Origin of the sequence: Faecalibacterium sp. i25-0019-C1 (assembly GCF_042854225.1) — a bacterium.
Classification (GTDB): domain Bacteria; phylum Bacillota; class Clostridia; order Oscillospirales; family Ruminococcaceae; genus Faecalibacterium; species Faecalibacterium taiwanense.
This window is the reverse complement of the sequence record NZ_AP031428.1, coordinates 1,249,082-1,362,022: the sequence shown is the minus strand read 5'-3', so window position 1 is coordinate 1,362,022 and position 112,941 is coordinate 1,249,082. Positions and strand designations below refer to the sequence as shown.

Below are 112,941 nucleotides of genomic sequence, written 5' to 3'. Positions count from 1 at the left end.
GTGCTCAGCCAGCATTCCGGGCTGAACTGTGCACCCGGCGGGGCTTCTACTGCAAGCGGAAAGACAAGCTCCAGTGTTTTTTCGTAGCTTTCCAGATCAGCAAGACTGTTCTCGGCAAAGGCGGTAGCAACGGCACGCACCGTAAAGGCCCAGCCGTCGCGGTAAGGTGTTACCTGCGCCGGTCCATAAGACACAAAGCAGGCGCGCAGCTGAGCATCCGCATCTGGCAGCGGCCCGGAGGCCGTGGAAGATGCTGTCTCGTTCAGCATACAGGCAAGATCTTCTGCTGCCAATTCCTGCGGCGTGACGGCGGTTTCAAACTGCGTAGAAAAGGCATCCGCTACGTATTGCAGCTGGCAGGGCCGCCATGCGTGCAAATGCATCATCACGCTGGCTGTCAGTTGGCCGCTGGCTTCCTGTTCGCCCTCCGCAAGGGCAAAGCCCACCGGCTCCAGCACGCACATGCATCTGCAGTCCTCTGCTACGCCTTCCAGATCCACCACCTGATTGAACGGCAGGGATGCCGCCTGACTTTGCAGGCTGCTTTCGCCTTCCGCACGCCAGGCACATTGGGCACGTACCTCACCCTTGACCACTGCCTTGCCCGCCAGCAGCTTTACCTCCCGCACGGCGGCGCTGCCGGTAATATCCAGAATGGCTGCGGGCGGCTTTGCAAACACAAGCTCCCCTTCCACAGTGACCAGCTTTTCCAGCACCGCGGTGCTGCGCACGCCGTTCAGCGTCTGCAATTTCTGTTCAATGCCGCCGTCGGCCAGCGCCGTGATCAGTTCCTGTTTATCCTGTGTATGGATAGTAACCACAAGACCATAGGCTCCGCGCACCTCGATGCGGTGCGGGTTTACCGCCCGGCAGTTGAGGTATTCGGTCTGCCCTTCTACCATGGCCATCCAGCTGGTGAAGGAGAATTCCGGCACCTCCAGCTGCTTTGTAAACGGCAGCTTCTGCTCGGTCTGGCAAAGCCCGGCCCCGTCCTCGCCCTGATAAAACACAGTGCAGCGCAGATAGCCTTCCAATGTAAGCCGCCCGGGCTGCAGCTGCTTTTGCAGCACCACCGGTTTTGCAAAGCATTTGACCAGCTTGAACACCGGCGGAAGATAATCTGAAATCAGGATCTCGGTTTCCAGCGGAAGTTCTGCCTTGACGGTGCAGCTCGTGCCTGCCTGCGGCAGCGTATCCCGAAAGATCTTCAGTTCCATGCAGTGTGCTCCTTTCCCTGTCCGTCTCTACTGGAAAAGTATGCACATGCTTTGCAGGATATGCGCGCAAAAAAGGCACCGTGCAAAACACACGATGCCTTTGGGCCTTTTGAAACAATCAGATCGTTTTGCGCAGGACAGCCGCCTGCATTACATGGTATTTCTGCATCAGCCGGACGGCAGCCGATGTGATCTTCTCGCCGCTGACCACAATGGGGATCGCAGGCGGGCAGGAAACCGTCGGCATAGCGCAGATACGCCCCACCGCCTGCTCTGTGGGCACCTGCTCCTGCGGGGCAAACACGGCCTGCCGGATGCTGCAGCAGGTGTGCAATTCGTGTTCCAGCTCCAAAAGCTCACGATCATTTTTTTCCGAGAGCGGGAACGGTCCTGTAAGGTTTTCCACAATGTGGAGAACGGCAGAAGTCAGCCGTTCAAAGTCCTGCGGCGGATTTGCCGGGGTGAACATCAGCACAACATAGCGCGGGTCGGCATATTCGCACTCGACCTTTGCGCCGCGCAGCGCTTCTGCAAGCTCTGTGCCGGTCATGCCCAGTGTAGCAGCATCCAGCGTGACCTTGAGAGGTTCGCTTTCCAGTGCCAGCGGCCCCGGGCAGTGTTTTGCCGCAGCGGCTTCGTTCAGCTCCCGGCGCAGGCGGGTCAAATATCCGCAGCACTGCAAAAGCCGCAGCGGATAGCCCTCCGACAGAACCTGATTGCATTTGTCCAGCGACTGCAAGATCAGGTAAGACGGACTGGTGGAACCAAACAATGCCAGTGCATTGCGCACAGCGGCTTCGTCCTGAATGGGGGCATTTTTGCCCAGATGCAGGTATGCGCCGCCAGTGACAACGGGCAGCGTTTTATGGCCGGAGTCGCAGCACATGGCCGCGCCCAGTGCAATAGGATGCTGACCGCCCTGCGGCAGAAAACGCAGGTAAGCACCGTGGGCATTATCCACCAGAAGCGGAACGCCAAAATCCTTGCACACTTCGGCCAGCGCTGCAATATCCTGCACACCGCCCAGATAATCCGGACTGGTGATGTAGACGCCAAAGGGCCTTTTGCCCTGCTGTGCCAAACCCTGCAGAGCACCTGTCAGCTTTGCAGCTGACACCGGGCAGCTGCAAAGTGCACCGGCATCCTGCGGCGCAGGCCAGAGCCACTGGATATCAAAATCCAGCAGCGCCGCCGCATACAACAGCGCTTTGTGAGCGTTGCGCGCTGCCAGCAGGACCGGGCGCTGTCCGGCTGCGGGCGCAGCCTGCAGTGCAAGGCACAGCATTGCACGGATGCACTGGGACGAGCCCTCTGTGCTGTAATAGGTATGCACCGTGCCGAACAGCCGGGTAGCGTTGGCTTCGCTCTGGGCAATGATGCCGTCAGCCCCATACAGTTCATCCGCACCCTTTATTTCGGTAATGTCCCACGGCTCAAAGCCCAAAAGGCTCTGGCCCTTGTGGCCGGGCATATGCAGCCGCGAGGTGCCGGACTGTGCGTAACGGCGCACAAAATCCACAATAGGCGTGGTCGTGCTCATTCGCAGGCTTCGCCATCAGCACAGGCGTTACAGGTAGAACCAAGCTCAATAGGCACCTCGATGCCCTTGGCGGCAAGTTCCTGATTTTCAGCCACCTTGATCATGATAGCGCATTCCATTCGCTTTTTGAACAGCTCGCAGCCGTACTCATACACACCGGTAATGTTGCCGGTAGCGTGGTAGGAGTTTGCTGCACAGCCGCCGGAGCAATACAGCTTTGCCCAGCAGTTCTGGCACTCCTTGCGGGCATAGGCGTTGCAGTGCTTGAACTCATCGCGCACGGCAGTGTTCGTAACGCCCTTCCAGATATCGCCCATCAGGTACTTGGGGTCGCCCACAAACTGGTGGCAGGGGTACAGATCGCCCCAAGGAGTAACAGCCATGTACTCCGTACCGGAGCCACAGCCGGAAATGCGCTTGTAGATGCAGGGGCTGCCGGTGAGGTCGATCATGTAGTGGTAGAAGGTAAAGCCGCGGCCCTCGCGGTTGCGCTTGATCATTTCCTTGGCAAGGATCTCGTACTGTTCCTTCAGGATGGGCAGATCTTCCTCGGTCAGGGCACTGGGATCGCCGGGCTTAGACACCACAGGCTCCATGCTCAGCTCAGTAAAGCCGAGGTCGGCCATGTGGAAGATATCGTTGGTGAAGTCGGTGTTGTAGTGGGTGTAGGTGCCGCGCATGTAGTAGTTCTTGTCGCCGCGCTTCTTCACGAACTCCTGGAACTTGGGCACGATGGTATCGTAGCTGCCATGGCCTGCATAGTCCTTGCGGAAGCGGTCGTTGACCTCTTTGCGGCCATCCAGACTCAGAACGACGTTGTGGCACTCCTTGTTGCAGAAATCGATCACATCGTCATCGATCAGCATACCGTTGGTGGTCATGGTAAAGCGGAAGTTCTTGTTGTGGATCTTCTCCTGCTCACGGCAGTAGGCCACCAGCTTTTTGACCATATCAAAGTTCATCAGCGGTTCGCCGCCAAAGAAGTCCACCTCAAGGTTGCGGCGGGTGCCGGAGTTTTCGATCAGGAAGTCCATGGCACGCTTGCCCACTTCAAAGCTCATCAGCGCACGGTCGCCCTGATAGCGGCCCTGCGAAGCAAAGCAGTAGGAGCAGTTCAGGTTGCAGGTGTGTGCAACATGCAGGCACAAGGCCTTGACCACGGTGTTGCGGTTTTTAAAGTCGAAAGCCATATTCTCATAGGTATCCGGGGTCCACAGCTTGCCTGCTTCCTTCAGGTTGGTCACATCATCGATGCACTGACGCAGATCTTCCTCCGTGACATCCTCGCGGTCTCCATACTTTGCCATCATAGCCGAAACGATCTCGTCAGCAGTATGCTCCGGGTACATGGCAATGATATCGTATGCAACATCGTCCACCACATGCACCGAGCCGCTGCAGGTGTCCAGCACGATGTTATAGCCGTTCAATTGATACTGGTGTACCATTTTACTCTCCATTCCAATTATACAAAAAAATGCCGCCCGGCAAAGGCGGCAGGGGGTTGCAAAAATTACTTGTTGCTGTTCTCGCACTGCTGGTTAGCCACGCCGCAGGAGGTCTTGCAAGCGGACTGGCAGGAAGTCTGGCACTCGCCGCAGCCGCCGGTCTTAACGCTCTTGGTCAGGTCACGAGTAGCAATGGTCTTAATACGTTCCATAATAGAAAACCTCTCTAACTCTCAAAATTTCATCGCGCCGGACAAAGCCCAGTACGCATTTATCTTTGCTTATGATAACACGCAAGGGGCTTTCTGTCAAGATTTTTATGCTGCCAACCTGTTCAAACCTGTCCAGCAGGCTGATACTTCGTCAGGACGGTGTGCAGCCCCAGCTCCCGCGCCCTGGCCAGTAAGTACCGGTAGCGGCACAAAAGCGCCTGCCGCTCGTAAATGCGCTGCTCGATCAGGTCTGTATCCACCTCCAGATCAAACATCATCTCATTGCGCCGCAGGCAGAACAGACATTCCTTCAGCTCTTCTTCCAGTTCTGGGTGATAACGTTCGTGCTCGGTATCCCGCGGGATGCGGCTCGAAAGCAAAGTTTGGGTGTTCTGGGCATGGGTTCGTTCCAGCATAGGCCGTCCTCCTCTTCTTTGTGTATCTTGAAGGTTTGTACATTTTAGTATATGAAGAGACCGGTGCAGAATATGCCAGTTTATGGTAAAGCAGAAACTTCTCCGCTGGTGCGCGCATTTTAAAAAAGTTTGCAATTTTTTCAAAATCACGCTTGACAAGTATCACTTTTCCGCGTATAATAGCACACGTTGAGCGGCTCACACTGCGAAACGTAATCGAATATTGGGGATTTGCATAGTGGTAGTGCGGTAGACTCTGACTCTACTTGTGGGAGTTCGATTCTCTCATCCCCAACCAAAAGCCATCCGGTTTATGCCGGATGGTTTTTTTGTTCTATATTGTTATACAAAAACAGCGTACCGTCTTTGCGACGGTACGCCCATTTTTATGCAGTTATTACAGGATGCTGATGCGGCCTGCGCCGTAGGGATTCTCGTAATCCAGCAGATAACCCGGGTAATCGGCCAGCGGGCTGTTTGCGGTGGTCAAATGCGGCAGACCCTCTGCATCTACACCGCCAAAGGTCATTGCATAGGTAGACATCACAAGGTAATCCTCAGACACATAGTCCTTGATCAGCTCTGCGCCATCAAACATGGCAAAGCCATCGCCCAGATTGCGCAGAGTGTAATTCATGCCAGCCAGAGCGTAGGTCTTGCTCTCGTCCAGCGGTTCATAAGTACCGGAAGCCTTGTTGTAGATCTTCACGTTCTGCACGCGCGGAGTGCCGGTGGCACTGCCAATCCAGACATTCTTCTCGTCGGTCTGCACGGTGTTGGGGATATCGGCGTGGATCTCGTAGGAAGCGCCTGCCACATGCAGGAAGCCGCCGTTCTCCTTTTCCGTTCCGGCAAAGCGGGCTGCAAACTCCAGTGCATCCTGGATCTGCTTGCCGGTGACAGACATCAGACAGGCCACATTGCCAAACGGGCTGACCTGCTTGCAGGTCTTGAAGGTCCAGTAGCCGGCTTTCTCATCGGCGCGGATGCCGCCGCCGTTCATGATAGCGATGTCACAATGCAGCTGTTCCACCTCATTGAAGTAGGAGTAAATGCCGTCGGCCACGAAGTCGCCGAGATTCGTCTCTGCCATGCGGATGCGGCGCTTGCCAGTCTCGGGGTCGGAGATGTAGAAGTTCGTATCGGCAACAGCGATCTTCTCACCCAGCATGTCGTCCACAGAAGCGACCCATGCGTTCTGGATATCGGCAACGGCACTGTCGGAGCCTTCGTAAGAGGAGATCAGACGGGTGGCAATGGAGCCGTCAGCCTTGATGGTCATTTCGCCAACATTTGCAAAATAAGAGCCGGTCTGGGTCAGGGCGACAGCCTTGCCGGACAGATCCTTCACCCACTCACACTCCATCTTGGTGTGAGAATGGCCGTCGATGAATGCATCGAAGCCGGAGGTGTGCTCGATGACTTCCTTGCTGGTCCAGGGCGAAGAGGAAGGATCAACGCCCAGATGGCCCAGACCGATCACGTAGTCAGCCAGAACCTTGGCCTTATCAATGGACTTCTGCACAGCCTTGTACAGCTTCTGGCCGTCGTCACCGCCCAGAATATCATAGATATAGCGGCTCTGGCTCTTATCCATGAAGTAAGCCGGAGTAGACTTGGTGAAGGTCTCGGGCGTGGTGATGCCCACAAATGCGATCACGCGGCCGCCGATGGTGAAGTATTTGACATCCGGCAGAACGCGGTTGCCCAGCGGCAGATTGACCCAGTTGCTGGAGAGGTACGGGAAATCTGCCTCAGCCATTACCTCTTTTGCACGGGCCATGCCGTAGTCGAATTCATGGTTGCCGGGCGTAGCAACATCGTAGCCAGCGGCGTTCATCAGCTGGATGATGGATGCACCTTCGTCCATGGAACCATATGCGGTACCCTGAATATGGTCGCCCGCATCTACCAGCAGGACATTTTTGCCTGCATCCTGATAGCTCTTTTTCAAAGCTGCGATGGCAGCATAGGTCAGTTCCGGCGATTTTTTGTCGATGTAAGTATGAACATCGTTGGTGTACAGGATCGTAATGTCCTTAAAGCTGCCGGGGTAACATGCAGACGCAGCGGGTGCGCCCAGACTTACGGCAGCAACGGCCGTGGTGACACCTGCGGCCTTCAGGAAGCTGCGGCGGGAGATAAGCTGTTTCATGGAAAAACGACCTCCTCTTAAAACTCTCTTTTGTTTTTATCGGGCGCACAGAACCAGCCCGACGCTTGTTAGATTAAGCATAACACACAAAACACCCAAGAACAACCCGGAATCGCACAATTTGTTCATAATTCACGGTACTAAGTCACACTTTTTGTGCAACATTATTCCTTTTCAGGGCAAAAAACAGCCCGCATCTGCAGCCAGTCGTTGACTGCAAAAGCGGGCTGTTTTCAAAGGGGATTCAAAAATGGATCAGAGCAACGAGCTCAAATCGCATTGTATTCCTTGAGGAATTTCTCAAGGTCGGTACCCTCGATCTTTTTCAAAGCTTCCTTCATGGCAAGGCGCGGGATGAGCGGCAGATCCATGTCGGTGATCTTCTTGCCGTCGCGCAGCTTGACCGTTGCATCGATCAGGGCACGTACATCATAGGTGCTGCCCCAGACCTCGGGCACACCGCGGTCGATGTCCAGCAGGGTGTACACAGCTTCCATACCGGTGCGCATGGAGTATTCTGTGGTGAAGATGGTGTCACGGCCGGTCTCGGCGAACTGACCCAGGAAGGCAAAGTTGACAGCACCCTCCGGCACGATATCAGGACGGTCGCCCATTGCACGCGGCATAAAGAATGCATCGATATACGGCATCATGACCGGGATGGTGTTGGCACTGTGCTCGGCCAGCTCTTCGATCTGATCCTCGGGCACACCAATGTGGTACAGCCATTCCATACACAGTTCCTTGCCGGTGCAGTCGCGCATGGCCTTTTTGACGTAGTTGCCGGGCTTATCACTGAACAGGCCGTAGACCCAGACGCACAGCTGGTTCTTGGGCTGGTTTCGGAACTGCTGCTGACGGTTCAGCGTCCAGCTGAGCAGCCAGTTGGAGTCCTTAACGGTGACGATGCCGCCTGTGACGGTGTGGCCACTGAACGGGTCACGCTTGCAGATCTTCTGGATATACTGTGGGATCTTGTCGTCCAGCGTAGTGATGGTGGCGCTTTCCCAGTTGGAATGTTCGGGGTCGGAGCAGAACTTTTCAGGATTGCCGAATGCGGGGTCCTGCGCAGCGATCTTCTTCCACAGGTCCCAGCCGTTGCCCGGCTTGATGGTGGGATCAAAGCCTGCTGCCTTGTCCTGTGCGCCCATCGTGCAGCTTTCCACGCAGCCGCCGTTGGTGATGAACAGCAGATCATTTTCGGTCAGGTCAATGGTGCTGATCTCACCTACGTGCTCCACAACCACGCTGCTTGCCTGCTTGCGCTTGCCATTGATCTCAAATTTCACGTCCACGACCTTGGTCTCATAGTGGAACTGAACGCCGTGGTCCTTCAGGTAAGTGACCATGGGCAGGATGATAGATTCATACTGGTTGTAGCGGGTAAAGCGCAGGGCGGTGAAATCCGGCAGGCCGCCGATGTGGTGGATATAACGCTTGAGGTAGAGCTTCATTTCCAGAGCACTGTGCCAGTTTTCAAAGGCAAACATGGTGCGCCAGTACAGCCAGAAGTTGGAATTCAGCACTTCATCATCAAAGAAATCGGTGATTTTCTTATCCTGCAGCTGCTCGTTGGGGGTGAAGAAGAGCTTCATGATCTCCATAGCACCCTTATCAGACAGGCCGAACTTGCCATCGGTGTGGGCATCCTCGCCGCGGTTGACGGTAGCACGGCACAGTGAATAGTTGGGGTCTTCCTTGTTCAGCCAGTAGTACTCATCCAGCACACTGGCACCCTCGGTCTCCAGAGACGGAATGGAGCGCAGCAGATCCCACATGACCTCGAAGTGGTTATCCATCTCGCGGCCACCGCGCATCACGTAACCGATATCGTATTTGTAGCCGTCGCAGGCACCGCCGGGGATGGGGTCTTTCTCAAACACATGCACATGCTCGCCCTTCATCTGGCCGTCACGCACCAGATAACATGCAGCCGTCAGTGCGGCCAGACCGGAACCAATGATATATGCAGATTTATGATCAACACCCTCCGGCTTTTTAGGAGTTGCAAATGCTTCATAGTTGCCACTGGAATAGTACATAGAAAAGCCTCCCTGCTTTTTATTGCTTTTTTTCGGCATCCTTGCGCCGTCCTTATGGCAACAGTATACCCCGCGCCGCCGCAGCAGACAACAAACAAACTTTAGCGGGTGTATAAATTTTATACAATCATTCTGTTTTGCTGGAAATACGTACAAATTGTGACAAAAGCCGCCCTAATAGCGAATCGTTCTGTGCTATGGAGTGCTTTATAAACCAGTTTCAGCAAAAAGAAAAGCACCCAGATTTCAACGAATCCAGGTGCTTTTTGTTGGTGGAGGCGATGGGAGTCGAACAACAAAAAATGATTGAGTGACGTCAAAAACATATCTGCAACGCGCCTAAACACTTGCTAAAAATGTAGTGGGGTTGGTTTGTAACCCATGTATTTTGCTACGTTTACAAAAAAGAGTGTTACCAAAACTGTTACCAGAGTCAGGCCTGTGCCTTTTTGAATGCCGCGGTGGTAGCGGCAGCAAGATCTTCCCTCTGACCGTCAAGCTCGTGCCGATACACTCCGGCAGTGTCCATGTTCTTGCTATGGCCCACGAGCATCTTCAGCTGGCTGTCAGTCAGGACGCTGGATTCAACACTGACAAAGGTGTGCCGCAGCTCGTAAAGTGAAACTTTCGGCTCAAGCCCGTTTGCTTCCTGATAGGATTCCCAGCGGCGATAGAGCGCGTGTTCTGACGGGATCTGAAACAGCGGGGTATTGTAGTTCAGAAGTATACCTTGAGCCTTCAGAAGCTGCACCTGTGCCTCGTATGCCTCGCGAGCTTCCTTGCCCATGTCAAAAGAGCGGATTGCGTTTTCGTTTTTTCCGGTCGTCTGTTCCCGGTGCACGTTGATGCTTCGCCGAAGGTTGACCGTGTTCCCTTTGATGTCACCATACCAGAGACCAATCAGCTCCCCGGGGCGCAGGCCGGTCGCAACTGCAAAATGGTAGGCGTAGATATATTCATCAAATACCAGCTTTCCATAGTAGGTGCGGGTGTCTACGCTAAACAGAACCTTCAGGGCGGTGGGTTGCAAGATCGTGCGTTTCCCCATCCTGGCATTCTTCGGGATAGACAGGTCGGGGTAGAGTGTCGTGTACTTGTTCCTTCGGCACCACTTGACAAAGGCGGTTTCCGCAGCCCGGATCGTCATAAGCGTCTTTCGGCTCAACGGCTGGTTTGAGATGGGCTTGCGCTGGTTCTTTTTCTGTGAGCGCTTCCGGAACGAAACGTCAATGGCCTTTTGAAGATCGCCCTCGGTTAACTCGTCAATGCGGATATTCCCACAGGTCGGCAGGATATAGCAGTCCCCGTAACGCTGGCATTGTGTCACATAGGATGTCCCGCAAGTCAGCTTCAGTTCTTCTACCCACTGGGCATAGAGGGCAGCTACCTTCTTTTTTCCGTCTCTGATGCTATCGTCAAGCCAGGCATCGGCCTTTGCGTTGGCTTCCCGCTGGCCGGTGCGGCCAGGCGTGCTGCTGTAAAACCGTTTGCGGGTGCCGTTCTTCTGCACCGCAATGCACCAACGCTTTTCCTTCTCGACCCAAAACGCTGTGTTTGTCCTCTTTTTCATTGTTTTCACCTCCAAAAGGGTACACTTTGACAAGCCCGCCCAAAAGAGGTATAATCGCAGTGTCGAGTGTGCGATGACCCCGCAAGGGTGAGCCGCTTATCTTAACTCCCTCGGCGTTAGCGCGCTGGGGGAGGTTTTTATTTAAGCAACCAATCCGCAGAAACTTCAAAGTATCTTGAAATATCCAGAATCATTTTAATGCTTGGTTCCATTTTTCCTGTTTCATAATTCGATATTGTAGTCCGGCTGACATGAAAGATTTCACCAAGTTGCTGTTGAGTGAGCCTCTTTTCAGACCTCAACTCACGAAGATTATTTTGAAAGCTCATACAATCCCTCTGTGTGCGAAAATCGTGAATCGTCTTTCAATGGTGACTACTTTATGATACAATCACCATGGAGAAAGGAGACTGCCCTATGTGGAAGCTGTTGAACATTCTATATCGTATTACTTCCTATGTGCTTTTTCTTGCTATTCTTTTGGGGGCCTCTTGTAAATTTCTCACTTTTTTCTTTTTTCACGATTTTATTCCTTTTACAGTCGAACTTTTACTTGTTATTTTTTCGTTGATTCTTCTCAAGAACTACCGTCCCTATGATTTCCCTCATTGGACGAAGGAAAAATAACCACTTTAGAGTCGGGCTCTTGAAGTTCAAGAGCTCGACTTGCTTTTTGCAGCTTTTCCAATTCCTGGTCTGTCGGCATTTTTTGAAGAACACTTTCTTCCTTTTCTCTGGCAATCTGAATACGTTTTAATTCATTATCCAGATCAATTCCGCTGATTTCTTTTTTAACTTTTCTGCTTCCAAACTTTTAATGCTGTTATCATGTTTGCGGTTGCATACCCATTTGATCAACCCTCTAACAGACGGAATATCAATTTTCAGCCCTGACACTTCATAGCTACCGCCAAAAAGCACCGCAAAGATAAATAAGAACGCAAACCAATGTTCCTGAATAAAATCCATTCCCTGAGAGAATGCAACAACATAGTCTCCCGGAGAATTCAAATTCGTTGTTATTGAAATGTCTTCATCTTCATTAAGAACAGAAAAAATCTCAGTTATGTAATAACAAAATGTCGCAAAATCACGACCTTTTATTTTTCTTTTTGTATTCACGCGAAAAACGGCATGGGTTTCTCCGTTGTAAACATACAAATCAAAACAAGTGTTTAAAACTGGAATAGCATAGTCACTGATTGTGGACAAACTATGGTGGTTCAGCATTGCACGTGCCAGCATTGGTGTCAGTCTGAGCTCTTCGACTTCTTTTATAATTTGAACTTTTCGACGCTTCACATAAGGACATTCAATTCTATTTTGCTTATGAAAGCCCGCAGCAATTTGGGCGTCTGCCTCTAATTCTTTTTTTATTGGATCCTGAATGTCCTGTTTTTCAAAGTATTCTCCAATTATTCCGAAGGCGACTCTTTTATCGCCCAAAATCATAACCAGATTGCCAGCCTGCATTTCGCTCGCAAAACTATAGCATTTGTTTATAGCGGCACCTGGCCGTTTATCAGCGTAATTTAGCTCTACTGCTTGACGCAATTTTTCTTCTGTATCTTGTGTGATATTACTTTGAAGAACTGCATTCCAGCCAATTGCGATATACCCATTATGAATGTATTCGCTGTAGTATGCACCCGACTTTGTCCGGATCATCCAAAACGAGCAGGTATCAGGAACCTGAACAACATGCACTTGCTGGTTGATTTTTTCAACAAGCTGAAAATTATATTCTTCCATTTTCTTCCTTTCGTAACTGCTGCATTGGTGACGCAGCGGCATTTATTTTATTGAGCAATGTGCAAAGTTTGTATACTGCCTCAGTTTTTCAGATTTTTCACCGCCCGGTCAAAATCCGACACGATCTTTTGCGTGGGGTTGAATAGATCATACTCGGCTTCCGCTTTCTGCTTTGCCTGACGGGCAGATATCTTGCCTTTGTCCGGCAAAATATCGTACCGCCGGAAGGACAAAAACTCGTTGATGCTGGCAGCAAACTGTTCCATAGTGAAGGTATTTTCCCGCTCGATCAGATCCTCGATATAGTCAAAGTAACCGGAAACGGTGCGTTCCAGCTGCCGGATCTGCTTCTCGGACAGGTAATTTTTTGCAATGGACACATCCGATTTGAGCACACGCCCCTCTGGTGCGTACTTCCATGTGGTTAGCCCCATGTGCTCCTTGGTGTGGTCGGCCTTACTGTACACGATCTCTGCCGCCGTCTGGCCGGTGATCGCATAGTGGAACTTGTTCTGCACCATGGCATAGAAGTCCCTGGTCACCGGCGCGTTGCGGTCATAGTCGATGCTGCACTCTGCAAAGATATCCGTCACCTGTTGCCAGATCCGGCGCTCACTGGCGCGGATGGATCGAACACGCTCCAACAACTCACGGAAATAATCCTTACCGAAAGCGTCCTTGCCCTGCTTCAAGCGCTCGTCATCCAGCACAAAGCCCTTGGTCATATACTCTTTGAGAATGCCGGTAGCCCAGATACGGAACTGCGTAGCCCGGCGGGAGTTGACACGGTATCCCACAGAGATAATGGCATCGAGGTTGTAGAAGTTTGTTTCTCTGGTCTGCGTCTTATCGTCCAGAGCACCGTGATGTGTGGTTGTTTCCATTTTGGAAACAACCACTTTTTCGTCCAATTCGCCTTCTTCAAAAATATTTTTAAGATGTTTACTGATAGCAGGTTTCTGTACGCCGAACAATTCGGCCATGCCCTGCTGTGTCAGCCAGATGCTTTCGTCCTTCACAACGGCATTGATCGAAACATCTTCCTCCGCAGAGCGATATATCAAAAACTGAAAGTTATTTTCCATCCTCTATCCTTTCACACCAACCCACGGCAACACCCTACCGCCAGCCCTTCAATGACCTTCTCCTCCAGCTGCTGATCCGCAAGCACCATGCTTTGCGTTGGCGCGCCGGGGGAGTTTTTGTTTAGTTTACATCAGTTATTCAAAGCCTTTGCGCGCACAGTCGGGCTTGCTGCCTTGAACAGATCATATGCGTTCAAGACATCCGTAATTGCCTGACGCTCTTCGGGGGTGACTGTGTGGTCGATGCTGCCACCATCGCCGCTGTATCGGATAATGATTTCATCAGCGCTCAAAATATTCTTAAACCACTGGATATCTTCATCATCGCCCATAAAAGATGTCAGTTCCCAGTACTGCTTTCCATCATAGCCACGATCCACATCCGTCCAATCAATCGTGTAGGTATATTTATACTCGCCCGCGCGAATCGTAATCGTGTCCAAGTACACATATTTGTTGCCGCTACACAGAACCATGAAAAACATTGACGGATCATTGGTGCTGCCATTTACAAAGAAGGGCAGTATATAGCTTTTGCCTTGATTGCTCAGTCGGTCTTCCGTGGGTGACACATAGCTTCTTGCGTCCTCGACCTTATCATAACTGATTTTCAGCTTTGCAAGAGCGTCTTTCAGTCCAAGCACCTGCTGGGCTTCTGCCAACACCGCAAAGTTACTGACCTGCGCCTTGCTTGCATCGTCCAATTCGTTATAAGCATTTACAGCAGCCACAATTGCCGGGCGGCGGGCAGTCGTGACGGTTCCGATTTGGTTGATCAGGCTTTCCACCTGCGCTACCGTCGCAGTATTGCATTCTTCAAGAGCGGCTGTGCTCATATATTCTGCTGGGCTGACAGCCATTGCCGGCGCTGCCACAGATACAAGCGTTGCGGCAATGCACAGTGCTGCAGCGGTCTTTTTCATAGTTTTCTTCATACATAACACTCCTTCGCTATATAGACTGGAATGACTCCGATAATCCAAAATTACCCTACCCAGTGCGTCCAGCCTACGGCCTTGCCCTCAATGTGCACCTCTTCCAGCTGGGGGCCGGCGTAGATCATGGGCGCATAAGCCGGGTTTGCGGGCATCAGGGTCAGCGTGCCGGGGTTGTAATATACCCGCTTGAGAGTGGCTTCGCCATCAATGCGCACCGCTGCGATCTCGCCGTTCTCCACCTCCGGCTGGATGCGGATATACACCACGTCTTTATCGTGAATGCCGGCATCCACCATGCTGTCACCGTGGCAGGTCAGGGAAAAATCGCACCGGATGTTCTCCGGCACGTCCACCATTTTTTCAATGTTCTGCTCTGCCGTGATGGGTTCCCCACAGGCAATGCTGCCGATCAGCGGGATCTTCTTCATCTTCGGCATCGGCTCAAAGCCCGGGGGGATGGTGGGCTTCTTGGGCGCTAGTACAATCGGGTCAGCAATCTTAATATCTGTACGTCCGTACAGATAATTCATATCCACATTAAACAGGTCAGCGATTGCTTCCATGGTTTCAAACCCCGGCTCCCGCTCCCCACGTTCATACATGTTTACACTACTCTTAGACAAATCCAGCTCATCCGCAAGCCGTTGCTGTGACCAGCCTTTTTCACGGCGCAGCGATTTTAGCCGCTCTGCAAAAGTTGCCATCAGGCCACCTCCCTATATTATTACAATCAAATAATAGCACATATCGTGCACAAGTTCAAGCACAAAAAGTGTACTATTCTTTTGCGCACATTTTGTGCACTCTGCGAATAGATTTATTTTCTGGTTTTGAGTACAATAGGTGCACGGAAAGGAGGTGACCCAATCAGATGGACGGTAAGACCATCGGCCACAAGCCGCGCGCATTGCGCGGCGAAATGGACGCAAAAACCGTTGCTGATGCGCTTGGAATCAGCACTTCGGCGCTTTTTATGTATGAGCGCGGCGAACGCATTCCCCGCGACCAGATCAAAAAGCGCATTGCTCAGTATTTCGGCCAGAGTGTCGAAGAAATTTTTTTCGCAGAATGAGCACATATTGTGCGCAATTCAAAAGGAGGTGAAAAGCATGAAAATCAAAATCATTGGTGAACCCAAAGAAATTGCCGCCCTTGTATTAGCGGTACAAGGGCGGCAAAATCGCGAGGTGTTAGCCATTGGTGAGATCAGTGCCAAGGGTCACAGCAATGATCTGGTCACAAAAGACAGTCAGAACAGGGAAATTCACAACGGGACTTGTGGTTTCCAGACGAGCATCCTTTAGCAGAATAAACTCACAGCTTTCACCCGTCTGCGGACTTTCTTCTTCAGCAGAAGCAGCTTTGGAAACGGCCTTGAGAGCTGAGGAGTTAACTGTCTGCGCAACGGCAATGTTCGGATTGCTATTTTCCTCATCAAATACGGGGATACCGCTGATCATGCCAGCAGGTGTCACCAGAAATAAACGGTTCTTTGCAAATTCTTTGAGGGAAATGGTATTTGCATATCCAGTAAGAACAGCCATTTTAGTCAATGACAAGCTCATGTTTTTTCACCTCCTTCCGTTTTGGGGTGTCTTTATGATAGCACATCCATAGTGAAAAATACATACTTGCCCGCCATCCAAAGGAGGTGAAGAAGATGAGCAACAGCAAAAGGCCCCACGCTCCTAAGGAAGAGAAGCGCGGGGCGCAAGAGATTCAGCTGTCGCACTTGGACAATCGTTTTAGCTGCCAGATAGACGGAACGGTTATCCAGAACGTGAAGGATTATTCGTTGGTTCAGTCCAGCAATGGAAAAGCATTGTTAAACTTGACCATCGAGATCAGTGCGGAAGTTGTGTCAACCACGATACAAGCGCAGATGCAACAGCACTTGTAATCCACGAGTGACGTTCCATCGTTTCGGAAAACTTGGACAACAATCCCTTCTGCGGAGGAATCTGGTCATTTACGATCATCTCAACAAGATCAACTAACTTCTGGACTTGCTCTTTGTCCGGTGCATCTTCAGCTTCTGCCCTTTCCCGCAGTTCCTGAAAATTCGTCTGGTAGTTGATGGTCGCTGTATTGGCTGTTCCAATTACAGAACCGTAAGCTGTACCGATGTTATAAATATTGCTCTGACGCTGTTCGTTTTCTTTCCGCTTTTTCTCGACTTCGGTCATATAGAACGCTTTTATTTCTTCCTGCTGCTTCTGGAAGAACGATGCCTGCGTTTCCGTGACATAAAGCCGTTCACTGGCTGGAGTGATAACAACGTCGTCTATCTTAATATCGGTTCCCGGGCAAAACCCAACGTACTGCCGATTCGTTGCTGTTTCCCGGTTCGGCAAACCCGGAACGGTTGCAATAATTTCGCCATCTCGCTCAATTTGCATATTCAGACCATGCATGCTTAAAAGACTTTCAAAAATCATTTTTTCATTCACCTCCTTTCCTCTTTTTTATTTTACAGCGAAAGTGAAGTGAATACAAGGAGGTACATCTTCACCATGAACGACATCATCTTATCCACCCAGAACGGCGAACCGGTGGCATCCAGCCGGGACGTTGCCGAACGATTCGGAAAAGAGCATAAAGATGTGCTCCGCTCCATCAAAAATCTGACGGCGCAAAATTGCGCTCTCCTCAAAATGTTCCACAAGACCGAGTACACCACTGCTCAAAACAAAAAGGCCACCATGTACCTGATGAACCGTGACGGCTTTTCCCTGCTGGCCATGGGCTTCACGGGCAAGGAAGCCGTGCAGTGGAAGCTCAAGTACATCGAGGCCTTCAACCAGATGGAGAAGCAGCTGGCCGCGCAGCACAAAGAGCAGCAGGCCGTGCAGGACGCCAACATCCAGAGCGCCATCGACCGGGTGATCGAAGCCCGGAAGAAGCTGGACGAGAACACCGCTTTTCTGGACGAGTGCCGCAAGAACCGCGAGGACAGCAAGGCCAAGTATATGCAGGTCAAGGCCCTGTGCGGTGAGTTCAAGGCCATTTACGGCCAGCATTGCGACACGGTGCGCACCATGGAGAACGTGGTGCGCGGCTCCCAGAGCTACCTCACCAGCGCCATTGACAGCCTGACCATCGTCGCCAAAGGCTACCCGTTCTACGCTGCCCTGATGGACAGCCTGCTGGATGGGCTGCCCGCCAAAAAGAAGGAGGAATAAAATGTTGAACACATCAACTATTCGCGGCACTTTCAAGCAGATCCCATACTGGAAGCTGCGGGGCCGGTTCCACAGCTGCGGATTCCGGGATCAGGAAGTGGCTGAGTACATCGGCATTGGCCGTGACACCATGAGCGGCAGGATGCACGGGAACCAGCCGTGGACGAGCGCAGAGATCGCGGCAATGTGTGAACTGCTGGACATTCAGCAGGACGAGATCGGGAAGTTCTTCTTCCCGGAAATGAGCAGGGAGGATGAATCCGCATGAAGATTAAATCCTTTGTCTGGTACTGGCTGGCAATGGCCTGCTTTGTGGTGGGCCTGCTGTACGGCCTGGGGCTGGAGGGCAGCTTTCAGACCCTTGGCACCGTCTCGGACGGTGCGTTCGTCACGGCCATGGTGTTGATCCTGCTGGCGATCTTCTTCATGCGGCTGGGCTTTGCCGCCGAAGCACGTGAGAAACGCCGCCGCAAGGTGCATCAGCAGCCCCGCAACACCGTGAAGAGCGGCAGGAAGGCGGGCTGACACCACCCATGAATAAAGGAAAGCACTTTACCCGCGTCTGTTTGGACTGCGGCAAGGTGATGGAAAATGTTGCTGGCAACCTGCGCTTTTGCGCTTCCTGCCGCAGAGAGCACCACAACCAATATTGCAGGGATTACAGGGCGCGTAATGAAAACGCTGCCAGCGTCATGTGGTACACCGTCTGGGATGCCAAAACCGGCGATCTGCTGGCATCCGGCTCGTCCGAGATGTGTGCCCGGCGGCTGGGCTACAAGAGCGCGAACAGCTTTGCGTCTGCCGTCAGCCATGGGCTCAGCGGCAGCCATCGAACTTACAAGTACACATTTGCGCGGGAACGTATCGACCGCAGCGAGGTGGACAGCCTGCCGCCGGTACGCACTATACGAAAAAAGCCCGCCGGTGCGCCAACACCGACGAGCTGCAAGGGATGATGAGTTTGAACGACTTCATCACCCCGATGATATCACAAAATCGGAGGTTTTACAATGAAAGGAATTTTGATCGAACCGGGCAAAGAGCCCGTGGTCACCACCCTGCCGGACACGCTGCAGGGCATCGAAGCACTGCTGCGGTGCCCCTGTGAGCAGAAAGTCCTGCCACGCACCCCGGCAGTGCTGGTGTACGGCATCATGGGCAGAGACCTGAACCGTATCTATCGCGGTCAGCATATCTACGGCCCTATCCTCTGCTATGGCTGGAAGGGCAACAACATCCAGCCCATGAGCAAGGATGTGCAGACCGAGATGCTGGACCGCCTCAAGGACACGGAGGTGCGGGTATGACGGACTACACCATCAGTTCCAAGCTTTCCAACGAGACGGTTTATGCCTATTACCGTGGCCGGTTCTGGCGCTGGGACGGCAGCATTTGGAAAGAAAGCCACCTCATGACGCAGAAATTCGAGCGGGCCAAGGCAGCAGACAAGAAGCTGATTCCGCAGGCGTTCCTGACCAACGGCGCGGAGTTCGCCCCGCTGGACGAGTACGAAATTGATAGCGCAATGCTGGATGCGTTGGAAAACGCAAAGCCCTGCAGGAACGCGCCCATTGAACCGGTGGAAGAACACCCTGCCCCATCCGCGCAGTGTTCGGATGCTGCCACTGCTGCGGGAAGCCAAACTGCGGCATCCCCGGCAGCACCGGAGGGGTCAAGCCCTACGACGGAGAAGGCAGATGCTGTCAGCGGCTCCGATGCTCCGGGCAATGCAACCGGAAAGAACGCTGCGCCATCCGCTGGCTCCGGCAGCTCTTTGAGCAATCCCGCCGCGCCTACCTTTGACTTTTCCGCTCTGGGCGACCTGTCCGAACAGGCCGTGGAGACCGATCAGCAGTTCGACCTGCACTACGGCACCGCACAGGATGAATACCTCATTTCCTGCATCTACGTTGCCAAAATGCACGCCCTGACGGCCAAGGCTGGCCGCTATGGCGGCGGTACATGGACAAAATGGTATGAGAGCAAGGGCATGAGTGAGGGCAGCGCCCGGACAATGACCCAGAACGGAGATGCTTTTAAATCCGCAACAGTTGCGGATTTAAAATTACTGCCGTCCATCTCCCGCAAGGACCTGAACCTGATCGCCCGCTCCGGCTGTGCTGAACAGCTCACCGCAGCCGCCGGAGACAGCCAGCGGGTGCAGGAGCTTTTAGCCCAGCTCAAGGCCAAAGAGTACAAACTGAACGAAACGCAAGCCAGATTGAAGAGCGCCTGCATTCAGGAGCAGGAGTCGCGGGACGCAATGAATACCGCCAATGCTCAGCTGGAAGCCGCAAATGCCGACATTAAAGGTCTGACAGAGCAGAACGATCAGCTCAGAAGTCGGTTGGACGCCGCCGAGGCCCGGGAAGAGGAAGCATGGAAGATGCAGAGCAAGGCCGAAGCCCGGGCCAAGAACGCCGAGGACCAGCTTTCCGGCTCCCGGCAGGTGGCCGAAGCGGCAAAGCTCCGGGCGGATAAGCTGCAGGAAGAAAATGCGGCCCTGAAAAAACAGCCCATCGCTGCCGTGGTGGATGAGGAAGAGGTAGACCGGCGGGCAGGCGAAAAAGCTTACGAGATTGCGGCCGGAATGACTGCGGACTATAAGGCACAGCAGGAACAGGATGCCCGCGATGCCTACGACAGCATCATTCTGGCCGGGCGCTCCATTACCAGCATCGTTCAGTCCGCCAAAATGCAGTTCCGCAAACTGCCGGACGACCAGCGTGAGACCGCAATCAACCAGTTCGTTCACACACTCGCATCCGCTCAAGGGGAGGTATCCGCATGTCTGTAAAGATCATGGCCTTAGAGGCCGAAAACGTCAAACGCATCAAGGCCGTTGCACTCACGCCGTCGCCCACCGGGCTCACCCTCGTGGGCGGCAACAACAATCAGGGCAAGACCAGCGTTCTGGATGCTCTGGCATGGGCACTGGGCGGCGACCGTTTCCGCCCGGACGCTGCCCAGCGGGACGGCGCAGTGGCTCCGGCGCATCTGAAGGTCAAGCTTTCCAACGGTGTGGTGGTGGAACGCAAGGGCAAAAATGCCAGTCTGACCGTCACTGACCCCACCGGGCGGCGCAGCGGGCAGCAGTTGCTGAACGCCTTTGTGGAGCCGCTGGCGCTGGACTTGCCCCGCTTCATGGAAGCCACCGACAAGGAAAAGGCGGACATCCTGCTCCGGATCATCGGCATCGGCACCGAGCTGCACACCCGTGACATGGAGATCAAGGCCCTGTACGACAAGCGCACCTTCACCGGCCAGCTGGCCGCACAGAAAAAGCACTTTGCCGAGGAGCTGATCTCCTACCCGGATGCACCGGAAAAGCCGGTCAGCGCGTCCGACCTCATCCGCCAGCAGCAGGAAATTCTGGCCCGCAACGGCGAGAACCAGCGTCTGCGGGCACAGTACACAGAGCTTGAGCGTCAGGAGCAGCAGTGTGTGGCCGAACTGAAACGCACCCGTGAACGCATTGCCGAGCTGGAACAACAGTATCAGGAGCTCGACGCCAAGCACACCCGCCTGTTCAATCAGCGGAAAACCGCTCAAAAGACCGTCGCCCAGCTTCAGGACGAATCCACTGCCGAACTGGAAGCATCCATCCGGGATATTGAGGAGATCAACCGCAAAGTCCGCGCCAACCTCGAAAAATCCCGCGCCGAGGACGAGGCTGCCCAGTATGACAGTGAATATAAGCGCCTGACTGAAGCCATCACGCAGAAGCGTGCCGACCGTATGGCCCTGCTGAACGGTGCCGACCTGCCCCTGCCGGGCCTTGGCGTAGAGGACGGTGCCCTTACTTATAAAGGCAAGCACTGGCGGGATATGTCCGGCAGCGACCAGCTGCGGGTGGCCGCTGCCATCGTCCGCCGCCTGAACCCGGACTGCGGTTTCGTGCTGCTGGACAAGCTGGAACAGATGGACATGACCACCCTGCAGGAGTTTTCCGCATGGCTGGAAGCAGAACACCTGCAGGCCATTGCCACCCGCGTTTCCACCGGCAGTGAATGCCAGATCATCATTGAGGACGGCATGGTGAAGGATGCCGAACCCACCCTGCCGCCCGTCACCGAAAAGCCCCAGCAGAAAAGCTGGACGAAAGGAGCGTTCTAAATGAGCAAATATGCAGTTACCACCGGCATCCAGACCGCGCCGGTCAAAACCGTGCTGTACGGCCCGGAGGGCATCGGCAAATCCACCTTTGCATCCCATTTTCCGGATCCTGTTTTCATCGACACCGAGGGCGGCACCAAGCGGCTGAACGTCAAGCGCCTGCCCCAACCCACCAGCTGGGCCATGCTGCTGGATGAGGTGGCCGAGGTACGCAAGGGCAGTGTCCCCTGCGGCACGCTGGTCATTGATACCGCCGACTGGGCTGAACGCCTGTGCATTCAGGCCGTGTGTGCCAAAGCCAAGGTGAACGGCATCGAAGATTTCGGCTACGGCAAGGGCTACACCTATGTTAAGGAAGAGTTCGGCAAGCTGCTGGACGCGCTGGAAGAGGTGCTGCAGGCCGGGCACAACGTGGTGGTGCTGGCCCATGCCGCTATTACCAAATTTGAGCAGCCGGATGCTGTGGGCAACTACGACCGCTGGAGCATGAAAACTTCCAAACAGGTGGCCCCGCTGCTGCGCGAGTGGTGCGATATGCTGCTGTTCGCCAACTACAAGACCGTTGTGGAAAAGGTGGGCGACGGCAAGAACGCCAAGAGCAAGGCCAGCGGCGGCAGGCGTGTACTGTACACCGCGCATCACCCCTGCTGGGATGCCAAAAACCGCTTTGACCTGCCGGAGGAAGTACCCTTTGACTATGCCAGCATTGCCGCCTGCATCCCCGGCGCTATGTCTGCACAGGCACCGAAACCGGAACCGCAGCCGCGTTCCCAGCCGGAAGCCGACATCCTGCCCAGCCCGCAGCAGGAAGCAAAGCCGGTGGCTCAGCCGCAGCCCGCACCGCTGCAGGAAAGCTCCGAGAAAAATGTTCTGCTCAGTCTGGGCGTGCCCGAAAAGCTGGCCGCTCTGATGAGCGCCAACAAGGTCAGCTGTGAAGAGCTGCAGGGCGTTGTGGGCAAACGGGGCTATTTCCCGGAGGATATGCCCATCAAGGACTACCCCGCTGACTTTGTGGAGGGCTGTCTGATCGCCGCATGGCCGCAGGTGTTCCAGATGGTGCTGGATAACCGTGATATCCCGTTTTAACAGGCTCCCTCACGGAGGGAGCTGGCACGTGTAAGCGTGACTGAAGGAGTTTTATAATAAAGGAGATATATTATGAACGACATGAACACCACCGACCGCGCCCTGGGCTGGGACGACGAATTTACCAACGAACAGCAGGAGTTCGTGCTCCTGCCCGAGGGCGATTATGCCTTTGAAGTCACCGGCATGGAGCGTGCCCGCTTTGAGGGCAGCGCAAAGCTCCCGCCCTGCTCCATGGCAAAGCTGACCCTGAAGATCTTCGGCGGGGCCAAGGGTGATACCACCGTGACCCACCGCCTGTACCTGCACACCAAGACCCAGGGCCTGCTGGGCGCTTTCTTCGAGAGCATCGGCCAGTGCAAGCGCGGCGAGACCTTCCGCCCCCGCTGGAACGAGGTCGTGGGTGCCAAAGGCATCTGCAAGCTGGGTATCCACGAGTACACCAAGCAGAGCGGCCCTCATGCAGGCGAGACCGGCCAGAGCAACGAAGTGCAGCGCTTCCTGCCGCCGCCCGAACCCAAAGCTGCACCCACTCAGGGCTGGACACAGGGGGCGTTCTAAATGGCCGAGACACAAACCCTGCGCCCCTACCAGCAGCAGGCCCGTGAACGCATCCACGCCGAGTGGGAGAACGGCCACACCCGCACCCTGTTGGTGCTGCCTACCGGCACCGGCAAGACCATTGTGTTTGCATCGGTAGCTGCCGATCAGGTGCGCGCCGGTGACCGGGTGCTCATTCTGGCGCATCGCGGTGAGCTGCTGGAGCAGGCAGCGGACAAGCTGCAGCGCTCCACCGGCCTTGTCAGCGCGGTGGAAAAGGCAGATGCCACCTGTCTGAATACATGGTTCCGTGTGGTGGTGGGCAGCGTGCAGACCTTGCAGCGCACCGCCCGGCTGGAACGCTTTTCTCATGATTACTTTGGCACTATCATCATTGACGAGGCCCACCACGCCATCACCGACGGATACCGCCGCATCCTCGACTACTTCGGCAGCGCCAAGGTGCTGGGCGTGACCGCCACGCCGGATCGCGGCGACATGCGCAATCTGGGCGAGGTGTTCGACAGCCTTGCCTTTGAGTATAAGCTGACCGATGCCATCAAAGAGGGCTATCTGTGCCGCATCATGGCCCAGACCATTCCGCTGAAGCTGGACATTTCTTCTGTCACCATGAGCGGCGGGGACTACGCCGTGGGAGACCTCGGCACTGCGCTTGACCCCTATCTGGAACAGATTGCCGCCGAGATGGCCCAGCGCTGCAAAGGCCGTAAAACGGTGGTGTTCCTGCCCCTCATCAAGACCAGCCAGAAGTTCCGCGACCTGCTGAACTCCCATGGATTCCGTGCCGCCGAGGTCAACGGCCAGAGCACCGACCGCAAGGAAGTGCTGGCGGATTTCGATGCAGGCAAATACAACGTGCTGTGCAACTCCATGCTGCTCACCGAGGGCTGGGACTGCCCGTCTGTTGACTGCGTGGTGGTGCTGCGGCCCACCAAGGTACGCAGCCTGTACAGCCAGATGGTAGGGCGCGGCACCCGGCTCTCCCCGGGCAAGAGCGATCTGCTTTTGCTGGATTTTTTGTGGATGACCGACAAGCACGAGCTGTGCCGCCCGGCTGATCTGGTTTGTGAGGACCGCGCCGTGGCCCGGCAGATGACCGAAAATCTGGCCCAGACCGGATGCCCGGAGGACATCGAGAAAGCAGCCGTGCAGGCCAGCGAGGACGTGGTGGCCCAGCGGGAAGAAGCACTTGCAAAACAGCTGGAAGAACAGCGCCGCAAAAAAGCCCGTCTCGTGGACCCGCTGCAGTACGAGATGAGTATTCAGGCCGAGGACCTTGCCGGATATGTGCCGGCCTTTGGCTGGGAAGCAGGCCCGCCCAGCGCTGAACAGACTGCTGCTCTTGAGAAAATGGGCATCCTGCCGGACGCTGTAGAATCTGCTGGTAAGGCTTCCCTGCTGCTGGACCGGTTGAACAAACGCCGCGCTGAAGGCTTGACCACACCCAAGCAGATCCGCGTGCTGGAACGTTACGGTTTCCAGAGCGTGGGCACGTGGAGCTTCGATGCAGCCAAACACATGATCGACCGCATTGCGGTGCAGGGCTGGCGCGGTGTGCCCAAGGGCGTGAATCCCAGAACCTATATCCCGCCTGCGGAACCGCCCGCTGCGCCGGACAGTCCTTTTAACTTTGGATGGTAACGCGAATGGAACATGAAAATGAACTCAAGGAAGCATTGGACTTCGTATCCCCGTCCGCCCTGACCTATGACGAATGGCTCATGGTGGGCATGGCCCTGAAGGATTCCGGCCTGCCCGTCACCGTCTGGGAACAGTGGAGCGCCCGGGACGGGGGCCGTTACCACAAGGGCGAGTGCGCCAAAAAGTGGGAGAGCTTCCACGGCAGCACAAAGCCTGTCACCGAGAGCAGCATTTTTCAGCTGGCCTATTCCCACGGTTGGAGCGGCCCGGCGGGCCATGCGCTGGACTGGGGCGACGAGCTCTCTGTCGGGCCCGGTGCCCAGGCCGAGGGCCGCGTGGTAGATCCCCGGTGGGTGGAAGCCCACGAGCTGGATCTGCCCGCAGAGTGGCACCCGGCAGAGCAGATCAAGCGGTATCTGCAGGCACTTTTTGAGCCGGAGGAATACGTTGCCTACGTCACCGAGAGCTACCGGAAGGAAGACGGGCGCTTTGCCCCCAACGGCTGCTCCTGTCAGCTGACCGCCGGGCAGCTCATCATGGAGCTGGATCATTACGGCGATGATATCGGTGCTGCCCTTGGCGACTACAACCCCGAAGCCGGTGCGTGGATCTGCTTCAACCCCATGGACGGCGGAGGCCGCCGCAACGAGAACGTGACCGACTTCCGCTACGCCCTCGTGGAGTGCGACAACATGGAGCTGGGCAAGCAGCAGGCCATCATCCGGCAGCTGGAACTGCCCTGTGCCGCGCTGGTCTACTCCGGCGGCAAGAGCGTCCACGCCATCGTCAGGGTGGATGCTCCGGACTATGCCGAGTACCGCAGGCGGGTGGATTATCTCTACGCCGCCTGCCAGAAAAACGGCCTGACCATCGACCAACAGAACCGCAACCCTTCCCGCCTTTCCCGGATGCCCGGCATCCTGCGCGGTGACAAACGGCAGACCCTGCTGGAGACCAACATCGGGAAATCCTGCTGGGATGAGTGGCGGAACTGGCTGGAAGCGGAGACCGACGAGCTGCCCGAGACCGAGAGTCTGGCCGACGACTGGGAGAGCCTGCCCCCGCTGGCCGATGCCCTCATCACCGGGGTGCTGCGCAAGGGTCATAAGATGCTGCTGGCAGGCCCCAGCAAGGCGGGCAAGAGCTTTGCCCTCATCGAGCTGTGCATCGCCATCGCCGAAGGCAGGCCGTGGCTGGGCCGGTTCTCCTGCGCACAGGGCAAGGTACTGTACATCAATCTGGAGCTGGACCGGGCCTCCTGCCTGCACCGCTTCAAGGACGTGTACACCGCCCTCGATCTGCCCCCGCAGAACCTGCGGAACATCGACATCTGGAATCTGCGCGGCGCGTCCGTGCCCATGGACAAGCTGGCCCCAAAGCTCATCCGCCGGGCCCAGAAAAAAGGCTACACCGCCGTGATCCTCGACCCCATTTATAAGGTCATCACCGGCGACGAGAACTCTGCCGACCAGATGGCAAAGTTCTGCAACCAGTTCGACCTTGTCTGCCGTGCGCTGGACTGCGCTGTGATCTACTGCCACCACCACTCAAAAGGTGCCCAGGGCGGCAAGCGCAGCATGGACCGCGCATCCGGCTCCGGCGTGTTCGCCCGCGACCCGGATGCCATGCTGGACATGACCGAGCTCACCCCCACCGATGCCATCCGGGAGCAGCTGCATAACAAAGCCGCCTGCCGCGTGATCAAGGCCATGCTGGACAAGCGCGGCCATGCCGATGCCTACGGCCCGGACGATGCCCTGAGCCGCAGCCGGATGCTGACCATTGCCAAAGAACACCTTGGCATGGCCGACCTGCGGGCCATCGATGCCGAAGTGGCCGCCGCTCAGAAGCAGGCCGACAGCATGACCGCATGGCGCATCGAGGGCACCCTGCGCGAGTTCGCCCGCTTCGACCCGGTGAACCTCTGGTTCGACTACCCCGTGCACAAGCCGGACACCGGCCTGCTGGAGGACCTGCAGCCGGACAGCGATTTCAAAACGCTGGGTAGCCGCGGTGCCGCCAAGCGCTGGGGCGATAAAGGCAAGGTGACCAAGGACAAAAAGGCCGAGCTGGATACTGCCTTTGAAGCCTGCATGATGGACGGCGAAGTTACCGTCTATGCGCTGGCTGAATACATGGATCTGAAGCCCCGCACCATCAAGACGCGGCTGAAAGATGACGGACGCTTCTGGATCGATGGCGAGAAAGTGGGCCGCAAGGAGCCTGGCAGCGCAGGTTAAACAATCCGTAATAAGTCCGATTACAATTTGTTGTGAAAATGCAGAAATAGCCGCTATTTTGCACGACACGAAAAACTGCAATTTTGCAGTTATAGCCGCTATGACTGCAGATTTTGCAGTGCAAAATAGCCTATATATAATAGCTAAAACTGCAACTGCAATTGTGATGGGGTCTCCCGAAGGATGGGGCGACCACAGCCCCCATCCATTCGGGGAACCCTCCCCATCACGTTGGCGCTAAAACCTAAAAAAAAGAAAAACGAGGTGAACCCCATGTACATGCAATTCTTTCTCCCCATGCAGCCGCCCACCACCACCCACAACGCAAAGCAGCTGCACGTCTACATGAAGGGCGGGCAGCCGCACGCGGTGCTCCACGACAGCCCGGAACTGAAACAAACCCGTGCCAAGCTCCACGCCCATCTGGCACCCCACGCGCCGGAAAAGCCCATCCCCGCAGGCCGTCCGGTGCGTCTGCTGGTCAAGTGGTGCTTCCCTGCCGAGGGCCGCAAAAACGGCAGCTGGCGCACCGCAAAGCCGGACACCGACAATCTGGAAAAGGCCCTCAAGGACGAAATGACCCGCCTGCACTTCTGGGCCGATGACGCGCAGGTGTGCAGCGAGATCGTGGAGAAATTCTGGTCGGACCCCTGCGGCGTGTTCGTCCGGGTGGAGGAACTGTAATGACCTACGAAGAGAAAAAGGCATGGCTCTGGCGGTACCGGACAGCCAAGCGGTTCGAGCTGCTCAAACTGGACGAACTGGCCACGCTGCAGACCGATGCCACCCACACCACCCAGCGCTTTTCCCCCGTGCCGGGCGGCAACGGCGACGGACAGGCTCTGCCCCGCAGTGTGGAACGCATCGACGAGGCCCGCCGGGCCGCTGAGGCGCAGTCTGCCGTGTGCGACGCCATCCGGGCCGAGATCATGGAGGTGTTCCGCCAGCTGGACGATGAGGTGGATTTCATGATCCTGTTCCGGCGGTATGTCCTGCTGGAGGACTGGCCGGACATCGCGGTCATCGTCCGCATTTCCCGCAGCCAGATGTTCCAGCGCCACAGCGCGGCCATAAAAAGACTGGATATCAAAAGTCCGGACTGAACCGGAGCGAACCGGACTTGATAATACTGTCAACCCCTGCTAAAATTTAAAATGCCGAAGCCCGCAGGAAAGACTTACTCCCTTCATTCCTGCGGGCTTTGTGCTGCCCGGCTGACGCAGAGGATCACCTTTACCGACCAACAGCCTGAATGTACCAGCCGGGTTTCTTTGTTATATCCTGCCGTTCGGATCTTCCGGGCGGCTTTTTGATTTTACGGCAAGAGAGGTGGTGAGGATGACCGACAAGCAGGATCGTTTCTGTGAAGAATATATGATCGACCTGAACGCCACTCAAGCGGCCATCCGCGCCGGATACAGCCCCAAAACCGCAAGAGAACAGGCACCCCGGCTGTTAGCAAATGTTAGCATTCAAAATCGCATTGCCCAGCTGCAGGCTGAGCAGAGCCGCCGGACCGGCGTATCTGCTGATCGTGTCGTTCGAGAGCTTGCCAAGATTGCATTTGCCAACGCCAGCGACCTGATCGACCCGGAGACTGCTTCTGTCAAACTGGATGCCTCCCGGGATGATCTGGCCGCAATCCAGTCCATCAAGGTCAAGAGCTTTGGCGAGGACGGTTTGGAACACGAGGTCAAACTTGCAGATAAGCTCCGAGCACTTGACCTGTTGGGCAAGCATCTGGGCATGTACAAAGACGCATCCGAAAAAGAAAATGCCGCTGCTCAAAATAACGACATGCAGACCCTTGCTGATCTGCTGCAGCACCCTGTGCCAGACCGTGACATCAAGGACTTTGAGACATGAACATACCTGCACCTTTTTCACAAAACCAGATGCGTTTCTTCTGGAACTGCTTCGACCACTGGTTCAATGTGGCTGAGGGCGGCAAACGCGGCGGCAAGAACGTGCTTATTACTATGGCCTACTGCACCATTCTGGAAAAGCATCCCAGCAGAATACACCTCATTGCGGGCGTATCCACTGCGACGGCCCGGCTGAACATTCTGGACTGTGACGGTTTTGGCCTGAAAAACTATTTTGAGGGCCGATGCCGTGAGGGCACCTACCAGAACCGCGACTGCCTGTACATTCAGACGGCCACCGGCGAAAAGGTGGTGCTGGTATCCGGCGGTGGCAAAGCCGGTGATGAAAAGCTCATCAAGGGCAACACCTACGGTACCGCATACATCACCGAGGTGAACGAGTGCAGCGAAGCATTCATTCAGGAAGTGTTCGACCGTACCCTGTCCAGCCCGGACAGAAAAGTGTTTCACGACCTGAACCCCAAGGCTGAGGGTCACTGGTACTACAAGACCATTCTGGACTTCCACGAAGCGAAGCAGCGTGAGAACCCCGACTATGGCCTGAACTACGGCCACTTCACCATCGCGGACAACATGAGCATTTCAGACGACCGTCTGCGGGCCGTGCTGGCCACCTATGACCGCAAGAGTATCTGGTATGCCCGCGACATTCTGGGCCAGCGCAGAGCCGCCGAGGGCCTGATCTACGATATGTTTGACCGTGGGCGAAATGTGTTCAAGCTTGGTGAAGAGCCGATTGGCTTGCGTTCTGTTGCAGTCCGGTGGATTGGCGTAGATTATGGCACCCGTAACGATACTGTTCTGCTCGAAGCGTATGACGACGGAAATATATTGTGGATTACCAGAGAATACCGCTGGACAAGTCGCAGAGAGCGAAAGCAGAAAACCGACGAAGAATATGCTGATGATTTTATGGCTTTTATGGGCGAGAGTTATTGTGCCACCATCATAGACCCTTCTGCCGCATCTTTTATCGAAGCATTGCGTCGCCGAGGGGTCTATGTCATGGAAGCTGACAATGACGTTTTGAACGGTATCCGCCGGGTATCCACTTTGATGAGCCGATGCCTGCTTAAAATTTGCTCAGACTGCAAAGGAACGATTGATGAACTCGAATCGTATCACTGGGATGATAAAGCCGCACTCGTTGGCATTGAAAAGCCCATAAAGGAAGATGACCACGGTTGCGATGTCGTTCGTTATCTATGTAACACCGCTATTCCCCACTGGCGATATGGAGAATAAAAAGTTCTTGACTTTTGTGTAACCAAAAGTTATAATATTTACGGTGACACAAAAGTGAGGTGATAGAATGTCGCCAAGAACTGGACGACCTACGGCCGAGCCAAAGACCCATGACACGCGAATCCGAATGTCTGATACTGACGTACAGCTGTTAGAATTCTGCTGTAAAGAAACCGGAATGACAAAAGCGGACGTAATCCGTCAGGGCATAAAGCTAGTCTATGAAGGTCTGAAAAAAGAATAACGCCTTGCCCGGCGACTGGAAATCTTGGGCAAAGCGTTATAAGACACCAGAGGTATTGCCATCTGGTAAATCTATTATACCATTTGGCGTTACCTCTTACAAGAGAATAAGAGGTAAAAATCATGAATACGATTCTCTGCACACCAAACGAAGCTGTGAAGTATCGAGTAACTCACGCCCCTCAAGAACTGGCTTGGGCCAAGGATATGGCCGATATGTACTGTGCGCGCCCGTTGAAGAGTGATGCCACCCAGTTTTACACTTTCTTGGCCGACATTTTCATGGCTGGCCGCATCAGCGGAGTGCGCGAAGAACGCGCCCGCCGGAAAGGCGGTGTTCGTTAATGGGAAAATTTATTGACTTAACAGGACAGCGCTTTGGAAAACTTGTTGTTACTGAGCGAGCACCCAATGGAGCAGGTGGAAATGTTCGATGGGTCTGTCATTGTGACTGTGGCACCGAAATCGTTGTGTTTGGCAACTCTCTTAAAACGGGAATCACACAATCGTGTGGTTGTTCACGGTTGATTGATTTGACTGGACAGCGCTTCGGAAAGCTTACTGTTAAAGAGCGTGGTCCCAATAATCGTTTTGGTGCAGCACGTTGGATTTGCCAATGTGATTGTGGCAATACTACAGTTGTCGATGGTAATTCCCTCAGAAGAGGGCTTTCGCGTTCCTGTGGGTGCGCAAAGTTCAAGTATCCTGCTGATTTATCCGGTTATCGATTCGGGCGACTCGTCGTTATTGAAAGAGCCGCCAACGATAGCCATAACAAAGCCCGCTGGCTGTGCAAATGCGACTGTGGGCAAACAAAAATTATTGGACGTCAAGAACTATTGAGTGGCACCACAAAGTCATGCGGCTGTCTCCGTTCAGAAACCACAGCAAAAAGACACGTCAAACATTATGGCCGAAGAGACACCCCGCGTCTCTACCGCATCTGGCACCATATGAAAGAGCGTTGCTACTCTCCATCTTGCAAAGAGTTCAAGTGGTACGGCGCTCGTGGAATCCATATGTGTGAAGTATGGCTCAACGACTTTGCGGCTTTCAGAGACTGGGCTTTAGCAAACGGCTATTCTGATGAACTGAGCATTGACCGAATCGATAACGACGGGAATTATGAACCCACGAACTGCCGATGGGCAACGATGAAAGAACAGTGCTCTAACAGGCGGAATAGTCCCAAATACAAATAACCATACAATCGCATCTTATCGAATGATAGGGTGCGATTTTCATTTGATTGGAGGTTTGAGCATGTCCAGGCGTAACAAGAACCGCCCCGCCGGGGGCACACAACCGAATACCCTGACACTGGATGCTTTCTCCAACCCGCTGTTCCGGCTGGGCTATGGCAGCCAGAGCCCGCTGGAAGCCACCAGCTACCCGCTCACCCGAATGACCGGCAACTATGCGCTGCTCAACAGCCTCTACCGTGAAAACTGGGTCGTGCAGAATGTTGTTGGCCTGATGGTGGACGATATGCTGCGGGAATGGTACGAACTCAAGGACGCTGCGCCCGATCAGCTGAAAGCTCTGCATCGTGCTGAGCAGCGCGCCGGTCTGCGCAGATGTATTTCCACCGGCCTGAAATGGGGTCGCCTGTATGGCGGTGCCGCCGGGCTGATCCTGATCGCCGGGCAGACCGACCTTTCCCAACCGCTGGACCCCGACAGCATCCAGCCCGGCAGTTTCCGGGGCCTGTACATCCTTGACCGCTGGCAGGGTATCTCACCGGAACCGGGCCTGACCTTTGAGGGTGGCGAGGTGGTGCCTGCGTTCTATTCCATCAACGATGCCGCCGGGCATATCGTCACCCGGGTGCATCACTCCCGCGTCGTCCGGTTCATTGGCAGAGAACTGCCGGAACTGGAACGGCAGGCGGAGCTTTACTGGGGCGAATCCGAGGTGGAAGCCCTGTACAAGGATGTTGTGGCCCACGATAATGTTTCGGCCAACATGGCAGCGCTAACCTTTCAGGCCAACATCAACACCATGGAGGTCAAGGGTCTGGAACAGCTGCTTTCCCTTTCCAGCCCGGATGTGCAGCGGCGCTTCTGGAACACCATGCAGGCCCAGAGTGTGCTGCGCTCCAACTTTGGTGTACAGCTGGTGGAACAGGGCAACAAGATCAACAATACACAGTACACCTTCACCGGCCTGCAGGAAGTGTACGAGAGCATGTGCCTGAACCTGTGCGGCGCATCCCACTACCCTATGACGAAGCTGTTCGGACGCTCTCCTGCCGGCATGAACGCCACCGGCGAAAGCGATTTGAAGAACTACTACGACTATGTGGATACCCTGCGGGAAAGCAGACTGCGCCCGGTTCTGGAAAAGCTGCTGCCTGTTCTGGCCCGTTCCGCAGGCATCCAGCTGGAAGATGCAGACCTCAGCTTCCCGCCGCTGTGGACACCAACCGCAAAAGAGACCGCCGACATTGCCAAAATCAAGGCTGACAGCATCGTTAGTGCGTTTCAGTCCGGCTTGCTGGATGTGCCCGCTGCACAGCAGGAGCTGCGCCGCCTGAGCGATGAGACCGGCATGTTCGGCAGTATCACCGATGAAGCCATTGCCGCTAATGCGGGCAAGACTTATCAGGACGTGACCGCCATGCGCGACCCGCTGGCGGGGCTGACAGAAAATCTGACCGGAATGGAGGTTCCTACTGCGGACACCTCGGTATTCGATTTCAACTCCCGCCACGACCCCTCCGACGGACGCTTTACAAGCGGCGGCGGGAGCGGTAAAATAGAGAAAACCAAGTACGCACCGTCTCCGCAGAGGAGCGAGAGCAAAATTCAGCTCAAGCCCAAGACCTATGCAAGGCTCACCGGTGTGTTGAACACGCAGTACCCGGGGCTTCTGGCTGGTGAAAAGGTCATTATTCGGGATGCCAATTATCAGTACCACGTTACTGCAGATGGCTTTGGTGGACTGAGCGTTGAACGGCGCATTCCAATCACGAACAGGAGGAAAAAATGAGCAAGCAGGAATCTGTATGGGTGCAGTATGTTCGTGAGCACTATGAACCTGCCTCTGATGTCGAGATGTCCTATGAGGACGAAAATAATTTGCTTTGGCTTTTGAATGCACCGGCAGGATATCAGGTTGAGGACGAGATGCTTGAGTATGCACAAAAGCACCCGGATGCAAGCATGAAAGAACTTATCGAATACTTCGATGAAGTTGCCCCGGACGGGCTTACTCCGGGCGACGATGGGCTAGACCTTGAGGAGAATTGACCTATGGCCAAGGATGATTACTTTGTTCTTGCATATCGCATTCTTTCATATCTCTACGCCTGCTTCAAAGCTGGCGAACGGCCTGATATGGACTGCATTTCAGCGGATGTTCTTCATATCCCCGTGGGGTACTGGTTCAACATCATGCGCAGCCTGACAGAAGAAGGCTATATTGTAGGGCTTGTTTTCCCTGCGTCGATCGGCTCCGCTGTCAGCGTCAAAGTCATTGACCTTCGCATTACGCAGAAAGGCATTGAGTTTTTGCAGGAAAACAGCATGATGAAAAAGGCCGCTGCTTTCCTCAAAACGATCAAGGAAACAGTGCCCTGCATTTAATTTAACAGTACAAGCGTCAGACGAAAGTCCGGCGCTTTTCTTTTGCCCATTTTCAGGAGGAAGCCTATGCCCACCCTTGCCCGTGCATCCCCTGACCGGGAACTGGAACGGCTCATCCGGCTGTACCTGCGTGCCGAAACAGATATCATCAACGAGATCGGCCGTCTGCGCAGTCAAGGCCTTGTGGATTATCACGCTGTGGCTGCTCTTGAACGGGTGCAGGCCATTCTCCGACAGCTTGAAACGCAGGACTGGGAGTATGTACCGCGCCTTGTGGAAGCGCAGTTCTATGTGCGCCGCCCGGATGCCAGAGCTGTGCCCGGCGAGACGGTAGAAAAGCATCGGGCCGGGTATCTCAATGCTAAGACCCTCACCAGCACCCAGACGGACATTGTGCAGCGGCTGACCATGAACCTCATGGGCCAGCTGACCGATGCCCACAGCACTGTGCTGGCAGGCCTGCAGAGTGCCCTGCTGGGCCGCACGGAACCGGACATTTACCGGCGCGTTGGGCTGGAACAGGTAGCCGAACAGCAGGCTGCAGGGCGTGGCATCAACCAGAGCGTGCCCGCCTTTGTGGACGCTCTGCGCCGGGAAGGCGTGACAGCCTTCACTGACAAAGCAGGCCGGAACTGGAGCCTGCACACCTATGCAACAATGGTCTCCCGCTCCACCTCGCGGCAGGCAGAGATCTTGTCTGTGATAACCGCTGACCCGGAACAGGATCTATACCAGATCAGCGCCCACGGCACCACCTGTGCCCTGTGCGCTCCCTACGAGGGCCGGGTGTACAGCCGCAGCGGAAAAGACCCGGACTTCCCGCCGCTTTCAGACGCCTTCGGCAAGATGGACCCCGCTGGGCCGGATGATCTTTCCAACAGCTGGCTGAACATCCACCCCAACTGCCTGCACAGTCTCCGCCCGTGGACACCGGCAGGACGAACGCCGGAAGAGCTTGAGCGTATCAGGCGCTTTTCCAGCCCCAAGACGAACCCCTACAGCCGCGACCCGCGCACCGAAGCACAGATCAAAGCCTACCGCGACAAAGAACAGGGCCGTGCCAAGTGGCTTGCTCAGTACCGGCAGTGGGAACGCTACCGCACCGCCCTGGGCGACGAGGTACCCAAGACCTTTGCCACCTTCCAGCGGCACAAGCTGGCCGGGGATGAAAAATATCAGGGCTGGGTGAGCGCTTACCGTGACCGCCAAACCTGAAACGAACACGATGCACTCTGCACCGTGTTTTTTTATACCCATTTTTCGGAGGTGATGCCCCTTGATTGCCTATTACGGCAGTAAAATCAGCGAACACATGACCAAGACCCCGGAGGGCTTCCTCATCTGCCATGACGTGCCCATTGCGCGCATCGGCCAGCAGGAATACTTTGCCGGGGAACTGGGCCTTGACGGCGATCCTGACCGCCTTGTGCAGGTGCAGCGCCGCCCTGAAGATGTGTTCGACCCGGCAGCAGTTGCCAGTTTCGAGGGTAAGGATGTAACCCAGAATCATCCTCCTGAACGCCTGATGCCGGAAAATCACGCCCTTTACGCCAAGGGCCACGCAGAGAATGTTCACCGGGAGGGCGATTATCTTGTCGCTGACCTTCACCTGAAGGATCCCGGCCTGATCTCTGATGTGGAAAACGGCGTGACGCGGGAGGTGTCCTGCGGCTACCGGTGCTGCTACACACCGGATGGCACGGGATACCGCCAGACTAATATCCGAGGAAACCATGTTGCGATCGTGCCCAGAGGGCGCGCAGGGCATCTGGTTGCCATTCAGGACAGTGCCGCCGCACCGGCGGAGAAAGGAACTGCAATGAACGAATCCGAAAAGAACCCCGCCGCTGTTGTGACTGCCGCGCCGGAAGCCGCACCCGCATCTGCGCCGGAAGCTGAACCCGCAAAAGACGCACAGCCCCCTGTGGCCGAAACTGCCCCCGCAGAGGACAGTGTCCCGCCTGCACCGGCAGAAAAGCCCGCAGGCAACAGTATTGATGCCAAGCTGGATGCTATCCTGAACGCCGTGACCACGCTGGTAAAGGCGCTGTCGCAGAAGGCACAGGAGCCTGTACAGCCGCCCGCCGACGCTGACCCCGGCAAGGATGACGGCGTGGACGGCCTGCTGGCAGGCATCACCAAGGCCGCACAGGACAGCGCAGCACAGGCTGCCCACCGTTCCGGCCGCACCAGCTACGAAGCAGTCTGTGAAGAATCGCAGGCCGCGTATGACGCATTCAACCCGCACAAGCATAAGGAGGCTTGATCGTATGGCACTTTCTCAGCTCAATCCGCAGATCATCGGCGCGGAGATGGAGCACGGCTTTGCCGGTTCCTACGCACGCCAGCCCGACATGATCGTTGTAACTCGCCCTGTGGGCGAAAAAGAGCCCCTGCCCTTCGGCATGGCTCTGATGTATGATGCAAATGGTGCCGTTGTCCTGATGCAGGGCTCCGGCGTTACCGCAGACAGGTTTGCGGGCGTTGCAGGCCGCGAGATGCGCTCTGCCCTGTCTTACACTGACCAGAACACCGGCGCATACACCACCGGCGATGCTGGCAGCGTGTTCCAGCGCGGCAGCATCAACGTGCTGTGCCAGAAGGGCACCCCGAAGCGCGGCGGCGCAGTGTACGTGCGCATCATCAAGAACACTTCGCTCCCCAATGCTGTCGTGGGCGGCTTTGAGGCCGAGGCAGACAGCACCAGCGCCAACACCGTAAAGCTGACCGGTTGCCAGTGGGGCGGCTCTGCAGACGCAAACGGCGTGGCCGAGCTGGTCATTCTCACCCGTCAGAACGTGTAACAGGAGGAACAGAATATGGCAGATTTCCAGAATGTCGGCAATTTCGATGCCGGTGTGTTTACCCCGAAGCTGGGCGGTGTTGCGCCGTCCGGCTCTTCTTTTACCATGGACGCAGCAGGCATTGCGTCTGGTGGCGCATTCCTGACCAGTGAGCTGGAAAAGCGTGACCCGCTGATCCGCAAGCCCCTCACCAGCGTCACCTATGCCCGCGATATCCCCATCCAGACCGGCGGCGGCTGGGTGGACTACGTCACCGCCATGAACGTGGCCTACGGCATCACCGGCGGCTCCGGCTCCGGTGCTGTGGGTGCAGGCGGTGCCAACGGCACGCCCATCATTCAGGCCAACGTTGCCAAGGGCGCATACAAGGCGCACCTGTTCAGCGCGGCTCTGCGCGTGAACTTCGTGGACATGCAGCGCTCCAACCTCATCGGCCGCAGCCTTGATCAGCTGCTGCAGGACGGCATCCGCCTGACCTACGACAAGCACATGGATGCCAACGTCTACACCGGCTTCGAGGACTACGGCACCACCGGCCTGATGAACAACCCCAATGTCACCGAGACCACTGCTGCCAGCAATGGTGCGGACTCCTCCTCTACCAAGTGGAAGGATAAGACCCCGCAGCAGATCCTGAAGGACGTGAACGACCTGCTGAGCGCTGTGTGGGCTTCCTGCGAGTATGACACCGATGCCATCCCCAACCACATCCTGCTACCTTATGAGCAGTACAACTACATCCTGACCACCATGGTGTCCGATCTGGCATCCGAGACCATCTACGACTTCCTGATGAAGAACAACGCCGCTGTCAAGAATGGTGGTGAGTTGTTCATCGGCGGCTGCCGCTGGTGTAAGGGCGCAGGTACCGGCAAGACCGACCGCATGGTGGGTTACGTGAACAAGCCCCGTTACATCAAGATGGACGAACTGGTGCCTATGAGCCGCATCATGACTGCTCCTAACGTTACCAATGTCTGCTATGATACTGCATACATGGCAAACATTTCCGAGGTGCAGCTGTTCTACCCCACCTCCATTCTGTACGTGGACGGCATCTGAGAAAGGAGAAGCATCATGTTCATCCTCGCAAAGCGCAACATCATCATTCCCAGCCCTGCACCCGGTGTTGCACCGGTCGTGCTGAAAAAGGATGGTTTTGCCACCGTCCCCGACTGGGCCGCGGAGACGGCCTATTTTAAGGCACTGGCGGCCGATGGTAAGATCGTTGCCACCGAACACCGCGATAAGGACATTCAGGCTGCAGCTGAAAAGCCGGTAAAGACCCGCAGGGCCAAGGCTGAGGAGAAGCCCGCAGAGCCTGCTGCGGCAGAGTAAGGAGAACGGCATGATCTACGGTGCACAGTTTGGTGGAGTCCGCCAGCAGGCGGCGAACCTCGGCGGCAGCGTCGGAAATTACACCGCTGAGCAGTTCAAGGAAGAATATCCGCAGTTCTGCAATGCCGACGGCAAGTGTCACCTGCCGGATGCTCTGCTGAATGAGATCGTGCGCATGGCCAATGTCAGCGTACAGCCGGACAAATGGCTGGACAGCTGGCACTACGCCGTGGGGCTGTATGTGGCACATTACGTGACCCTGCAGCTGCGCACCTTTGCTGAAAGCAGCGCAACGCCTGCGCAGGCTGCAGCTTCCGGTGCACTGGTGGGCGTGGTGAAATCCGCCACACTGGGCGACAGTTCTGTGACCTACGACACCTCCGCCCTGACCGCAGGCACTGAGGACTGGGGCGACCTGAATGCTACCACTTACGGCCAGATGCTGGCCAACCGCGCCCGGTTCATCGGGCTTGCGGGCAGTTATGTGATCTGAGGTGATGAAGGATGGACTGGACGGACTGGTACACCGACACGGCAGATGTGTTCCGCAATGAGAAAGTGACCGAGAACAGCCTGACCCACATGGAACGCAGGAAGGTGCTTTCCGGTGTTGCCTGCCGGGTCTATCAGACAAAGACCAGCGGGCTGCAGATGAACCAGACTGCTGCCAGCATCACCCAGACCGATAAGCTGGCCTGCGGCATCGAAGTGGATATCAAGCCCGGAGATGAGCTGGTGATCCACAGAGGTGCAAAGCTGGGTTATACTGCGCCGGACGAGCGCTATTTTGCAGACACACCGGAGCGCTATTATGAACCCTTCGGTGCGGTCATGCCGGGGCTGGCCCATCAGGAGATCACACTGTTGAAGCAGGAGCGTGTGAAATGACGCTGGATGAATACATTCAAAAACTGGAAGCAGCTCAAAAAGTTCTGCCGGATATGATTTCTGTTGCCGCGAAGAACGCCACCATCCGCGCAGTGGAAGCCGCACAGGAAAAGACCCCGCCCACAGCAGACAGCCTGAGCGGCATCAACACCCGCACCGGTGAACTGAAGCAGCATTGGGCCACGGACAGCAAGATCATCCCGGAGCAGCAGGCCGGGCAGTATGTCACCGAGCTGAATAATAACAAAGAATATGCTTCTTTTGTGAATGACGGCCACCGGATGGACAAACATTTTGTGCCCGGCCTGTATGTGAACCCTGCTTTCGGCCTGCTGGAATATGACCCCAGCCGTAAAGATGAGGTGGGCATCATGGTGGGCACCCAAACGCAGTACGTGGAAGGCTTGCACATGACCGATGCTGCCCAGCAGGCTTACGAAGAAACGCTGCAGGCGGAACTGGAAAGAACCGGAAGAGAGCTGGAAAGGATTCTGAGATGAACTTTACAGTTACCACCATTGCACGTTCGCTGGCGGCACATCTCGCGCCTGTCCTGCCCGGTGTGCAGATGCTTGAAGATCCCGTCCAGCAGGGTGTAGAACCGCCCTGCATGTTCCTGCAGCAGCGGTATTCCAACATCAAACCGCACCCGGGTGGGCGCTGGCTGCGCACCATCGGCGTAGACCTGACCTATCTGCTGGATTACAACCTGCCTGACCTGCAGCAGCAGTACAGTTCCGCCGCAGAAACCTTAGACCTCTGCATGGAGGTGTTTCCCTATACCGATGGTACAGACACCGCCCTGCTGCGGGCCTATGACCGCAAGACAGACATTGATTCCGACGGTTTGCATTACAAATTCGAGCTGCGTATTTTTGTGGAAAAGCCCGAAGATGCTGTAAAGATGCAGACCCTGAGCATCGATCAGAAGGTGGATAAATGAAAGAAAAAGAAACCCAGTATCGCCGTGAAGTTCTGCTGAAGGACCCGCGTTTTGCGAGATATCAGCCGGACTTTCTGGCTGCGGTACTGAACAAACCGTATTACACCCTCGCAGAGGCGCAGGCCGCTGTGAAAGATTTTTGGAAGGAGTGACCCGCTATGGCAGCAGGTGGAACCTTTACCGTACAAAACAAAGTCCGGCCGGGCGTTTACTTTCGCTTCCGGTCGAAGAACAAACAGGATCTGACCGTCGGCGACCGCGGCATTGCTGCGCTCTGTGAACCTCTGCATTGGGGTCCGACGGCCAAAGTGATTGAGATCGATGCCGGTGCCGACATGACCGTGTACACCGGTTATGATATTACTGCGCCGGAAAACCGGTTTCTGACCGAGATCTTCAAGGGCACCAACCGCACGGCAGCGCCCCGCAAGGTACTGCTGTACCGTCCCACGGCCAGTGGTGCCGTAAAAGCCACCATGGAGATCGCGCCGCTGACCGCTACCGCAAAGTATGTGGGCGTACGCGGGAACGATATCTCCGTCGTTGTGACGGCGCTTTCCTCGCCGGAAGGCAGCTTTGAGGTCTCAACTGTAGTGGATGGTGAGATCAAAGACCAGCAGACCGCCAAGACGGTGGAAGAACTGGCTGCAAACAGCTGGGTGGACTGGAGCGGCACCGGCGCTCTGACTGCCAATGTCGGAACTGCCCTGACCGGCGGAGAGGACGGCGTGGTAGCAGCTTCGGCTTACAGCGCATTCCTGACCGCCATTGAGCCCTACAAGTTCGATGTGCTGATCTACGATGGCGCGGACAACACGGCGCGTACCGCGATGGAAAGCTTCATCAAGCGGGTCAATACCGAGACGGGCCGCTATTCTCAGCTGGTGGAATCCGGCAGCACCAATCCTGACACCCGCTATATCGTCAACGTGGACACCGGCGTTGTGCTGGACGATGGCACAACCCTGACCCCGCAGCAGGTGTGCTGGTGGGCAGGCGGCGCACTGGCTGCCGCCACCTACGGACAGGATCTGACCAACGCCGTCTATCCCAATGCTGTGGACATCTCTCCCCGGCTGACCCACAGCCAGTACGTGGATGCCATCAATTCCGGCAAGTTCGTCCTGAATGCCGATGATGGTACAGTCCGCGTGGAGTATGATATCAATTCTCTGGTCACCTACACTTCGGAGATCGGCGAGGTGTACCGCTACAACCGTACCATGCGGCTGTGCAACACCATCGCCAACGACCTGTATTCTCAGTTCTCCAAGAACTATGTGGGCATTGTGGACAACACCGATGCGGGCCGCATGGAGTACAAGAGCGCCGTCGTGAAGTACCTGACCCAGCTGCAGGCATCCGGTGGCATCCAGAACTTTGATGGCGAAACCGATGTCACCGTTGAGAAGGGCGATGCCAAGGACGCGGTGCTTATCACGCTGGCGATCGAAGCCGTGGGCAGCACCAACAAGATCTACATCACGCTGGATGTGTCGTAAGGAGGGATTTTAATGTATTTGCTTGCACAGGACACCCTGAACGGTGCCGAAGGCAAAATCACCGTCACTCGTGATGGCCGCATCACAGAGATCTGCGGCATGAAAAACATCAAGACTGTGGCTGGCATTCAGACCTCGGACATGAAGACCATCGGCACCCGCACGGTGCAGAAAAAGGCCAATGGTGTCACGCAGACCGGCACCGGCAATGTCTACTTTGGTTCCAACGGCAGCAACCTGTTCACCGATATGCTGCTGCAGTATATCAACACTGGTGTAATGGAAACCTTTGATATCACCATCACCAACAACGACCCCACGGCCAGCGTGGGCGATCAGGTCATGGGCTATTATGGCTGTATGCTGACCGGTGAGATTCCGCTGTCCATCCTGAACGACGACGAAGCAATGCTGAACTATGACTTCAATTTCAGCTACACCAAGGTAAACCGTCTGAAAGCATTTTCCGACCCGGTCAATCTGGGCAACTGATAGGAGGTATTCTTTATGAGCGCACTTTCCGCATTTCTGCATCCCGCTGTTCCTACGGAAGAAAAGGAGCTTGTCATTTCCAAGCGCTTTCTCGGCGCAGATGGCAAACCTGTTCCGTTTAAGATCCGCGCCCTGACCCAGGAAGAAAATTCTTCCCTGCTCAAGGCATCCACCCGCAAGAAAAAGGTAGGCCAGCAGTGGCAGGACGAGATGGATGCCAACGAATATTCCAGCCGCATGATCGTGGCTGCAACGGTATTCCCCGACTTTCACAGCGCTGAGCTGTGCGAAAACTATAACACCAAAGATCCTGTCCAGGTCCCCGGCAAGATGCTGCTGGCCGGTGAGTTTCTCAAACTCATCACCGCCATCAACGAACTGTCCGGATTGGATGAAGGCCCGGACGAAGAAGCAAAAAACTGATCGCCGGGGACCTCTGGGATATTGATGTTCTGACAGCTTACTACTGTTTTGACAATCTCGGCTGGTCCCCCGGTCAATACGATGCCCTGCCGGAGCGTGAAAAGGCTCTGGTCCGGGCATTTGCTTTGCGTACAATGGAAAAGCGCTTAAAAGAATCCCGACAGATGAAGGAGGCTGGACACAGTGGCTGATATCCATTCAAGGTTCATTCTGGACGATCAGGCTTCCAATCCGCTGGCCGGGTATATCACAGTCGCAAAGAATGCGGCTTCTGCAACCACCGCTGCACAGCGCCAGCTGAAAAGCTATGAATCCGCACTGCGGAGCACAGAGCTTGCTTCTGCTAAGGCAACTGCGGCCTTTGAAGCCAGTGCTCAGCAGCTGGATGCCATGCGCGCTGCCGGTGAAGCGGGCACCGCTGCGTACAAACAGCTTGAGACCCAGAACGAACGCCTGCGTTTGAAGGTGGAAGCGCTGGGTACACAAACCGGCATCCTTACCGGAAAAGCCCGTGAAACGCAGGCTGCGGTGGAAAAAGAAGCCGCCGCTATCCGAGAACAGGCCGATGCCGCTGAAAAAGCATCCAAAAGCACCAAAGAACTTTCGGACAATCAGAAAGCGGCCACGTCTTCCGCTGATGCTCTGGCAAGCGCTGTGAAACGGCTTGCTGCTTCTTACCTCAGTATTCAGGGGCTGAAAAGAGCCGTAGACCTTTCAGACAGCTTGGTTTCTACCCGCGCCCGGCTTGACCGTATGAACGATGGCCTGCAGACCACGCAGCAGTTGGAAACGATGATCTACCAGTCCGCGCAGCGTTCCCGCGGCAATTTTATGGACACCATGGGGCTGGTTTCACAGTTGGGTACTATGGCGGGCAGCGCATTTGACAACACGAAGGAGATCGTGCAGTTTGCAGAACAGCTGAACAAACAGCTTGCGCTCTCTGGCGCATCCGGGCAAGCTGCGCAGGCTGCAATTCTTCAGATGGAACAGGGCCTTGCGTCCGGCGTGCTGCGCGGCGATGAACTGAACAGCGTCATGGAACAGGCACCGGCCATTGCAAGATCCATTGCGGACTATCTGCAGGTGGATATGGGCAAGCTGCGCGAAATGGGTGCACAGGGGCAGATCACCGCCGCCATTGTAAAAAACGCCATGTTTGCAGCCGCAGCAGAGACCAACGCTGAATTTGCAAAAACCCCCATGACTTGGGCGCAGGTTTGGACGGTGGCTTCCAACGCTGCCATCCGTGCCCTTGACCCGCTGCTGTCAGCCATCAACTGGGTAGCGAACAACATCCAGACGGTTGTCCCCATTGTGATTTCTCTGGGAACCGCTTTTGGTGTGCTGCTGATTGCCGCCAACTGGACGAACATTCTGGCATTTGCTTCTGAGAAAGCCGCTGCCGCACAGGCATTTCTCAATGCCGTCATGGCCGCAAACCCGGCCGCACTGGCCGCTGCCGCCGTTCTGGTGCTGGTAGCTGCCCTGTATGCAGGTGTTGCTGTGATGAACCACTTTGCAGGCACAAGCGTTTCCGCTACAGGTATCATTACGGGCGCATTTGCTGTGATGGGTGCATTCGTGTTCAACAGTGTTCTGGTTCCCCTGCAGAATGGATTTGCCATGTTTGCAAACTTTGTGGGCAATGTGTTCACGAACCCGGTCGCAGCTGTGAAAGTTCTGTTCTATGATATGGCAATCACCGTTTTGCAGTATATGCAGAATATTGCGTCCGCTGTTGAGGGGCTTATCAACATGATCCCCGGCGTGACGGTCGATCTGACCAGCGGCCTGGGCGGCTGGATCACCGATCTTGCCAAAAAACGGAGCAATGAGATCCAGAACAGCGGCTATACCGAGTATGTGAAGCCGTGGGAGAACATGGATCTCGGAAGCGCCTACACCAGAGGATATGATTGGGGTTCCAACCTCAGCCTTGGCAACCTGTTCGGGCCGGGCGGTCTTGGCGATCTGGGCGTTCCTCAGGCAGCAGATGTCAATTCCCTGCTGAATAATGTTGGCGCAATTAAGAACAACACCGGTAAGATCGCAAAAACGGTTGATCTTTCAGATGAGCAGCTCAAGATGATGGTTGATATTGCGGAACGTAAATTCGTGAACAACATCAACCTCACCTCGCAGGCCCCGGTCATTACTGTTCAAGGCCAGAACACCGGAAACACTGAAGCCGACCGCCAGAGCCTTGCCGATCTTCTGGGCGACCTCATTATGGAGCGCGTGCAGAGTGGCAGTGTCGTTGCGGTCAATTAAGGAGAATGTATGCCGAGCCTTTACCGCATTTATTTTTCACGGGACAGCACCGTGCTGTCCCTGCCCATCAACCCGGAAAAGCTTCCGGAGACCAAAGAATCCGACAATGGCGAGTATAATGTGCTTGGCCTTGGCCCTGTCATGCAGCCGCGCACGCCAAAGCTGCGTAAGGTAACGATCTCCGGTCTGTTTCCCGGACGCAGGCTCCCATGGATGAGCGCGGCCGTGTTTTTACCGCCATCGGTGTACATTACGTTTTTCAAGAGCGCAATGGATCAGAAAAGGCCCATCGTCTATACGCCGGTGCGCTATTATGAGAACGGCACCCCGTTTCTGGGTGGCGGCATGGGTTTTGAGTGCCTTGTTACCAGTTTCAAGACCGAGGAGCGCGGCGGCGAGACCGGCGACTTTTACTTTGACCTGACCATTACTGAATACAAGGACTTTTCACCGCAGAAGGCTGTTCTGCAGGGCAGCAGCGGAAACTTCTCGCCTGCAGCCACTACGGCATCCTCTGCGCTGAACACTGTCACGCGGGCGCTTTCTGCCGCTGCTGTCGCAACGTCTACTGTCAGTGCTGTAAAAGTGATCCTTACTCCAGCACGCAGCATCCAAAGCAGCAAACTCTATGTGGGTGCCCAGCGTAAGGCAAACGGGAAATATTACAGCACCAGCACTGCACCAACACCTGCCGGCACGCTCAGCGGCCAGCAGGTGCAGGTACGGCGCATCGTATCCCGCACAAACCCGCATCCGTATTGCGTGCAGGATTTTTCCGGGGTGGTATTCGGCTGGATGTCCGCTTCTGACCTCACGGAGGTGAACCGGTGAGCTATGAACTGATCGTGGGCCGCAAAACGCCCGGAGACCTGCTAAACCTCACTAACAGCGTAACAACCGCAAGCTGGATCACCCAGCGCACCGGGAATCCCGGCAAGCTTACCTTCACCTATCTGCGCACGCCGCAATCCAAAATCGAAGAGGGCGACGTTGTACGGTTTTCCGCAGATGGAGAACTGCAGTTTTATGGATGGGTATTCAGCCGCGGGCAGGACCGTTGGGGGCCTGTGGATGTGGTCTGCTATGACCGGCTGCGCTACCTGAAAGCAAATAACAGCTACACATTTTATGCCCAGAGCGCCGCCGACATTATCAAGCAGATCTGTGAAGACCTGCAGGTAGATGTGGGCACGCTGGCCGATACCGGCTACAAACTCCCCTCCCTCGTGATGCAGGATAAAAGCTGCATCGACATCATCAATACTGCCATCCAGAAGACCTTGCTGAATACCGGCACGGTCTTTGTTTTTTACGATTCTGGAGATGGTGTTGCTCTGCGCTCTGCAGCTGATATGAAGAGCGACTACATCATCGGCGAAAAGAGCCTGATGACCAACTACAGCTACAACACGTCCATTGACTCCCAGACCTACAACAGCATCAAGCTGGTGCGTCCGAACAAGGAGACCGGCAAGTCCGATGTTTTTATCCGAAAGGATTCGGACACCATTGCCCGCTGGGGCTTGCTGCAGCTCTATCAAAAGGTGGACGAAGCGGCCACAGACGCACAGGTCAAGGAGCAGGCAAAGGTCAGTCTGGAGTATTACAATCGCGTTCTGCAGCAACTCAAATTCACCTCGCTGGGTGTCAATAGCCTGCGGGCGGGACAGCTTCTTCTGGTCAATATCAATGATCTTGACGGCGACCCGTTCCGCAAGTATGTCATGCTGGAAAAGGTCTCTCATACGTGGGAAAACGATCTGCACACCATGGAACTGGAAGCAAAAGCTCTGTAAGGGAGGGAAATCTTTTGGACATCGTGGAAGCACTTTTGCAGCTGAACCGGGTTGCCGGAGACGTTGACCAGCCCACCGATCTGCAGATCGGCACCGTGGTAAAGGCCCCGCCCGATGATGATGTGCTGGAAATCTCCATCAACACGGAAATGGCTACACTGCGGCAGGATATTCTCTACCTTGCAGAGCCGGTCATTGAAAAGAAGATCCCGCTGCTGAAACACCGGCACGCCATGCCCCATATACACGCTGGTGTTCACGGCAGCACAGGCGGCCCATCGGAGCCTTACACTGGTTATTCCCTGCTCTCAGGGGGCGCAGACAGCTCTGTACAGAGCGAGGACATCAAAGGCTGGGAGAATGGAAAAGTCCTTCCGTTGAGCAAGGATAAGAAATATATCATCCTCAACCCGGCCCTGAAAGCCGGTGACAAGGTGCTTCTTCTGCGTGTGCAGCGTGGCCAGAAGTTCGTCGTGTTATCTCGTGTATATGAAGGTGGTGATTAAATGGCCGTATTGCCGGAAAACAGCATCGATTTATCGGGCGGCGTTGAGTTTGTCGCTCAGCCTTCCCTGACATGGAAGATCGACCGTGCAGCTGGACGTATCGCCGGAACATGCGACGGCTATGATGCCGTAAAGCAGGCAGTGGAGATCATCCTGAACGTAGAGCGCTATCGCTGGCAGATCTACCAGCCTGCAAGCGGTATGCAATGGGATGAGCTGGTCGGACAGGATGCCGGTTATGTTGCCGCAGAACTGCAGCGCCGTCTGCAGGATGCTCTGCTGACAGACGACCGCATCACGGGGTTAAAAAACTACGAATACAGCATCGACGGGCAGAATTTGACGGTGAGTTTTACCGTCGAAACAGTCTACGGCGATGTTAAGACCGGAACGGAGGTGAAATTCTGATGCAGAACTTTTCAGATGCAACCTACAAAAACATCCTCGACTACATGCTTTCACTGGTGCCGGATACCTATGATAAGCGCGATACCAGCCCTATCCAGACTTCCCTCGGCCCGGCAGCCTACGTGCTTGAGGGCTTTTATCTGAGCCTCGACCTTGTGCAGAAACAGGCGTTCGTCCAGACAGCCTCCGGAGATTCGCTGGATCTTCTGGCAGTGCTGGCCGGTATCACCCGCAAGCAGGCTTCCGCCGCTGTAAAGGTCGGCATCTTTGACTGTGAGGTTCCGATCGGTGCGCGATTTTCAACGATCAATGGCACTGAGAGTATCAATTTTGTGGTTATCTCCACCATCACGGAGGGAAGCACCTACCGTCTGCAGGCTGAGACTGCCGGTGATATCGGCAACCGATACTCCGGCCCTGTCCTGCCGATCGATTCCATTGAAGGATTGAACAGCGCTCAGTTGACGGATCTTCTGATTCCCGGCGAAAACACCGAAGAGGATGAGCCTTTCCGCGCGAGAATCATTGAACGTCTGAACAGCCGCAGCTTTGGTGGAAACGTGGCACAGTACGTTGAGGAGATCGAAGCGATAGACGGCGTGGGCGCTGTGCAGGTCTACCCCGTGTGGGATGGTGGCGGCACGGTGTGCTGCTCCATCTTGGGAGCCGACTTTCTTCCTGCGTCCAGTGATCTTGTGCAGATGGTACAGAATGCCATCGATCCCCCGCCCGGTCAGGGGCTTGGCCTTGGGCTTGCGCCCATCGGTGCGCAGGTGACCGTCACAGCGCCGAAGACAGTGCCTGTAGACATTTCTGCCACGCTGACCCTTGCATCCGGACACGAACTTGAAACCGTACAGCAGCCTGCGCAGGACGCTGTCAGTGACTACCTGCTGCAGATTCGTAAAAACTGGGATGTCAATATCAGCAGTACGGCCATTGCCTACTCGGCAGAGGTGTATCTTGCTCGTGTCCTTGCCGCGCTCATCTCTCTTGATGGGGTCGTCAATGTTTCGGCTCTGACGCTCAATGGGATTGCTGCGGACATGGCGCTGCAGCAGACCGGTGCTTTGCAGCAGGTTCCGGTGCTGGGGAAGGTGGAACTACATGGAACTTGACCTGAACCATGACCTGCATTCCCTTTTGCCGCCTTTTTACCGGGAAATTGCGGAATACCAGCAGGTCTGTGACGCTGAAAAAGCACAATTTTCCCGGACAGCTGATAGTGTACGGGTCATCGGGAAGAACTTTTTTGTCCAGACCATGGATGTGGATTCTGTGCAGAAATGGGAACAAGTCCTGCATATCCGGGCAAAGCCTTTGACCGAAACGCTGAGTTTTCGACGGCAGCGCATTCTGTCGCGTTTGTGCACCCGCCCACCCTTTACACTTGCATTTCTGTACCAACAGCTCGACACGTTACTGGGCGTTGGCCGGTGGACATGCCGCGTGGATTATCCGGCTTACCTGCTGACCATCGGCACTCACGTTGAAGATAAGCTTCACCGCGAAGAACTGATCCACATGGTAAACCAGATCAAGCCTGCGAATATCGTGTTCGGAATGTATCTGTTCTGTGACCCCGTAGAAGCATATGCCTACATTGCCGCCGCACCCTGCGGCACAAGCATCCTTGCATCGGTGCGGATGCCTGAAATCAAAAAGGAGGACACGCAATGAGTTGGGAAACGCTGGCTTATACCGATGCCGGCATTGAGCTGCTGATGGATGCCGTATCGGGCAAGCAGCTCACGATTACGCAGGCTGTCGGAGGAAGCGGTCTTGCAAATGCCGCTGTGCTCCACGCGCAGACCGACGTCACCGGCGAGCGGCATGCGCTTGAGCTGCTGGGCATCAAGTCTGTTGAAGAAAACGGCAGCGCTGCCCGCCGCGTGAAGATCCGCATTACCGGCGCGGAGGATACCTACACCCTGCATCAGATTGCCCTCTTCGGGCGGCAGACCGGGGCGGCAGAAGATACGCTCCTGCTCCTCGTGCAGGATGACCGCGGTGTCGAGATCCCGGCGGCTTCCACCGATCAGGAGTTTGAGTTCGTTTTCACTGTGGTGATCGCGATTTCCCGGGATGCGGAGATCTCGCTCAATCTGAGCGCTGAGATGCAGAGCTTGCAGCTGTTTGTCGAAGAGCGGATTCAGGAGCACGACCTGTCCCCGGAGTCTCACAAAGACTTGCGCATCGCCGCTGCAAAGATGCAGGCGGATATCGATATCCTTCAATTGAAGATCGCGACCGACGTAACGGCAAATCCGTTCTCCGTCACCTTTGGGTCGCTGGACGGCTTGACCGTTGCCGGCGTTTGGAACGCCGATCTGGCAAGGATTGAATTTTGAGTAAGGAGGTGAATTTTTATGGCAAATGTAAGATTAGGCGCAAAGGCCGTTGGCAGCACCGTTAAAATCAAAGTGAACGGTACGGTCAAGGACTTTATCATTGTCCATCAGGGCAAGCCGTCCAGCGTCTATGACGATAGCTGCAACGGTACTTGGCTGCTGATGAAGGACATCTATACCACGAGGAATTGGGACGATTCCAACTGCGACTACCTGAACTCCGACATGACCGCGTACCTGAATGGCACGTTCATCAGCCTGATCGATGCCGATATTCGCAATGCCATCAAACAGGTCAAAATTCCGTACATCAATTACTCGAACGACAATGTGATGAGCGGTTCTAACGGACTGAGCTGCAAGGTGTTCCTGCTGTCTGGTACGGAGGTCGGTTTCAGTGGCGTAAGCTATATGGCCACCGAGGGCGCAAAACTGTCCTACTTCGATAGCGCAAGTAAGCGTGTCGCATGGCTCACAAACCCGGAGTATGTGCAGCAGCTGGCAGGCTATCCGCTGACCGGATGCCCAAGCGCGGTACAGTTCATTGAAATGCTGTATAATGCGCTGGTGAGAGCAGCCTGAAAACTCAATAGTGTTACCAAAAACGTTACCATGATAAAGAAAAGAACGCCAATTCCTAACGAAATGGCGTTCTTTTTTTCATGGTGGAGGCGATGGGAGTCGAACCCATGTCCGAAAAGAGTTCAGTGCAGGTATCTCCGGGTGCAGGCGATCTACAACATTCCCGCCGCGCCACGCCGATCGTCAGGCTAGCGCATTGGTAGCTTCATGAGTTCCTGCCGGTCCGCAAAGCTTAAGTCCGTTCAGGTGCTGTGTCTAAAGGACGCCCCGGCCCCACACGACACAAGAGTGGGCGGAACGCGCAGCACTCAGGCTGCGAGCAACTGAGAATTGTTATTGTCAGTTAATTTTTTTGGAGGAGTTATAGAGCAGTTCCCCCACTGCTACCCGCTGCCCAGACCTCACTCTCCCCGTCGAAACCTTTACGCCCCCTTATAAAGCACACCTTGCGGTGTGCAGAAAGCTTTGAAAAAGTTCCGCTTCAGGAAGCGGTCTGAAAAGATCAATAGTATTTGCCGTTGGACTTCATGGCACGGTCAATGGAACGCTTTGCATCGCGCTGGGCGGCATCGGCACGCTTATCGTAGAGCTTTTTGCCTTTGCAAAGGCCCACTTCCATTTTCACGCGGCCATGTTTGAAATAGAGCGAAAGCGGCACAAGGGTAAATCCCTGCAGCTTGCACTGCTGATGCAGCCGCCGGATCTCACTTTTGTGTGCCAGCAGGCGCCGGACGCGCATCGGATCCTGATTGAACATGTTTCCGTGGTCGTAGGGACTGATATGCATTCCCTTTACCAGCAGTTCACCATCCTCAATATCGACCCAGCTGTCTTTCAGGTTGACCCCTCCGGCACGCAGGCTCTTGACCTCCGTACCTTTCAGTTCAACACCGGTTTCCAGCGCTTCCAGAACGAAGTATTCATGGCGCGCTTCACGGTTTGTGGCAATGGTTTTTGTTGCCGGACGCTCCTTAGTGGGTGCCATTCCGCGCGCCTCCTTTCTCCATTGTGGTTTGTTGTATCAGTATACCATTTTTTTATGGTTTTGCAAGGGCTGTTTTTGAAGAAACTGTAAATTTTTCCCAATTCACAGCTCACCACGGCCAGAAAGTGCACGGTACAAAGTGGTTTCGTCAGTGTATTCCAGACTTGCACCCACCGGCAGGCCGTAGGCCAGACGTGTGGTCTTGATGCCCAGAGGCTTGATAAGCTTTGCCAGATACATAGCGGTGGCTTCACCCTCCACCGTGGGGTTCATGGCCATGATGACCTCTTTCACCTTGCCGTCGCCCAAGCGGGCCAGAAGTTCCTTGACGCACAGCTGTTCGGCAGTAATTCCGTCCATCGGGCTGAGCAGACCGTGCAGCACATGGTACAAGCCGTGATACTCCCTTGTGCGTTCAAACGCCTGCACATCGCGGGGCGTTTCCACCACGCAGATCACAGAAGGATCGCGTTTTGCACTCGCACAGATGGGGCAGATATCCGCTTCTGTATAATTCTGGCAGATACGGCAGCGATGGAGCTTGGTGTGGGCACCCTGAATGGCTCCCGCCAGTGCGGCGGCATCTTCGTCCGACATGCTCAGCACCTGATACGCCATGCGGGTAGCGCCCTTGCGCCCGATCCCCGGAAACTTGCTGAATTCTTCGATCAGCTTTTCCAGCGGGGCAGCAGTATAGCCCATGTTCTTCCCTCCTGCCGGATCAGAGACCGGGGATGTTCATGCCGCCGGTCAGCTTGCCCATTTCAGCTTCGGCAGTTTCGTCCACCTGCTTGACGGTTGCGTTGATGGCAGCAGCCACCATATCTTCCAGCATTTCAACATCATCCGGGTCCACAGCCTCGGGCTTGATGGTGATGGACAGCACTTCGTGCTTGCCGTTCATCTTAACAGTGACCATCTCACCGGCAGCGCTGCCGGTGTACTCGGCAGCTTCCAGCTCGGCCTGTTTGGCTTTCATATCTTCCTGCATCTTCTGTGCCTGACGCATGAGGGCGTTCATATCGGGGCGGCCAAAGCCTGCGGGCATTCTTGCTTTCATAATCGTTTCTCCTTATTGATGCAATGTATTTTTATGATCTCGTTTTCCTTGCGGAATCCTCAATGGACACATCCAACCCCAGCTTTTCCAGTGCACGAAGCGACTGCTCTGCGTTGGAGACCGTTTTGCCAGCGCTCTTTGGTTCATAGGGACCAATGGGCACCGCCGTACCGGACACATCCTTGATCAGCTTTTTGATCAGGCGCTGGCTGTCCTTGTTGGCGCGGATAAAATCGCGGAAGGTCTTGCCGCCGTCGATCAGCACGCGGGTGCCATCAAAGTAAGCCTTGGACTTGCGCAGATAGGTGTAGAGCATGGGATCTTTTTCCTGCAGCTGCTGTACCACCTGCGGCCAGTACGGATACAGCGCAGTCCCTTCCTGCCCGGCATCCTGCGGCTTTTCCGGCACAGGCTTTGCAGCGGGCGTGGGTGCAGGTTTGGGCGGTTCTGGCTGCGGAACAGGTTCCAACTCTGCCGGCATGGGTGCAGCTGGCTGTGCGGCCTGCGCGGCAGGCTCGTCCCAAGGCAGCATTCCGGCCTGCTGCACGGGCGGTTCCTCCGGCAGCGGCGGCAGCTCTTCGGTCTGGACGGGTGAAGTCTGCTCTACAGATATTTCCGACGGCACGGAAGGTTCTGCCTTTACAGGTTTCGGTTCCGCTGCAGGCTGCACCACAGGAACGGACGGTATTGGCGGCTGGGTAGTCGGAGCGCTTGCAAAGGGCTGCACAGCAGTTGCCGAGGCAAACGGCTGCGGCGCTGCGGGTTGAGCTGCAGCACGGACAGGCGCGGCCTGCACAGGAACTGCCTGCGGCTGCTGGGGCGGTTCGGATAAGCCAAATAGTGCAAGTTCCAGCTCGATCCGCTGGTCGCTGCCGCGGGTCATATGTTCCAGCGCACTGCCCAGCGCACGGATGGCACGAATGGCCTCCCGCTGGCCAAGCTGCGGGCCTTTTTCCAGATACAAAGCCTCCTCCTCCGGCGAAACGCCGGACAGAAGGCTCTGCCCGCCCGGCAATGCTGCCAGCATCAAAGCACGATAATGCGCGATCAATTCCTCTGTCAGACGCTTGACATCCACAGACTGCTGGCGAAGCTGTGCCAGCTGGGCCAGTGCTGTGGCACCGTCCTGCGCTTCCAGTGCGTCCGAAATGCGGAACAGATAACTGCGGTCGGTCACACCTGCCATGCGGCGCACCACATCGGCATCGATTTTCGCCGTAACGCCTGCGCAGGTATCCAGAATGGACAACGCATCGCGCAGTGCACCGTCGGCCAGACGGGCGATCAGTTCCGCACCGTCCGGCGAAAGCTCCAGCTTTTCCTCACCTGCAATATATTCCACCCGGCGGGCGATATCCTCCGGCCCGATGCGGGTAAAATCGTACCGCTGGCAGCGGGAAAGAATGGTGGCGGGCACCTTCTGGATCTCAGTGGTTGCCAGAATAAAGATGACGTGGGCAGGCGGTTCTTCCAGCGTTTTGAGCAGCGCATTGAATGCTGCTGTGGACAGCATGTGCACCTCATCGATGATGTATACCTTATATTTACAGGCGCTGGGAGTGTAAGCTGTTTCGTCGCGCAGGTCGCGGATATCGTCCACACCGTTGTTGGAAGCCGCATCCATCTCCACCACGTCCAGAATGCTGCCGTTATCGATGCCCTTGCAGATCTCACACTCGCCGCAGGGGTCTCCATTGACCGGATGCAGGCAGTTGACTGCCTTTGCAAAGATCTTGGCGCAGGTGGTTTTGCCGGTGCCGCGCACGCCGGTAAACAGGTAGGCATGGCCCACACGGTTTGCCGTGATCTGGTTTTTCAGCGCAGTAACAATGGCCCGCTGGCCTACCACATCCTCAAAACGCTGCGGTCTCCATTTGCGGTACAAGGCACGGTACATGGTTCTCTCCCCTTTCCTGCAAAATAAAAAGGACAGCGCTGACGGGGTTTTGTCCCCGCCTTGCGTAACTCGGCATACGGATGCAGGCTTACTGAAACGCACGAACACACTGCTTAAGGCTGCTTGGTTCCCCACCTGACCTGGTTCACAGCGAATCCATCGTACAGGACCCGCATCCGTATGCCGAACCACGCAGCAGGCGCTGTCCGACACATCCTTCTGAATGCCAGAATATTGTACCATAAACGCAGGCAGATTGCAAGGGGTGGGAGGTATCATTTCACGGCCCACGCATGAAACGATCAAATAGGATAGCCCAAAGTCAGAAAATGTGATGTCCTCTAAAATCCAAAAAGCGCAGTACATTCTCTGCGCTTTCGCGTTTTGTACTGCGCTTTGCTTTTATCCTGTTATTTTAACGGCATTGATTTTGCAGCAGCCCTTTTTTCTTACAATGCCACATCCAGCGCCATCATCAGCGCAAATCCCAGCACGATGCTTACAACACCGACAGGCTCGTCGCCCTCCACGGCCTGCGGGATCATCTCCTGTGCGGTCACGCACACCATACAGCCCGCCGCTGCGCTGAGCAGCCACGGAAGCGCAGTACTGACCCATTCGGCCAGAGCAAAGGCAAGCAATGCCCCCAACGGCTCTACCAGCCCGGAAGCCGCTCCCGCAAAAAACGCCTGACTGCGGGTGCGGCCGTTATGGGCCAGCGGCAGGCTGACTGCTGCACCTTCCGGGATATTCTGCAGGCCGATGCCAAGGCTCAGCGCCAGTGCACCGCTGATGGCATCCGGCTCCCCGGTCAATGCCAGTGCAGCGGCAAGGCCCGCCACCATACCCTCGGGCAGGTTGTGCAATGTTACAGCCAGCACCATACGTCCGCCGTGCCCGGCCCCGCCTGCCAGCAGCTGCCCGGCAAACTGTTCCACCTGCAAAAGGCCCACTGCGCCAAGCACAAGCCCCACTGCCGATGGGATCCATGCCGGAAGCGGCAAAGTCTGTCCGCGCTGGATAGCAGGCAGCAGCAGGCTCCACACACTGGCCGCCAGCATGATGCCCGCTGCCATGCCGCACAGGATGCGCTGCGTGCAGGGCCGCGACCGCCGCCGCAGCAAAAACACGCCTGCTGCCCCCAGTGTAGTGCACGCCGCCGGAAACAGCAGTACCCACGCAGTGAAAACGATCTGGTTCACGATACATTCCCCCTTTGCCCGGTGTATGACGGGAAGAGAGAAAATGTGCAGAGAACGCGGAGCTTGTCACTCTGTAAGCCAGACGACCTTAACGGATTCACTCCGGTCCGTTGTCGGAGCCTTCACCCTTCTGGACAGCACCGACATCAGCTGCTCATAATAGCCATCGCCACATTCATTTTCTCCTTGGCTGGCTGAATAGACCAGCGGTCTCACAGGGTCATTTCCAACCACGACCGATTCGATTCCGACCAGCTTCTGCCCCATAGTCTGCGCGATATCACCTGCTTTCGCCTTGGAATCCTCCAGCGCAAGCCGAATCAGTTCTGCACGGATTGCTTCCTGATTGGAAAAAGCATAGTTCGTCTCAATTTCCGCATCCAGCTCATTTTCCTCTATAAGATATCGGATATAATTTGCGAAATCCATGCTGAACGCAGTGCTGATTTTCAGCTCACGGTTTGCCCGCACCGTGTAAGGCTCATGATAGCTTTCTTCCTCCGTCGAGTCCTTTCCGATTTGCACATTTTCCGGCGCGATTCCTGCAGCATCCAGCTTTTCCAAAAACAATTCTGATTGCCGCATCACATTTTTCAGGGCCTGTGACGTAGTGCTCATCCGGCTGTGAAATGTCACAGAGACGCTCATCTGGTCATAATCATACTTCTTCGACGCTCTTCCTTCGATAGTCAGTTTTCCCATTCTGGATTTTCTCCTTTCAGAACGAAATATCTTTATCTTCGCTGCCAAAGGGCAGACCCGTAGCCGGATCGACCGGCGGCAGGCCAGTCTGCCCCATATCCGCCGCCTTTACGCTGCATACCACCGCATTGGCAAGCACATACTTCACCTTTGCGGTGGCAGCAGCGCCGATCTTATCATAGATGCGGCCTCCGCTGTAACAGTCGCCCAGCACGGTGTGAGTGCTGTTGGCCACATAACCCACCTTGCCCAGACCCGGCAGTTCTGCGCGGATGGCTTCGCGGTCAAAGCCATTCTCCGGCTCCTTGACCAGCTTTACCTTCTGGCCTACTGTAAACGGCTGAGTGCCGAAGCGGTAGTTGAGTCCGGTCAATGTAACATAGTACTTCATCTTTATTTCCTCCAAAACACATGTTTTATTTTCAGGGAACCCGTTCATCCCCTGCTGTGTCTGTATTATCCACTTTTTATGTCCAATAAAAATCACTTTCAAATAACACTTGTCATTTTTTGATATTTTTGTTCAGGTTTGCTGCACAAAGTTTACCATCTTTTCTTTCTCCGCAGGTCAACTGTCATATGACAAATGGTTCTTTTCCGTTTCCGGAGCCGCATCATCCTCACTTTTGCATTTCTTTATTTCTCTTTAGGGAACATGCATTCCCGTCTTGATTCAAGGGAACAAACAATGAAAGAAATTACAAAGTGATTACAACACGGTAAAAAATTCTTTCCTGAGTCTCTCCGCGCTTCGATCAGTTTAACAAAAACTCTTTGACTTTTAGCGATAAATTATAACAAAATCGTAGATTATCATTGAAATCTCACTTCTTAGCCAAAAAAGCTCTTGATTTTTTCGCAAAAAAGACTAGAATATCCACTTGCAGAAAGGCACTTCCTGTAGGGCCTTCTGCAAAATACATTTGCGTATGGCAAGGAGATTTTAGATATGAAACTCAAGAATGTTTGTGTTGCTGTTGTTGCTCTGGCTCTGGCTGTTGGCATGACCGCTTGCGGCGGTTCTGCTTCCTCCACTGCTGCATCCTCTTCCGAGGCTGCTTCTACCAGCACTTCTGTTGCTGCTGAGGCCGAGGAGAGCGCTTCTTCCGCTGTTGCAGAGGAGAACGGTTCTTCTTCTGAGGCTGCTTCCAGCGAGGCCGCTTCTTCTGAGGCCGCTTCCAGTGAGGCTGCTTCCAGCGAAGCTGCTTCTTCCGTTGCAGCTTGATCGCACAGCGCCTAAATTCCAATAAAAGCTGAAGCCGGGCACAGGGAGCCATGAGTTTTCCTGTGCCCGGCTTTTTACAACAAAACGCACCGGATCGTTCAACGAGAACCACCCGGCGCGTTATTTTTTATGCTCCCCAGAACAGGATGCCCAGCCCTGCGGAAATCAGGATCATGAGAATGGGGGATGGTGCCTTGCCGTTCCTTTTGCGGCACAGCAGATGCAGCCCCCACAGCAGCAGGAACACCACAATGGAACGGAGATCCGGCGCAATGCCTGCCTTGTCCGCTGCAAACCCGGCCAGCGTAGAAAGCGCCATGTTGACTGCAGTTGCCAGGATCATTGCCACCACGCAGGGCCGCACCCCGCCCAGAAATGCATTGACACCGGCATATTTCATCAAATTCTGCAGCACCGATGCAACGAGCAGGATAATGACAAAAGACGGCAGCACCACACCCAGCGTGGCGCACAGCGCGCCCCAGAAGCCGCCCTGTGAAGAACCAATGAAGGTGGCCATATTGATGGCCAGCGGGCCGGGTGTGGACTCTGACACCGCAATAAAGCTGAGGAATTCGCCTTCCGTCAGCCAGCCGTGCCCCAGCACCGTTTCGCGCACCAGCGAGATCATGCCGTAGCCGCCGCCAAAGGACAGCGCGCCGATCATGAGGAAATTCCAGAAAAGTTCTACATAGATCACGGCTTCTTCTCCCCCTTCCGCAGCTGCTGTACTGCATACACCAGCAGCCCGGCCGCACCGCTGAACAGGATGTAAAAAATGGAAGAGAAGGACACTGCTGCAATGGAACAGCCCACCATCGCTGCCGCAACCGTGGTCAGGATGACAATATTGAAGACGCTGTGTTCCAGCTGCTTCAGCATTTTCAGTCCGGCGGAAAGGATCAGATAGATCACACACACCTGAATGCCGTGGAACGCACTTGCCACCACCGAAAGGCGGAGGAACTGGTCAAAGAACAGCGAGATCAGATAAATGACCGCGAAGGACGGAAGACATACCGCCACCGTGGACGCTGCCGCACCTGCCGTACCCTCGATCTTGTAGCCGATATAGGTGGCACTGTTCACCGCCACCGGGCCGGGCGTAGACTCCGCAATTGCCACCATGTCCAGAAATTCTTCTTTTGTTACCCACTTTTTTTCTTCTACAAACTCATTTTGCAGCAGGGCTACCATGGCGTAGCCGCCGCCAAACGTGAACGCTCCAATTTTGAAAAACGTCCAGAAAAGCTCCTTTGTTTTCGACATAGCCTTCTCCTTTCTTGCGCCTTATTATATCATTTTTTGTTTTGATATGATATACTTTAATGGAATATGCTGCTTTCTTTGGAAAAAGCAGAAAAAGGAGTTTAGGATATGAAAACAAAATTTGGCATTGTAGGCTGCGGCTTTCTGGGCGGCATTGTGGCCAACGCATGGAAGAACGGTCTGCTGCCGGACTATGAGCTGGTGGGCGTGACCAGCCGCACCCGTGCTTCGGCGGAAAAGACTGCCGAAACGGTGGGCTGTGCCGTGTGTGACGATGTGGATGCCCTGCTGGCGCTGGAGCCGGAGTACATCGTGGAGACTGCTTCGGTGGAGGCTGTGCGCGCCATGGCTGTGCCTGTGCTGAAAAAAGGTGTGAACCTGGTCATTATTTCCATTGGTGCCTTTGCGGACCTTGATTTTTACGGGCAGGTCAAGGCCGCTGCCGTGGAGGGCGGTGCCAAGGTGCATCTGGCAAGCGGTGCCATCGGCGGCTTTGATGTGCTGCAGACCGTCACTCTGATGGCCGAGGCGCAGAAGCTGGCCGAGACGGCAGGCATTGAGACCCACACCGGAGCCAAGGGCTTCCGCAACACGCCGGTATGGGCCGACCACCTGCTCACCGATACGGAAAAGACCACTGTGTTCACAGGCAATGCCAAGCAGGCCATTGCCACCTTCCCGCGCCGGGTCAACGTAGCCGTGGCCACCTCTCTGGCCACCACCGGCCCGGAGATCACCGGCGTGACCATGCATTCGGTCCCCGGCTGGGTGGGTGACGATCACCGTATCACTGCCGAGATCGAGGGTGTGAAGGCTGTGGTGGATATCTGCTCTTCCACCAGCGCCATTGCTGGCTGGAGTGTGGTTTCCCTGCTGCGCAATCTCGCTTCCCCTGTGTGTTTCTATTAAAAGGAGGATCTGCACATGTTCCATAAACTGGTAGCCATTGAGCCGGTCAGCCTGATTCCCTCCGCTGAGCAGGAACTGCATCAGTATGCAGAAGAAGTGACCCTGTACCGCGATATCCCGGCGGACGATGACGAGATCGTGCGGCGTATCGGGGATGCAGATGCCGTGCTTCTGAGCTATACCTCCCGCATGGGCAAAAGCGTGATCGAGCGCTGCCCGAATATCCGTTACATCGGCATGTGCTGCAGTCTGTATTCGGAAGAGAGCGCCAACGTAGATATCGCCTATGCCCGCACCCGCGGCATCAAAGTGCTGGGCATCCGGGACTACGGCGACCGCGGCGTTGTGGAGTACGTCCTGCATGAGCTCACCGGCATCCTGCACGGTTTTGGGATGCCCATGCTGCGGGACGAGCCGGTGGAGATCACCGGGCTGAAGGCAGGCATCATCGGGCTGGGTGTGTCCGGCAAAATGATCGCCGACGCGCTGCAGTTCATGGGTGCCGACATTGCCTATTACAGCCGCACCCGCAAGCCGGATGCCGAAGCTGTGGGCATGGCCTATAAGCCGCTGGCACAGCTGCTGACCGAGAGCGAGGTGGTGTTCACCTGCCTGAACAAAAATGTCCTGCTGCTGGGCAAGGACGAATTTGCGCAGCTGGGCGAGGGAAAGGTGCTGTTCAACACCTCCATCGGCCCGGGCTTTGACTCTGCTGCTCTGGAACAGTGGCTTGCTCTGCCGGGCACCCACTTCTTCTGTGACACCCGTGCCGCTGCCGGCCCGGTGGGTGAAGACTTCTTTGCCCGTGAGAATGTGCATTGCGCGAATGTTTCTGCCGGACGCACCAAGCAGGCTTTTGTGCTGCTGAGCCAGAAGGTGCTGGCAAATATCCGCACTGCACTGGGAGAATGATATAAAAAGGAAACGCTTCCCGGCTGGGAAGCGTTTCCTTTTAGGCTTTATTCAAAATTGTTGTGATCTCTTCCAGATTCGCCGCAAATCGGATGCCCTGCTGGCGTTGCGGCGTGGAAAGGCCTTTCTCGATCATTTTGGCAAGCAGTGCTTTCAGGCTGTCGTAGTAGCCGTTCAGATTATAAAGGATGCAGGGCGCATCCAGCTGACCCAGCGAGACCCGGGACATCACTTCTGCAATTTCTTCCAGCGTGCCGGTACCGCCGGGGAATGCGATGAAGGCATCGCCCAGCTCGATCATCTTCGTCTTGCGCTCGGTCATGTCCTTGGTGACGATCAGCTCGGTCAGGCCATCGTGCTGCAGCTCCTGCTGCACAAAGAACTGCGGTTCCACACCGGTCACCGTGCCGCCTGCGTCCAGCGCGCTCTGGGCAAGCTGACCCATCAGGCCGCTGCGGGAGCCGCCGTACACAAGGCGGTGCCCGTTTGCACCGATCCAGCTGCCCAGTTCCCGGACAGCTTCCGCCAGCGCAGGATCATTGCCCGCATTTGCTCCAAGATAGACCGTGATGTTCATGGTATTTCCCCCTTTGTTTTTTCCATTTTACCACGCAGCGGGCCGATTGAAAAGGGCCATCCCCTTGCAAATGCAGCGGCACTGTGGTATTCTTGAACGCAGAAAAAGGGAGCCTGCAAAAGCAGGCTGAGAGTGGGCTGTTTGCCCAGACCTGTGACCTGATTTGGACAATGCCAACGTAGGGAGATACTGCTGCTTCAAAGTGCGGAGATGCCTCCTTGCGGGCATTTCCGCATTTTTTGCAAAGGAAGTTGTAACCATGAAAACTGCATTGACGATTGCCGGCAGCGATTCCAGCGGCGGTGCTGGCATCCAGGCCGATATCAAAACCATGACTGCAAACGGCGTGTACGCCATGAGCGCCATTACCGCACTGACTGCCCAGAACACCACAGGTGTGACCGGCATTTTTGAAGCCACGCCCGAATTTCTGGCACAGGAGATCGACGCCATTTTTACCGACATCTACCCGGATGCCGTCAAGATCGGCATGGTATCCTCGGCAGAGCTGATCGGTGTGATCGCCGAAAAGCTGCACACCTACGGCGCAAAGCATATCGTGGTGGACCCGGTGATGGTTGCCACCTCCGGCTCCAAGCTGCTGCGGGACGATGCCGTGCAGGCACTGACCGAAAAACTGCTGCCCATGGCAGAGGTGGTCACCCCCAACATTCCGGAGGCTGAGATCCTTTCCGGCATGAAGATCACCGATGCGGCCGGAATGGAGGCCGCTGCAAAGCTGATCAGCGAGAAATACCACTGTGCCGTGCTGTGCAAGGGCGGCCACCAGATCAACGATGCCGACGACCTTCTGTGGCGGGACAGCTGCGGCAAATGGTTCCGCGGCAAGCGCATTGCAAACCCCAATACCCACGGCACCGGCTGCACCCTATCCAGCGCCATTGCGTCTAATCTGGCAAAGGGCTATGATCTGGATGCATCGGTGGAGCGCGCAAAGGCCTACATTTCCGGCTGTCTTTCTGCCATGCTGGATCTGGGCCACGGCTCCGGCCCGATGGACCATATGTTTGCACTGAAGGGAGAGTTTGTGGGTGAGTGAGCAGACCTTTGTGCAGCAGCTGGTGCAGGAAAGTCTGCCTGTGTGGGAGCAATGTCTGCACTCAGAATTTCTGACCCACCTTGCGGATGGCACACTGGATGAAGCCTGCTTCAAGGGCTACATCGTGGAGGACAGTCTTTACCTGCGGGAATATGCCAAGGTGTTTGCCTGGGGCATGACCAAGGCAAAGGATATGCAGACCATCCGCACCTACTATTCCCTGCTTTCCTTCGTGAATGAGAGCGAGGATGCAGCCCGCCTGCACTATCTCAAGCACTTTGGACTGACCGATGAAGGCATCCAGAGCCTGCCGCTGCGGCCGGAGAACCGTGCCTATGTGGACTCTATGATCGAAGCCGCCAAAAATGGCGATGGCGCGGCCGAGTGTATGATGGCCTGCCTGCCCTGTATGCTGAGCTATGGCTGGATCTTCCAGAAACTGCTGGAAGAAAAGCCTTCCGTGCAGGATACCCTTTATGGTGCGCTGGTGGTGGACTATGCTGACAAGGGCTATGAGGCGGCCTGCCGCGACTGGGCCGCGTTTGCAGAAAAAGTCTGCGAAGGCCTGAGCGACGAGCGCCTTGCCCGCTGCCGCGAGATCTTCCATGCCTGCTCGGAGCACGAGCTGAACTTCTGGGCCATGGCAGCTTCCCCGCGCAGTGACCTGTAATTTTTCCTAAAATATAAAATGCACCCGGCCTGTGGGCAGAACCGCAGCAACCGGGTGCATTTGTTTTGTTCAGGGTTTCGTGGCCGCAACCACAGGCATGAGCCTTCGTGCCGGAAACAAGGGAGCCCTAAAACAAAAACTCCCCCGGCTCTTCTGCCGAGGGAGTGGAAAAGAAAAACGCCCCTAACAGAAGAATTTTCTTCTGTCAAGGACGAATAAAATTTGGCCTTTTATCCGCGGTGCCACCCTGACTTCATGGGCATGACCCCATGCACTTGGCGAGATGCCAACACATCCCCGGCAACTGACGTATGCCCTACGTTGCAGAATACTGTGCGGCGAAAGTTCTCCGCAGTTCCCTGCACCCTCAGCGGTCCATTTCGGGAAAATATAACGCAAAGTCACACTTTCCTTGACGAACTGTTTCCGGTCTGCTTCTCAGCTGCGCAGGCTCTCTGTACAGGCATGGTTCGCCGTTATCTCCGCTTCAACGGTTTAGTGTATTGAATTTGGCTATATTAAACCACGGATTTTTCGTTTGTCAATACCTGTTTGCAAATTTTTCAAAATCAGCCTATGTCCACAGTGGGTTCAGCGCTTCCGGCGGCTGTTCGTGCTGGAAAACTTCACCGCTTTTGCCGGCCTGCGGCGGCTGTGCAACGCACTGTAGTAGCCAAAGGCAGTGCCGCATAAGCCGCCCACAATGTGCATGAAGTTTGCCACATTATCATGCACAAAAATGATATCGTACACCTGCTGACCAAAGTACAGCGCTGCAACCAGCAGCATGGTGACCGGGATGCCGCCGGAGAAGCCCGCCAGCGACGAAAGCATGATAAGCATGAACACGATGCCGGACGCGCCCAGCAGCCCCGAACGTGGGAACAGCACGCATTGCAGCACGCCGGTGACCAGAGCGGTGAACACCATGCCGCACAAAAGCGGCTTGCTGCCGTACTTTTCTTCCATTGGCGGGCCAACAACGAGCAGCAGCAGCATGTTATTCAGAAAGTGGTCCCAGCTGGCATGGCCCAGCACATGGCCGAACAGCCGGATGTAGAACAGCGGGTCCTTCAGCGAGGAGCGGTAGACACAGAACAGATGCATCGTCGTCCACCCGTCCGTCCACTGGTCGAGGAACAGCACCAGAAGTGACAGCAGGAAAAATGTGAGGATCACCGGGGAGTTGTACTGCAGTTCCAGTTTGAGTTTTACTTTTTTCATCCTCTTGTCTCCACCCAGTATTCGCCCATGCTCTGGCCGGGCTGGTTCGTCACTTCATCCTTGAGGTAATCGCCAAGGCCGCAGCTTTCCGGCTGCCATGCAAGGGCTGCTTCCACCGTGGGGTACTCCACCTCGGCATACCAGAACTCGGTGGGCTGGCCTTCGTCCACATGGTTCACTTCCAGCACAGAACCGTCCGGCAGGGTGTAGCTGCGGCGCAGCTTCGGGATGAGAGGTTTAGCGATAATCTTGTATTCCAGATCATCAAACAGTTCTTTGTCGATGCTGCGCTCGATCTCCTCACGGGCAAGGCCGCCCCCGGATTTGAAGCAGAGGATGTAGTCCGTTCTGCCGCCGGTGAGGGCTTCTTCCCGGATGCGCACGGTGGGCCGCACGCTGATATAGCCCTGCCGCATGGCAAATTCCTCCCTGAGGGGCAGCCCCTCCGGCCAGCCCTTCACCATCCATTTGCGTTCGATCTCCATAATGCATCCCTCTTTCATGCGGTTTTTTGGCATTTCTTATTTATAATAACATGATTTTGTGCTATTATAAAGGGTAGATTTTTACTCCTTCAGTCTGCTTCGCAGCCAGCTTCCTCAATGAGGGAGCCTACCCGCACGGTAAGCGTGTCGAGCGAACGCGGGACGAAGGGAGTTCGTCCATGATAAGGAGAACCATATGAAAGAACGCGCTTACCCTGTGTATACCGTCAACAAACACGCCGAGGGCCTGCTGGTGGGCGGGCACCCCTGGGTGTATGAGAACGACATCCTCCATTCCCCGGAAAATGAGCCGGAAAACGGCACGCTGGCCGATGTGGTCAGCACCAAGGGTTCCTACCTTGGCACCGGCTTCGTTTCGCTCAAGAGCAAGATCCGCGTGCGGCTGATCTCCCGCAACGCCAATGACACCTTTGATGCAGCCTTCTGGCGCCGCCGGGTGGAATATGCATGGAACTACCGCAAGACCGTGCTGGAACCTGCAGACCTTTCTGCCTGCCGCGTCATTTTTGGCGAAGCCGACCAGTTCCCCGGCCTGACTGTGGATCGGTTCAGCAACATCCTCGTCACGCAGACCCTGAGCGTGGGCATGGAAAAGCTCAAGCCCGTCCTCTTCCCCATTCTGGCAGAAGTCCTGCGCGCCGACGGCCAGACCATCGACGGCATCTACGAGCGCAACGATGAGGCTCTGCGCGCAAAGGAAGGTCTTGAGCAGAACAAAGGCTGGTTTGAGCTGCCCGGTGAGACTCACCCGGCAAGCACCCAGACCGAGATCTGTGAGAACGGAGTTTACTATCATGTGGACTTCGAGAACGGCCAGAAGACCGGCTTCTTCCTTGATCAGAAGTACAACCGCCGGGCGGTGGCACGCCTTGCTGCAGGTCACACCGTGCTGGACTGCTTTACCCACACCGGCAGCTTTGCACTGAACGCCGCTGCGGGCGGCGCTGCCCGTGTGACCGCCGCCGACATCAGCGCCGAGGCCATTGCCATGGCGCAGCGCAATGCCCAGCGCAACGGTCTGACCAATATGGACTTTTTGTGCGAGGACACCTTTGAGCTGCTGCCCCGCTTGGAAAGAGAGGGACACCCCTACGATTTTATCATTCTGGACCCGCCGGCCTTTACCAAGGCGCGCCGCACTGTGGAGAACGCCATGCGCGGTTACAAGGAGATCAACTACCGTGCCATGAAGCTGCTGCCTCGCGGCGGCTATCTGGCAACTGCCAGCTGCTCCCACTTTGCCACCGAGGAGCTGTTCATCAAGATGCTGCGCGCCGCTGCAAAGGATGCGCACCGCCAGCTGCGGCAGATCGAGGTGAAACAGCAGGCACCGGATCATCCGATCCTGTGGGGTGTGCCGGAGACGAATTATCTGAAGTTCTTCCTCTTTCAGGTGATTTAACGATTTGAATACCCTCCGTTTCACTCTGGGTATCTTCAGCGGAAGTTTTATTTTTAATATTTGAGCTTCCGGAAAATCTGCGGATTTTCCGGAAGCTCTTTTTTCACAAAGCGGGGCCGTAACGGGCAATGGCACCGTATATTAAAAACACATTTTCACCAGAAGGGACCCCATCGGGTAAATGCATCTTTTTGCTGCGCTGCCTGAACCCTCTCAGTCAAAGCCTGACGGCTTTGCCAGCTCCCCCGAGGGGGAAGCTTTATGAGCAGGGACGGAAAACAACAATCTTTTCCGATGATGAATAAACTTACCCGGCAGCTGGATAAAAGCTCGCCCTTCGGGAGAGCTGGCATTGCGCAAGCAATGACTGAGAGGGTTTTTCCCATCGGGCGGAGAGGGTTCGTTCTCTTAAAAAGTCATACCAAGTGCGGATGCTCCAAAAATGCAGGAAGCTGTTTGTACAGAATCGTCAGATTTGTCAATTGCCTTTTTGCCCGGCAGAGGCTATAATCAAATCATAGACAGCAACGGCGCTGTGGGTCACCTCCTGACTCGCGGCGCCGTTTTTGTTAAGATGCTTTCGTACTTCTGGGTGCGGCATTGCGGCAGACCAGAATGCAGACGAAAGGGTAAGAAAAATAAGATCAAGTAAGGAGTAGGATTTATGGCAGCGAATGTTATGGAAATCTACGGCAGCAAGGTCTTTAACGAACATGTGATGAAGGAGCGCCTGCCGAGCGCAACCTATAAGAGCCTGAAGAACACCCTGCACAAGGGTGCTCCGCTGGACATTGAGGTGGCAAACGTTGTGGCCAGCGTGATGAAGCGCTGGGCCATGGAGCTGGGTGCCACCCACTACACCCACTGGTTCCAGCCGCTGACCGGCATCACCAGTGAGAAGCACGATGGCTTTGTTTCCCCTGTGGGCGACGGCACCGCCATCATGGAGTTCTCCGGCAAGGAGCTGGTGCGCGGCGAGCCCGATGCATCTTCCTTCCCCTCCGGCGGTCTGCGCGCCACTTGCGAGGCCCGCGGCTACACTGCATGGGACCCCACCAGCTACGCATTCGTGAAGGATGACGTGTTGTGCATCCCCACCGCATTCGTCAGCTACACCGGCGAGGCTCTGGATAAGAAGACCCCCCTGCTGCGTTCCATGAACGCACTGTCCAATCAGGCAGTTCGCATCCTGAAGCTGTTCGGCAAGGATGTGGATTACGTCTCCACCACCGTCGGCCCCGAGCAGGAGTACTTCCTTATTAAGAAGGAAGATTACGAAGCCCGTCAGGATCTGATCCTCACCGGCCGCACCCTGTTCGGTGCCCCCTCTGCCAAGGGTCAGGAGCTGGAAGAGCACTACTTCGGTGTCATTCGTCCCGAGGTCTCCGAGTTTATGAAGGAGTTGGACGAAGAGCTGTGGAAGCTGGGCATTCCCGCCAAGACCAAGCACAACGAAGTTGCTCCCTGCCAGCATGAGCTGGCTCCCATCTTCGACACCACCAACGTTGCCATCGACCACAACCTGCTGACGATGGAGATGATGAAGAAGATCGCTCCCAAGTACGGTCTGGTCTGCCTGCAGCATGAGAAGCCTTTTGAGGGCGTGAACGGCAGCGGCAAGCATAACAACTGGTCCATGTCCACCACCCACGAGAACCTGCTCGACCCGGGCGACACCCCCATGGAGAACCTGCAGTTCCTTGTGTTCCTGGCTGCTGTCATCAAGGCTGTTGACGAGTACGCCGATCTGCTGCGCACCTCCGTTGCCACTCCCGGCAACGATCACCGTCTGGGTGCCAACGAGGCACCTCCGGCTATCATTTCCATCTTCGTGGGCGAAGAGTTGGAAGCTGTCATCGATGCTATCGCATCCGATTCCCCCTATGCCGGCCCCGTCAAGATGAAGATGGATCTGGGCGTTGATGTCCTGCCCAAGTTCAGCAAGGATACCACCGACCGCAACCGTACCTCTCCCTTTGCCTTCACCGGCAACAAGTTCGAGTTCCGTATGCCCGGTTCCGCTGAGAACCTGAGTGATGCCAACACCATCCTGAACACCGCCGTTGCAAAGGAACTGAAGGGCTACGCCGACGAGCTGGAGGGTGCTGAGGACTTTACCAGCGCTGTGATTGCTCTGGTCAAGCGCACCATCCGCGACCACCGCCGCGTCATCTTCAACGGCAACGGCTACACTGCCGAGTGGGAAGAGGAAGCCGCAAAGCGCGGTCTGCCCAACAAGAAGAACACCCCCGCTGCTCTGCCTGCCCTGATCGAGCCCAAGAACATTGCCCTGATGGAAGAGTTCGGCGTGCTGACCAAGGTAGAGATGGAGAGCCGCTACGAGGTGGAAATGGAGCACTACTCCAAGATCATCAACATCGAGGCTCTGACCATGCTGGAAATGGCCCGCAAGCAGCTGCTGCCTGCCGTCAACTCCTACATGAGCGAGCTTGCCAATACCGCAGCATCCAAACTGGCTGTGAGCGAGAACATCAGCGTGCGCAGTGAGACCAAGACCCTGACCAAGCTCTCTGCTGATGCCGATGCTATGAGCGACGCCGTCGATACCCTGCAGGATGCAGTGGATGCTTCCAAGGCATTGCCCACCGAGGCAGAAAAGGCCGTTGCTTTCCACGACAACGTGCTGCCTGCAATGGATGCTCTGCGTGCCGCTGCGGACGACGCCGAGACCATCTGCGGTGAGGATTATTGGCCTCTGCCCAGCTACAGCAAGATGCTCTACTACGTCTGATCTTTCATCAGCGTAACAGCAGAATAGCATCCGTAGGCTGCGGAATTTAAAATTGCCATTCTCCTTTTCCTATTTCTTACACCAGCCTAAAGACCTGCTCCCATTCTGAGGGCAGGCCTTTAGGCGTTTTATTTGAAAGGGAAACCATTATGAGCTATTCGACCCAACAGGACATCCTTGATTTTGTGGAGGACAACAACGTCAAATTTGTGCGCTTTGCCTTCTGCGATATCTTTGGCACTCAGAAGAACATTGCCGTGCTGGCAAACGATCTGCCCAAAGCTCTGGAAGACGGTGTCTGCTTCGACGGCAGCTCCATTGCCGGCTTCATGAAGGTGGAGGAAAGCGACCTTGTGCTGCGGCCGGATCTTTCCACCGTGACCATTCTCCCCTGGCGGCCTACCGAGGGCCGGGTGATGCAGTTCTTCTGTGATGTGGAAAAGCCGGACGGCCAGCCCTTTGGCGGCAACTGCCGCGGCTTTCTGCGCAGCGTGAACCGAAAATTCAAAAAGCTGGGCATCACCTGCAATGTGGGCGCAGAGTGTGAGTTCTACCTGTTCGAGAATGATGACCGGGGCCGCCCCACCCGTATCCCCATCGACTTTGGCGGCTACTTTGACGTGGCCCCGCTGGACGCAGGCGAGAACCTCCGCCGGGACATCTGCCTGACCATGGAGCAGATGGGCATGAGCCCTCAGCACAGCCATCACGAAAGCGGCAACGGCCAGAACGAGATCGACTGCCACCACGCAGGCCCCCTCAAGACCGCCGACAACGTGATGATGTTCAAGCAGATCGTGCGCGCTATTGCCACCCGCAGCGGCATCCATGCAAGCTTCCTGCCCAAGCCCCTGCCGGATCAGGCAGGCAGTGGTCTGCACATCAACCTGTCCCTTTACATGGATGGCCGCAACCTGTTTGAGGGCGACATTGCCCCGGACAGCATTGCAGGCAGCTTTATGGCCGGTGTGCTGGCCCACAGCCGGGAGCTGACCGTGTTCACCAACCCTCTGCCCAACAGCTATCAGCGCTTTGGCTGCGATGAAGCGCCCCGCTATGTGAGCTGGAGCCGCCAGAACCGCAGCCAGCTGGTGCGCATCCCGCAGGTAAAGGGCGACAACTGCCGCATGGAGCTGCGCAGCCCGGACCCTGCCTGCAACCCCTATCTGGCCATTGGTCTGGTTCTGGCTGCCGGATTGGACGGCATCGAGAACCGCATGGTGCTCTCTGCCCCTGTGAACAAGAATCTGTTCGACCCCTCTATGGCTGAGGGCCTCAGCCTTGAGACTCTGCCCGCCAGTCTGGAAGAGGCCGTGCAGGCTGCGGAGGAGAGCGAATTTTTGCGCAGAGTGCTGCCCGAGCAGCTTGCCAGCCGCTACTTTACGGAAGAACTGAAGCGCTGCGAAGCACTGAAACACGCGTCCGACCCTGTTGAGTACGAGCGTACCCATTACTTCAACGCCATCTGACCCCTGCAAAAGAGAGTGTGTAGGAGAAAGGAGCGAAGGAAATGGGACGTGCACTGATCGTAAGTGCCGGTGCAAGCTCCAACGAGTATATCGCTGCACGGCTGACCGAAATGGGCTACAGCCGCCCGGTGATCATTCCCAGCGGGGCCGAAGCCCGGCGGCGCATGACGGAATCGGATTTTGAGCTGATCGTGGTCAACTCTCCCCTGCCCGATGAATTCGGGCATGAGGTGTGCATCAATGCTGTGGAAAAAACAGATGCCGGTGTCGTGTTTCTGGTCAAGGCCGCACAGGCTGAGCAGCTTTTGGGGCCTTTGAGTGAGCAGGGGGTATTGCTGCTGTCAAAGCCCTTCAGCACCGCCTTTTTTGTGCAGGCCATGCGCATGGCGGCGGCGGGCAACCACCGCCTGCTGCGTGCCCGGCAGGAGAACGCCCGCTTACAGGAAAAGATCGCACAGGTGCGGCTGGTCAGCCGGGCAAAATGCTGCCTTGTGGAGCACGAGCACATGACCGAAGCCGAGGCACACCGCTACATAGAAAAACAGGCCATGGATACCCGTCGTGACCGCACAGAAATTGCACAGGAAGTCCTTGAAAATTATGAGGACATGGGTGTATAATATTGGATTGGGAAAAGTATCCTTGCTTTCACCGGCTCATTTTGGGAGAGGCTGAGAGCAAGACCGTTCACCTGAAAGAATTCACAAAGGTTTATAAGGGAAAAAATTCAGAAAAACAAAAATAGAGGAGGAAATTCTATGGCAGAGAAACAAACCAAATTCATCTTTGTCACCGGCGGTGTCGTCTCCGGCCTTGGCAAGGGCATCACAGCCGCATCGCTGGGCCGTCTGCTCAAGTGCCGCGGTCTGAAGGTGGCCAGCCAGAAGCTGGACCCCTATGTGAATGTGGATCCCGGCACCATGAGCCCGCTGCAGCACGGTGAGGTGTTCGTGACCGACGATGGCACTGAGACCGATCTGGATCTGGGCCACTACGAGCGCTTTATCGACGAGAATCTGAACAAATACTCCAACCTGACCACCGGCAAGGTGTACTGGAACGTACTGAACAAGGAACGTCAGGGTGCATATCTGGGCCAGACCGTGCAGATCATTCCCCACATCACCAACGAGATCAAGAGCTACATCTACAATCTGGCCTCTTCCACCGAGGCTGACGTGGTCATTACCGAGATCGGCGGCACGACCGGTGATATTGAAAGCCAGCCCTTCCTCGAGGCCATCCGTCAGGTGGGTCTGGAGCAGGGCCGCGACAACTGCTGCTACATCCATGTGGTGCTGGTGCCTTACATTTCCGGCTCGGACGAGTACAAATCCAAGCCTGCACAGCACTCTGTGAAAGAGCTGCAGGGCATGGGCGTGAACCCGGACATCATCATCCTGCGCGCAGACGGCAGTGTGGGCGGCGATATCCGCCGCAAGATCAGCACTTTCTGCAATGTGAAGCCGGAGTGCGTGATCGAGAACCTGACCATGCCCAGCCTGTACCAGTGCCCGCTAATGCTGCACACCGGTGGTCTGGACGAGGTAGTGGTGCAGAAGCTCAAGCTGGAGGTGCCTCCTGCCGACCTGACCGAGTGGAAGCAGGTGGTCAGCCGCATTGCCACCCGCAGCAAGACCTGCAGCATTGCACTGGTGGGCAAATACGTCAAGCTGCACGACGCTTACCTCTCCGTGATGGAGAGCCTGTACCACGCCGGCTTTGAGAACGACAGTCAGGTGGAGATCCGCTGGGTGGAGAGCGAAGACCTGACCGACCAGGCCGCCTGCAAGGAAGCCTTTGCAGATGTGGACGGCATCATCGTACCCGGCGGCTTTGGCGACCGCGGCATTGAGGGCATGATCCAGGCTGCACAGTATGCCCGCGAGAATCATGTTCCCTACTTTGGCATCTGCCTTGGCATGCAGATCATGGTGATGGAGTTTGCCCGGGGCGTTTTGGGCTACAAGGATGCAAATTCCAGCGAATTCACCCCGGATGGCAAACATAATGTGATCGCGCTGATGGCCGACCAGCAGGGCAACATTCCCAAGGGCGGCACCATGCGTCTGGGTAAATACCCCTGCAAGGTGATGCCCGGCACCAAGATGGCCGAGTGCTACGGCGAGGCCGAGATCTGGGAGCGCCACCGCCACCGCTACGAGTTCAACAACGAGTTCCGTCAGGAGATGCAGGACGCCGGTCTTGTTATTTCCGGCACCAGCCCCGACGGTCGTCTGGTAGAGACTGTAGAGCTGCCCGGCCGTGACTTCCATTTGGGCGCACAGTTCCACCCGGAGTTCAAGAGCCGTCCGAACCGTGCTCACCCGCTGTTCAAGGCATTCATTGCTGCGGCACTCAAGTTCCGCGCCAGCGAGCAGCGCAGCCTGCTGCACATGTAAACCATAAAAATAAGGTGCTGTCTGTGCGGACAGCACCTTATTTTTTACCCATATAATCCATGATCCTGCAAGGCATGGTTCTTTTGCTTGTGCTTATACATTCGCTGGTCAGCCAGACGGGTGATCTTGTCTGTATCCGTGCCTTCTTCCGGGTAGAGGGCAAAGCCGCAGCTGGTGCCGATCGTCAGAAGACTGCCTGCAACATGATAGGGTGCTGCAACAGTCTTACAGATAAACCCGACCTTGCGGCGCTGCAGCTCCATCCGTTCCGCTTCCGCTTTTTGCAGAGAACTCCCGGTGGCTTTGTTCTATCCTTGATTTCCGATCAGCACCACGGCCACATCGTTGACATTCGTGCCGGTCGCGCCGGTGATGATGAGCCCATCCACCGCCTTGAGGGCATGGTAGGCATCATTGTTCTGCAGCACATCGTACACCTTCAGCTGGTTCTGCGCCAGTGCCGCGGCCGTGCTGCCGTCCACATAGCCGCCCGCAGCATCGGTTGGGCCGTCGGTGCCATCGCTGCCCACCGAAAAGACCGCTGCATCCAGCCCGGCGATCACCGGTGCTGCAGCAAGGGCCAGCTCCTGATTGCGCCCGCCCAGACCTGTTCCGGTCAGGTGGACGACCGTCTCACCGCCTGCAAGAAAGGCCAGCTTTTTTCCCTGCCCCGCGTGGGTGCGGGCTATGGAACCAAGGAAGCTGCCAGCCTCCCGCGCTTCACAGCAGAGCCTGTCGGTCAAGATCACCGGCTCATAGCCCAGCTCCCGGCAGGCGTTGGCTGCTGCGCTGCACAGCTCCCGCACGCTGCCGGTGATCTGCGTGGCAACACGGTCCAGCACCTTTGGAGTCTCCTGTGCCAGCAGAGCCTTGGCCTGTGCCGAAAGCTGCAGGTGATATTTTTCCGCAATGGCAAGGGCCTGTGCACAGGTGGAGGTATCCGGCACCGCAGGGCCGCTGGCGATCATATCCAGCGGGTCCCCCAGAATATCACTGAGCACGATGCTGAACACCTGCGCAGGCGCACAGCTCTGTGCAAACCGCCCGCCCTTGACCCCGGACAGGCGCTTGCGAATGGTGTTCATCTCCACGATATCGGCCCCGCTGGCAAGCAGCTGGCCCGTGATCTGCTGCAGCTCTGCGCCGGGGATCAGCGGCTTCTCAAACAGTGCACTGCCGCCGCCGGACAGCAGAAACAGCACTGTATCCTCTGCCGTTAAGCCCTGCACCAGTTCCAGCGCTTTCCGGGTGGCGGCAAAGCCATTCTCATCCGGCACGGGGTGCCCGGCTTCGCAGCAGTCCACGCCGGGGATCGTGCCCTTCACATGGCCGTATTTGGTCACGACCACACCGCCATCCACCCGGCCAAGAAATTTCACTGCAGCATGGGCCATCTGCCATGCTGCCTTACCGGCAGCCACCAGCAGCACCCTGCCGCCCTGCGGCCGGAAATTTTTCAGCGCGCGGCGCACCGCTTCGTCCGGCAGAACAGCGTTCAGGCTGGCACGGATGATGGCATCTGCATCTCTGCGCAGTGTTTCGTTTTTCAGCATGTCGTTCTCCCCTTTTCCATCGCTTCTTGTCCGCGGACAAAAAACACCTGTACAGTCTCTTCCTATGCAGGAAAACGCCGTACAGGTGTTCTGATCTTTTTACTTACTTTGTGCTTGCCGGAGCAACCTCAAAGTCGATCTTGCCCAGGTTCACATCCGCACGCACAATGGTGATCATCATGGTGTCGCCCAGGCTCCAGTTCTTGCCGGAGACGGGGTCGGACAGGCGGATGCCCTCGGTGAGCATGGTGCCGGAGGGGGTCAGGCTGGAAGCCGGCACAAAGCCCTCCACGCCGTTCTCCAACTCGATGAACAGGCCGCGCTGGGTCACGCCGGAAATGCGGCCCTCGTAGCACTCGCCCAAATGGCGGCGGGCATACTCGGCCTTGTAGCAGTCCTCGGCCTTGCGCTCGATCTGCATTGCAATGATTTCGCGCTCACTGGACTGCTTGCTTGCCTTCTCGGCAAAGTCGCTGTAGCGCAGCACCATGGTATCCTTATCCATGCCCTTGAGCTGGGCGGTCATGATGCGATGGATGGCCAGATCCGGGTAACGGCGGATGGGGCTGGTGAAGTGAGCGTAGTCCTTCAGCACCAGACCGTAGTGGCCCTTGGGCTTTTCCTCATACACAGCCTTGGACATGCAGCGCAGCATACCGGTATTGATGATCTGCTCATACGGGCCGCCGCGCACACCTTCCAGAATGGCGCTCAGCTCCTTGGGGGTGGGCACATCCTTGGCAAAGTGATCGTTGATGCCGCAGGCCTGCAGCAGAGTGTGCAGACGCTCCAGCTTTTCAGCATTGGGTTCCTCGTGCACACGGTACACGAAGGGGATCTGCTTCACGCGGGCAAAGTGGGCAGCGCACTGGTTGGCCAGCAGCATGAACTCTTCGATCATAGCTTCGCTCTCGCCGGAGGTGCGCTTTTTCACATCGATGCAGTGGCCGTCCTCGTCGAGGATCAGCTTCACCTCGCCGCTCTCGATATCCATGCAGCCGCGCTCCTTGCGCAGGCGGGCACGGTGGCCGTACAGCTCCTTCATGGCGGGCAGCTGGCTGAGCACTTCATGGTACTTGCCCTTCAGCTCGTCGTCAGCACTGCCGGCCAGCAAGGCGTTGATCTCGGAGTAAACACCCTTGACGCGGCTGCGGATGACCGACTTGACAAAGCGGTAATCGATCAGGTTGCCATCCTTATCCAGATGCATCAGGCAGGAGAAAGCCAGACGCAGCACGCCCTCATTCAGGCTGCAGATGCCGTTGGAAAGCTGCTTGGGCAGCATGGGCACCACCTGATCGGCATAGTAGACGCTGGTTGCGCGGTTAAACGCTTCGTTGTCCAATTCGCTGCCGGGCTTGACATAGTTGGAAACATCTGCAATGTGGACACCCAGCTCAAAGCCGCCCTCCGGGGTCTTGGTCAGGCTGATGGCATCATCGATGTCCTTGGTCTCAGCACTGTCAATGGTGAAGATGGGCAGGGCACGCAGATCCATGCGGCCCTCGGTGTCCTTTTCAGAGACCTCAGCGTTCTCCAGCTTCTTGGCTTCCTCACGAACCTTATCCGGGAAGCGGCTGCGGATATCCTGCGCATAGAGCAGGGCCTTTGCGCAGCGCTTTGCTTCGTCCGAGCTGCCAAACCGCATGGCAACGCCCACGCGGTGATCTTCCTGCCGATTGCCGCGCTGCAGGATCTCCACGGCCACCTTGTCGCCGTCCTTTGCACCGCCCTCGCAGTCACGCATCATCTGCATGGAGATGGCCGGGCAGTCGTCCGGCACGAACTTCAGGCGGCCCTCAATGCGGCGGGCAGTGCCCACCAGATCGTTCTTTTCTTCCAGAATGGCCAGGATCTCGCCTTCATCACTGCCCTCCACACGGGGGTGCTCAAACTTTTCCACAAGCACCATGTCGCCGGGCATGGCACCGCGGGTAAAACGGCCCGGGATAAAGATATCGCTGGTGCCGTCCTCCAGCATGACAAAGGCAAAATTCTTGCCCAGTTTTACCACCTTGCACAGCAGAGCCTTGTCTGCACGGCCGGAGCGCACCGTAAAGAACACGCCCTGACGCTGGCAGATGACCGCCTCGTGCACCAGCTGATCCACAGCCTCCATCACCTTGCGGTCCGAGCCGCGGTCCCCGCCGAATTTGGATTTGAGGTCTTTGACGGTGCACGGCTGATTCTGGATCGCGTGCTCAATTTTATCGCGCATTGCCATAATATTTTTTCTCCTTGCTCTTCCATGGCCGCAGCCTCCAACGTGCCGCAGCGCTGCCAATCGTGGGCCAGCTGCCCCACCCTGCCCAGCGGTCAGACTGCCGCTGACATCCTATCATAACACAGAAAAACAGCCCCGTCCTTTACACGGGGCTGCACGAACCTTGTCAACCTGCCAGACGGCCTGCAAACAGACATGCCAGAATGGCAACCACAAAGAAAACAATGCCTGCAATGCGGGTGGTCTTGGCCAGCATCTGATCAGCCGGGGTCAAACGAGCATTGTTTGCGCCGCCCATACTGCCGTTGATGGCACCGGAAAGGCCCTGACCGTGGGTGTGCTGCATGAGAGTGAGGAAAACGATGACGAGCGAAGCGATCAGCAGGATCACACCGCCAACAATTTCGATAACAGACATGGATTGAAACGCTCCTTTATTTTAATTCAACAAAAACTACGCAGAAATACAAATATATAGTAGCATAACAAGCGCAAAAAAGCAAGCAAAAACCGTGCATTTTTATGCCAGAAGGTCCAGCATTGCGCACAGCCGGGCAAAGATGGCAGCGCTGGAATGTTCCGTGCTCACCTGCCCGTCCTGCAGCACCACAATGGTGTAGCGCGGCTGCTGCGCCGGGTAAAACCCTGCGAACCACAAGTTTTTGCGTTCCGTGCCATCCGGTGTGAACTGCCCGGTCTGCGCGGTACCGGTCTTGCCGCCAGCCCCTTCTTCCAGCCAGGCAGCATCCTGTGCGGTGCCCTCTTCCACCACCTGCTGCAGCATTTTACGCAGGAACGCTGCATTTTCCGCACCCATCACCCGCCTTGACTGCGGATGTGCAAGCGTTTCCAGCGGCGTACCGTCAGTTTCATCCACCGAGCCACACACAAAGAAAGGCGTGCGGTACACCCCGCCGGAAGCAATGGTGTTCATCATGGCGGCGATCTGTACCGGTGATGCCAGCAGACCGCCCTGCCCAAAGCTGAAATTTGCCAGCTGGCCGCTCTGGGCAAGCTCCCCGGCAGACGGCAGCTTTCCGGCATCGGCGTGCAGCGCACCTGCCACCGGCACCTCCTGCCCGAAGCCAAGCTGCCGAGACATCTGCAAAAGCGTCTCTGCCCCCAGCTGCTGCCCCAGCCGGATAAAATAGCCGTTGCAGCTTTTTTCCAGAGCCGCAGTCATGTCCACCGTTCCGTGCGGAACACCGCCTGCGCAGCGGAAGATCTGTCCATCCACCACCACAGCACCGGTGCATTCGTACTCCGGCAGGATGCCCTGCTCCAGCGCTGCCGCAGCCAGCACCGGCTTGAACACTGAACCCACAGCATAGCTTTCCAGTGCGCGGTTCAGGAACGGACTGTCCGGTGCATCCAGACTTGCGGCAAGGTCATCCGGGTCATAGCCCGGTACGCTGACGCTGGCGCGAACCGCAGCAGTGGCCGTGTCCAGAACCAGAATGCAGCCGCTGGCCATGGTGTCTGCGGCCACCGCTTCGGCGGCACGCTGCACCGGGCGGGAGATCGTCAGCTGCACGCCCACCGCACTGCTGTCCTGCCGGGTGAGCTGCGGTGTTTCCCCGGCCCGCAGCCGTCCTTGTGCTGTGACCGCGCACACCAGCGTGTCATGCTTCTTTGTCCCGGCCAGCTGGCTGTCCAGCGCCTTTTCCAGCCCGGCAATGCCGCGGCCTTCTGCATCCAGATAGCCGATCAGATGCTGGCACAGCGGAACTTCTGCGCAGCGCCGTGCCGTTGCAAAGCAGCGTATGCCGCGCCCGGAAAGGTCGCGGTCCACTTCCAGCAGAAACGGTGCGGAGCGGTTGCGGTTCCGGTACAAAAGTGCCTGCCCGGCACTGTCCGTAAATGCATACAGGCGTGTGTAGTTGTTTTCGCCCGGGAAGCAGAGGGCAAGATACCGCGTTTCCAGCCCGGTGAGAAGCAGGCCGCTGTGGTCGTAAAAGCTGCCCCGCCGGGCAGGCAGCGAGAGCCGGACCGTGCTCTGCGCTTCGGCCCGGGCAGCATAGGTATGGTTCTCTGCCAGAAAATACAGGCGGCACAAAACTACCGCAAACCCCAGCAGAACAGCTGCATACAACGCCAATACCCGTTTGCCGGACATCTGCTCACCCCTTTTTGATAGAGTGGACTGCATCTGTGGTTTCTATACAAAAAGAGACGGAGTCTCCGAAGAGATCCCGTCTCCATAAGGTACTTATTGAGTAAGCAATTCCGCTTCATACGTCGAAAATCACAGGTTGCCGGCGATCTGTTCAAAGGCTCTTTCAACCGATTCAAAGCTGCTGTGCGTGTAGACATCCAGCGTCACACTGGCATTGGAGTGCCCCATCAGGTATTGCAGGCTTTTTACATCCAGCCCGGCCTGCTGAACATTGGTGCAGAAGGTGTGTCGCAGCACATGAGGTGTAATGCGCGGAACAGGTTTGCCGTACGCCTTCTCAAACTTTCCCTGCACGCCACGCATGCTGCAATAAACAAACAGCGGCCCCGCAGACCTTTTTCAAAGTCTGCGGGGCCTTGTGCTGTGGGGCTATTTTACCTGCACGGTCATGGTTCGGTCACTGCCCGGTAGCCGCGGATGACGCGCCACTTGGCAACGCCCTTGTCCGGCTTAAAGCTGCCGTCGGCGCGGGCTTTCAGGTAGCCCTGCTCGATGGCCCACTGGGCGGCTTGGGCCAGCTCCGGGTCGGCTACGTCCGCAAAGGCGGGCAGAGTGGCCGGGGCCGGGCGGCCTGCGGTGTTCCAGAGGAGCATTGCCAGCTCGGCGCGGGTATGGGGCACGGCCACCCCTGCAGGCAGGAGCTGGTCAAGGATGAGCTCCGTGCCCACCTGATAGACCACGACGCCCGCCACGCCCACGACTGCGCCGACCGCCAGAAGGGTGCCGAAGCCGTCTCCGCCGTCTGGGCTGCCCTCGCCGCTCTCGGCGGTGCGCCAATGGCCATAGAAGGTCACGTCCCGGTCGAGGTTGCCCACATGGTTCGCGCCCGGGCCCATGTAGTAGGGGCTATCCTCCAAGCGGGTGCCGTCTTCGAGGAACCAGCCCTCAAAGAGGCGGGCTTCCTTCTCGCTGCTGGTGATCGCACCGGGGAACTGCATTCCTCCATTCACCGGTTCGTCCCCCGGATGGACGACCCAGTAGACCTTAAAGTCCGTGGGGGCCTGCTCCGGCTGGGCGATCTTCGCCTTCTTACTCTCGTTCATTTTGCCTTCCACCAGATCAAGGCCGTGAGACATGATCAGGCGTCCCAGTTCGAGGGCATAATAATCCTGTTCCTCCGATGCATCCGTTTCCGCCGTGATGACGGTGCCTGCGCCGGAAACTTCCATCTCGTCTGCTGCCACGATGGCCGAGCCGCCGGCTTTCACATCCAGCGTGCTGTTTGCCACGGTGAGCTTGCCGCACCGAATGCCAAACTGGAAGAAGTTGCCTTCCGAGTTCGTGCCTGCAATGGTCACGGTGCTGTTTCGGATGGTGATGTCCTCGTCAGAGCGGCCTGCCCGGATTGCGTCATCACCAACATCCTCATTGATATTGCCCGTAAAGGTGAGGGTTGCGTTATCCAGCGTCAGCGGGCCTTCCGTAAGGATTCCATCGGCGTTGGAAAGGGTGGCTGTGCCGGTAATGGTCAGCTCTTCCGCCAATTGGGAATCGATGCAGCTGGAAACGTCTCCCTCCGCATCCTCGCCCAGCGTGAGGTCGGACTGTTTCAGCGTCAGGGTGTGGGCAGCCGGGTCATAGGACACGGTGCCGTTGCCCAGCACGTCGTTCTGGTTGGTTTCCGTTACCTGCGTGCCTGCTACCCAGAGGTCGTAGGTTTCGCTTTCCTGCTGGTCCGGGTCCACATCCGTCAGTTCCAGATAGGCGTGGTTTGTCTCTTTGACTTCAAAAAAGCTGTCAAGTTTTTCCTGCACGTTGGTGTCGATTTCCGTATAGTTTTCATCATCGCCAGTGCGATACCAGAACCTGCTTACGTCCTTTCCGATGCCCAGCCTACTCAGGCCGAAGTCCATACCGATAGTCGTCACATTCAGGAGCAGGTGGCCGCCGTTGTAGGTCAGATGACCCTGTTCCCCGATGTACTGCTGCGCATGGATCACCAGCTCGCTGCCATGGTTCATGGTAGTGAAATTGGCGATGCCGTATTCTGCATTTGTGATCTTCACCTTGCCATCGATCTGAACGCTTCCCCAGCCGATGCCCGTCTGGAAACCCTTCAGCGTGATTCTAGTATCGGAAGCAATCGTCGTTTTATCGTTTGTAGCGCCTAAAATTCCTTTCGACTGGTTTCCCGCATCGGTATTGGAGAGATCGTATTCTCCCCTTACTATTTCCTTTGCTCCATCAAAGCCGTTGCTTTTCGTTCTGCCCGTTACTTTGCCGTTTGCCACCAGCCTCAGATTTTCTTCACTGAGGGCTTTGACCAGCGAGTAATTCTCCGAGTCCAAAGTTGTGTCCAGCGTCACGTCTCCGTGAAAGGTCAAAAGGCCATGGTCATAGGATACCTCACCCTGAATGTACGGCACCCTCTCATTATCATCGACCCGTCCGACATACTTCGGATACAGAAACACACTTGTCACCCTGCAAGCTGCTCCGATCGTCGGGCTGCCCGCCAGTGCCAGCGGGGCCGCAAGGTTCAGCGCGAGGGCTGCGGAAAGCACCCCGGCGAGGAATTTCTTCCATCTTCGTTTCATTGCAAAAGCCTCCCTTTTTTCTACCAATTTTGTTGCAGGAAAAAAGCTCCACGGTTCACTTTTAGGATACCGTGGAGCTTTGGTTTTTGCTATTAACCCAGGGTTAGTTTTTGGTTAATTCCGGGGGGCGTTTTTCTGGTACCACTCGGCCAGGCGGGCGCGGCGGGTGCGGGGGTCGCCGCCCATATCCAGCTTTGCATACAGCTGGTTGATGTACTGCTTCACCGTGCCTTCGGAGAGGTAGAGGGCGGCGGCGATCTCCTTGTTGGTGCACCGCCCGGCCACCAGACGGGCCAGCTCCCGGTCGCGGTCGGTCAGGGGCAGCTCCGGCGCGGGGGCGGGCAGGCCCAGCCGGGCGGCAAAGGCCCGGCCTGCGGGCAGGATGCGGGCCACGAAAGGCCCCAGACGGGGCTCGCAGGCGGCCCAGTCCTCCCCTTCCAGCAGGGGGGCCAGAGCGGGATACTGCTCCACAAAGAGCACCCAGAAATCGTCCTGCACAGCGTCCAGCAAAGCCGCTGCCAGCGCGGCCCGGGCCTCGGCCCGCTGGCCGAAGCGCAGCTGCGCCGCCGCCAGCTGGATGCGGGCCTGCAGGCCCACCAGACCGTAGTGCATGGCCTCGCACCGGCGCAGCAGACCCTCGCTGTGGGCAATCACCTTCACGTACTCCCCCTGCGCCAGCCAGATCTGCTGCTCGATGAGGGACATCATGGGGCGGCAGGGCCCAAAGAAGCTCACCTCGGCCAGCTTGTGCTCCCGGAACAGCTCCGGGGCCTGCTCCGGCCTGCCCTGCAAAGCGTAGAAATAAGCGGCGATGCTCTCCAGCAGATGCACCTGCACCCCGTCGTGCTTTTGCAGCAGGGCGGCGCGCTTGGCGGCAAAATCGTACCCCTCTTTCCCCTTGCCGCACAGGGCCAGCCGCAGGGCCAAAAAGTCGTAGCAGAGGGTCATGTTCTCCTGCCCGGCGGCGTCGGCCCGGGCCCGCTCCAGCAGCACAGCGGCTTTCTCCCACGCCCCCTGCAGGTAGGCGGCCTCCGCGTCCATCAAAAGCTCGGCCCCCTGGCCGTGGCCGTTGGTGATTTTATAGTAATGGGGCATACACTCGTACATTTCGGCCAGTTCTTTGCCCAGCTCCCCGGGGGCGCGGTAGTACATCATCAGCACCGAGGGGGAGCCGAAGGTCCAGCTGCCGCTGTTGCGCAGGGTGACGGCAGGGCGGCTCATCTGGCGGCTGGCGCTGCGGTGGAGGCGGCTCATCTGGGTGATGTCGTTGTAGAACAAGAAGCTCTGGATGAGGTCGCACTCCCCCAGCAGGTTGCCCCGCTCGGTGGCGGGCCACTCGGGGTGTTGGGCCACGGCGGCTTCCAGCAGGGCTTTCAGCTCCATCATTTTGGGGATCTGCTGCCAGGTGAACATCCGGCGCATCAGCACCAGAATGGCCAGCGGGTGGCGCTGCAGCGCTTCCACCGGGCAGCGGTCCAGCCGCTGCAGCAGCTCGGCGGGGCTGAGGGAGGCAAGCAGATCCCCCGCGTCCGCCTCGATGACGGCAAGGGCTGCATCGCGGTCGCCGCAGTGCTCAAAGGCCTGCAAAGCGTGGAGGTACTGGGCTTTTTGGGCATACCATCGGCCATACCGCTGCCAGACCTCCGTTTGCCGGGCGGCGGGCAGCTGGGCAAAGAGCCGCTCGGCGCACTCTTTCATCATGTGGTGGAAGCGGAAGCTCACCCCGTCCGGCAGGCGGGTGACAAAGGCGTTTTGCTGGGTGAGGGCCCGCAGCACCTCCTCCGCGTCGGGCAGGGCGGTGACAGCCCGGGCCATCTCCACCGTGAACTCATCGGCCAGCCCCATCACAGCGAGGAAGCCCCGGGTCTTCTCGGGCAGGGACTCCAGCATAGCGGCGGTGAACATGGCGTAGATGTCCGACCCCGGCTGCAGCAGGCTCCCCCGCTCGGCCAGGGCATGGAGGTTCAGGTAGACGGCGGAGAACCACCCCTCGCAGGAGCGCAGCAGGCTCTCGGCCTGGGCGGCGGTGATCTCCACGCCGCAGCGGTGGGTGTAGGCCAGCAGCTCCTCCCGGTTCAGGCGGAGGCCGTCGGCCTCGATGTGGTGGAGTCGCCGCCCCAGCCGCACCACCTGCTCCCCGGGCAGAAAGCGGTTGCGGCTGGCCACGATAAGGTGGACGTTCTCGGGCAGGCGGTAGGCCAGCCGACACAAAAACTGCGCCACCCGCTCGTCCTCCAGCAGATGGAAATCGTCCAGAAAAAGATAGTAGGGCGTTTTGCCACCCAGCGCGGCACACAGGTCCTCCAGCAGCAAAGCCGCGCCGCTGGCGTCGGCGGGGCAGTCGTAGCCCTCCAGCACCGTCAGCCCGGCGGCGGCAAAGGCCTTCTGCACGCTTTTCCAGAAGATGGAGCGGTTATCCGAGTAGATGCTGGCTTGCAGCACCACGGCCCCCGCCTTGGCCTGCTCTGCCAAGAACCAGCGCACCGCCGTCGTTTTACCGTAGCCCATGGGGGCCACCACCGCCGTGAGCGCACAGGACGCTATGGGCCGCAGCGTCTCCCGCATTCGGTCCGAGATGTAGATGATGTTCAGGTTCTGCCTGTTTCTGGCCATGCGCGTTCCCCTTTTCCTTATGCTAAGGCTATTGTAGCACATTTGCGGCGAAGAGAAAAGTGCGGCAGGGATGCAAAAAAGCAGGCAGAGCCTTCGCCTTTGCGAAAAGTTCTGCCTGCGTTCTTTTTATAAATTGGGATTCTTGGGAGCGGCGGTTTTGGCTTAGTACATGCCGCCCATACCGCCCATGTCACCGCCTGCAGCAGCGGGTGCAGCAGGGGGTTCCGGCAGATCAGCGACCAAGCTTTCGGTGGTCAGCACCATCTCAGCGACGGAGGCTGCGTTCTCCAGAGCGGAACGGGTGACCTTGGTGGGGTCAACGATGCCAGCAGCGATCATATCGTCCACAAAGACCTCGTTCTGAGCATCAAAGCCGTAGTTGGGCTTGTTGGCAGAGATGATCTTGTCGATGATGACACTGCCTTCCAGACCGGCATTCTTAGCGATCTGGCGCAGAGGAGCTTCCAGAGCCTTCAGAACGATCTTGGCACCGGTGCGCTCGTCGCCTTCCAGCGTGTCGCACAGCTCACGCACAGCGGGGATCGCATTGATAGGAGCAGTGCCGCCGCCGGCAACAACACCTTCCTGAACAGCAGCCTTGGTTGCGTTCAGAGCATCCTCGATGCGCAGCTTCTTGTCCTTCATCTCAACTTCGGTAGCAGCGCCGACCTTGATGACGGCCACGCCGCCAGCCAGCTTTGCCAGACGCTCCTGCAGCTTTTCACGGTCGAAATCGCTGGTAGCGGCCTCGATCTGGCTGCGGATCTGAGCGATGCGGGCTGCGATGGCATCCTTATCGCCTGCACCGCCAACGATGGTGGTGTTCTCCTTGGAGACCTTCACCTGACGGGCATGGCCCAGCATCTGGACGGTAGCATCCTTCAGCTCATAGCCCAGATCGGAGGAGACCACGGTGCCGCCGGTCAGGGTTGCGATATCCTGCAGCATTTCCTTACGGCGGTCGCCAAAGCCGGGAGCCTTGACAGCGCAGACGTTCAGGGTGCCGCGCAGGCGGTTGACGATCAGAGTGGACAGAGCCTCGCCCTCAATGTCCTCAGCCACGATCAGCAGTTTCAGACCGTTCTGCATCACCTGCTCCAGCAGAGGGACCAGATCCTGAATCACGCTGATCTTCTTATCGGTGATCAGGATAGCGGCGTTGTCCAGATCAGCCACCATCTTGTCGGTATCGGTGACCATATACGGGGTGAGGTAGCCGCGGTCGAACTGCATGCCTTCCACGATCTCGTTGTAGGTCTCAGCGGTGGTCTTGTTCTCCTCAATGGTGATAACACCATCGGAGGTGACCTTCTCCATAGCCTCGGCGATCAGACGGCCGATCTCGGGGTCGCCTGCAGAAATAGTGCCGACGCGGGCGATATCGTTGCTGTCCTTCACCTTCTGGCTGTGAGCCTTGATGGTCTCAACAGCCTTGGCAACAGCCTTGCTCATGCCGCGGCGGATATCCATGGGGTTTGCACCGGCGGTGACATTCTTCATGCCCTCGGTGACCATGGCCTGTGCCAGAACGGTTGCGGTGGTGGTGCCATCGCCTGCTGCGTCGTTGGTCTTGGTAGCGACTTCACGCACCAGCTGTGCGCCCATGTTCTCGAACTCGTCCTTCAGCTCGATCTCCTTGGCAATGGTCACGCCATCGTTGGTGATGACCGGTGCACCGAACTTTTTGCCCAGCACCACATTGCGGCCCTTGGGGCCCAGGGTGATCTTAACGGTGTTTGCCAGGGTATCGATACCGGCACACAGTGCCTTGCGGGCATCCTCGCCCTGCTTGATCTGCTTAGCCATAATCAAATCGCTCCTTTAAAGCTCAATTTTCAAATATCAGAGGGGAAACCGCTCAGTCCTCAACGACTGCCAGGATATCGCCCTGACGGACGATGGTGCACTCTTCGCCGTCCACCTTGACCTCGGTACCGGAGTACTTGCTGGTGAGGACCTTGTCGCCGACCTTCACAGTCATCTTGACTTCCTTGCCGTCCACAACGCCGCCGGGGCCGACAGCGATGACCTCAGCCACCTGAGGCTTTTCCTTAGCACTGCCGGTCAGGATCAGACCGCCCTTGGTGGTCTCCTCAACCTCAACAGCCTTAATGACAACACGGTCTGCAAGAGGAATGATCTTCATAGTTCTTGCCCTCCTATAGTAAAAATATAATTTAAAACTTTGCTGTGTCCAAAGGGCCTCGTGTCGGCTCTTTGGTTCTTTAGCACTCCATTTCTCTGAGTGCTAAGTGTATTGTACTCATCTTGACCCAAAAAATCAAGACCTTTTTTGCTTCTTTTTGTTAAGAATTTATGACAGATGAAAAAATCAGCCGTACAGCGAAAAAGAGACAGCTTTCTCTTGGGCAAAAAAAGCTGTCTCTTCTTCTGGTTTTTCATGTTCGGTCTGCACTCTGTGCCGTCCTCTGCGCTGCAAAGCGCTCAAAAGCAGGCTTTGGCAGAAGGATGCGCCCTGCCAGCGGCTGTACCTGTACAGTGATCTGCTCCTTGGGTGCGCATTCACCGTCTGCCGTGGCAACGATCGGCCCACGGCCATCCGCAGCGCGCAGGCTCACCTGCTTTGCGCGGCGGTAAATGAAATACGGCTCTGCAGCCCTGACGAGCTGACCGTTCTGGAAGTGCTTGCCGCTCTTGTACATTCCCAGCAGCTTTGCAATGGTCACGCGGCTCACCTTGCGGATGATATATACATCCAGCCAGCCGTCGTCGGGCTGTGCTTCCGGCGCTGCACAGAAACCGCCGCCATAGGTGCGGCCATTGCAGATGGCACACATCAGGCAGTCCACATCCAGCGTTTCACCATCGATGGTATACTCCACCCTGCGGCCGATGTGCCCGCACAGCTGTTCCACAATGGAAAGCACATAAGCCATCTCGCCGCCGCACAGCGGGATGCGCCGGAACTTCGGGATGCCGTAGGCAACCTGCGCATCCAGACCGGCAGCGCAGATGGTGGCCGAAAGGCCAAGGCTGGTCTGCATCAGATCGATGCTCACCGGCCCACCGGCCAGCTGGGCATCCAGATCCAGAAACTCTTCCTTTGTACCAAAGGTGCGCAGAAAATCGTTGCCGCTGCCAAAGGGCAGACAGCCCACGGCTGCATTTGCATAGCCATAGATCCCGGTGAGCGCTTCGTTGAAGGTGCCGTCGCCGCCGGCAGTGAAGACCCGCAGTTCTTCCCCGCTCTGCCGGGCCTGCTGCGCAGCGGCATTGGCCAGCTCCCGGGCATGACCGGCGTGATTTGTGACCTGAATGGTATACTCTTCCGGCGCAAGCCCTGCACGCGCGGCGGCAACATTGATCTGCTGCGGCAGCGTACGGGTGCAATCGGCCTTACCGGCAGTTGGGTTCAAAAGAAACAATGTGCGCATGGACTTCCTCCTGCAATTCTGTTGCTTCTATGATAACAGAAAACCAAAAGGATGCAAGAGCCAATCTCACAATGTCCCTGCCCCGTACGCACAAAAAAGGAGCGGATGTCTCCGCTCCCCCCTGCAGACAAAAAAATACCGCCCCGGGTCTTGTAACTCAGGGCGGTCCTTTTGAGCTTCAGATGCTTTACAGTGTTGCGGTTTCGTCCTCCCGCAGGACGATAGCACCATCCGCCGAGCAGTCCGCTGTCCAGTGCTGGCCCACGCAGGCCGTGCCGGATGCGATCTGATCCGCAAGTGCCTGTTCCACTGCCCTGTCCACTGCGCGGCGCAGTTCTCTGGCCCCGTAGGCAGAGCGGGCCTTTGCTGCCAGCGCCTGCCCTACCCGCGGTGTGTGATGCAGCTGGTAGCCGCTGCGGGCGGCACGCTGCTCCAGCTGGCACAGCATTTTTTCGGCAATGGCGCACAGGCTGTCGTCGGCCAGCGGACGGAATACGATCATCTCGTCCAGACGGCCTGCCAGCTCTGGCCGGAACCACTTTTTTGCCTCCTCAATGGCCTGCGCAGACTGCTTTTCAAACACGGCTTCGCTGCCCGCCGCAAAGCCCAGCGGCGTGCTCTGACCCGCCAAAAAACGTGCGCCGAGGTTTGAGGTGAGCAGTACAATGGTGTTGCGGAAATCCGCCTTGCGGCCCATGGCATCGGTCAGCTGGCCATCTTCCAGTATCTGCAAAAGGATGTTTTGAATGTCCGGGTGTGCCTTTTCGATCTCGTCAAACAGCACCACACTGTAAGGGCGGCGGCGCACTGCTTCGGTCAGCTGTCCGCCCTCGTCATGGCCCAGATAGCCCGGCGGCGCACCCAGCAGCCGGGCAGCGGTGTGCTGCTCCTGATACTCCGACATATCAAATTTGAGCAGGGCTTTTTCGCTGCCGAACCAGCTGACCGCCAGCGCCCGGGCAAGAGCCGTTTTGCCTACTCCCGTGGGGCCAAGAAACAGCATGGCACCCATGGGCCGGCCCGGCTCGCCAAGACCGGTGCGGCTGCGCCGGATGGCACCTGCCACCGCAGCCACAGCCCGGCTCTGGCCCACGATCTCGGCGTTGAGACGTTCTTCCAGCTTGTCCAGCCGTTCCCGCTCCTGCTCACCTACCCGCTCCACCGGCACACCGCTGGCCTGCGCCACCACATGGGCGATATCGTCCGGCATCAGCGTGGGCTTTGACTGCTTTGCCTGCTCGGCCCGGATGCGTGCCGCCGCACAGGCTTCGTCCATAAGGTCGATGGCCTTATCCGGCAGAAAGCGCCCCGGCAGATACCGCACCGAAAGCTCCACCGCAGCCTGCAGCGCTTCCGGCGGAAGGCAGACATTGTGGTAGCACTCATAGCGCGGCGCAAGCCCATTGAGGATATCCAGCGCCTGCGCAGGCGTAGGCTCCTCTACCTGCACCTTGCCGAAACGGCGTTCCAGTGCGGCATCCTTCTGGATGTGGGTGCGGAACTCTTCGGTAGTGGTAGCGCCGATAATTTGTATCTCGCCCCGGGCCAGCACCGGTTTTAAGATGCTGGCTGCATCGATGGCACCCTCCGCTGCACCGGCACCCACGATGGTGTGGAACTCGTCCACGAACAGGATGGAGCTGCCGTCCCGCACCAGCTCTTCCAGCAGGTTCTTGAACCGCTCCTCAAAGTCACCGCGGTATTTGGTGCCCGCCACAAGGCTGGCCATATCCAGTGCCAGCAGACGGCGGCCCTTGAGCGCACGGGGCACACGATCCGTGGCAATGCGCTGGGCCAGTCCTTCGGCAAGGGCGGTCTTGCCCACGCCCGGCTCCCCCACAAGGCAGGGGTTGTTCTTCTGACGGCGGCATAAGATCTCCACCATGCGGTCCAGCTCTGCTTCCCGGCAGAACACCGGGTCCAGTTCCCGTTCCGCAGCACGGCGGGTCAGATCCCGGCAGTACTTATCACTGGCGCGGCTGCCGCGCGGCGCACTGACCGTGGTCCGCATCTGATACGGCAGTACGAACTGCCCGGACAGCTGGCGGCACTCCCGCACGGCATCTGTGAGCTGCACGCCCATGGATGCCAGCAGGATGCCTGCTGTGCAGCCGTCATCCTCCAGCATGGCGCAGAGCAGATGTTCCGGCTCGGCCCGGTTCAGGTGCGCGTTCTGTGCCCCGATGATGGCGTAATCCATGGTGCGCTTGAGGTCCGGCGCAAGGGCGTAGCGATCCAGATGCAAAGCCGGTGCGCGGCGGCTCTCGGCCAGCTGACGGCGCACCTCTGGTTCCCGGATCTGCTTGCCCTCCAGAAACCGTGCTGCCGCCCCGTGATCCTGCTGCAGGATCGCCAGCAGCAGGTGGCCGGTATCGGCTTTTTCGCAGCCAAGGTTCCCGGCAAGCTCCACCGCACTGCGCAGCAGCTGATCCGACTCGTGCGAAAAGCCCTTGTACCCGCCAAAGCCAAGTTTTTCCCAAATACTCATTTGCCCGCTCCTTGCTGATGAAATTCGTTTTCACAAGAAGTATAGCCCCGAAGCACAGAAAAAAACATCTCTTTCTGTCGGGATGGGAAAACAAAAAGGAGATACCCGCAGGCATCTCCCCTTCGCTGTTTGATTTTTTCAGTCCATTTCGGCCAGAGCCTTTTTCAGGTTCTTGGCGATCTGATCCGGGCAGCTGGTATTGCGGAAACCGCAGAGCGTGCCCTCCATGCGGTCGATCACATCTTCGGCCTTCATGCCCTTGACCAGACGGCAGATGCCCTTCAGGTTGCCGTTGCAGCCGCCAATGACCTCCATGGACGCAATGGTGTGGTCATCGTTCAGCACAAAGTTGGTCTGCTTGGAACAGGTGCCGCTGTTCGGGAAGCTGAATTCCTTGCTCATAGTTCAAAATCCTCTCTTTTCGACAGAAATCCCGACGAAGATCGTCTGTTTCTATTATAGAGCAGCGTGCCGGAATGTCAATGTGACCGGGTCACACATCAATACCGCGGCGCTTGTGGGCCAGCTCCAGAATGCGGGCCACCTGATCGTCTGCCGTGGTACAGGTACCCACCGGGTGCGGCACCTTATGGTTTGCACCGTGGAAGTCCGTACCGCCGGTATGGATCAGCCCATACTGCTCACACAGAGCAGCACACTCGGCCCTGTCCTCCGGGCTGTTGCGGGGGTGCTCCACCTCAATGCCATCGATGATACCCTCTTTGGCAAGCTGACGCACCAGCGGCATGCTCTTGTAAACGGTCGGGTGTGCAAACACCAGCACCGCACCGGCAGCTTTCGCCGTGGCGATCACTTCCTGCACCGAGGGATATTTTACCTGATGCAGCACCACCCCGCGCGGCTCCCAGCCAAAGAGATAACTGTACAGCTTGCCGTACACAGCATCGCACAGCCCCAGCTGGTGCAGCGCTTCCATAATGCCGCTTTTGAACAGCACACCGCTGTCCTTTGCGTATTCCAGCGCCTGTTCCGTGCGGAACTGCGGGTACAGCGCTTCGATCTCCTTTGCGCTTTGCAGGCCGCACTCGTTGCGGCGCTGTCGCAGGATGTCGCAGTGCTCCTTCAGTTCCCGGCTTTCCGGATCCGGGAAGTAGCACAGCAGGTGCACGCGATGCTTATGCTCATGGTCATAGCCGGTCAGCTCGGTGGCCGGAAGCAGGCGCACGCCGTCCTGCACAGGGTGCTCATAGCAGTAGTTTACGCTGAGCAGGGTGTCGTGGTCGGAAATGGCCATGGTGTCCAGCCCCGCCCTCGCCGCCATGAGCGGCAGGCGGTGGATGGGCACAGAGCCATCGGAACAGGTGGAATGGTTGTGAAGATCGCCGGGCATGGAAAATAAACCTCCCAAGAAAGCCAGAGAAAGGCTTCCCCCAAAGAGGAAGCCTTCTATCATATCAGTGCTTATAGAAATTGATCAGGCAGCCGTCGGCCAGGATCTTGCGCTCGTCGGCGGTCAGCGGAGCCATGTACAGGCTGAACTCTTTTGCGGTGTCGCCCAGCACATAGGCCTTGATGTTCTGCAGGTCGCCCTTGAGGGCCTCGCGGACGTTGGGGATGAACACATAATCGCCCAGACCGAAGGGCGTTGCGCCCACCAGCTGCAGCGGCAGCATGCCCCAGTTGATGAGGTTGGAGCGGTAGCGCTTGGTGGCGTACTCGGTAACGATGTTGGCACCGGCCCCCAGCACACGCTGGCAGCTGGCCGCCTGCTCACGGGCAGAACCATCGCCGGGCTTGACGGCAAAGATGGTGGATGCGATCTGCACATCGTTCCAAGTCAGGTTTTCGCAACCGGGCACCTTGTGCAGCTGGGCCAGCACCTCGGCGCTGCCCTCGCCTGCACGGCGGGCCTTTTCTTCGGCCTGCACGGCCTTGGCACGGCCCACATACTCCGGGTCCTTGCGGCTGAGGGTGAACTCGGCCAAGCCCAGAGGATTGGAACGGTAAGACGAAGTCTCACCGGAGGGGATCAGCTCGTCGGTGGTGGTGACAGGGTCGGTGATGTAAGATGCCACCTTCAGCAGCAGGTTATCGCCCAGCGGTGCAATTTCGGGCCAGTCCTTGATGTTGGGGCCAAGCTTGAGCAGGGCATCGTAATCGCCCTTGCCAAAGCCCTGATACACGCGGGTATCGTAGCTGGAAGGATCGTACTGATACTCCGGCACGGTGGGATCATAGTCGATATCGGTAGCCGGGGTCAGAATGCCGCCGTTGGCCGTGGTGGCCGCAATGCTGCGGGCATCCATCAGTGCCACGCCGGAAAGCTGGCCGTTGCCGGGCTTGGAGCCTTCGCGGCTGGGGAAGTTGCGGGTGGTATGGCGGATAGACAGCGCGCCGTTGGCGGGCACGTCGCCTGCGCCGAAGCAGGGGCCGCAGAACGCAGTGCGGACGGTGGCACCGCTGGCCATCAGGTCGTGGATGACTCCGGTGCGCACCAGTTCCATCATGATGGGCTGGCTGCCGGGATACACGCTCAGGGCGTAGTCACCGCAGCCGCCGGTGTGGCCCTTGAGGATGGAGGCAGCTTCATAAATGCTGTCGTACAGACCGCCTGCGCAGCCTGCGATCACGCCCTGATCCACACGCAGTTTACCGTTCTCGATCTTGCTGCACAGGTCAAGGCTGACATCCTTGCGGCCGATCAGCTTCTGCACATCCTGTTCGCAGGCATGGAGAATATCCTCAAGGTTTGCGTTCAGTTCTTCAATGGTGAATGCATTGGAGGGGTGCATGGGCAGTGCGATCATGGGGCGGATGGCAGAAAGGTCTACCTCTACCACACCGTCGTAATAAGCAAGGTCGGCCGGAGCCAGCTTCTTATAGTCGGCGGCACGGCCATGCACCGCAAGGAATTTCTGCGTCGTTTCGTCGGTTTGCCAGATGGAGGACAGGCAGGTGGTCTCGGTGGTCATGGCATCGATGGCGTTGCGGGTATCCTGACGCAGAGACGCAACGCCGGGGCCGACAAACTCCATCACCTTGTTCTTGACATAGCCGCTCTTGAACAGCTTGCCCACCAGCGCAATGGCCACATCGTGCGGGCCGCAGCCTGCAGGCAGAGAGCCGGTGAGATAAATTGCAACAACACCCGGACGGGCCACATCGTAGGTGCGGCCCAGCAGCTGCTTTGCCAGCTCGCCGCCGCCCTCACCAATGGCCATGGTGCCCAGAGCACCGTAGCGGGTGTGGGAGTCCGAGCCAAGGATCATCTTGCCGCAGCCCGCAAACTTTTCGCGCATGTACTGGTGGATGACCGCCAGATGCGGGGGCACAAAAATGCCGCCGTATTTTTTGGCGGCGGACAGGCCGAAGCGGTGGTCGTCCTCATTGATAGTGCCGCCCACGGCGCAAAGGCTGTTGTGGCAGTTGGTGAGCACATACGGAATAGGGAATTTCTCCAGACCGGACGCACGGGCCGTCTGGATGATGCCCACAAAGGTGATGTCATGGCTGGCCATGGCATCGAACTTGATCTTCAGGTTTTCGGCATCGCCGCTGGTGTTGTGGGCCTGCAGAATGCTGTAGGCCATGGTGCCGGTCTTTGCGTTCTCGATGGCTGCGGCATCAAAGCCCTTTGCTGCCAGTGCGGCGCTTGCTTCGCCGTCTGCAGGCACCCATTCACCGCGGGCATAGTATGCGCCGCCGGTGCTGCACTTGATCATATCCAACATCTCAATTCGCCTCTCTTTTTGTATTTCCCGCCCGCCCTATCTTGCGGGCACTGCCCCAGCAGAGCGGTACGCTGCCCGCTCTGCCCTCTTCTGCCGCGCTGCCAAAGCACGCGGCTACGGCCCGGAAAACCGTATCTGAAGGTTATTATACCATGAAACTACGGAAAGAAAAAGCACTTTTTACAAATGAATCGTGAATGGAGGATGAAGAGACGGGCTCCGTGCTTTTTCTTGACAAAGAAGCCATTCTATTGTATTATTATTAGCGTTGTATGCCGCTGTGGTGAAATTGGCAGACACGAGGGACTTAAAATCCCTTTCTGGAGACAGAGTACGGGTTCGACCCCCGTCGGCGGCATAAAAAGCCCCCCCAAGCTTAGCTGGGTGTTCGTAAAACAGTTTTCGAGAAATGACATGGCAACTGCCTGTCAGGATTGGTTACGAGTACCCGGCTAGGCCGAGGAAGCATCAAGTCCCATGTCCGCACCGTTAAGGTGTTGGGCATGGGGCTTTTTGCATATCGGGATTCTGTACACCTCTATCAAGGTGTAACACACTAGACTTTGTACCAAAGTCGTGTGCCAAGGGTGCTGCGCCCTCTTTGGAATCCCTGCTCACATCGCCTGTGGGCGATGTGGATTCGCCGCACAGAAGAGCTCCACAAAAGTGCACCCCGGCTGTTTGCGGCGAGGAAAAGGCGCTTCTGCGGAAGTGTAATAACCCACTATGACACTTTCATCCCTGCGGTCTGCAAAGTGTAGTGGGCTCTCCGAGGGGGAAACGGCTGTATAGGGTGCGCTTCGGGCAAATCGCTGCGTACGTGCGTACCAATCTCTCGTACGCACGTACGCAGTAAAACGGCTAAAATCTCCTATATAGGGGTGTTCTTCTGGAAATCAATATGATATACTCAACTTAACCAACCATCAACTAATAGGAGGCGGTAATATTATGGGAAAAACTTTTGTGTGTAGCTTATGCCGTAATGGAATCATTGGCGGTGGTTTGTACATTGATGAACAGAGCATTACATATTCAACTCAAAAGCTCACAGTCAGTCCACTGTATCGCAACCTTGTATTGCCCATGAACGAGATAAGGGAGCTTTCATGGAGTCAGATGGTCGTTCCTGTTGCAGCAATTTCCATGAAAGACGGAGAATGTTATAAATTTATCATATATAACAAATCAGGATTTGAAAAGGCATATAAGCAATATAGCAACCACCAAGAATGAAATCACCCAGCAGGGTTTGGGGCAGGCACGCCCCAACAAGAAGCTGTCCCAAGGGGGCAAGAATTTTCAAGAATTGAAAATTTGTGGCCACGGGACGATTCTTGCTCTCACGAAAACCCGCACTTTTTGAAAATCCGCTTTTCGCAGCCAAAGGAGGATGCACCATGAAAAAAGAAATCGAAGCCTTTGTCAACGCAGCCAGCGAGCAGGAGTTGGAAGCCGCATGGAACAACCTCTCGGCAGAGGAACAGCGAGTTTTCGAGCAGCTCATGGAGGAAGACCCACCCGAAGATGCACTGGCATTTTTCGCTCAGCTGTATGACGATACCCCGAAGGAGCAGACCAGTGAGACCGTGAGCATCTCCGAAAATGAAATCTATTTCAAGCGGCAGTCCTTGACCGAAGATCAGAAGAAGCACGGCTCCTATGTGGATGAGAACGGTAATCTCCATGTCAAGAACCTGTCCGCGTTCTGGATTCCTGAACTGACCACCACGGAGAAAGTCGGACATACCACCTACACCGTGACCGGCAGCTATGAGGGCAAGGAGTCCTTTTTGAAGAAGCTGGAGCGTATTGTTGCCAAGAACGCCCAGCAAAAATTTGAAGATGAGGGTGCAGACGAATGACAACTGCGCCCAATTCTGCTATACTTGACCCGGTAACCAATCCTGCACTGACAGTTGCTCCACAGAGTAAGGAGGACACAACAATGTCTGGAGCAACGAATAAAATCACCGCACTTTACTGCCGACTGTCGCAGGAGGACGAGCGGCTCGGCGAAAGCCTGTCCATTGAGAACCAGAAGACTATCCTTCTGGAATACGCCAAGAAGAACCACTTCCCGAACCCGGTGTTCTTTGTAGATGATGGCTATTCCGGCACGAACTACGACCGTCCCGGCTTTCAGAGTATGTTGGTCGAGATCGAAGCAGGGCGTGTAGGAATCGTTATCACGAAAGACCTGTCCCGACTGGGGCGCAACTCTGCCCTGACGGGTCTGTACACCAACTTCACCTTTCCCCAGTATGGCGTTCGCTACATTGCCATTAACGACAACTACGACACCATTGACCCGAACAGCGTAAACAACGATTTTGCGGGCATTAAGAACTGGTTCAACGAGTTTTATGCCCGTGACACCAGCCGCAAGATTCGGGCTGTTCAGAAGGCCAAGGGAGAGCGTGGTGTGCCGCTGACGGTCAATGTGCCGTACGGTTATGTAAAAGACCCGGAGAACCCGAAGCATTGGCTTGTTGACCCAGAAGCGGCTGCGGTCGTGAAGCGCATCTTCTCCATGTGCATGGAAGGCCGTGGGCCTTCCCAAATCGCTAAGCAACTGCAAGAGGACAAGGTGCTCACCGTGAGTGCCTACAAGCAGAGCCACGGAAGAGCAGCGGCTGCTATCTCCGAAGACCCCTATGCGTGGAAGGATAGCACCGTTGTGGGCATTCTGGAACGTCGGGAGTACACAGGCTGCACGGTCAACTTCAAGACCTACACCAACTCCATCTGGGACAAGAAGCAACGGCTGAATCCTGTGGAGAATCAGGCTGTCTTCCCGAATACCCACGAGCGCATTATTGACGATGATGTGTTTGAAAAGGTTCAAGAGATTCGCAGCCAGCGTCACCGCATGACACGAACGGGCAAGAGCAGCATCTTTTCCGGCATGGTCTATTGTGCTGACTGCGGTTCCAAGATGCAGTATGGTTCATCCAATAACAGGGACTTTAACCAAGACTTCTTTGACTGCGCTCTGCACAAGAAGAACAGAAGTAAATGCAGAGGGCACTTCATCCGGGTAAAAGTTCTGGAAGGCCAAGTGCTGAATCATGTCCAGCGGGTGACGGACTACATCCTTTGCCATGAGGACTACTTCCGCAAGGTCATGGAGGAACAGCTTCGGGTGGAAAGCACCGAAAAGCTGACTGTCCTGAAGAAGCAGCTTGCCCGGAATGAGAAGCGAATCGCAGACCTCAAACGGCTGTTCATGAAAATCTACGAGGACAACGCCAGCGGAAAGCTGAGCGATGACCGTTTTGACATGATGAGCCAGAGCTATGATGCCGAGCAGAAGCAGTTGGAAGAGGAAGTTCTCTCTATCCGGCAGGAAATCGAAGTACAGGAACAGCAAATCGAGAATATTGAAAAGGTCATCCAGAAAGCGCACAAGTACGTTCATATTGAAGAACTTACGCCCTATGCTCTCCGTGAACTGGTATCGGCCATCTATGTGGATGCCCCGGATAAGTCCAGCGGAAAGCGGGTACAGCACATCCATATCAAGTATGATGGGCTGGGGTATATCCCTCTGGATGAACTGGAAGCAAAAGAAAAGGCGTGACCGAAGTCACGCCAAATCTTCCCCATTGCGGGAGCTTTTGCAAATACTGTTTTATGAAGCCCCTGCATTACGCTTGAGGGGCTTTTTATTTTGCTTATTTTACACCTTGCCGCCGTGCAGCTCTGCATACATCTTGGAACGGCACTCGGCCACAGCCGGGGTCATGTTCACATAGTGCTTATGCGGGCACTCCAGACGCAGTTCGCTCTCCCAGGTCTCCTCGGTGAGCTGCTTTGCAATGTAGGCCTTCTTCTCTGCGATCGAAGGCAGCTCAATGGCCAGCTGACCATTCAGCACATGCGGCACCAGCAGCTTTTTGACCTTGGTGGGGGTAATGGTGACGGTGCGCTCGATGGCATCGGAGTCCAGATTGACCATCGTGACGGGCTTGCCCGCCTCGATGACTTCATCATCCATGGCGATCAGGTCACACTGGGCCTGACCATTTTCATCGTAGAGACGCCACGGCATCTTCTTGCCCGGAATGATGGCCTTGCTGGCGGAATCCGAGCACTTCATCTTGGGAGTGTAGCTGCCGTCCGGCTGCTTGACCGCCACCAGCTTGTACACACCGCCGAACACGGGGTCGGAAGCAGAGGTGATCAGGTTTTCGCCCACGCCGTAGGAGTCAAAATGAGCGTGCTCATACAGCTCCATGTTGGCGATCTTCTTTTCGTCCAGACCATTGGAAGCCACCAGCTTGATGTAAGGCTTACCGGCCGCATCCAGTGCCTTGCGCAGGCGCTTGGAGCCGCGGGCCAGGTCGCCGGAGTCGATACGGGCGCTCTTGACGCGGCGGTTCGGGTCGTTGGGGTATTTCTCGATGAGGTAATCGTCCAGTTTAATGAGGTTGGGCAGACCGCTCTCCATGATATTATAGGTGTCCAGCAGCAGACTGACCGAATCCGGGTAGGTATCGGCAAAGGCCTTGAAGGCATCAAACTCCGTGGGGAAGAACTCGATGAAGCTGTGCGCTACGGTGCCCACAGCCTTGACCTCCGCGCCGAACTTCATCTCGGCCAAACAGTTGGCAGTGCCCACGCAGCCGCCCAGAACAGCAGCATATGCACCATCGTTGCCAGCGCTTTCGCCCTGCGCACGGCGGGTGCCGAATTCCATCACGCTGCGGGGCGTGTGGGTGTTCAGGCCGGTGACGCGGGTAGCCTTGGTGGCGATCAGACTGTGGAAGTTCATGGTCTGCAGCAGGTAGGTCTCGATCAGAATTGCGCCCACGAGGTCGCACTCGATGCGCACCATCTGCACATGCGGGTATGCCACCGTGCCCTCGGGCAGAGCGTACATGTCGCCCTTCCACTGATAGGTGCGCAGATACTCGCAGAATTCCTCACTCATGCCCTTGGTGCGCAGCCACCAGATATCCTGTGCATTGAAGTGGTAGTTCAGCAGGAAGCGGGTCAGCTTGCGCTGGCCGGCGCTGATGGAGTAGCCCTGAGCATCCGGGTTCTTGCGGAAGAACATATCAAACACCAGCGTGGTGTCCTTGAATCCGTGCAGGAACAGGCAGTTTGCCATAGTAAATTCATAAAAATCCACGACCATTGCGGGGTTGTCGTAGTCCTCATCTGGAATATAAGGCACAACCTTGATTTCGTCCATGAATAGTATCCTCTCTTCTTTACACCCGGCAAAGGCTCCTTGCTGTCCCCTGCCGTTCTGACCTGTGGGAAGGTTTGCGCGCCTGCCTGTCTTGACAGTGCGTTTCTATCATGATATCACCAAACGCAGAGCGGTGCAAGCATTTTTGGAAAATCCCGGTCAATTTCCGGTAAGAAAAAGCCGCCCATACACAAACAGCACGGGCGGCTTTCGTAACAAACGTGTTAACCGTTGATGATATTGGGGGTAGCATTCTTCAGCACAACGTCGTGGCTGCCGCCCTCAACGATGGAGGTAGAGGAAACCACGGTCAGCTTTGCTTTCTGCTGCAGCTCCGGGATGGACAAAGCGCCGCAGTTGCACATGGTGCTCTTGACCTTGTACAGAGTGGTCTGCACACCGTCAGCCAGAGGGCCGGCATAGGGCACGTAGCTGTCCACGCCTTCCTCAAAGCTCAGCTTGCTGGAACCACCCAGATCGTAGCGCTGCCAGTTGCGGGCACGGTTGGAGCCTTCGCCCCAGTACTCCTTCATATACTGGCCGTTGATGCGCACCTTATTCGTGGGGCTTTCGTCAAAGCGGGCAAAGTAGCGGCCCAGCATCACAAAATCCGCACCCATGGCCAGTGCCAGCGTGATGTGGTAATCGTGGACGATGCCGCCGTCGGAGCAGATGGGCACGTAGATGCCGGTTTCCTTATAGTACTCATCGCGGGCCTTTGCCACCTCGATGACAGCGGTAGCCTGACCACGGCCAATGCCCTTGGTCTCGCGGGTGATGCAGATAGAACCGCCGCCAATGCCGATCTTCACGAAGTCTGCACCAGCCTCGGCCAGGAAGCGGAAGCCCTCGGCATCCACAACGTTGCCTGCGCCCACCTTGACGGTATCGCCGTAGTGCTCACGGATCCAGCCGATGGTGCGGCTCTGCCACTCGGAGTAACCCTCGGAAGAGTCGATGCACAGCACATCCACACCGGCATCCACCAGTGCGGGCACGCGCTCAGCGTAATCGCGGGTGTTGATGCCGGCGCCCACCACATAGCTCTTGTTCTTATCCAGCAGTTCGTTGGCGTTCTTCTTGTGGGAGTCGTAGTCCTTACGGAACACCATATACTTCAGGTTGCCCTCGGCATCCACCAGAGGCAGGGTGTTGATCTTGTTATCCCAGATGATGTTGTTGCAGTCGTGCAGGGAGGTGTTCTCCGGTGCAGTGACCAGCTTTTCAATGGGAGTCATGAAGGTGGTGACAGGGGCATCATCCGGGGTGTGGTTGATGCGGTAATCGCGGGAGGCCACGATGCCCAGCAGCTTGCCGCTCGGAGTGCCATCGGCAGTGATGGCAATGGTGGAGTGGCCGGTGCGTGCCTTCAGCTCCAGCACATCGTGCAGGGTGGCAGTGGGGGCCAGGTTGGAATCGGACACGACATAACCGGCCTTGAAGCTCTTGACGCGGCGCACCATGGCAGCCTCGTTCTCAATGCTCTGAGAGCCGTAGATAAAGGACACGCCGCCCTGACGGGCCAGTGCAATGGCCAGCTTATCGCCAGAGACCGCCTGCATGATAGCGCTGATCATGGGAATATTCATCTGCAGGGGGCACTCCTCCTCGCCCTTGCGGTACTTGACCAGCGGGGTCTTGAGGCTGACAGCCGTGGGGATATTCTCTGCAGAGGAATAGCCGGGGATCAGCAGATATTCACCGAAAGTGCGGGAAGGTTCTTTATAGAAATAAGCCATGTTCAAACTCCTTTTCTCTTAACGCATCAACATCAATCGGATTCATGTTTGCAACCTATAAATTGATTGTATATACTGTACCACAAAGCCAGCCGGAATACAAACCCCCGCCGCGCCAAACTTTGTAAATGTCCTTTGCAGAAAAACAGGCAAATTGCCCACCAAAATGGCGTAAGGTCATACTTTCCCGCATGAGAAGCCGGTTTTTGCGTGATTTATGGATGCAAAAAAGCTCGTCCAGAACGGACGAGCTTTTTTGCACACGAAGCGGGATACCGCCTGTGCGGCACATGGATCACGACTGTGAAGGAGAACAGCCGGAGGAGGAGAACCTGTGCCCGATATCCCCAAAAACAAGAAGAAAAAGATTTCACACTCAGCAGGGTCATTTGCCCTTGCTGTAACCATATTGTAACTCTTTTGAAACCAATTTGCAATAGCTTTTCTGTAATTTCTTTGTAATAATTTTTGAACTTTTTGTGGACACATATAAAACCCCTGCCAGAAAATTTCCGGCAAGGGCTTTGCAGATCATTCTTTATTTTCTTAATAGCACTTTTTGCAAGCAGTGAAGCCTTCCGCTTTTGCTTTCGATAATGTAACCTTTTCCGGGTCTTTCATATTGCTGCAGGTAGACTTGCTGTGATATTTTTTGCCGCCGTGCGTTGGGACCCAGACCATCTGCTCCGTCTTTTTGCCGGCAGAAATGGTCTGAACGGTTGCAGCGGACGGCTTGCAGGCCGCAGTCTGTACACTGGCGGCAGATGCCGCCGGGCACAGCAGACTGAAGCACAGTACCAGAATGGCCGCAAGGACTCGGAGATGTTTTTTCATTTGTTTTATCCTCCTTTGGACAATCAGAAGATCCTTCTAATAAAAGAGTACTCCCTGTTCCTCAGAGGATGCAATTCTCAAAATGCGCCGTTTTTTTCTGCACGGGTGACGCTTTTTTGCATTGCTCGCTTATTTTCAGCTAAAAGCGGCGCAGCGGTTCTCTTGAGAAATCAACGATTTACACGTTTGTCTTTCCCACCTCCAGATAGCACTCAAAGCTGGTCTGGCCGTTGTGCTTTCCGACCACATACCAGCCATCCGCCGAAGGGGCATAAAACACCTCTGCCGTTTCTCCCATCGGGATCTCACGGTGGTAGTTGATAGAAGCAAAGGTCACGGGGCCTTTGCGCATCACTTCCAGCGGCAGCGCATCGCAGACAAGGTCCAGATAGAATGCGTTGTTCAAATGGCCGTTCAAATCGCACTGGGAATAATGCGCCGTCCACTCCCCTGCACTGGTCAGACCATCCTTGCACTTGTGCAGCTGCAAAGGCAGCTCGTCCTCCACCGTATCGTTCCAGAAATTCTCCACCGTCCAGCCCGGCTCCCGCAGGATACGGCCCTCGGCAAGGCTTGCCACGATCCAGCGGCAGTCCACCATAGCCACCTCTTTGCCCTCGGCATCGGTCAGGGTGGTGATGCGTTTGACGGAACCGTGTTTGCTGACCTGCGCCCGGGAGGTAAGGGTCAGCGTTTCGGCACGCTGGGGCACACGGTCAAATTTCAGGGCCTGCTTGCCCACCAGAAAGGTCACACCGCGTTCTTTGAAGAACTGGTCATCCATACCAAAGGCGCGGGCGTGGTCTGTCGAAATCTGCTCCACATAGCGCAGCAGGGCGCTGGGCTTGAGCAGGCTGCGGAAGTCGGCATCTGCGTTCATGACTGTCATGGTCTCGGTGTAAAAGAACTGTTCCATGGTTTTCCTTTCTATAAAAAGAGACCACTGCACGTTGTTCTGTGCAGCAGCCTCCTTTGCGTTTAATACTGATTGCGGTTGCGCCTGCGGACCTTGCGCCAGATGTTGAAGCAGGCCAGCGCCACCATGGCTGCCAGCAGCGCAAGGAACAGCAGACTGCTGCCACCCTCGTCGTAGCTCTTCATTTCGCTCCACTTCACGTCCAGCTCGCTGTTCACATCGTCGCTCAGGGAAGTGAACACCTTTTCCTTGGCGGCTTTCTCTTCGGGCGGATAAGCGATCTCGCTCTCCTTCAGATCCTCGTCCAGCACCTCCCACACATCCTGCATGGGGGTGGTGTAGCCGATGTACTCGGCGTTTGCCTTGCCGATGTCCGTCTCACACATGAAGTTGATGAACATTTCCGCAGCTTCCTGATGTTCGCTGGCAGCAGGAATGGCCATGCAGTCCACGGAAAGCACGCTGCCCTCCTCCGGGAACACCCATGCAAGGTCGGGGTTGTCGTCGATCATGGTGATGGCATCGCCGGAGTAGTACACACCAACGGCTGCCTCGCCGCCGATCATCTTATCAAAGATCTCGTCCATGACGTAGGCCTGCACCAGCGGTTTCTGAGCCTTCAGCTCTTCCACCACCTCATCCACCTCTTCGGTGGACTGCGGGTTGATATCGTGGCCGCTCTTAAAAGCAGCAATGGCGTAGGCATCGCGGCTGTTGTTGAACATCAGGATATTGCCTGCGTACTGCTCGTCCCACAGGTCGGCCCAGCTGGTGGGCGCTTTGTCCACCATGGTGGTGTTATAAATGATGCCGGTGGTGCAGAGCATATAGGGCACGGTGTAGGCATTCTGCGGATCGTAATCCGGATTCACGTATTCCTGATTGATCTTTTTGAAGTTCGGGATATTGTCGTAGTTCAGAGGCTTGAGCATCCCCTCGGCGATCATTTTTGCCACCATGTAATCCGACGGAATGACCACATCGTAGTTGGCTGCGCCGGACTTGAGCTTTGCGTACATGGACTCGTTGGAGTCGAAGGTGGTGTAGTTCACCTTGATGCCGGTGAGCTTTTCAAAGGCCGCCACCACGTCCACGCTGTCGTCCGAGCCGTTGGAGATGTACTCGCCCCAGTTATAGACATTGATGGCCACGTTCTGGCCCTTGAAGCGGGTCCAGTCGTAATCGTCCGACACCGAGACATCCTCGGTCACCTCAATGGTGCCGGCGGCAAAGGCGGGCATTGCACAGCAGACCGTCATTGCCAGCGCCAGCAGCAGCACAGCAAAACGTTTCATCACACGCCCTCCCCTCTCAGCGCCTTCTGGTCGCGGCGGTAGCTGCGGCTCTCCATTGCGTTGGAGATCAGAATGATGCACAGAATGACCACGAACATGATGGTGGACAGCGCATAGATCTCCGGGCTGACCTTTTTACGGGTCATGGAGTAGATGGCGATGGGCAGCGTTTCCACCGTGCCGCAGTTGAAATAGGAGATCATGAAGTCGTCGATGGAATAGGTCAGGCAGATGAGGAATGCCGACAGGATGGCCGGGCTGATCTCCGGCAGGATGACCTTGAAGAAGGCCTGCTTGGGGTCGCAGCCAAGGTCGAGCGCTGCCTCATACAGCTTGATATCCAATTGCTTGAGCTTTGGCGTGACGTTGAAGATGACATACGGCACATTGAACGCGATATGCGCAATGAGCAGCGTCGGGAAGCCCATGATGGTATCCGGCAGCCAGGAGACACCCCCGGCAAAGCGCTGGTAGGCCACGAACAGCAGCATGAGCGAAATGCCGGTGATGATTTCCGGGTTGACCACCGGGATATAGGTGATGTTGGTGACGACAAGGCGGCTCCCACGGCCCATGGACGCAATGCCCAGACTTGCCGCTGTACCCAGCACAGTGGCAATGACCGCAGAGATCAGAGCCACTTCCAGCGAGACCAGCAGCGCATGCAGGATGGAGGAGTTGTGCAGCAGGCTGGAGTACCACTTGAGGGTAAAGCCGGTGAAGAGCGAATAGCCCTTGGACTGGTTGAAGCTGAATACGATCATGTATGCAATGGGCAGGTACATGAAGCAGAAAAACAGCACGATATAGACGCGCTGCATCAGGCGCAGATGTTTCGTTTTCATCAGGACACGCCCTCCATTTCATCTTCGTCAAAGCTGGACGTGAAGCTCATGCACAGCAGCACAATGATCATCAGCACAAGGCTCATGGCAGAACCCACGTTCAGATTGTAGCTGTTGCCCAGAAACTGCATCTCGATCAGATCGCCAATGAGCAGGTTGGAGCCGCCGCCCAGCATACGGCTGATAACAAAGGTGGACACCGCCGGGACGAACACCATGGTGATGCCGGTGCTGATGCCGGGCACGCTCATGGGAATGAGCACCCGGAGAAGGGTCTTGGTGGTGGAAGCGCCCAGATCCTGCGCAGCTTCCACCAGGCTCTGGTCGATCTTGGTCATGCTGGTGTACAGTGGCAGGATCATATAGGGCACATAGTTATACACCATGCCCAGCACCACCGCACCGGAGGTGTTGAGTATATTGAAGGGGCCAAGGCCGAACACGCCCAGAACAGCGTTCACCGGGCCGTTGATGCTGAGCAGGCCCATCCATGCGTAAGTGCGCAGCAGGAAGTTCATCCACATGGGCAGCATGACCAGCATGAGCATGATGTGCTGCTTGTTCACCCGCAGGCGGGAAAGGAAATAGCCCACCGGGAACGCAATGACCAGACAAATGACCGTGGCAATGAGGGCCAGCAGCAGGCTGCGGGCAAACACCGAGCCGTAGCCGCTGATGGAGGTGAGGTTATCCAGCGTGAAAGCTCCGTTTGCATCCGTAAATGCATAGTACACCACGATGATCAAAGGCACCACTGTGAACAGCGTCATCCATACAAAGTACGGATAGGCCAGCTTTTTATCGTAAATCTTCATCATTGCGGCTCACCCCTCTGAACGCGCCATAATGTGGATCTCGTTGGGGCCGATGCGCATACCAATGGTCTCACCGGGGGTGCAGGCGCGGGTGGAATGGATCAGCCATTCGCGGCCCTCGCACTCCACATGCATCTCAAAGTGGACACCCTTGAAGATGACATCGTTCACAACGCCGACAAGCTGGCCTTCCACAGGAGAGACCACCTCGATATCCTCGGGGCGCACCACTACCTGCACGCTCTGCTCGCGGGCAAAGCCGCGGTCCACACAGGGAAAGTCCACACCGGAGAAGGACACCAGAAAATCCCGGTGCATCACGCCGTCCACGATGTTGGAATCGCCAATGAAGTCTGCAACAAAGGCATTCTTCGGCTCATTGTAAATATCCTCCGGCGTTCCGATCTGCTGCACCTTGCCGCCGTTCATGACCACGACGGTATCGGACATGGTCAGGGCTTCCTCCTGATCGTGGGTAACATAAATAAAGGTAATGTTCATTTCGCGCTGCAGGCGCTTCAGCTCCAGCTGCATCTCCTTGCGCAGCTTGAGGTCCAGTGCGCCAAGGGGTTCGTCCAGCAGAAGGATCTCCGGCTCGTTCACCAGACTGCGTGCGATGGCCACGCGCTGCTGCTGGCCGCCGGACATCTGGCTGATGCTGCGGCGCTCGAAGCCTTTCAGGCCAACAACTTCCAGCATGTTGCGCACCTTGCGGCGGATGGTCTCTTCGTCCATCTTTTTGAGCCGCAGACCGAAGGCCACGTTCTCGAACACGTTCAGGTGCGGGAACAGTGCGTATTTCTGAAAAACGGTGTTCACCGGGCGCTTATAGGGCGGCACGCCGGTAATGTCCTCACCTTTCAGCAGCACTTTGCCGGAATTGGGTTCCAGAAAACCTGCGATCAGACGCAGGGTGGTGGTTTTGCCGCAGCCGGAAGGGCCCAGCAGCGTTACGAACTCTTTGTCATGGATGTCGAGGTTCAGCCCATCCAGAATGCGCTGACCGTCAAATTCCACTACGATATCCCGCAGTGAAACGATCACCGAGTTGTCCATTTTTTACTTTATCCTCCTTGTAACTCAGATACGAAAAAAGACAGGGCCATGCCCCATCCCTCGTACCAGGGCGACCCAGCCCCGCACAACATCCATGACGACCGGAGAACCTGCAAAAGCAGGCTCTTATATTGCGCAGTTATTCTGCCCTGTCTCGTCTATCTTAATCAATCTTTGCTGAAATGTCAATCACTCTGCCAATGTTTGCCGAAGCTTTACACGCCGCAATAAAAAAACATGCGCCGCAGCGGGCTTTCCGCATACGGCGCACAAAGGTTTTTATTCAGCTTTTAAGGCAGCGGCCGTTATCAGAAGGGCCTGCACAGTGTCAAGGTCAACCGCATAGACGGAACTGTCCCCCTCCACCATCATCCAGCAGCCGTCTGCATTTTCGGCGTAGTGGAGGGTCACAGTCCCATCGGCAGAGGCAGCCCGCACCGTTGCAAGCGGTGCATCAAAGCCATAGGCCGAAGGGTCGGCATCCGCGATTTGTGCGGTCACATAGCCTGCCAGAGCAGAGAGGATGCTCTGCACCTTGCTGTCGTCCAGATCGGCAGAGGGTTCATCGGCCAGCCGCCACACGGTCTGATAGGTGGTGGAATCGGCCGCACTTTCCGAGGAATCGCTCTCCGCTTCCGCAGGCTCAGAGACTGCATTCAGTGCAAGGGTGCCGCTGCCCGTCGTAATGGAAACACTTTCCAGCGCGGAGGCCGTCAGTCCCGCCGGGTTGAACGCGCCAAAAAGGTCCGCTTTGGTCAGCTCAAAGCAGGCCGCCTTGTTGCCAGAAACGGTGTACACGGCATCGTCCCCTGCCTTCTGCACATACAGATCTCCTGTGACCGGGTTCTCGGTGCCAAAGGCAAAGGTGTTCGTCTCGCCTGCCGCCGTCACCGTGACCGTAACAGCCGGATCGGCAAGGCCGTAGTCCTCGCCGGGCTGAGCCGTGAGCTGACGTTTGGCGTTCAGGGATGCCAGCGCCGTGACCATGGTATTGCAGGCAGATACATCCAGATGATAGTCCGGGTCATCCGCCAGCGTCCAGCTGCCGGAATCGTAATTTAGGGTAAGCGTTTCGCCGCCATAGGCATACCGGATGCTGGTCACATCGCCCGCCGCAAAAGAAGAAAGCAGGATGCTGCCCTCTGCGGCGGCGCTGGAAGCAGCCTCTTCTGCGGCATTGCTGCGGCTGACAAACCACAGCAGCCCGCCCAGCACAAGTACCAGCACCAGAAGCACCGCAAGGGTGCGCTGTTTTGTTTTCATGGCAGTGCCCCCTTACCTGCGGCGGCGCAGCAGCACCTCCACAGCACCTGCAATGAGCACTGCTGCGGGCAGCACGAATACGAACACCATGCCCAGCGTCATGGATGCGGAAGCCGGGACCGTGATGGGTGCAGCTTCCAGTGCTTTGGTGTCGATGAGCAGGCTCTGCCCTACCAGCGAAGCGGCACAGCCCTGCAGGAAGGTCAGGTTGCCCGGGATGGACTGGTACACCTGCTCGTTGTCCATGTTGGGGCAGCCGATCCAGATCACCTCGGCACCGGTGGAATCATTGCGCGCCCATACGGCCAGCGAGAACGGGCCGTCGGTATCGCCGGCTTCCTTTGCGGAAGAAGAGCTGGCATCAAAGTCCTGCTTGCTGTAGGCATCCTCGGTGGTATACAGCAGCGGTTCCGCCGTCACATCGTCTGTCTCGGTGATGGTGACGCCCTGTGCCACCGAGAGCATCACATGGGTGCTCTGATTCACGCCGTCCAGCGCGGTGCTTTCGTCGGCGGTCGCGTAGTCCGGGAACAGCGAGTACGGGTAGCCGTACAGCGCGTGGCCCGCATCGCCCTCCACCACAAGGCCCGGCTCACGCGCAAGGCCGAACTGTGCCATCACTGCATCCAGATTGGGCGTTTCGGTATAGCCGCTGGTGGTCAGCAGCACCTTGCCGCCGTTTTCCAGATAGGCCTGCAGCTGCGCGATCTCATTCACAAGGCCGTCAGCTGCAAAATCCGAAGCGGGGTCGCTGATGATGAGCAGATCACAGTCCTCCGGGATGGTGCCGGTGAGCAGATCCAGCGGCTGGGCATTGATATTCTGCGCCTTGAGCGCCTCGGTCAGCGAGGAGGTAAGCGCCTGCTCGCCGTGGTTGGTGGTGTAGTAGGCATGACTTTCTGCTGCGGCAGTCAGCTTGTAGATGGCAGAGCTGATCTGCTTTTCGCCGCCAAAGGTCACGTTGGCAGCGCCGGTGGTGTAGTAATCGGAGTAATCGTACTCGTAAAGTTCGGCGGCGTTCAGCACTTCGCTGTTCTCACCGCTGACCACGATCAGACTGCCGGTGGATGCATTCTCTGCGCCGTACTGCGCTGCAAAGGTCGGGTAAAGCGCCGGGTCCTTCTGCTCCCAGTGGAAGTGACCGCTTTCGTCGGCGTAGTGATCCAGCAGCTTGGTGATAATGGCATCCTCGCTGCCGGTCTCACAGAGATAATAAACGGTCACGTCCTGATCCAGGCTCTGCATCAGCTGCCTGGAGCTGTCGCCCAGCGTGTACATTTTGGCGGCAGAGAGGTCGAACTCGGTGTATTTTTTCGGGATGGCCCCCACCAGCAGATTGATCAGCACGGCCAACACGATGGCTGCTGCCAGAATGGCCGTGGAGTACAGCCCATTGCGGAACACCTTGCCGTTTGCGGAGGAAGAAAATTTGAAATTTTTCATGTTGTTCTCCTCCCCTCAGTTCCAGCGGCGCTTTTCCAGCCCCTGCGCCGTGAAGAACAAAAACAGCATGGTCACGGTCAGGTAGTACACCAGCGTCGGGATGGAAAAGCTGTTGTTGACAAACTCTTCAAACGGCGTGAACAGGCACAGCCCGCTGAGCACCGCGCTGAACGCTTCGGTCAGCCAGCTGCTCTGCAGCAGGAACAGTGCCGTCAGCACCACACAGCAGCCCGCAAAGGTCAGGCAGCCCAGCGTAAAGCTGCGGGTACGCAGGCCTGCCACCACACTGAGCACTGCCGCAATGGCGGTGAACAGGGCCAGCGCCACTGCGCTGCCTGCGGTGAACATGCTGCGCAGGCTGGGCATCATGTAGGCCAGCAGCAGTGCGGCAACACCTGCCACCGCAGCAATGATCTGATTCTCGGTCAGGCTGGAAAGAAACACGCCAATGGCAATGGCGGCGCAGCCCATGAGATAATAGCACAGCAGAGCGGCCAAGTTTGCCAGCGTGGCCGTGCCGGTGGCACCCAGTGCGGCCAGTACAAGGATCATGACCGCATCGGCAAGGCACGGCAGTGCAAAGATGACGCACAGGGCAAAGAATTTGCCCAGCACGATCTCCCACACAGACACCGGGCTGGTAAGCAGCAGCTGATCGGTGCGGGTGCGGCGTTCCTCTGCAAAGGAGCGCATGGTGAGCACCGGGATATACAAAAGCAGCACAAACGTGGTGCGGTAAAGCGTGTAATAGCCAAAATCCGTCAGGCCGTAGCCCAGATTCAGGGCAACAAAATAGATGGCCGTTGCCGCCAGCATAAAGGCGGTGAGCACGTAGCCGATCATGCCATGAAAGCTGCTGCGGATTTCGCGTTTGAAAATGGCGATCATTCCGTTTTCTCCTCCCCTTCATCCGATGGTGTTTCAGACTCGTTTTCGGTCAGTGCAAGGAACACTTCCTCCAGCGTCCTGTTTTCCGCTGCCAGCGCCAGCACCGTGCATCCGGCCTGCGAAAGGGCGCGGGACACCTCGGCGCGGCGGTCAGAAGCATCGGCACTTTCTGCGGTAAAGGTCACCTGTCCGTCGGCCTCGGATTCGATCTCCACCTTGCGGATGCCCGGAATGGAGCCGACTGTTTTCAGCACGGTCTTCCCCCCGCCCAGAACGGTAGCGCGCAGACGGCTGCCGGGGTTCAGCTTTTCTGCCAGCTGTTCCGGCGCACCCACCGCCACCAGATGCCCCTTGGAAAGGATCAGCACCTGACTGCACACCGCCTGCACCTCGCTGAGGATGTGGCTGGACAGGATGACCGTGTGGCTTTTCCCCAGCTCCCGGATCAGTCTGCGGATCTCGATGACCTGTGCAGGGTCAAGGCCCACGGTAGGCTCGTCCAGAATGATGAGCTGCGGCGCGCCCAGCAGTGCCTGCGCAATGCCCACGCGCTGGCGGTAGCCCTTGGACAGACTGCGGATGAGCCGGGGCAGCACCTCTTCCAGCCCGGTGCGGCGGGCAGCTTTGCGCACCTGTTCTTTGCGGTCGGCCTTCTTTTTGATGCCTTTCAGCTCTGCAGCAAAATCCAGATATTCCTGCACCGTCATTTCCGGGTAGAGCGGCGGCTGCTCGGGCAGATAGCCCACACAGGCCTTGGCCTGCTGGGCCTGCTCCGGCAGGCTGAAGCCCGCCACCTTCACTTCACCGGAGGTGGGGGCAAGGTAGCCGGTGAGGATATTCATGATCGTGGACTTGCCCGCGCCGTTGGGGCCGAGCAGGCCGAAGATCTGGCCGTCGCCCACCGTAAAGGACAAATCTTCAATGGCAGGGTGCGTGCCATACTTTTTGCTCAGATGCGATACTTCGATCACAGCAAACGCTCCTTTTTCATCTAGTTCAATGCTGGTATATTTTAGACTGAAAATGTGTAAAAATTAAGACAATCCTGTGGCGGGATGCAAAAAGAATTCTTAAGAATGATTAAGGCCGCCCTTTCATATGCCAAAAAGGCAGCAAAAAAAGCACCGTCTCCCAAAGGAAACGGTGCTCAGAAAACCATAATTACTTACGGCCGAAACGCTTGTTGAAGCGCTCAACACGTCCGCCGGTGTCAACCAGCTTCTGCTTGCCAGTGTAGAAAGGATGGCACTTGGAGCAAACTTCGACGTGGATCTCAGGCTTGGTGGAACGAGTCTTGATGACGTTGCCGCATGCGCAGGTGATGGTGCAGTCAACGTAGTTCGGATGGATACCCTGTTTCATTCTTTTCACCTCATTTCTGGTTCTGACTTATTGGGGCCATATTATAAATGTATGTGCCCATCACAACCTTCAATATCGGCTACCCCGTCGAGCGGCCTTGGAAACGATTGCCTTACTATTATAGCACGATTCCGACAGAATGCAAGAGGAAAAATAAAGTTTTTAGCATACAAAAAGTCCCCTGCACTTTCATGCAGAGGACTTTAACGGTTTTACCTTACGCCGTCAGGCCATCAGTGGATGAACACAGGACCCAGCGGGTTGGTGATGGGGCTGACGTAGCCGCCCAGCAGCTTGGGGATTGCCAGGCTGATGTCGGGGATGAAGGTCAGCAGCAGCAGTGCAACGAACATGCACAGGTAGAACGGCAGGGTCGCCTTGACGACCTTTTCCATCGGGCGCTTTGCAACGGCAGAGCCGATGAACAGCACAGCGCCGACAGGAGGAGTCAGCAGGCCAATGCCGCAGTTCAGAACCACGATGATACCGAACTGGATGGGATCGATGCCGATGGAGGTTGCGATGGGCAGCAGGATGGGAGTAGCGATCAGGATGATGGGAGCCATATCCATGATGCAGCCCAGAACCAAGATGATCAGGTCGATCAGCAGAGCGATGATGTAGGGGTTATCGGTGACGCTGGTGATGGCATTTGCAGCCAGATCCGGCACATGCAGCATGGTCAGGCAGTTGCCGAAGACTGCAGAGGTAGCGATCAGGATCAGCACGATGGACAGAGTGTTCACGCACTCATCCAGTGCATGCCAGACACCCTTCCAGTCCAGACCCTTGTAGACGAACACCGACACGAACAGAGAGTAGACAACTGCAATAGCTGCAGACTCGGTAGCGGTGAACACACCGCCAACAACGCCGAACACAACGATAATAACAGCGGCCAGTGCCCAGATGGAAGTGCCCAGCTGCTTAACGAAGGCCTTGATGCTGAACGGAGAGCCCTTGGGGTAATTCTCCTTGACCGAGATGATGTAGGAACCGATCATCAGGACGATGGCCAGCAGAGCACCGGGCAGATAACCTGCCAGGAACAGGCTGCCGACCGAGATGCCGCCGGCAGTGGTGGCATAAATGACCATGTTGTGGCTCGGAGGAACCAGCAGACCCTCGCAGGAGGAGGTGATGGTAACAGCAGTGGAGAAGTCGGCATCGTAGCCCTGATCGACCATCATGGGGATCATGATGGAGCCGATGGAAGCGGTATCTGCAGATGCAGAACCGGAAATACCGCCGAAGAAGTAGGAAGCAACGATGTTGACCATTGCCATGCCGCCGCGCATCCAGCCCACGCAGGCATCAGCCAGAGCGATCAGCTTTTCAGAAATGCCGCCGGAGCCCATGAGCACACCCATGGTGATGAAGAACGGCACGGCCATCAGGCTGAAGGAAGAGATGCCCTTGACCATCAGACGGCAGACATCGGTCAGTGCCTGACCCTGCACCATCATGCACAGCACGCTGGAAAGACCAACGGCGTATGCAATGGGGAAACGCAGGAAGATCATTACAAAGAAGCTGACAAGAAGGACAATGATTGCCAGTGTCTGAACTGTCATATTACACTTCCTCCTTTACAAAAATGCTCTTGATGTGGTTGTACAGTGCCTCGATCTCGAAGATGATCATGGCAACACCGGCCAGCGGCACCGGGAAGTACATCCAGAAGCGGCTCAGCCAGGGCATGGACACGTAGAAGCCGCGGCCGCCCAGAGTGGTGGCATAGTTCCAGCCGACCACCATCATGATGACACCCAGAATGCACACGGCAAGATCGGCCAGAATATCCAGCACCTTGACGGCGATTTTGGGCAGATACACGTCAAACGCAGTCATGCGGATATGGGCACCGCGGCGGATGGCCAGAGCAGCACTCAGCACGGCCATGTAGCTCATGCAG

114 protein-coding genes, 2 tRNA genes, 2 other RNA genes and 1 riboswitch (2 of these 119 only partly in view) are annotated in these 112,941 nt (G+C 56.4%); of the genes, 59 read left to right on the top strand and 59 right to left on the bottom strand.

What is annotated here, in order from left to right:
- The 5 genes from ACGHUK_RS06815 to ACGHUK_RS06795 form a co-directional block, all read right to left on the bottom strand.
- Positions 1-1,217 carry the 5' portion of an SPOCS domain-containing protein gene (locus tag ACGHUK_RS06815; RefSeq protein WP_390575674.1) on the bottom strand. Its footprint begins 304 nt before the window's first position, so only the first 1,217 of its 1,521 coding nucleotides appear in the window; the start codon lies at positions 1,215-1,217; the stop codon falls past the left edge of the window.
- A gap of 118 nt (positions 1,218-1,335) precedes the next feature.
- Entirely contained in the window at positions 1,336-2,757 is a 1,422-nt protein-coding gene (locus ACGHUK_RS06810) for an amino acid decarboxylase (protein ID WP_390575672.1), read from the bottom strand.
- Entirely contained in the window at positions 2,754-4,205 is a 1,452-nt protein-coding gene (scfB, locus tag ACGHUK_RS06805) for a thioether cross-link-forming SCIFF peptide maturase (RefSeq protein WP_390575670.1), read from the bottom strand. Before scfB ends, ACGHUK_RS06810 begins: the two co-directional genes overlap by 4 nt.
- 65 nt (positions 4,206-4,270) lie before the next feature.
- Positions 4,271-4,417: a six-cysteine ranthipeptide SCIFF gene (gene scfA, locus ACGHUK_RS06800; RefSeq protein WP_005926683.1), complete on the bottom strand. Its 147-nt coding sequence runs from the start codon at positions 4,415-4,417 to the stop codon at positions 4,271-4,273.
- Between the two features lie 122 nt (positions 4,418-4,539).
- Positions 4,540-4,833, bottom strand: a complete 294-nt coding sequence (locus ACGHUK_RS06795) for a hypothetical protein (protein WP_005942150.1) — start codon at positions 4,831-4,833, stop codon at positions 4,540-4,542.
- A gap of 224 nt (positions 4,834-5,057) precedes the next feature.
- On the opposite strand from ACGHUK_RS06795, the gene ACGHUK_RS06790 reads away from it, so the two are divergent.
- Positions 5,058-5,131: transfer RNA gene (locus ACGHUK_RS06790), tRNA-Gln, on the top strand.
- Between the two features lie 99 nt (positions 5,132-5,230).
- On the opposite strand, the gene ACGHUK_RS06785 is transcribed toward ACGHUK_RS06790, so the two are convergent.
- The 8 genes from ACGHUK_RS06785 to ACGHUK_RS06750 all read right to left on the bottom strand — a co-directional run bounded on the left by ACGHUK_RS06785 (position 5,231) and on the right by ACGHUK_RS06750 (position 15,079).
- A complete protein-coding gene (locus ACGHUK_RS06785; RefSeq protein WP_005942151.1) occupies positions 5,231-6,988 on the bottom strand; it encodes a bifunctional UDP-sugar hydrolase/5'-nucleotidase in 1,758 nt (585 codons plus the stop codon).
- Positions 6,989-7,257: 269 nt separating this feature from the next.
- Positions 7,258-9,030, bottom strand: coding sequence for an oleate hydratase (locus ACGHUK_RS06780; RefSeq protein ID WP_390575667.1), 1,773 nt, complete (start codon positions 9,028-9,030; stop codon positions 7,258-7,260).
- Positions 9,031-9,463: 433 nt separating this feature from the next.
- Positions 9,464-10,600, bottom strand: coding sequence for a tyrosine-type recombinase/integrase (locus tag ACGHUK_RS06775; protein ID WP_390575665.1), 1,137 nt, complete (start codon positions 10,598-10,600; stop codon positions 9,464-9,466).
- A 137-nt stretch (positions 10,601-10,737) separates the two neighbouring features.
- Complete coding sequence (locus ACGHUK_RS06770; RefSeq protein ID WP_097777810.1) at positions 10,738-10,929, bottom strand: helix-turn-helix transcriptional regulator; 192 nt, start codon at positions 10,927-10,929, stop codon at positions 10,738-10,740.
- A gap of 424 nt (positions 10,930-11,353) precedes the next feature.
- A complete protein-coding gene (locus ACGHUK_RS06765; RefSeq protein WP_390575662.1) occupies positions 11,354-12,352 on the bottom strand; it encodes a hypothetical protein in 999 nt (332 codons plus the stop codon).
- 80 nt (positions 12,353-12,432) lie between these two features.
- Positions 12,433-13,437, bottom strand: a complete 1,005-nt coding sequence (locus ACGHUK_RS06760) for a virulence RhuM family protein (protein WP_097777818.1) — start codon at positions 13,435-13,437, stop codon at positions 12,433-12,435.
- A 131-nt stretch (positions 13,438-13,568) separates the two neighbouring features.
- Positions 13,569-14,372 (bottom strand): hypothetical protein, encoded by an 804-nt coding sequence (locus tag ACGHUK_RS06755; protein ID WP_120079235.1) that lies wholly within the window; start codon positions 14,370-14,372, stop codon positions 13,569-13,571.
- Between the two features lie 50 nt (positions 14,373-14,422).
- Positions 14,423-15,079 carry a LexA family protein gene (locus tag ACGHUK_RS06750; protein WP_390575659.1) on the bottom strand — a complete coding sequence of 219 codons (657 nt, stop codon included), beginning with the start codon at positions 15,077-15,079 and terminating at the stop codon, positions 14,423-14,425.
- A gap of 167 nt (positions 15,080-15,246) precedes the next feature.
- Between ACGHUK_RS06750 and ACGHUK_RS06745 the strand changes: the two genes are divergently transcribed.
- On the top strand, positions 15,247-15,447 hold the full coding sequence (locus tag ACGHUK_RS06745) for a helix-turn-helix transcriptional regulator (RefSeq protein ID WP_390575658.1): 201 nt from the start codon (positions 15,247-15,249) through the stop codon (positions 15,445-15,447).
- A 118-nt stretch (positions 15,448-15,565) separates the two neighbouring features.
- Here ACGHUK_RS06745 and ACGHUK_RS06740 read toward each other — a convergent pair whose 3' ends face one another.
- Positions 15,566-15,940, bottom strand: a complete 375-nt coding sequence (locus tag ACGHUK_RS06740; RefSeq protein WP_337678826.1) for a hypothetical protein — start codon at positions 15,938-15,940, stop codon at positions 15,566-15,568.
- Between the two features lie 95 nt (positions 15,941-16,035).
- Between ACGHUK_RS06740 and ACGHUK_RS06735 the strand changes: the two genes are divergently transcribed.
- A complete protein-coding gene (locus ACGHUK_RS06735) occupies positions 16,036-16,275 on the top strand; it encodes a hypothetical protein (protein ID WP_143405601.1) in 240 nt (79 codons plus the stop codon).
- On the opposite strand, the gene ACGHUK_RS06730 is transcribed toward ACGHUK_RS06735, so the two are convergent.
- Positions 16,220-16,825 (bottom strand): hypothetical protein, encoded by a 606-nt coding sequence (locus ACGHUK_RS06730; RefSeq protein WP_207698153.1) that lies wholly within the window; start codon positions 16,823-16,825, stop codon positions 16,220-16,222. The genes ACGHUK_RS06735 and ACGHUK_RS06730 overlap by 56 nt on opposite strands.
- Positions 16,826-16,888: 63 nt before the next feature.
- Here ACGHUK_RS06730 and ACGHUK_RS06725 point away from each other — a divergent pair, with 63 nt between their 5' ends.
- The 42 genes from ACGHUK_RS06725 to ACGHUK_RS06520 all read left to right on the top strand — a co-directional run bounded on the left by ACGHUK_RS06725 (position 16,889) and on the right by ACGHUK_RS06520 (position 50,469).
- Positions 16,889-17,557 carry a Rha family transcriptional regulator gene (locus ACGHUK_RS06725; protein WP_390575654.1) on the top strand — a complete coding sequence of 223 codons (669 nt, stop codon included), beginning with the start codon at positions 16,889-16,891 and terminating at the stop codon, positions 17,555-17,557.
- 1 nt (position 17,558) lies between these two features.
- Positions 17,559-17,825, top strand: a complete 267-nt coding sequence (locus ACGHUK_RS06720; RefSeq protein WP_390575651.1) for a hypothetical protein — start codon at positions 17,559-17,561, stop codon at positions 17,823-17,825.
- Positions 17,822-18,082 carry a hypothetical protein gene (locus tag ACGHUK_RS06715; protein WP_390575648.1) on the top strand — a complete coding sequence of 87 codons (261 nt, stop codon included), beginning with the start codon at positions 17,822-17,824 and terminating at the stop codon, positions 18,080-18,082. The genes ACGHUK_RS06720 and ACGHUK_RS06715 overlap by 4 nt, the downstream gene beginning before the upstream one ends.
- Positions 18,083-18,090: 8 nt before the next feature.
- Positions 18,091-18,513, top strand: a complete 423-nt coding sequence (locus tag ACGHUK_RS06710) for a hypothetical protein (protein ID WP_390575645.1) — start codon at positions 18,091-18,093, stop codon at positions 18,511-18,513.
- 54 nt (positions 18,514-18,567) lie between these two features.
- Complete coding sequence (locus ACGHUK_RS06705) at positions 18,568-18,864, top strand: hypothetical protein (protein ID WP_390575642.1); 297 nt, start codon at positions 18,568-18,570, stop codon at positions 18,862-18,864.
- On the top strand, positions 18,861-20,354 hold the full coding sequence (locus ACGHUK_RS06700) for a hypothetical protein (protein WP_390575639.1): 1,494 nt from the start codon (positions 18,861-18,863) through the stop codon (positions 20,352-20,354). Before ACGHUK_RS06705 ends, ACGHUK_RS06700 begins: the two co-directional genes overlap by 4 nt.
- Positions 20,345-21,673 (top strand): AAA family ATPase, encoded by a 1,329-nt coding sequence (locus tag ACGHUK_RS06695; protein ID WP_390575636.1) that lies wholly within the window; start codon positions 20,345-20,347, stop codon positions 21,671-21,673. Before ACGHUK_RS06700 ends, ACGHUK_RS06695 begins: the two co-directional genes overlap by 10 nt.
- Positions 21,674-22,759 (top strand): AAA family ATPase, encoded by a 1,086-nt coding sequence (locus ACGHUK_RS06690; RefSeq protein WP_390508583.1) that lies wholly within the window; start codon positions 21,674-21,676, stop codon positions 22,757-22,759.
- Positions 22,760-22,831: 72 nt separating this feature from the next.
- On the top strand, positions 22,832-23,320 hold the full coding sequence (locus ACGHUK_RS06685; RefSeq protein WP_390575633.1) for a DUF669 domain-containing protein: 489 nt from the start codon (positions 22,832-22,834) through the stop codon (positions 23,318-23,320).
- Positions 23,321-24,961, top strand: a complete 1,641-nt coding sequence (locus tag ACGHUK_RS06680) for a DEAD/DEAH box helicase (RefSeq protein WP_390575630.1) — start codon at positions 23,321-23,323, stop codon at positions 24,959-24,961.
- 5 nt (positions 24,962-24,966) lie between these two features.
- Entirely contained in the window at positions 24,967-27,201 is a 2,235-nt protein-coding gene (locus ACGHUK_RS06675) for an AAA family ATPase (RefSeq protein ID WP_390508574.1), read from the top strand.
- Between the two features lie 273 nt (positions 27,202-27,474).
- On the top strand, positions 27,475-27,885 hold the full coding sequence (locus tag ACGHUK_RS06670; RefSeq protein ID WP_390575628.1) for a RusA family crossover junction endodeoxyribonuclease: 411 nt from the start codon (positions 27,475-27,477) through the stop codon (positions 27,883-27,885).
- Positions 27,885-28,304, top strand: a complete 420-nt coding sequence (locus ACGHUK_RS06665) for a hypothetical protein (protein ID WP_390575625.1) — start codon at positions 27,885-27,887, stop codon at positions 28,302-28,304. The genes ACGHUK_RS06670 and ACGHUK_RS06665 overlap by 1 nt, the downstream gene beginning before the upstream one ends.
- A gap of 235 nt (positions 28,305-28,539) precedes the next feature.
- Positions 28,540-29,067, top strand: a complete 528-nt coding sequence (locus tag ACGHUK_RS06660; RefSeq protein WP_390575623.1) for a terminase small subunit — start codon at positions 28,540-28,542, stop codon at positions 29,065-29,067.
- A complete protein-coding gene (locus ACGHUK_RS06655) occupies positions 29,064-30,332 on the top strand; it encodes a phage terminase large subunit (RefSeq protein WP_390575620.1) in 1,269 nt (422 codons plus the stop codon). The genes ACGHUK_RS06660 and ACGHUK_RS06655 overlap by 4 nt, the downstream gene beginning before the upstream one ends.
- A gap of 366 nt (positions 30,333-30,698) precedes the next feature.
- Entirely contained in the window at positions 30,699-30,920 is a 222-nt protein-coding gene (locus tag ACGHUK_RS06650; RefSeq protein WP_390575619.1) for a hypothetical protein, read from the top strand.
- On the top strand, positions 30,920-31,777 hold the full coding sequence (locus tag ACGHUK_RS06645; protein WP_390575617.1) for a hypothetical protein: 858 nt from the start codon (positions 30,920-30,922) through the stop codon (positions 31,775-31,777). The genes ACGHUK_RS06650 and ACGHUK_RS06645 overlap by 1 nt, the downstream gene beginning before the upstream one ends.
- A gap of 61 nt (positions 31,778-31,838) precedes the next feature.
- The gene (locus ACGHUK_RS06640) at positions 31,839-33,566 is read left to right on the top strand and encodes a DUF1073 domain-containing protein (RefSeq protein WP_390575615.1); all 1,728 of its coding nucleotides are present in this window, start codon (positions 31,839-31,841) and stop codon (positions 33,564-33,566) included.
- A complete protein-coding gene (locus ACGHUK_RS06635; protein ID WP_338428498.1) occupies positions 33,563-33,826 on the top strand; it encodes a hypothetical protein in 264 nt (87 codons plus the stop codon). Before ACGHUK_RS06640 ends, ACGHUK_RS06635 begins: the two co-directional genes overlap by 4 nt.
- Before the next feature lie 3 nt (positions 33,827-33,829).
- On the top strand, positions 33,830-34,162 hold the full coding sequence (locus tag ACGHUK_RS06630; RefSeq protein WP_390575612.1) for a YjcQ family protein: 333 nt from the start codon (positions 33,830-33,832) through the stop codon (positions 34,160-34,162).
- Between the two features lie 66 nt (positions 34,163-34,228).
- Positions 34,229-35,377: a phage minor capsid protein gene (locus tag ACGHUK_RS06625; protein WP_390575610.1), complete on the top strand. Its 1,149-nt coding sequence runs from the start codon at positions 34,229-34,231 to the stop codon at positions 35,375-35,377.
- Positions 35,378-35,438: 61 nt separating this feature from the next.
- Entirely contained in the window at positions 35,439-36,428 is a 990-nt protein-coding gene (locus ACGHUK_RS06620) for a DUF2213 domain-containing protein (RefSeq protein WP_338428501.1), read from the top strand.
- Positions 36,429-36,432: 4 nt separating this feature from the next.
- The gene (locus tag ACGHUK_RS06615; RefSeq protein ID WP_390508554.1) at positions 36,433-36,966 is read left to right on the top strand and encodes a hypothetical protein; all 534 of its coding nucleotides are present in this window, start codon (positions 36,433-36,435) and stop codon (positions 36,964-36,966) included.
- 15 nt (positions 36,967-36,981) lie between these two features.
- Positions 36,982-38,028 carry a DUF2184 domain-containing protein gene (locus tag ACGHUK_RS06610; protein ID WP_390508551.1) on the top strand — a complete coding sequence of 349 codons (1,047 nt, stop codon included), beginning with the start codon at positions 36,982-36,984 and terminating at the stop codon, positions 38,026-38,028.
- A gap of 15 nt (positions 38,029-38,043) precedes the next feature.
- Positions 38,044-38,304 carry a hypothetical protein gene (locus tag ACGHUK_RS06605; protein WP_338428505.1) on the top strand — a complete coding sequence of 87 codons (261 nt, stop codon included), beginning with the start codon at positions 38,044-38,046 and terminating at the stop codon, positions 38,302-38,304.
- 10 nt (positions 38,305-38,314) lie between these two features.
- Positions 38,315-38,797, top strand: a complete 483-nt coding sequence (locus ACGHUK_RS06600; RefSeq protein WP_390575608.1) for a DUF4054 domain-containing protein — start codon at positions 38,315-38,317, stop codon at positions 38,795-38,797.
- Between the two features lie 11 nt (positions 38,798-38,808).
- A complete protein-coding gene (locus tag ACGHUK_RS06595) occupies positions 38,809-39,192 on the top strand; it encodes a hypothetical protein (protein WP_338428507.1) in 384 nt (127 codons plus the stop codon).
- Positions 39,189-39,692 carry an HK97 gp10 family phage protein gene (locus tag ACGHUK_RS06590; RefSeq protein ID WP_390508547.1) on the top strand — a complete coding sequence of 168 codons (504 nt, stop codon included), beginning with the start codon at positions 39,189-39,191 and terminating at the stop codon, positions 39,690-39,692. The genes ACGHUK_RS06595 and ACGHUK_RS06590 overlap by 4 nt, the downstream gene beginning before the upstream one ends.
- Positions 39,689-40,135 (top strand): DUF6838 family protein, encoded by a 447-nt coding sequence (locus ACGHUK_RS06585; RefSeq protein ID WP_390575606.1) that lies wholly within the window; start codon positions 39,689-39,691, stop codon positions 40,133-40,135. The genes ACGHUK_RS06590 and ACGHUK_RS06585 overlap by 4 nt, the downstream gene beginning before the upstream one ends.
- Entirely contained in the window at positions 40,132-40,287 is a 156-nt protein-coding gene (locus tag ACGHUK_RS06580) for a hypothetical protein (protein WP_338428510.1), read from the top strand. Before ACGHUK_RS06585 ends, ACGHUK_RS06580 begins: the two co-directional genes overlap by 4 nt.
- A 6-nt stretch (positions 40,288-40,293) precedes the next feature.
- The gene (locus ACGHUK_RS06575; protein ID WP_390508542.1) at positions 40,294-41,637 is read left to right on the top strand and encodes a phage tail sheath subtilisin-like domain-containing protein; all 1,344 of its coding nucleotides are present in this window, start codon (positions 40,294-40,296) and stop codon (positions 41,635-41,637) included.
- A 12-nt stretch (positions 41,638-41,649) separates the two neighbouring features.
- Entirely contained in the window at positions 41,650-42,129 is a 480-nt protein-coding gene (locus ACGHUK_RS06570) for a phage tail tube protein (protein ID WP_390508540.1), read from the top strand.
- Between the two features lie 15 nt (positions 42,130-42,144).
- A complete protein-coding gene (locus ACGHUK_RS06565; protein WP_338428513.1) occupies positions 42,145-42,552 on the top strand; it encodes a phage portal protein in 408 nt (135 codons plus the stop codon).
- Between the two features lie 183 nt (positions 42,553-42,735).
- On the top strand, positions 42,736-44,826 hold the full coding sequence (locus tag ACGHUK_RS06560) for a tape measure protein (protein WP_390575604.1): 2,091 nt from the start codon (positions 42,736-42,738) through the stop codon (positions 44,824-44,826).
- 9 nt (positions 44,827-44,835) lie between these two features.
- A complete protein-coding gene (locus tag ACGHUK_RS06555; protein WP_390575601.1) occupies positions 44,836-45,657 on the top strand; it encodes a hypothetical protein in 822 nt (273 codons plus the stop codon).
- Positions 45,654-46,622 (top strand): hypothetical protein, encoded by a 969-nt coding sequence (locus tag ACGHUK_RS06550; protein WP_338428516.1) that lies wholly within the window; start codon positions 45,654-45,656, stop codon positions 46,620-46,622. Before ACGHUK_RS06555 ends, ACGHUK_RS06550 begins: the two co-directional genes overlap by 4 nt.
- Positions 46,623-46,645: 23 nt before the next feature.
- Complete coding sequence (locus ACGHUK_RS06545; protein WP_338428776.1) at positions 46,646-47,128, top strand: DUF2577 family protein; 483 nt, start codon at positions 46,646-46,648, stop codon at positions 47,126-47,128.
- Positions 47,129-47,536, top strand: coding sequence for a DUF2634 domain-containing protein (locus ACGHUK_RS06540; RefSeq protein ID WP_338428517.1), 408 nt, complete (start codon positions 47,129-47,131; stop codon positions 47,534-47,536).
- On the top strand, positions 47,536-48,654 hold the full coding sequence (locus ACGHUK_RS06535) for a baseplate J/gp47 family protein (protein ID WP_390575598.1): 1,119 nt from the start codon (positions 47,536-47,538) through the stop codon (positions 48,652-48,654). The genes ACGHUK_RS06540 and ACGHUK_RS06535 overlap by 1 nt, the downstream gene beginning before the upstream one ends.
- Positions 48,644-49,216, top strand: coding sequence for a putative phage tail protein (locus ACGHUK_RS06530; RefSeq protein ID WP_338428519.1), 573 nt, complete (start codon positions 48,644-48,646; stop codon positions 49,214-49,216). Before ACGHUK_RS06535 ends, ACGHUK_RS06530 begins: the two co-directional genes overlap by 11 nt.
- Entirely contained in the window at positions 49,213-49,887 is a 675-nt protein-coding gene (locus tag ACGHUK_RS06525) for a hypothetical protein (protein WP_390575595.1), read from the top strand. The genes ACGHUK_RS06530 and ACGHUK_RS06525 overlap by 4 nt, the downstream gene beginning before the upstream one ends.
- A gap of 18 nt (positions 49,888-49,905) precedes the next feature.
- Positions 49,906-50,469: a DUF6273 domain-containing protein gene (locus ACGHUK_RS06520; protein ID WP_390575592.1), complete on the top strand. Its 564-nt coding sequence runs from the start codon at positions 49,906-49,908 to the stop codon at positions 50,467-50,469.
- Between the two features lie 81 nt (positions 50,470-50,550).
- On the opposite strand, the gene ssrA is transcribed toward ACGHUK_RS06520, so the two are convergent.
- From ssrA to ACGHUK_RS06475, 9 genes are all read right to left on the bottom strand, one after another.
- Positions 50,551-50,901: a transfer-messenger RNA gene (gene ssrA / locus ACGHUK_RS06515) on the bottom strand.
- A gap of 70 nt (positions 50,902-50,971) precedes the next feature.
- Positions 50,972-51,454, bottom strand: coding sequence for an SsrA-binding protein SmpB (gene smpB / locus ACGHUK_RS06510; RefSeq protein ID WP_120079215.1), 483 nt, complete (start codon positions 51,452-51,454; stop codon positions 50,972-50,974).
- A 102-nt stretch (positions 51,455-51,556) separates the two neighbouring features.
- Positions 51,557-52,156, bottom strand: a complete 600-nt coding sequence (gene recR, locus ACGHUK_RS06505) for a recombination mediator RecR (RefSeq protein WP_005941730.1) — start codon at positions 52,154-52,156, stop codon at positions 51,557-51,559.
- Between the two features lie 19 nt (positions 52,157-52,175).
- Positions 52,176-52,514 (bottom strand): YbaB/EbfC family nucleoid-associated protein, encoded by a 339-nt coding sequence (locus tag ACGHUK_RS06500; protein ID WP_097774953.1) that lies wholly within the window; start codon positions 52,512-52,514, stop codon positions 52,176-52,178.
- Positions 52,515-52,545: 31 nt separating this feature from the next.
- A complete protein-coding gene (gene dnaX / locus ACGHUK_RS06495; RefSeq protein WP_120079213.1) occupies positions 52,546-54,411 on the bottom strand; it encodes a DNA polymerase III subunit gamma/tau in 1,866 nt (621 codons plus the stop codon).
- A gap of 77 nt (positions 54,412-54,488) precedes the next feature.
- Positions 54,489-54,587, bottom strand: an RNA gene (ffs, locus tag ACGHUK_RS06490) — signal recognition particle sRNA small type.
- Positions 54,588-54,860: 273 nt separating this feature from the next.
- Positions 54,861-55,613: a ZIP family metal transporter gene (locus tag ACGHUK_RS06485; protein WP_044953660.1), complete on the bottom strand. Its 753-nt coding sequence runs from the start codon at positions 55,611-55,613 to the stop codon at positions 54,861-54,863.
- 66 nt (positions 55,614-55,679) lie between these two features.
- Positions 55,680-56,315 carry an SIMPL domain-containing protein gene (locus tag ACGHUK_RS06480; RefSeq protein ID WP_390575588.1) on the bottom strand — a complete coding sequence of 212 codons (636 nt, stop codon included), beginning with the start codon at positions 56,313-56,315 and terminating at the stop codon, positions 55,680-55,682.
- Positions 56,316-56,331: 16 nt separating this feature from the next.
- Entirely contained in the window at positions 56,332-56,706 is a 375-nt protein-coding gene (locus ACGHUK_RS06475) for an HIRAN domain-containing protein (RefSeq protein WP_390575585.1), read from the bottom strand.
- Between the two features lie 558 nt (positions 56,707-57,264).
- Between ACGHUK_RS06475 and ACGHUK_RS06470 the strand changes: the two genes are divergently transcribed.
- Positions 57,265-57,540, top strand: a complete 276-nt coding sequence (locus ACGHUK_RS06470) for a hypothetical protein (protein WP_044953661.1) — start codon at positions 57,265-57,267, stop codon at positions 57,538-57,540.
- A 127-nt stretch (positions 57,541-57,667) separates the two neighbouring features.
- Here the strand turns inward: ACGHUK_RS06470 and ACGHUK_RS06465 are convergent, their stop codons facing one another.
- Both ACGHUK_RS06465 and ACGHUK_RS06460 read right to left on the bottom strand, forming a co-directional pair.
- The gene (locus tag ACGHUK_RS06465; RefSeq protein WP_291019285.1) at positions 57,668-58,240 is read right to left on the bottom strand and encodes a chromate transporter; all 573 of its coding nucleotides are present in this window, start codon (positions 58,238-58,240) and stop codon (positions 57,668-57,670) included.
- Positions 58,237-58,809, bottom strand: a complete 573-nt coding sequence (locus ACGHUK_RS06460) for a chromate transporter (protein WP_005941745.1) — start codon at positions 58,807-58,809, stop codon at positions 58,237-58,239. The genes ACGHUK_RS06465 and ACGHUK_RS06460 overlap by 4 nt, the downstream gene beginning before the upstream one ends.
- A 108-nt stretch (positions 58,810-58,917) precedes the next feature.
- Between ACGHUK_RS06460 and ACGHUK_RS06455 the strand changes: the two genes are divergently transcribed.
- The gene (locus tag ACGHUK_RS06455) at positions 58,918-59,718 is read left to right on the top strand and encodes an aspartate dehydrogenase domain-containing protein (RefSeq protein WP_390575581.1); all 801 of its coding nucleotides are present in this window, start codon (positions 58,918-58,920) and stop codon (positions 59,716-59,718) included.
- A 15-nt stretch (positions 59,719-59,733) separates the two neighbouring features.
- Positions 59,734-60,630 (top strand): D-isomer specific 2-hydroxyacid dehydrogenase family protein, encoded by an 897-nt coding sequence (locus tag ACGHUK_RS06450; RefSeq protein ID WP_390575578.1) that lies wholly within the window; start codon positions 59,734-59,736, stop codon positions 60,628-60,630.
- Between the two features lie 40 nt (positions 60,631-60,670).
- On the opposite strand, the gene ACGHUK_RS06445 is transcribed toward ACGHUK_RS06450, so the two are convergent.
- Entirely contained in the window at positions 60,671-61,207 is a 537-nt protein-coding gene (locus tag ACGHUK_RS06445; protein WP_390575576.1) for a TIGR00730 family Rossman fold protein, read from the bottom strand.
- Between the two features lie 95 nt (positions 61,208-61,302).
- Positions 61,303-61,410: riboswitch (TPP riboswitch) on the top strand.
- Between the two features lie 56 nt (positions 61,411-61,466).
- Between ACGHUK_RS06445 and thiD the strand changes: the two genes are divergently transcribed.
- Entirely contained in the window at positions 61,467-62,267 is an 801-nt protein-coding gene (gene thiD / locus ACGHUK_RS06440; protein WP_291017760.1) for a bifunctional hydroxymethylpyrimidine kinase/phosphomethylpyrimidine kinase, read from the top strand.
- Positions 62,260-62,937, top strand: coding sequence for a TENA/THI-4 family protein (locus ACGHUK_RS06435; protein WP_207698187.1), 678 nt, complete (start codon positions 62,260-62,262; stop codon positions 62,935-62,937). The genes thiD and ACGHUK_RS06435 overlap by 8 nt, the downstream gene beginning before the upstream one ends.
- Positions 62,938-63,528: 591 nt before the next feature.
- On the opposite strand, the gene ACGHUK_RS06430 is transcribed toward ACGHUK_RS06435, so the two are convergent.
- Both ACGHUK_RS06430 and ACGHUK_RS06425 read right to left on the bottom strand, forming a co-directional pair.
- The gene (locus ACGHUK_RS06430; RefSeq protein WP_005941761.1) at positions 63,529-64,161 is read right to left on the bottom strand and encodes a rhomboid family intramembrane serine protease; all 633 of its coding nucleotides are present in this window, start codon (positions 64,159-64,161) and stop codon (positions 63,529-63,531) included.
- On the bottom strand, positions 64,158-64,646 hold the full coding sequence (locus ACGHUK_RS06425) for a CYTH domain-containing protein (RefSeq protein WP_044953662.1): 489 nt from the start codon (positions 64,644-64,646) through the stop codon (positions 64,158-64,160). Before ACGHUK_RS06425 ends, ACGHUK_RS06430 begins: the two co-directional genes overlap by 4 nt.
- A gap of 196 nt (positions 64,647-64,842) precedes the next feature.
- Between ACGHUK_RS06425 and ACGHUK_RS06420 the strand changes: the two genes are divergently transcribed.
- The 5 genes from ACGHUK_RS06420 (at position 64,843) to ACGHUK_RS06400 (ending at position 72,692) form a co-directional block, all read left to right on the top strand.
- Entirely contained in the window at positions 64,843-66,069 is a 1,227-nt protein-coding gene (locus ACGHUK_RS06420) for a class I SAM-dependent rRNA methyltransferase (protein ID WP_294647471.1), read from the top strand.
- Positions 66,070-66,733: 664 nt separating this feature from the next.
- Entirely contained in the window at positions 66,734-68,821 is a 2,088-nt protein-coding gene (locus tag ACGHUK_RS06415) for a glutamine synthetase III (RefSeq protein ID WP_371292938.1), read from the top strand.
- Positions 68,822-68,970: 149 nt separating this feature from the next.
- Positions 68,971-70,290, top strand: a complete 1,320-nt coding sequence (locus ACGHUK_RS06410; RefSeq protein ID WP_005937322.1) for a glutamine synthetase family protein — start codon at positions 68,971-68,973, stop codon at positions 70,288-70,290.
- Between the two features lie 41 nt (positions 70,291-70,331).
- Positions 70,332-70,910: an ANTAR domain-containing response regulator gene (locus ACGHUK_RS06405; protein WP_390575570.1), complete on the top strand. Its 579-nt coding sequence runs from the start codon at positions 70,332-70,334 to the stop codon at positions 70,908-70,910.
- A gap of 138 nt (positions 70,911-71,048) precedes the next feature.
- The gene (locus ACGHUK_RS06400) at positions 71,049-72,692 is read left to right on the top strand and encodes a CTP synthase (protein ID WP_390575567.1); all 1,644 of its coding nucleotides are present in this window, start codon (positions 71,049-71,051) and stop codon (positions 72,690-72,692) included.
- 44 nt (positions 72,693-72,736) lie between these two features.
- On the opposite strand, the gene ACGHUK_RS06395 is transcribed toward ACGHUK_RS06400, so the two are convergent.
- The 15 genes from ACGHUK_RS06395 to ACGHUK_RS06325 all read right to left on the bottom strand — a co-directional run bounded on the left by ACGHUK_RS06395 (position 72,737) and on the right by ACGHUK_RS06325 (position 93,361).
- Positions 72,737-72,955 (bottom strand): diguanylate cyclase domain-containing protein, encoded by a 219-nt coding sequence (locus ACGHUK_RS06395; RefSeq protein ID WP_154255457.1) that lies wholly within the window; start codon positions 72,953-72,955, stop codon positions 72,737-72,739.
- A gap of 45 nt (positions 72,956-73,000) precedes the next feature.
- On the bottom strand, positions 73,001-74,245 hold the full coding sequence (locus ACGHUK_RS06390; protein ID WP_390575565.1) for a glycerate kinase: 1,245 nt from the start codon (positions 74,243-74,245) through the stop codon (positions 73,001-73,003).
- Between the two features lie 103 nt (positions 74,246-74,348).
- A complete protein-coding gene (rnr, locus tag ACGHUK_RS06385; RefSeq protein ID WP_349935141.1) occupies positions 74,349-76,469 on the bottom strand; it encodes a ribonuclease R in 2,121 nt (706 codons plus the stop codon).
- Between the two features lie 166 nt (positions 76,470-76,635).
- A complete protein-coding gene (gene secG / locus ACGHUK_RS06380) occupies positions 76,636-76,887 on the bottom strand; it encodes a preprotein translocase subunit SecG (RefSeq protein ID WP_005937305.1) in 252 nt (83 codons plus the stop codon).
- A 102-nt stretch (positions 76,888-76,989) separates the two neighbouring features.
- Positions 76,990-78,585: a peptidoglycan D,D-transpeptidase FtsI family protein gene (locus ACGHUK_RS06375; protein ID WP_390575562.1), complete on the bottom strand. Its 1,596-nt coding sequence runs from the start codon at positions 78,583-78,585 to the stop codon at positions 76,990-76,992.
- 129 nt (positions 78,586-78,714) lie between these two features.
- Positions 78,715-78,939, bottom strand: a complete 225-nt coding sequence (locus tag ACGHUK_RS06370; RefSeq protein WP_390575559.1) for a tyrosine-type recombinase/integrase — start codon at positions 78,937-78,939, stop codon at positions 78,715-78,717.
- Between the two features lie 92 nt (positions 78,940-79,031).
- Positions 79,032-81,182 carry a hypothetical protein gene (locus tag ACGHUK_RS06365; RefSeq protein WP_390575557.1) on the bottom strand — a complete coding sequence of 717 codons (2,151 nt, stop codon included), beginning with the start codon at positions 81,180-81,182 and terminating at the stop codon, positions 79,032-79,034.
- Between the two features lie 114 nt (positions 81,183-81,296).
- Complete coding sequence (locus ACGHUK_RS06360; protein ID WP_390575554.1) at positions 81,297-83,795, bottom strand: LuxR C-terminal-related transcriptional regulator; 2,499 nt, start codon at positions 83,793-83,795, stop codon at positions 81,297-81,299.
- A 162-nt stretch (positions 83,796-83,957) separates the two neighbouring features.
- Complete coding sequence (gene groL, locus ACGHUK_RS06355) at positions 83,958-85,601, bottom strand: chaperonin GroEL (RefSeq protein ID WP_223387776.1); 1,644 nt, start codon at positions 85,599-85,601, stop codon at positions 83,958-83,960.
- A 52-nt stretch (positions 85,602-85,653) separates the two neighbouring features.
- Complete coding sequence (gene groES / locus ACGHUK_RS06350) at positions 85,654-85,941, bottom strand: co-chaperone GroES (RefSeq protein WP_005937287.1); 288 nt, start codon at positions 85,939-85,941, stop codon at positions 85,654-85,656.
- Positions 85,942-86,194: 253 nt separating this feature from the next.
- Positions 86,195-87,190, bottom strand: a complete 996-nt coding sequence (locus ACGHUK_RS06345) for a diacylglycerol kinase family protein (RefSeq protein ID WP_097781854.1) — start codon at positions 87,188-87,190, stop codon at positions 86,195-86,197.
- 187 nt (positions 87,191-87,377) lie between these two features.
- A complete protein-coding gene (locus ACGHUK_RS06340; protein ID WP_390575551.1) occupies positions 87,378-89,678 on the bottom strand; it encodes an ATP-dependent Clp protease ATP-binding subunit in 2,301 nt (766 codons plus the stop codon).
- 138 nt (positions 89,679-89,816) lie between these two features.
- On the bottom strand, positions 89,817-90,080 hold the full coding sequence (locus ACGHUK_RS06335; RefSeq protein WP_005937268.1) for a TIGR03905 family TSCPD domain-containing protein: 264 nt from the start codon (positions 90,078-90,080) through the stop codon (positions 89,817-89,819).
- 91 nt (positions 90,081-90,171) lie between these two features.
- A complete protein-coding gene (locus ACGHUK_RS06330; RefSeq protein ID WP_097774920.1) occupies positions 90,172-91,029 on the bottom strand; it encodes a PHP domain-containing protein in 858 nt (285 codons plus the stop codon).
- A 64-nt stretch (positions 91,030-91,093) separates the two neighbouring features.
- Positions 91,094-93,361: a hydratase gene (locus ACGHUK_RS06325; protein WP_390575784.1), complete on the bottom strand. Its 2,268-nt coding sequence runs from the start codon at positions 93,359-93,361 to the stop codon at positions 91,094-91,096.
- 283 nt (positions 93,362-93,644) lie between these two features.
- Between ACGHUK_RS06325 and ACGHUK_RS06320 the strand changes: the two genes are divergently transcribed.
- The 4 genes from ACGHUK_RS06320 (at position 93,645) to ACGHUK_RS06305 (ending at position 96,953) form a co-directional block, all read left to right on the top strand.
- Positions 93,645-93,728 (top strand) — tRNA-Leu (locus ACGHUK_RS06320).
- A 593-nt stretch (positions 93,729-94,321) separates the two neighbouring features.
- The gene (locus ACGHUK_RS06315) at positions 94,322-94,606 is read left to right on the top strand and encodes a hypothetical protein (protein ID WP_015538118.1); all 285 of its coding nucleotides are present in this window, start codon (positions 94,322-94,324) and stop codon (positions 94,604-94,606) included.
- A gap of 164 nt (positions 94,607-94,770) precedes the next feature.
- Positions 94,771-95,235, top strand: coding sequence for a hypothetical protein (locus tag ACGHUK_RS06310; RefSeq protein WP_113993388.1), 465 nt, complete (start codon positions 94,771-94,773; stop codon positions 95,233-95,235).
- 83 nt (positions 95,236-95,318) lie between these two features.
- On the top strand, positions 95,319-96,953 hold the full coding sequence (locus ACGHUK_RS06305) for a recombinase family protein (protein ID WP_154274913.1): 1,635 nt from the start codon (positions 95,319-95,321) through the stop codon (positions 96,951-96,953).
- A 99-nt stretch (positions 96,954-97,052) separates the two neighbouring features.
- Here ACGHUK_RS06305 and ACGHUK_RS06300 read toward each other — a convergent pair whose 3' ends face one another.
- The 15 genes from ACGHUK_RS06300 to ACGHUK_RS06230 form a co-directional block, all read right to left on the bottom strand.
- The gene (locus tag ACGHUK_RS06300; RefSeq protein ID WP_005937257.1) at positions 97,053-98,570 is read right to left on the bottom strand and encodes a nicotinate phosphoribosyltransferase; all 1,518 of its coding nucleotides are present in this window, start codon (positions 98,568-98,570) and stop codon (positions 97,053-97,055) included.
- Positions 98,571-98,794: 224 nt separating this feature from the next.
- Positions 98,795-100,309, bottom strand: a complete 1,515-nt coding sequence (locus tag ACGHUK_RS06295; protein ID WP_005937254.1) for an IMP dehydrogenase — start codon at positions 100,307-100,309, stop codon at positions 98,795-98,797.
- A 546-nt stretch (positions 100,310-100,855) separates the two neighbouring features.
- Positions 100,856-101,143 (bottom strand): hypothetical protein, encoded by a 288-nt coding sequence (locus ACGHUK_RS06290; protein ID WP_390575546.1) that lies wholly within the window; start codon positions 101,141-101,143, stop codon positions 100,856-100,858.
- A gap of 178 nt (positions 101,144-101,321) precedes the next feature.
- Positions 101,322-102,059, bottom strand: a complete 738-nt coding sequence (locus tag ACGHUK_RS06285; protein ID WP_390575544.1) for an acyl-[acyl-carrier-protein] thioesterase — start codon at positions 102,057-102,059, stop codon at positions 101,322-101,324.
- A gap of 62 nt (positions 102,060-102,121) precedes the next feature.
- On the bottom strand, positions 102,122-103,354 hold the full coding sequence (locus tag ACGHUK_RS06280; RefSeq protein ID WP_390575541.1) for a PotD/PotF family extracellular solute-binding protein: 1,233 nt from the start codon (positions 103,352-103,354) through the stop codon (positions 102,122-102,124).
- On the bottom strand, positions 103,354-104,199 hold the full coding sequence (locus ACGHUK_RS06275; RefSeq protein ID WP_005937234.1) for an ABC transporter permease: 846 nt from the start codon (positions 104,197-104,199) through the stop codon (positions 103,354-103,356). Before ACGHUK_RS06275 ends, ACGHUK_RS06280 begins: the two co-directional genes overlap by 1 nt.
- A complete protein-coding gene (locus tag ACGHUK_RS06270) occupies positions 104,199-105,014 on the bottom strand; it encodes an ABC transporter permease (protein ID WP_154255474.1) in 816 nt (271 codons plus the stop codon). Before ACGHUK_RS06270 ends, ACGHUK_RS06275 begins: the two co-directional genes overlap by 1 nt.
- 9 nt (positions 105,015-105,023) lie before the next feature.
- Positions 105,024-106,070 (bottom strand): spermidine/putrescine ABC transporter ATP-binding protein, encoded by a 1,047-nt coding sequence (gene potA, locus ACGHUK_RS06265; protein ID WP_097774916.1) that lies wholly within the window; start codon positions 106,068-106,070, stop codon positions 105,024-105,026.
- Between the two features lie 279 nt (positions 106,071-106,349).
- On the bottom strand, positions 106,350-107,333 hold the full coding sequence (locus ACGHUK_RS06260) for a DUF4340 domain-containing protein (protein WP_390575538.1): 984 nt from the start codon (positions 107,331-107,333) through the stop codon (positions 106,350-106,352).
- A 12-nt stretch (positions 107,334-107,345) separates the two neighbouring features.
- Positions 107,346-108,776, bottom strand: coding sequence for a Gldg family protein (locus ACGHUK_RS06255; RefSeq protein ID WP_390575535.1), 1,431 nt, complete (start codon positions 108,774-108,776; stop codon positions 107,346-107,348).
- A gap of 15 nt (positions 108,777-108,791) precedes the next feature.
- The gene (locus ACGHUK_RS06250; protein WP_291010693.1) at positions 108,792-109,664 is read right to left on the bottom strand and encodes an ABC transporter permease; all 873 of its coding nucleotides are present in this window, start codon (positions 109,662-109,664) and stop codon (positions 108,792-108,794) included.
- Positions 109,661-110,635, bottom strand: a complete 975-nt coding sequence (locus ACGHUK_RS06245) for an ABC transporter ATP-binding protein (protein WP_223387787.1) — start codon at positions 110,633-110,635, stop codon at positions 109,661-109,663. The genes ACGHUK_RS06250 and ACGHUK_RS06245 overlap by 4 nt, the downstream gene beginning before the upstream one ends.
- A 190-nt stretch (positions 110,636-110,825) precedes the next feature.
- Positions 110,826-111,026 carry a 50S ribosomal protein L31 gene (gene rpmE, locus ACGHUK_RS06240; protein ID WP_005926533.1) on the bottom strand — a complete coding sequence of 67 codons (201 nt, stop codon included), beginning with the start codon at positions 111,024-111,026 and terminating at the stop codon, positions 110,826-110,828.
- A 233-nt stretch (positions 111,027-111,259) separates the two neighbouring features.
- Positions 111,260-112,600, bottom strand: a complete 1,341-nt coding sequence (locus ACGHUK_RS06235; RefSeq protein ID WP_390575531.1) for a TRAP transporter large permease — start codon at positions 112,598-112,600, stop codon at positions 111,260-111,262.
- Position 112,601: 1 nt separating this feature from the next.
- Positions 112,602-112,941, bottom strand: partial view of a TRAP transporter small permease gene (locus ACGHUK_RS06230; protein ID WP_097774911.1) — the 3' portion only. Its footprint extends 182 nt past the window's final position; only the last 340 of its 522 coding nucleotides appear in the window; its start codon lies off the right edge, out of view; it ends in the stop codon at positions 112,602-112,604.

Bases quoted from the DNA above. Each gene is read 5' to 3' on its own strand.
- ACGHUK_RS06810 (WP_390575672.1), bottom strand. From the start codon at position 2,757: ATGAGCACGACCACGCCTATTGTGGATTTTGTGCGCCGTTACGCACAG.
- scfB (WP_390575670.1), bottom strand. From the start codon at position 4,205: ATGGTACACCAGTATCAATTGAACGGCTATAACATCGTGCTGGACACC.
- scfA (WP_005926683.1), bottom strand. From the start codon at position 4,417: ATGGAACGTATTAAGACCATTGCTACTCGTGACCTGACCAAGAGCGTT.
- ACGHUK_RS06795 (WP_005942150.1), bottom strand. From the start codon at position 4,833: ATGCTGGAACGAACCCATGCCCAGAACACCCAAACTTTGCTTTCGAGC.
- ACGHUK_RS06785 (WP_005942151.1), bottom strand. From the start codon at position 6,988: ATGAAACAGCTTATCTCCCGCCGCAGCTTCCTGAAGGCCGCAGGTGTC.
- ACGHUK_RS06780 (WP_390575667.1), bottom strand. From the start codon at position 9,030: ATGTACTATTCCAGTGGCAACTATGAAGCATTTGCAACTCCTAAAAAG.
- ACGHUK_RS06775 (WP_390575665.1), bottom strand. From the start codon at position 10,600: ATGAAAAAGAGGACAAACACAGCGTTTTGGGTCGAGAAGGAAAAGCGT.
- ACGHUK_RS06770 (WP_097777810.1), bottom strand. From the start codon at position 10,929: ATGAGCTTTCAAAATAATCTTCGTGAGTTGAGGTCTGAAAAGAGGCTC.
- ACGHUK_RS06765 (WP_390575662.1), bottom strand. From the start codon at position 12,352: ATGGAAGAATATAATTTTCAGCTTGTTGAAAAAATCAACCAGCAAGTG.
- ACGHUK_RS06760 (WP_097777818.1), bottom strand. From the start codon at position 13,437: ATGGAAAATAACTTTCAGTTTTTGATATATCGCTCTGCGGAGGAAGAT.
- ACGHUK_RS06755 (WP_120079235.1), bottom strand. From the start codon at position 14,372: ATGAAGAAAACTATGAAAAAGACCGCTGCAGCACTGTGCATTGCCGCA.
- ACGHUK_RS06750 (WP_390575659.1), bottom strand. From the start codon at position 15,079: ATGGCAACTTTTGCAGAGCGGCTAAAATCGCTGCGCCGTGAAAAAGGC.
- ACGHUK_RS06745 (WP_390575658.1), top strand. From the start codon at position 15,247: ATGGACGGTAAGACCATCGGCCACAAGCCGCGCGCATTGCGCGGCGAA.
- ACGHUK_RS06740 (WP_337678826.1), bottom strand. From the start codon at position 15,940: ATGAGCTTGTCATTGACTAAAATGGCTGTTCTTACTGGATATGCAAAT.
- ACGHUK_RS06735 (WP_143405601.1), top strand. From the start codon at position 16,036: ATGAGCAACAGCAAAAGGCCCCACGCTCCTAAGGAAGAGAAGCGCGGG.
- ACGHUK_RS06725 (WP_390575654.1), top strand. From the start codon at position 16,889: ATGAACGACATCATCTTATCCACCCAGAACGGCGAACCGGTGGCATCC.
- ACGHUK_RS06720 (WP_390575651.1), top strand. From the start codon at position 17,559: ATGTTGAACACATCAACTATTCGCGGCACTTTCAAGCAGATCCCATAC.
- ACGHUK_RS06715 (WP_390575648.1), top strand. From the start codon at position 17,822: ATGAAGATTAAATCCTTTGTCTGGTACTGGCTGGCAATGGCCTGCTTT.
- ACGHUK_RS06710 (WP_390575645.1), top strand. From the start codon at position 18,091: ATGAATAAAGGAAAGCACTTTACCCGCGTCTGTTTGGACTGCGGCAAG.
- ACGHUK_RS06705 (WP_390575642.1), top strand. From the start codon at position 18,568: ATGAAAGGAATTTTGATCGAACCGGGCAAAGAGCCCGTGGTCACCACC.
- ACGHUK_RS06700 (WP_390575639.1), top strand. From the start codon at position 18,861: ATGACGGACTACACCATCAGTTCCAAGCTTTCCAACGAGACGGTTTAT.
- ACGHUK_RS06695 (WP_390575636.1), top strand. From the start codon at position 20,345: ATGTCTGTAAAGATCATGGCCTTAGAGGCCGAAAACGTCAAACGCATC.
- ACGHUK_RS06690 (WP_390508583.1), top strand. From the start codon at position 21,674: ATGAGCAAATATGCAGTTACCACCGGCATCCAGACCGCGCCGGTCAAA.
- ACGHUK_RS06685 (WP_390575633.1), top strand. From the start codon at position 22,832: ATGAACGACATGAACACCACCGACCGCGCCCTGGGCTGGGACGACGAA.
- ACGHUK_RS06680 (WP_390575630.1), top strand. From the start codon at position 23,321: ATGGCCGAGACACAAACCCTGCGCCCCTACCAGCAGCAGGCCCGTGAA.
- ACGHUK_RS06675 (WP_390508574.1), top strand. From the start codon at position 24,967: ATGGAACATGAAAATGAACTCAAGGAAGCATTGGACTTCGTATCCCCG.
- ACGHUK_RS06670 (WP_390575628.1), top strand. From the start codon at position 27,475: ATGTACATGCAATTCTTTCTCCCCATGCAGCCGCCCACCACCACCCAC.
- ACGHUK_RS06665 (WP_390575625.1), top strand. From the start codon at position 27,885: ATGACCTACGAAGAGAAAAAGGCATGGCTCTGGCGGTACCGGACAGCC.
- ACGHUK_RS06660 (WP_390575623.1), top strand. From the start codon at position 28,540: ATGACCGACAAGCAGGATCGTTTCTGTGAAGAATATATGATCGACCTG.
- ACGHUK_RS06655 (WP_390575620.1), top strand. From the start codon at position 29,064: ATGAACATACCTGCACCTTTTTCACAAAACCAGATGCGTTTCTTCTGG.
- ACGHUK_RS06650 (WP_390575619.1), top strand. From the start codon at position 30,699: ATGAATACGATTCTCTGCACACCAAACGAAGCTGTGAAGTATCGAGTA.
- ACGHUK_RS06645 (WP_390575617.1), top strand. From the start codon at position 30,920: ATGGGAAAATTTATTGACTTAACAGGACAGCGCTTTGGAAAACTTGTT.
- ACGHUK_RS06640 (WP_390575615.1), top strand. From the start codon at position 31,839: ATGTCCAGGCGTAACAAGAACCGCCCCGCCGGGGGCACACAACCGAAT.
- ACGHUK_RS06635 (WP_338428498.1), top strand. From the start codon at position 33,563: ATGAGCAAGCAGGAATCTGTATGGGTGCAGTATGTTCGTGAGCACTAT.
- ACGHUK_RS06630 (WP_390575612.1), top strand. From the start codon at position 33,830: ATGGCCAAGGATGATTACTTTGTTCTTGCATATCGCATTCTTTCATAT.
- ACGHUK_RS06625 (WP_390575610.1), top strand. From the start codon at position 34,229: ATGCCCACCCTTGCCCGTGCATCCCCTGACCGGGAACTGGAACGGCTC.
- ACGHUK_RS06615 (WP_390508554.1), top strand. From the start codon at position 36,433: ATGGCACTTTCTCAGCTCAATCCGCAGATCATCGGCGCGGAGATGGAG.
- ACGHUK_RS06610 (WP_390508551.1), top strand. From the start codon at position 36,982: ATGGCAGATTTCCAGAATGTCGGCAATTTCGATGCCGGTGTGTTTACC.
- ACGHUK_RS06605 (WP_338428505.1), top strand. From the start codon at position 38,044: ATGTTCATCCTCGCAAAGCGCAACATCATCATTCCCAGCCCTGCACCC.
- ACGHUK_RS06600 (WP_390575608.1), top strand. From the start codon at position 38,315: ATGATCTACGGTGCACAGTTTGGTGGAGTCCGCCAGCAGGCGGCGAAC.
- ACGHUK_RS06595 (WP_338428507.1), top strand. From the start codon at position 38,809: ATGGACTGGACGGACTGGTACACCGACACGGCAGATGTGTTCCGCAAT.
- ACGHUK_RS06590 (WP_390508547.1), top strand. From the start codon at position 39,189: ATGACGCTGGATGAATACATTCAAAAACTGGAAGCAGCTCAAAAAGTT.
- ACGHUK_RS06585 (WP_390575606.1), top strand. From the start codon at position 39,689: ATGAACTTTACAGTTACCACCATTGCACGTTCGCTGGCGGCACATCTC.
- ACGHUK_RS06580 (WP_338428510.1), top strand. From the start codon at position 40,132: ATGAAAGAAAAAGAAACCCAGTATCGCCGTGAAGTTCTGCTGAAGGAC.
- ACGHUK_RS06575 (WP_390508542.1), top strand. From the start codon at position 40,294: ATGGCAGCAGGTGGAACCTTTACCGTACAAAACAAAGTCCGGCCGGGC.
- ACGHUK_RS06570 (WP_390508540.1), top strand. From the start codon at position 41,650: ATGTATTTGCTTGCACAGGACACCCTGAACGGTGCCGAAGGCAAAATC.
- ACGHUK_RS06565 (WP_338428513.1), top strand. From the start codon at position 42,145: ATGAGCGCACTTTCCGCATTTCTGCATCCCGCTGTTCCTACGGAAGAA.
- ACGHUK_RS06555 (WP_390575601.1), top strand. From the start codon at position 44,836: ATGCCGAGCCTTTACCGCATTTATTTTTCACGGGACAGCACCGTGCTG.
- ACGHUK_RS06540 (WP_338428517.1), top strand. From the start codon at position 47,129: ATGGCCGTATTGCCGGAAAACAGCATCGATTTATCGGGCGGCGTTGAG.
- ACGHUK_RS06535 (WP_390575598.1), top strand. From the start codon at position 47,536: ATGCAGAACTTTTCAGATGCAACCTACAAAAACATCCTCGACTACATG.
- ACGHUK_RS06530 (WP_338428519.1), top strand. From the start codon at position 48,644: ATGGAACTTGACCTGAACCATGACCTGCATTCCCTTTTGCCGCCTTTT.
- ACGHUK_RS06525 (WP_390575595.1), top strand. From the start codon at position 49,213: ATGAGTTGGGAAACGCTGGCTTATACCGATGCCGGCATTGAGCTGCTG.
- ACGHUK_RS06520 (WP_390575592.1), top strand. From the start codon at position 49,906: ATGGCAAATGTAAGATTAGGCGCAAAGGCCGTTGGCAGCACCGTTAAA.
- smpB (WP_120079215.1), bottom strand. From the start codon at position 51,454: ATGGCACCCACTAAGGAGCGTCCGGCAACAAAAACCATTGCCACAAAC.
- recR (WP_005941730.1), bottom strand. From the start codon at position 52,156: ATGGGCTATACTGCTGCCCCGCTGGAAAAGCTGATCGAAGAATTCAGC.
- ACGHUK_RS06500 (WP_097774953.1), bottom strand. From the start codon at position 52,514: ATGAAAGCAAGAATGCCCGCAGGCTTTGGCCGCCCCGATATGAACGCC.
- dnaX (WP_120079213.1), bottom strand. From the start codon at position 54,411: ATGTACCGTGCCTTGTACCGCAAATGGAGACCGCAGCGTTTTGAGGAT.
- ACGHUK_RS06480 (WP_390575588.1), bottom strand. From the start codon at position 56,315: ATGGGAAAACTGACTATCGAAGGAAGAGCGTCGAAGAAGTATGATTAT.
- ACGHUK_RS06475 (WP_390575585.1), bottom strand. From the start codon at position 56,706: ATGAAGTACTATGTTACATTGACCGGACTCAACTACCGCTTCGGCACT.
- ACGHUK_RS06470 (WP_044953661.1), top strand. From the start codon at position 57,265: ATGAAACTCAAGAATGTTTGTGTTGCTGTTGTTGCTCTGGCTCTGGCT.
- ACGHUK_RS06460 (WP_005941745.1), bottom strand. From the start codon at position 58,809: ATGTCGAAAACAAAGGAGCTTTTCTGGACGTTTTTCAAAATTGGAGCG.
- ACGHUK_RS06455 (WP_390575581.1), top strand. From the start codon at position 58,918: ATGAAAACAAAATTTGGCATTGTAGGCTGCGGCTTTCTGGGCGGCATT.
- ACGHUK_RS06450 (WP_390575578.1), top strand. From the start codon at position 59,734: ATGTTCCATAAACTGGTAGCCATTGAGCCGGTCAGCCTGATTCCCTCC.
- ACGHUK_RS06445 (WP_390575576.1), bottom strand. From the start codon at position 61,207: ATGAACATCACGGTCTATCTTGGAGCAAATGCGGGCAATGATCCTGCG.
- thiD (WP_291017760.1), top strand. From the start codon at position 61,467: ATGAAAACTGCATTGACGATTGCCGGCAGCGATTCCAGCGGCGGTGCT.
- ACGHUK_RS06430 (WP_005941761.1), bottom strand. From the start codon at position 64,161: ATGAAAAAAGTAAAACTCAAACTGGAACTGCAGTACAACTCCCCGGTG.
- ACGHUK_RS06425 (WP_044953662.1), bottom strand. From the start codon at position 64,646: ATGGAGATCGAACGCAAATGGATGGTGAAGGGCTGGCCGGAGGGGCTG.
- ACGHUK_RS06420 (WP_294647471.1), top strand. From the start codon at position 64,843: ATGAAAGAACGCGCTTACCCTGTGTATACCGTCAACAAACACGCCGAG.
- ACGHUK_RS06415 (WP_371292938.1), top strand. From the start codon at position 66,734: ATGGCAGCGAATGTTATGGAAATCTACGGCAGCAAGGTCTTTAACGAA.
- ACGHUK_RS06410 (WP_005937322.1), top strand. From the start codon at position 68,971: ATGAGCTATTCGACCCAACAGGACATCCTTGATTTTGTGGAGGACAAC.
- ACGHUK_RS06405 (WP_390575570.1), top strand. From the start codon at position 70,332: ATGGGACGTGCACTGATCGTAAGTGCCGGTGCAAGCTCCAACGAGTAT.
- ACGHUK_RS06400 (WP_390575567.1), top strand. From the start codon at position 71,049: ATGGCAGAGAAACAAACCAAATTCATCTTTGTCACCGGCGGTGTCGTC.
- ACGHUK_RS06395 (WP_154255457.1), bottom strand. From the start codon at position 72,955: ATGGAGCTGCAGCGCCGCAAGGTCGGGTTTATCTGTAAGACTGTTGCA.
- ACGHUK_RS06390 (WP_390575565.1), bottom strand. From the start codon at position 74,245: ATGCTGAAAAACGAAACACTGCGCAGAGATGCAGATGCCATCATCCGT.
- rnr (WP_349935141.1), bottom strand. From the start codon at position 76,469: ATGGCAATGCGCGATAAAATTGAGCACGCGATCCAGAATCAGCCGTGC.
- secG (WP_005937305.1), bottom strand. From the start codon at position 76,887: ATGTCTGTTATCGAAATTGTTGGCGGTGTGATCCTGCTGATCGCTTCG.
- ACGHUK_RS06375 (WP_390575562.1), bottom strand. From the start codon at position 78,585: ATGTCCGGCAAACGGGTATTGGCGTTGTATGCAGCTGTTCTGCTGGGG.
- ACGHUK_RS06365 (WP_390575557.1), bottom strand. From the start codon at position 81,182: ATGAAACGAAGATGGAAGAAATTCCTCGCCGGGGTGCTTTCCGCAGCC.
- ACGHUK_RS06360 (WP_390575554.1), bottom strand. From the start codon at position 83,795: ATGGCCAGAAACAGGCAGAACCTGAACATCATCTACATCTCGGACCGA.
- groL (WP_223387776.1), bottom strand. From the start codon at position 85,601: ATGGCTAAGCAGATCAAGCAGGGCGAGGATGCCCGCAAGGCACTGTGT.
- groES (WP_005937287.1), bottom strand. From the start codon at position 85,941: ATGAAGATCATTCCTCTTGCAGACCGTGTTGTCATTAAGGCTGTTGAG.
- ACGHUK_RS06345 (WP_097781854.1), bottom strand. From the start codon at position 87,190: ATGCGCACATTGTTTCTTTTGAACCCAACTGCCGGTAAGGCCGATTGC.
- ACGHUK_RS06340 (WP_390575551.1), bottom strand. From the start codon at position 89,678: ATGAGTATTTGGGAAAAACTTGGCTTTGGCGGGTACAAGGGCTTTTCG.
- ACGHUK_RS06335 (WP_005937268.1), bottom strand. From the start codon at position 90,080: ATGAGCAAGGAATTCAGCTTCCCGAACAGCGGCACCTGTTCCAAGCAG.
- ACGHUK_RS06330 (WP_097774920.1), bottom strand. From the start codon at position 91,029: ATGCCCGGCGATCTTCACAACCATTCCACCTGTTCCGATGGCTCTGTG.
- ACGHUK_RS06325 (WP_390575784.1), bottom strand. From the start codon at position 93,361: ATGATCAAGTGCAGCACCGGCGGCGCATACTATGCCCGCGGTGAATGG.
- ACGHUK_RS06315 (WP_015538118.1), top strand. From the start codon at position 94,322: ATGGGAAAAACTTTTGTGTGTAGCTTATGCCGTAATGGAATCATTGGC.
- ACGHUK_RS06310 (WP_113993388.1), top strand. From the start codon at position 94,771: ATGAAAAAAGAAATCGAAGCCTTTGTCAACGCAGCCAGCGAGCAGGAG.
- ACGHUK_RS06305 (WP_154274913.1), top strand. From the start codon at position 95,319: ATGTCTGGAGCAACGAATAAAATCACCGCACTTTACTGCCGACTGTCG.
- ACGHUK_RS06300 (WP_005937257.1), bottom strand. From the start codon at position 98,570: ATGGACGAAATCAAGGTTGTGCCTTATATTCCAGATGAGGACTACGAC.
- ACGHUK_RS06295 (WP_005937254.1), bottom strand. From the start codon at position 100,309: ATGGCTTATTTCTATAAAGAACCTTCCCGCACTTTCGGTGAATATCTG.
- ACGHUK_RS06290 (WP_390575546.1), bottom strand. From the start codon at position 101,143: ATGAAAAAACATCTCCGAGTCCTTGCGGCCATTCTGGTACTGTGCTTC.
- ACGHUK_RS06285 (WP_390575544.1), bottom strand. From the start codon at position 102,059: ATGGAACAGTTCTTTTACACCGAGACCATGACAGTCATGAACGCAGAT.
- ACGHUK_RS06280 (WP_390575541.1), bottom strand. From the start codon at position 103,354: ATGAAACGTTTTGCTGTGCTGCTGCTGGCGCTGGCAATGACGGTCTGC.
- ACGHUK_RS06275 (WP_005937234.1), bottom strand. From the start codon at position 104,199: ATGAAAACGAAACATCTGCGCCTGATGCAGCGCGTCTATATCGTGCTG.
- ACGHUK_RS06270 (WP_154255474.1), bottom strand. From the start codon at position 105,014: ATGAAGATTTACGATAAAAAGCTGGCCTATCCGTACTTTGTATGGATG.
- potA (WP_097774916.1), bottom strand. From the start codon at position 106,070: ATGGACAACTCGGTGATCGTTTCACTGCGGGATATCGTAGTGGAATTT.
- ACGHUK_RS06260 (WP_390575538.1), bottom strand. From the start codon at position 107,333: ATGAAAACAAAACAGCGCACCCTTGCGGTGCTTCTGGTGCTGGTACTT.
- ACGHUK_RS06255 (WP_390575535.1), bottom strand. From the start codon at position 108,776: ATGAAAAATTTCAAATTTTCTTCCTCCGCAAACGGCAAGGTGTTCCGC.
- ACGHUK_RS06250 (WP_291010693.1), bottom strand. From the start codon at position 109,664: ATGATCGCCATTTTCAAACGCGAAATCCGCAGCAGCTTTCATGGCATG.
- rpmE (WP_005926533.1), bottom strand. From the start codon at position 111,026: ATGAAACAGGGTATCCATCCGAACTACGTTGACTGCACCATCACCTGC.
- ACGHUK_RS06235 (WP_390575531.1), bottom strand. From the start codon at position 112,600: ATGACAGTTCAGACACTGGCAATCATTGTCCTTCTTGTCAGCTTCTTT.